Raw genomic sequence first — 115,343 nt, 5'->3', positions numbered from 1 at the left:
CTTGAGATATGGAGGGAACTTGGATTTTCAGAGGAATTCACATCAAAACAGCTCCAGATCGTTGATGCTTACCAGAAGATGGGAATAAGCACAACTTGCACATGCACGCCCTACAATGTTGGTAACGTACCCATGTTAGGTTCCCATATTGCATGGTCAGAATCTTCAGCTGTCTGCTATGCAAACTCAGTGCTTGGTGCAAGAACCAATCGTGAAGGGGGTCCTGGAGCACTTTCAGCAGCCATATGTGGTAAAACTGCAGAGTACGGTTACCACCTTGATACTGAGAGAAGAGCAAACCTTCTGGTTGAAGTTGATGCAGAAGTGAATGGCTCAGATTACGGTGCTTTAGGTTACATAGTAGGTAAGGCTGTTGGAGATGGAGTTCCCTACTTCAAACTCCAGGATAAACCCCTTTTAGATGAGCTCAAACTCATGGGTGCTGCACTGGCATCATCAGGTGCTGTGGCACTCTACCACGTTGAGGGAGTTACACCAGAACACAACAACGCCCTTCTGGGAGTTGAAACCTCTGATCTGGAAAAACTATCCATAGGTGCTTTAGACATAGCCGAAACCCATGAAAAACTTTCAACGAGCAACAAAAAACCTGATCTCATCTGTCTTGGATGTCCACATGCCTCTCTCGAGGAAATTCGTCAAATAGCTCAAGTGGTTGATGGTAAAACACTTAAAAATCAGCTTTGGGTCTGCACATCAATTTCAATGAAGGCTGCAGCCGACAGAATGGGTTACACAGATATAATTGAGAAGTCCGGGGGTAAAATGGTCTGCGACACTTGTATGGTTGTGGCCCCAATTGAAGAGCTCGGGTTCAAGGTTGTTGGGGTCAACTCAGCAAAGGCTGCAAACTACGTACCTACAATGTGTGGATTGGACGTTGTTTTCGGAGATCTTGAAGATTTGATAGAGGAATGAAACTTTCTTTGGGTGACAAACTTCATCAATATTTTTCAGGAAAAATTTTATTTTTTTTGGCTTTAATTTTTATTTTGTACTAATACTGTAATTCCAGTGTAGGAAATGCCATTTACGATCAACAATATGTTTGCTTAATTAAAAAATTGATTAACAATGAAATTCATATTATAAATTTAAGTGGTATCAAATGGAATTTGAAGACAAAGATATTAAAAATCTTATTAACGGCCTTAACGACACTGATTGGGATGTTCGGAATTACATCGAAGATATTCTGGTTAAAATTGGAGATCAGGCTGTTGAACCCCTTATAAATGCCCTTAAAAATGATGATATGGAGATTCAAAGGGAGTCTGCAAGAGCTTTGGGTAGAATTGGGAATAAAAAAGCTTTAGAACCCTTAATAGGTCGTTTGAAGGATGATGATGTGGATTTAAGGAAGGAAGTTGCAGTTGCAATTGATAAAATTGTTGATAAAGGTAGAATTCCTAAATAAATTACTCTTTTTTATGGATCTCTTTTATTGATCCTTTACTTAAAAATTCATGTAAAATAGAATGAAAAATATATTTCTTATAGAAAAATTAGGAAAGTAAAAAAATAATCTACTATTTTAGTTGCAGGTGGCTACAATTATCTTGTCTGGTAGATGCATTCTCTCCTTAATTTCAGTAGCTCTTTCTTTTTATTCTTAAGGTCATCAACTTCAGTGAGCAGTTCTGGTAGCGTGGCCTGTATGCACTCCACTGTTTTGTCCTGATGTATCCATTCACATTCCTGGCAGCTCCACACACCCTTGTCTTTTATCCATTTACCACCGGTGGATCCGTCTCCACAAGGATAAAATGGACAGTAACAGAATGTGCAGTTTTGAGGGTGGCTGTGGCAGGGATAATATTCACAGCTTTTATTTGGGCCAGATTGTCCTTCACCTCCAAGGTATCTGGTGTAAAATTCCTCTGCAAGTTCGTGCTGTGGATATGAAACCCTGTATCCCCTCGGAGTGATCATGTAACCCTCCTGAACGTAGGTCATTGAATTTCCAATTACAAGGGTTGTGGACATGTTTATTTCATGATTTTTAATATCTTCCAGGTTTGTTACAGTAACTACAGCACCATTATCCGTGCTCCTAATTACACCGACGGGTGTTTCAGGATCTTTCGTTTCAAGAAGGATTTTGTAGGCTTCTTCAAATGGTTGGGTTCTTGTTTTGCTCAGTGGATTGTAAATGGTTATTATGAAGTCTCCTTCTGCTGCAGCACGGACCTTCCTTTTTATTTCAGAAAGTGGTGTTAAAATATCACTCAAACTAACAACTGCAAAGTCATGGAGTGGAGCTCCAAGTAGGGATGCTGCATATGTGGCTGCTGTAACACCGGGGATAACCTCAACATCAACTCCACTGTACTTCCCAATAACTTGAAACAGAACGTTCCCCATTCCAAAAACTCCAGGGTCTCCTGAACTTATAAGGGCCACTTTTTTACCTTCCTTTGATTTCTGGATGGCCAGTTCTGCACGTTTTATCTCATCACCCATACCCTTTAAAATAACTTCCTTTCCATCAATAAGGTCTTCTATATTCTTTATATAATTTTTATAAGTTATTATGACTTCTGAATCTTTTATAGCTTTTCTGGCACGGATGCTCATGTTTTCTGGGGATGATCCAATTCCTATAACGCTGATCATGTCATTTTCACCTGTTTAAATTAATATTCTAAAAATAAAAATTTGAAAAATGGAGGGGTTTGGTTGAGGTTCTGGAAGAAAGATGGTTCATGGGCTGGTTGTGTTACCGTATAGTTTCCTTACAGATGTTATTTTAATTGTGCTAAGATCTATGGTAATGCCTTTCTTGCTTGGTTTTCCCATTGCAGTTGCTGTTATACTGTAGGTTGAACTTGGAGATATGACTATAGCACTGGTATTTCCACCGCTCGTGGTGTCTTTGTATCCTGTGGCTGTTATGTTAACGGATATAACATCATTGTTCGTGTCATCAGATGTCATGGCCACCAAACTCTTAACATCTATACTGTTAACAGCACCTGTACTGTTTAAAGTGGCTGCAACATCGTATGGATTGAGTATGGTAATGGTTGCCTGGTTGCTGAGGACGTTGGAGTTGGAACCTAAGTTGAAAAAGGAAGATATTTCTTCCAGCTGCATGTTCACGAGTTTACCCACATCAGGGGGCTGGGATGTGACTATTGTGTATGAGCTAATAAGCCCCGCCTCAAAGAATAAACCGAAGAATATTATGAATAGGATCACCTTTAAAATTCTGGACAAAAATATCACCTTTTAATTAATATAGTAAATTTGGATTAACTATTATAATTAAGATTATAAATATATTTACTAAAATTCTTATATTAAAGTTCTAACTAAGAATTTACATGGGGTTTTCATGACTGATGATATTATTCTAAAATTCGCAAACGCCGACATTCTCATAAATGATACGGCTTACCACAAAATAAGTATTCAAAAAAATTCATTTGAATTTGCAGATTCTCTATTGGATGATCTTTTAAGAAATCAGAGGGATGTTTTTATTCTAACTGAAGACATCGTTGACAAGTATCTGAAGAATAAGGGCCATGTAAGTAGCTACGGAACTGACGCAGATATCAACAGCATAGTCAATGATATCATAGTTTCTGAAAATCAGGATTCCAGTACCGCGATCAAAACCCCTCAGAGCAAGCTCCTGCCCAGTGTTCCCTTTGATTTTCATGTTATAAAGGATGCAAGTAAAAAGTCCTACACGAGTGGTGAAATAAAGGACTTTTCAGCCTACTTCAACAGCAGGTTTCAGAAGATCAAGGGGATTCTGAACAAGAAGGTGGAGTTGAAGGAAAGTTACCCCATCAAAGATCTTGTGAACATGAACGATAACGTTAAGATCATTGGGATGGTGAACGACATCAGGACCACCAAGAACAATCATAAGATAATGGAATTAGAGGATGAAACAGGTTACACCAATGTTCTCATACACAACGACAACCAGAAGCTCTTCGAAGCCACAGACAAAATAGTTAGGGACGAAGTCATTGGAATTACTGGAATCAAAAAGGGAAATCTTGTAATAGCATCAGAAGTTATACAACCAGGAGTTCCCAGGATAGAAGATAAAGAGATGGACTTTTCAACCGTGTTTATTTCTGATGTGCATATAGGAAGTTCAACCTTCCTTGAAGATGCCTTCAAAAGGTTTGTGAAATGGATGAATGGGGATTTTGGTGATGAAGAGAAGCGGGAAGTTGCCAACGATGTTAGGTACCTTGTTATAGCAGGGGATCTTGTTGATGGAATTGGTGTTTACCCCAACCAGGAGAAGGAACTCACAATAAAGGATATCTACGGTCAGTACGAAGAAGCTGCAAGGCTTTTAGGGGATATAAATGATGTTAAAATAGTAATTGCACCTGGAAACCACGATGCATGCCGTCTTGCAGAGCCCCAGCCAGCAATACCTGAAAGCTATGCAGGAGACCTTTACAAGCTCAAAAATGCAGAATTTGTAAGTAACCCATCTGTTGTGAGCCTTGAAGGTATAAATACTTTGATATACCATGGAAGAAGCTTTGACGACATGGTCATGACTGTAAATGGAATGTCACATCAGCACACCGATGTTGTGATGAAGGAACTCCTTGAAAAAAGGCACCTTGCACCGATATATGGTGAAAGAACCCCCCTTGCATCTGAATTTGAAGACCATTTGGTGATAGAGGAAATTCCAGACATATTCCACACGGGCCATGTTCACATAAACGCCTACAAACGGTACAAAGGGATCCATATAATAAATTCAGGGACATTCCAGTCACAGACTGAGTTCCAGAAGATTTACAACATTGTACCAACATGTGCTGAAGTTCCTGTGCTCAACAGAGGCAGTATGAAGATATTTAAGTTCAACTAATTTGAATTGGGTTGAATTCTGTTTTATTATTTTTAAAAATTCATTTATTTTTAAAATTCATAGGTTAGGGTTGAATATGAAATCTGTGAATCGATGATAAAGTGAAATATGATGAAAAGAAGAAATGGATGTTACAATTACTGATATTGAATTAAGAGGGGAGTTAAGATGAATAAAAAAGAAATTTCAGAAAGCATAGCTGCAGTTTCAAATTATTTATATGAAAAGGGACTTGTTCCGGGTAAATCAGGTAATATAAGCTGTAAATTCTCTGAAAATGGGGTTAAAAAGGTTGCAATCACACCAAGTGGAGTTTCACTTAAATCAGTAACTCCTGAAGAAATTGTAATTGTGGATATGGATGGAAATAAAATAGATGAGGTTATGAATCAAAATAATAAAAGGGATAAAAAGCCTTCTTCAGAGGTTTTCATGCACCTCAAGGTTTACAAAAACCGGAATGATGTGAAAAGTGTTGTTCACACCCATTCACCAATTGCAACAGGATTTGCATTTGCAGGTGTAGAAATAAAAAGACTTGAGGGTTTTGGACCCATTGAAAATACTGTCATCCCACTGGTAGACTATGCAGCTCCTGGAACAATGGATCTTGCAGAAAATGTTGCAAAGGGAATGGAAAAAGAAGATATTGTAAGTTTAAAAAACCATGGCATTGTTGCCTGTGGTGAAAATTTAGATGAGGCTGCTCTTCTCACGGAATTTGTAGAAGAGAGCGCCAAAATACAGTTTGTAACAAGTTTAATCAGTGCGAATTGACTCAAGCTCGCTTAACACGTTCCATATAAGTGTTCTTGCGTGTATAGGAATGTTTGGGTCGTTGCTTATTTCATCAAGTATGGAAATAACTGTACTTGCACGTATGGTTGGTTCATCATCATCCTTAGCTAATAAATCCCTTGATTCTTCTGCAGCTCGTCTAATATTCCTTGGAACGCTTGTATCTTCCATTATGTGCTGTAAAATTTGGTTACAACGATCAAATGCTTCTTTACTCATAGTTTAACCTCCAGGTAAAAATTGAATGTGTAATTAATTTTTAATTTATTTTTATAAATGGCTATATCCAAAACTCTTTATATTTTATGATTTAAAAAGTTTTGTTCTTAAGAGTTTATATGTGAAATGTATTAATAGGTGCAGGGTAATGAAACACGAAGTTCATTCAATATTAGTTGAAAAAAAGTTATATTGAAAATAATTATATCAATTGGAGAGTGATATTGCAACTGTAACTCCATTGAAAGCTGTTTTTTTAAATATTAAATTAGATGAGTTTCCAGCTGCAATGATCGCACAAGGTTCTGAAACCCCTGGAACCCCAAATTTTTCCATTACAAAATCAGATCTTCCACAATCTGGATGTTCAAAATTTTCTAAACTTACCTTTGGAATTATTTCAATGGGAACTCCCAGCTCAGTGGAAGCATCCAATATTCCATGTTCATAACGTTTCATATCTCCAGTTGAAAGGAGATCCAATCTTTTTAATGGCAATCCTAAGATTTTCATTGTGGATTCAAGTGCATTTATAACAGTATCCTTTGAAACGCCCTTTCTAGCCCCTACACCTGCAACAAGTTTTTTGGGGGTTAAAAAAAGTTTTTTTCCATAATATGAAACAATTATCGTTCTTGAATCATATTCAATAGAATGTTTGTTATTTGGATCTTTTGAATCCATTTCAGACTCATTTAATCTAAATTCATCCAAAATTTTTGAATGTTCCCCTGAATCAGTGGAATGAACTATGTAAGAATTTTCAACTTCAGTTTCATGGGATAAAAAGTCAAATTCTTTGTTTAAGAATATTTCCACAGACTCTCCTTTAATAAGAGCCGCGTTTATAGGTTTTATCTTTGAAGGATCATCCACATAAAGATGATAACGGTTTGCAAGACTATCTATACCTAATTTATTGTTAACATCTGTTGCAGTTGTTACAACAGGATCTGCATGGATTAAATCAGCTAATTTAGTTGTGAAATCATTCCCACCCCCAAAATGGCCAGAAAGCAGACTTATAATATGTTTTCCATTTTCATCAATGACAAGAACTGCAGGGTCTTCCATCTTGTTTTTTATAAGGCCGCAAATACTTCGAACCATTATTCCAGTGGCCATTATACCAATAAGACAGTCATAGGTATTAAAAATATTTTTCAAAGTTTTTTTAACATTTTTATGGAAAATGTCCACCTTAATTATAGTTGGATCAAGCTCAAGCTCATGAGAAATGATTTCTGCAAGTTCATAAGCTTTTGGGGTGACTGTGAGTATTGCTACTTTCATTGGAACACCTTTATTATTTTATAGATTAATTTAATTGTAGGAGAATATTTAACTTACTTAAAAATTTTAAAACTTCAGATAATGAGTTTGATTAAAAGTGTGAAGCTTCCAAATATAATTGAAGCAAATATTATGAAGAGAAGTGTGGTTAACTTCGTCAGCACAATTGCTTCGTCTATTTTTTCAGGAATCAATGGGTTTAAATCATCTCCAAGTTCATATGAACCTATTTTTTTAAGTTTTATTCCTAAAGCCCCTGCAGCTGCTGCCATGGAGTATCCTGAGTTAGGGCTGGGAGTTTTTCTCGCATCCCTCCTCATGATCCTGTACGAGTTTTTCCAATCAAACCTTAAGAGTAAGGCTGCAAGTGTAACAAGAATTCCTGTAATTCTTGCAGGTAAATAATTCAATAAATCATCAAATTTTGCAGGAAACCATCCTATATAGATGTTTTCAGGATTTTTATAGCCAATCATAGCGTCAAGTGTGTTCACAACCCTGTAGGCAATTCCGCCCAGAACTCCGAAAAGGAAGGTGTAAAATAGAGGTGAAACAATTGAATCAGTTATATTTTCTGTTAAGGTTTCAATAACAGCTGAAACAATGTTTTCCTCTGAAAGTTGAGAAGTATCCCTACTCACAAGGTATGAAATAGATTTTCGGGCCTTGTTTAGATCTTGATTTAGATCAGATTTTACACTTGCAGCCGAGCTCAGAAGAAGTTTTATTGAAAAGGTTGTTGAAATAAGAATTGATGAAATAATTATTAATAAGGAGTAATTGAAGCTTGAAAGGTATAAAATAAGGATAAATATCCCTGAAAATAGTATGATCAAAGAAATTGTGAAAAGTGAACCAAAAAATTTGTTATCAAATACAGGGTACGTTTCCTTAAAATTTTTAAAATAATCTATGAATTTACCCATTAAAACAACGGGATGAATTTTAGAGGGTAATTCCCCAAATAGTACATCTATCACAAGTGCAATCAAAATGATTAGAATTAATGATGTTGGATCCATAAAAAAACCTTTTTAATATTTGTATGATCATTAAACTTTGTTTTTAGAATAGGAGACTATGGGAGTGTTGATTTTGAATTGATTTAATGGTCAATATATAGTTGGCACCTTAAAAAAAGTATTGATAGATTGTGTTGTGGATTTCAAATAAAATTGTGTTCAAATAGGAGTTATGATTTAAGTTTACAGGTTAAGGTTCATTTTTTGGTAACCTATGGAACTGGCTTTAAAAAATTTTTAAAAAATAAAAAAAAAGTTTAGATTAAGTTTATTTTGGATAAAAAATTCAGAAACTAAAAAAAGATCTACTTTGGAAATAATTCTTAAATTGGATTTATATTGAAATTATAAATTTAAATAAATTCATTTTTATACTTAAAATCATTTAGAGATTGATTTCAAGTGTAACAATAAATCTTAAGCCATATCTCAGGATCAAAAAGAGTATGGTTTCAAGTGTAACAATAAATCTTAAGCCATATCTCAGGATCAAAAAGAGTATGGTTTCAAGTGTAACAAGATATTTTTTTTGATATTTTCAGTGAATGAGAGATGTATTTCAAGTGTAAAAATTTTAAAATCAATAACACTGAAAATAAAAGGGGATTGAGAGGTCAATTTCAAGTGTAAAAAAAAAGTTAAAGTGAAAAATCATTTTTTTCAATGTAAGTGAGGTACATTTCAAGTGTAACTTTAATTTTAAAATAAAAAATATGGATAATTTAATAAAAAAGAGGTCAATTTCAAGTGTAACTTTTTTTTATTTTAAAAAAAGATGGATGTGTAATTTAAATGACTAGTTTAAAATAGTCTTAAAAACTTTATTTTTTAAAATAAAAAGAGTATTATGGTTTTTTATCTTTTTTTCTTTTGATTTTTTAGAAACTTTTTAATGAATTTTGAATTTGATTTATTAAGTTATCTTCTATATTTAATAGTTAAGTTTATATATAGTTAGATACAGTATAAAGTTTCAGTATAATAATTATAAAATAAAAATATAATATAAAAAAAAATCTAAAAATAAATTTTTGGTTGAATAAAATCATTTATAATATATTACAGTTAAATCAGGATTTTCAATTCAATGGGACATTTTTTTAGGTACTATGATATTTTTTCCTGCTCATTAGCTAGTTATTTTTTTATTTAAATTGAATTTCATCCATATAATCCATTTTTTATTTATATTTCAACCAATAATAATACGAAAACTATAAAAATCATTGTAACTCAATAATATTTTACACTTGAAATACATCTCTCACAAACTAATACGATACATTTCAATGATCTTTACACTTGAAATGCACCTCTCAGCCACTGAAAAATTATGGTTACAACATGATTTACAGTTGAAATGCACCTCTCTGTAGGATGAATAACATGATCCTTGAATGAATTTACACTTGAAATACATCACCCCATTTCATTCAAATTTTATCATATTTTTTCTGATCCTTCAATTAAAAGCATATTCATGCTTTTAATAAGAGTTTTCAATTATAAAACAAGTAAACCTGAACGTTTCATTGTTTGTGACGGCTAAAACTTTATCAATCTCCAATTAAATTTTTTTATAAACAGGACTGTGTGATATTCATGAATATTTTTGAAGAATTAGGTGAAAAGAAAACGATTTTTAAATGCAAAAAATTTCTTGATCATAGATTTTTGCCTGATAAATTACCCCACAGGGAAGAACAAATAAAATCAGTTGCGAAATACTGGGTGGAAGCTTTAGGAAATGTAACTCCTCCAGATGTTACCATCTACGGTAAAACTGGAACTGGAAAAACTGCAGTTGCAAAATTCGCTCGAAAGCAACTTGAAGAAATTTCAAAAAACAAAAATGTTAACGTGAGGGTTGAATACATTCGATGCACAGATTACACAACTGAATATCAAGTTATTGCCAGACTATGTCAACAGATGGGACATGATGTTCCATACAGAGGCTGGACTAAAGCCGAAGTTATTAATGCATTCAGAAATCTTTTTAAAAAGAACGTTTTTGGCAAGGATCTTATATTAATCATAATCCTCGATGAAATTGATATCCTCCTTAAAAATGATGGTGATGGTCTTCTTTACACTTTAACAAGGACTGAAAATGTTTCAATTGCATCAATAAGTAACTTCGTTGATTTTAAACAGTTCATAAAACCAAGGGTTAGGAGCAGCCTGAGGGACCGTGAAATTGTTTTCCCACCTTACAATGCACAGCAGCTTGTGGATATATTAAATGAAAGATCACAGCTTTCCTTTAAAGAAAATGTTCTTCATGAAGATGTTATACCTCTCTGTGCAGCTCTTGCAGCTAAGGAGGAGGGTGATGCAAGGTACGCACTGGATCTTCTCAGAACTTCAGGAGAACTTGCAGATGAAAAAGGCTCTGAAACTGTTCTTGAAAGCTATGTAAGGGAAGCAAAAGACCATATTGAACATAACAAAGTTACTGATATTGTAATGACCCTCCCAAGTCAACAACAAAAGGTTTTAGAATCCATAATTTACCTAACCAAAAGAAAAGAAGAAATAACATCCGGAAGACTCTATGATGTTTACAAGGAAATATCTAAGGGTGATTCAGTTTCTTACAGACGTATATTTGATTTTATAAATGAATTGGAAATGCTTGGCCTCATATCAACTAAAACAATCTCAAGGGGTCGTGGAAAGGGAAGAACCAACATCATAGATCTTCAATGTGAAATGTCCCTCCTTGAAGATGCAATATGGAGCTAAGATCAAAATTCAAAAGGAAGGATCACATAAGCTTCATCCTTCTTCATTTTCTTTTATAATTCAATGAATCCTTTTTTAACAAGTCTTTTTTAAAAAATTATTTTAAATTATTCTAAAAATATTCTAAAAAATTTAATCAACCAAAAAAAAATTAAGGATTTAAATTTAAAATTTCAATGAAACCTCATTTTTTAAGTAGAAGCTATTGAAATCAGAATCTATTGAACTCTAAAAAAAGACTAAAAATAAAAAAATAAAAAATTCAAAATATTTTATTCTTCAAAAATTATTCAATTGAACTGATTTATACTTCCTAACTTTGACACTTTTAAGGATCAAATTTCTTTCAATTAAATCAAAAGTTTCCTAAAGGATCCTATAAGTATTAACTTAAAAACCCTTTATCATTGTTTCAAGGATGGCCATACGCACAGGTACTCCATAAAATGCCTGTTGGAAGTACTTTCCATATACACTATCATCAACATCATGAGATATTTCATCGATCCTTGGGAGTGGATGCATGACTATGGTTTCTGTTCCTTCAAGAAGATTTAAATCTATCATATAAGCTCCTTTAATTCGGGAGTACTCTTCAGGGTCTGGGAATCTTTCTTTCTGTATCCTTGTAACATAAAGAACATCTGATTTATTAAGAACATCTTTAATATCATCCGTTTCCTTAATTGAAACTCCTGTTTTGCTCAAATCATGAAGTATTCCCTTTGGCATTCTAAGTTCTGGAGGGGAAACAAAGTTCATATTCACTCCAAACATTGCAAGTGCATAAACAAGCGAATGGACCGTTCTACCATATTTAAGGTCTCCTATGAGTGAAACATTCAGATCTTCTATTTTTCCAAGCACCCTCTTCATGGTGTAAAGATCCAAAAGAGTTTGGCTTGGATGCTGTCCTGCACCGTCTCCAGCATTTATAACTGGTACATCCACAAGATCTGAAACGTACCTGGCTGTACCTTCCATGTTATGTCTTATAACAATTGCATCAACATACTCTGAGACTATTTTAACAGTATCATTCAGATTTTCTCCTTTAGTAGCTGAACTCACACCCGCCTCTGCAAATCCCACGGTACTTCCACCTAATCTTTTCATGGAAGTTTCAAATGAAAGCCTGGTTCTTGTTGATGGTTCATAAAATAGCATTCCAAGTATTTTCCCTGCAAGAACATTGGAAGGTTTCTTTGACCTTGCAATGGGTTCCATTTTTTCTGCTAACTTAAGGATGTACTCAACATCTTCTATACTGAAATCTCTTATTGAAATGATATTTTCCTGATCGAAGCCCATATAAACACCATTTATCATCCTATTTCCATTCATTATCCCTTTTAATTTTTCATTCACCTTTTTCAAATTCACTTTCAATCTTTGGATCAATTTCTATTTAAATTGATTTTCAAGCAACTAAAAAAAGCAGGGAATAAAGTTCTTAACGAAGTTTAAGAAAAATTCAATCACAACTTTCTTCCAAAGGTTAAATAACCTGTATGTCCTGCCATACGAGTTTTTGGTCTGGTTCCCTTAGCTTTAACTTCTATTTCCCTTACAATACATTCTAAAACCTTTACATCTGAAAATCCAACTTTTTTAAGGATTCTGCTGAAGGTTTGGAACTGTTCCATGTAGGGGGTGTAAGCTGCAATGTGTCCCCCATTTTTAAGGGATTCCATGGCGTAATCTGCAACGTCCCATGGTTTGGGCAGATCCAAAAACACGAGATCCAGGCTATCTTCTGAAATACCTTCTGTAACATCTGCACATTTAACTTCAAGGTTTTTGAATCCAAATCCTTCCACGTTACGTTTCGCAATTTCTGCAAAATCTTCACGCACCTCATAGCTTGTCACGTTACCTTCAGGCCCCACAACATTGGCGAAGTGCATTGCAGTGGCTCCAGCCCCAGTACCTGCATCAACAACTTTACATCCGTTCCCCAGTCCGGTGAATGCCACAACCATTCCAATATCCTTTTGAAGGATTATTGAACACTTCCTTTCCATCATATCAATGTAATCATTTATATTTGGTTCCATAACTTTGAATTCTTTTCCAAGATGTGTTTTTAAAACATCACCAGCTTTACTTGAAATTATATCCTCTTCTTTAATGACTCCGAAGTCTGTGTGGAACTCCTTATCACCAACCATGTACTTTTTATCCCTTTCATCAACCAGAATACGCAAAAAATCACTCCACTCTCTTATAAACTCATGATAATTCAATTACTTGGATATGCCTTCAATTTTGTTTTAATTAGTTCAAGATAATTGATTTTATATTTATTGTTACAATATTCTTTTAATCATATTTTAAATAATTTATATTATTGTTTAATTTTATTTCAATTAAAATTTAAAATAAATAATAATTTAACCAATTTTAAGCAGTATCTTCTAGGATTTCAATCTTCCTTCTTCACACTGATGCGGCTTTGATTTTTAAGGTAAACCTTCCTTCCATCAATTGTTTTGAACCCTGAACCAACCACTGAAACTATTCCTTTAGCAATTTTATCCCCAATACCATCAACCTTTTTGAGTTCATCTTCTCCAGCATTTACAATACTTTTAACAGTTTTAAATTCTTCAAGAAGCTTTCTTGCAGTTACTGGACCCACATTTGGCAGGGATTCAACTATATAAAGCTGCTGCTCCCATGTTGTCAGAGGTTTTTTTTCAGTTCTTATCTGCACGGCCTTTTTTTCACGGCTCTGCTCCCTCAATGCGATTCGTGTTATCATGGCCGCAGTATCTGCCTCAGAACGTGTTGGTATTATTGGAATTCCAAAGTCCACTGCTATGGATGCAAGGGCACCTCTCACAGCATTTGGATGCACAAATCCAGAGTAAAGGTTGTCCCCCTCAATGATCATCAAGGGTTTTTTGAAGTTTTCAACCAGTTCTTTTGCCTGTTTATGGAGTCTTTTATCCATAATAGAACTTATAAAATCTTTTACAGTTTTTCTTTCAATTGCAACATCATCACTGACCTGATAATCTGCAACTGCAAGACCTTTAACCCTTATTTTAACATCTAACCCATCAAGTTCCCTTAAAACAGAAGAATTACCTTCTCTAGAATCTGCATAAATAACAGGTCTGAAAATATTGTCTTCCCTATCACTTTCTTTTGTATCCATTGTTTCAGGATCATTTCCTTCTTGTGTCTGATTCAAAACCTTTTTTGTCTGATCTAAACTCTTTGATGAATCCTTTGATTCAGAATGTTCAATTTCATCCTTAAATTCAGCAGCTTTGGATTCTTTGAAAGTTCCAACAAAATTATCTTTCATTTCTTTGAAGGACACATCATCATTTCTGTAACTCGTTGAGAGCTGTTTCTTCATCTTCTTTTCCTTGTTGATGCTGGACCAGTAGTAAGATTCATCCCGTGTCCCCTTGGTTATGAGGATGATCATTTTTCCTTTGTTCTTTCGACCAGTTCTTCCACGGCGCTGTATCATTCTTATCTCTGAAGGAACTGGCTCGTATAGTACAACCAGATCAACCGATGGAATGTCTATACCCTCCTCAGCAACACTGGTAGATATCAGAACATCGTAAACGCCCTTTTTGAAGTCCTTTATTATTTCCTTCTGCTTTTTTTGGGTTAAACCCTTTTCAGTATCTCTGGATGCCTGTCCAAAGAATTTAACCGCATTTATGTTATTTTCAAGACATTTATCGTATATGTTGTTCACAGTGTCCCTGAACTGGCTGAAAACTATGATCTTTGAATCAGGATTTTTAAGCTCCTTTTCAAGTATTTTAATCAATTTTTCAAGTTTCGGATGTTCTATGTCTTCCTGAAATGCTTTTTCTGTAAGTTCCATTGCAGTGTAAAATTCAGGATCATTCATGAGGCTTTTTGCGGCCTTGGTTTTTTTCTTCTTGAAACGCCTGAAGTAACTGTGCAACGTGCTTACACCCTGGGTTTCAAGCAGTTCAACGGAATGAAGAATGTTTATAACAGCTGTTAAAAGAGAAACTGCAAGGAAACATTTTTTAGGAGGTCTAGCACTACTCCCTATTCTCCTCTGGGCCTTTCCCTGTGCAATGAGAACCTCTCGCTTACTGACGTTGGATATTGACCTTAATATCCCCATTCGTTTCAGGGTTTTCAAACGAGCCTTGAGGGCATTATCCATATGGGATTTTATTTCCTTTAATTCAGGTTTTAAATCCACTTTAATCCATTTAACTTCTACAGGATTGAAGTAGGGTTCAACATCAGTATCTTCTTCAGTTTTAATTACAACGTCCTTTATAAACAGATTTTCACAGACTTCTTTTATCTTTTCATTGTTCCATCCCGGAGAAGCTGTAAGTCCAAGGCTGAGCTTATTTTCACCCTCCTTACTGTACTTATCTGCCAAGTAAACGTATGAATAGGAACCCACACCACGATGACATTCATCAAAAACAAGGAGTGAAACATCCTTTAAAGAATACCTTCCAGATATAACATCAGATTCAACTGTTTGGGGAGTTGCACAAATTATCTGAGAAGCATTCCATCGTTTAATTCTTTCTTTAGGGTTTACAGCCCCTGTTAGTGATGCTGAAGGCGCCTTCAGAAATTCTTTGAAGCTCTCCTCATGCTGGATAACCAGGGGTTTTGAAGGTGCCAGCAGCAGAACCTTGGACTCTGGAAACTTTTTAAGCCGTTCTGCAGCAACCAGTGCAGCAACGATAGTTTTTCCAAGGGCTGTAGGGGCCACGATCATACTGTTGCCCTTTTTAAGTACACCTGCAGCCAGAACCTGCTGGTACAGCCTTGCCTCAATTTTACCCGGCTTTATCAGGGAGTGTTGGATCCACCTCCCAGATTCCTTTGATGGGTGGGACTTATTGTTATGTATCTGTTTGGCCATTTTATTACCTAATAAATGATTTGAATGCTTTTTTGAATTATTAATTATTAATTTATATCACTTATATATCATATTTTGAATTAGCCAGAAGAAGATATGGGCTTTAAATATTAAAATCGAGGTTCAAATAATTTCAAACCCCTACTTATTTTTATTATAAATATTAAATCACTCAATATTCTCATTTTGTGATTTAACTTTTTTTCCTGCTTTTTGAATTTCTTTCTCAACATCTTCAGTTCTTTTTATATTAAAAATTTGGAACTTCGACAAAAAATCATCTAGCCCATATAGATCCAGATTATATCTCTTAAATACTTCTTTAAAAACATATCCAACTAATTTTGACTCTTTAAATTGAAATTTCAACAGTACATAAAACAGTTCATACCTCATAAATAATGCCCATAAATAAATAAAAGGCAATAATAAAATTGTTAAAATTGCGGGTAAAATATAAGTAATTAACGTATTTATATTTATAAAATCATTAGGATGTACGAATAAACTGTTTATGGAAAATATAACTAAATAAGCAACAATAATTAACAAAATTATATTTAAAAAGGTTTCAGCACGTTTATATTTTTTATCAGTCTTAGAAACGGTTATTAAAAGTATTAAAAATAATAAAAAAACTTGTAATATTAGCTCAACAAGTATAGGAAGAGTATAAAAATTAATTAAAAAGCCAAAAATGGTTATTAATTTAACATATTCAACCGCTTTAGTTTTAAAAAAATTTTTATCCTCTCTGACTTTATTTGATGTGAAAAATAAAGGAATCGCGACGATAAAAAACCAAAAAATCACGTCTTTAACATGATTCATATTCAAAAACCCTATATTATATAATATAAATAAAATTAAAGATATATACAAAATCATTCCTATAAAAGGAACTAAAATTTTAATAGAAGAAAAAAATATCCTTACTACATCAAGCAATGATTTTCTTACTTTCTTAATAGAAGATATCACTATTAAAAATACAATACCTATTATCATGAGTGCCATTTCCCTAGTGTTCAGAGAATTAATAAAGGAATTCATAGATTCTATTAACAAATTCATTGCAATCCTCTACTTCTTCTAATTTTAGTCAACTCATGAATCATAATATCATATTCCTAACTAAGGATAATAAAAATATTTCTTGTCTTAAAAATTTTTAATTCAATAGCAACTTAATAAGAACAATATTCCATTAAAACTATTTATTTATTATTTAAACTTAAAAAAAGATTTCAAAATGATTTAATTTCAGATATTATCCTTAAATTGTATCTAAGTTTAAATCAAATGGGTTTAAAGTGATGATTAATGGTTATATTTTTTTAATCAATCACTATTTAAAACGCGAAGTCCATTACCCCATCAAATACAAGCTTGGCTTCTCCTTCCATGAATGCTTTGAGTTTTCCATCCACTTCCTGGACAAGTATTAAAAGGTCTCCACCTGGAAGATGGACAAGAACTTCTTCATCGAGTTTTCCGAGTTTGTAACCTATAAGTGCACAGGAGGTTGCTCCGGTACCGCAGGCGTAGGTGAATCCAGCACCTCTCTCCCAGGTTAACATTTCTATTTCGTTCCTGTTTATTATTTTAACGAAATGAACGTTGGTTCGCTGTGGAAATGCATCATGATTTTCTATTATTGGCCCTACAAAGTCCAGGTCCACACCTTCAACATCCTCAGTGAATATGACTGCATGGGGGTTTCCAACACTCACAGCACTCATCTTCATCTTTTCTCCAGCAACGTTAAGTTCCTGTTCCAGAAATTCACCAGTTTCACTTACACCCTGTTTCATGGGTATTTCATCGGCGTTGAAATTTGCAAATCCCATATCCACAGTTGATGATACAACCTGACAGTTCCTGACGTTTAAATCAACTTCTTTAAGGCCGCCAAGGGTTTCAACCATCATGCTTTCTTCGGTAACTATTCCATTTTCGAAAACAAATTTTACAAAACACCGGATTCCATTTCCACACATTTCAGCTTCGCTTCCATCTGCATTGAATATTCTGAAACGTATATCTGCCTCTTCAACTGTTGCAGGGGCAACGAATATAACTCCATCTGCTCCAACTGAAAATCCTCGTCTGCATACCTCTTCAACGAAGGCAGGCTTCTTGTATTCTGGGATTATTTCCTCTTTTGATTCGTCCACTACAACGTAGTCGTTTCCAAGTCCGTGCATCTTTGAAAATATTATTAATTTATCGTTTTCCATGTTATCATCAATCTGTATTTCATTTATCATTTAAGAAGCCTCACTGGAACGTTTTGTTTGGTAAATAGATCTGCGAATGTTTCCCTTTCCCTAATAACTTCAGATTCTCCATCATTCACAAGCACCTCTGCAGGCCTTGGTCTGCTGTTGTACTGGGAAGACATTGAGAATGCGTAGGCACCTGCATTTAATATTGCAAGTACATCACCCTCTTCAATTTCAGGCATTGGTCTGTCCCTTGCAAACAAGTCTCCAGATTCACACACGTCCCCTGCAATATCTATCTTCTGAGTTGCCTCTGCATAGGGTTTGTCTGCAACAACGATGTGGTGATAAGAATCATACATTGTGGGTCTGAGAAGTGTGTTAAAACCAGCATCAACACCTGCAAATTTCCTGTAACTCTGTTTTATACTGTTTACTCTGGTTAGAAGTATTGAAGAATCTCCAACTATGTAACGGCCAGGTTCTATGCACATGGTTGGTTTTCCAAGGCCGTACTCCTTTAATTTGTCCTTGAAGAGGTCTGTTATCTTCTCTGCGAAGACGTTTATATTGAGTTTACTCTCCTCTGGAGTGTATGGTATTCCTATACCTCCTCCAAAGTCTATGAAATCAAATTCAACACCTGCACCTTCATGAACCCTTCCAGCAACATCCATGAGAGTTCTGACAGCCAGCATGAATGGTTCAGGGTCGAGTATTCCTGAGCCTATGTGGCTGTGTATACCAACAGGTTTGAAACCCATATCCTGAGCCATTTTGTAGACATCTACAGCTTCTTCTTCCATGATTCCAAATTTACTCAGGGGTCCTCCAGTTATACAGTGGTCGTGGTGTCCAGCACCCACCATTGGATTCACCCTGAAGGATATTTCAAGTCCCTCAGAACCTGGAAGCTTTGAAAGTCGTTTCAGCTGTGAAATGGAGTCAACATTTAACCTGACTCCAGAGGATAGTGCAAATTCAAGTTCTTCATCTGTAACGTTGTTTCCAGTGTAAAGAATTCTTGAAGGGTCAAATCCTGCAAGAAGTGAAGTGTAGATCTCTCCAGGAGACACTGCATCTATTCCGCTTCCTTCTTCCTCAAGGATCTTCATGACTGCAAGGTTCGTGTTTGCCTTGCAGGCGTAGTACATCTTAAAATCTTCATAGTATTGTGAAAAAGCTCCGTAAAGCCTTCTGTAGTTTTCACGTATTTTATTCTCGTCTATAACGTAAAGCGGGGTTTTATACCTCTGGGCAAGTTCCAATGCATCCTCCTTGCCTATGCTTAAATTTCCTTTTTCATTAGTTTCCAAATCAAAGTTCATCTGCTGTCCTCCAAAAAAATGAGAAAATGAAGTTAACATTAAATTTCTGTTGTTGGTGTTATAAAAGTTTTTATAATTAAGAAACACGTTAAAAGTAATACTTAAATGTATATTAAAATTATTAAATATAAACTGTTCCCAGAAAACAGAATTTAAAACTCCAATTATTCTTTTTAATACTTAAATTATTTGTTAATTAAATTCAAATTAATTATTTCAAAAATTCATACTTTTAAATGTCTTAAAATTTTTTTATTCAATAAACAGTCTCCTTGAAGATGATTTTGAAGCAAGTTCCATTATCATTTTTGACTTCCATTTTTCCTTCTATCTGTTCCACAAGACTGTTTATAAGCTTTATTCCGAGACTATCTGAATTTTTATAGTTGAAATTCTCAGGTATTCCATTACCATTGTCTTCAACATTGAGAACAAATTTATCCTCTTCCCTATGGAAGTGAATGCTTATGTATCCCTTTTTATTCCCTATAAAAGCATACTTAAGGGAATTTGATATTATTTCGTTGACTATGATCCCCAAAGGAACTGCCACGTCCACGTCCAGGAATTCATTGTCCACATCTACATTTAATTTCACATTTCCATTGTTCAATGAGTAGGTTCTAAACAGTTCAGATGCAAGATCACCTATATAATTACCAAAATCAATGCTTTTAAGGTTATCTGATTTGTAAAGTCTTTCATGTATGAGGGCCATGGATCTTGCTCTGTTCTGACTTTCCTTGAACATGCTTTTTGTTTCATCATCTTGTATGTAACGTGACTGCAGGCTGAGAAGGCTTGATATAACAGTTAAATTGTTTTTAACCCTGTGATGTATCTCCTTCATGAGCATTTCTTTTTCATCAAGGGCTTTTTCCTTGGCTTTTATTTCATTCTCAAGTTTCTCTGTTTGCCTCATGTCCTGGGCAACGATTAATCGGCCTCTAATTTCATATTCGTCCCTGATAACTGAAAAATACATTTTAACCGGAATTTTTTCATTCCTCAAGGTTAGGTAATTCAAATCCATCTCAATGTACTGTTTTTCAGGAGCATTCTCATGGATCATATCAACTATTTTCCTTTCAACAGGTTTTATATGCTCTTTCGGAAGTAAAACAGTCCATTTTGTCCCTATAATTTCTTTTTTAGTGTATCCAAGAATCCTTTCAGCCTGCTCATTTATATTCACTATTTCTCCCCTTCTGTTGAGGAAGATGATCATATCTGTTGTTCTGGAAATTATTTCATCCACAGCTATATCTGGGGTCATTTGCAGGAATTTGTACCTGGAAATAGCGTATCCAATTCCTGTAAATGCTATTAAAGCGATGATCTGACCAATTGAAGGAAGAACAAAGATGTTTATGAATGGCAGAACAGCGTTCACAATGTAACCTGGAATGAATGCTACTATGGCAGTTAGAACAATTATTTTTCCCTGTTTCTTTTCTCTGGGACTTTCCGACCTTCTTCCCCATAACCATATGAGGAGGTAGGATAACACAGGCAGGACTGTGAAGTAAACCATGTATGAACTGTACCACCAGCTGGTTGCAATGTCTATCCATTGGGAATTTATCCACACAAGCCCGGGTCCTGTGAATGAACCTGTAACTGTCTCGTAGATGAAGAATATTGCAGGCACGTAGAGAAGGATGTAGTGGTACCATTTTTTGAATATTTTATCATTTCTGGTGAGTATGAGTGCTATTTGAAGCAGTCCCGCAGGGTATGCACACCTTCCAAATGCCGAGAGCTTGTACCAGAACCATGCAGATGCTTGATCCGGGGCAGAATAGAAAAAAGTGTATGCGAATGCCCAGATAGCGAATATAACTGATAAAATAAAAACTGAACGGTTTAGTTTAGATTCAGGGCTGAGTTTTAATATGTAGATGCCTATAGAAAGGTAAATAGCAAATATAAGGAAAGAAATCAGGGATAAAATGTTGGGATACATATTTTCAGTGTTTCTCCATAATCAATGTGTATATGTTGAGGTTGGATGTTTCAGCATAAAAATATTTATGGAAATTTACCCTTGACCTTGATCATGGCCCAAGTAGAAACCTTGACATTGTATTGAAAGGATAGGAACAGATCTATTTAATCTGGATGGGCCAATCATATTAGAAGGTCTATAAATAGGTATATGATTATATTGAAGTTAGAAGGTGTCGTAGAAATTGATTTTTAATGGAAATTTCCTTTATAAAATCCCTAGAGCACAAAAAAATATGTTAAAAATTTTTAAAAGCTTTTTTAATTCAAATTATAATTTAAAAAACAGGATTCATATTTTTCACAGTACCATAACCACTTGGATTCAATGCGCTGTTTTTTGACTTCATCAACTGGGAGTAACCGTAGAAAAGTATATAAACAATGCCACAAAAATATATTAATGTTAAAAATATAATGACGATAATTTTTAATTTGGTTTTTTTCAGATGATGTGACTACTTAGACAATTTGAAATAAAATTGGATCTACTTTGAAAGTTTGGTTTATTTTTTGGCAGTTGATCCAGATTTAAACTGCTATTTAACATTAACACTACTTTCAACCGTGGATTTAATAAATAACAGATTAATTTGAATTTAAAACTCTTTTTTGGGTTAATTCATGGTTTATTTATTCGTTGTTTCAAATTTGAGGTGTAATTTTGGAAGATCCCCATATCAATAAATGGCAGATCTTAATAGCAATATCAATAGGCGCTGTAATGGTGCCAATGAACGCAAGTATAATTAACGTTTCACTCCCAACCATCGCAACTTTTTTCAATGCGAGTATAACAACAGCAGAATGGGTTTTAACAGCTTATCTTATCACCCTATTAAGTATGGTGCTCTTTTTTGGTAGGCTTGGTGACTTTGTAGGACATGAACGGCTTTATCTGGCAGGACTTGTTGGTTTCATAGTATCCTCAATTCTCTGCAGTATGTCTCCTTCAATCATGTCTTTAGAAATATTCCGGGCTATACAAGGATTTTCAGCAGCCATGATGCTTTCAGTTTCCATGGGAATAGTAAAAAGGGCATTCCCAAAACATCAGCTAGGAAAGGCAATGGGCATGTACTCTGTGGCTGTAGCAGTGGGACTGGCTTTGGGTCCGGCAATTGGGGGGATAATTGGCGAAACATTCGGATGGAGGTTTATCTTCCTTGTAAATGTCCCATTAGGCATCATGAGTTTTATTATCTGCTACAAGGTTCTTGTTAGGGGGGCACGTCGTGCTGTTAAATGGGATATTCCAGGAACGTTACTGCAATTTGCATGCTTGTTCTCGCTTGTTTACTTTTTGAACTACATAGAAAATGGATTGGATACTACAGCACTCCTAATTGCAGGTTTCAGCTTCACAACCCTGGTACTCTTTATATGGAATGAACTCCATGCCAAAAATCCTATGCTGAACCTGAAAATCTTTAAAAATAGAACTTTTTCAGCCTTTGACGTGAGTTTGCACTTTAATTACATCTGTATGTACATGCTGCTTTTTGTAATGCCTTTCTATTTGCAGAAAGTACTTCACCTGAATGCAAACCTCACAGGGCTGGTTTTAACAGCATCTCCCCTTATAATGATGTTCCTGGCCCCTGTAAGTGGGGCACTCTCAGATAAATGGGGGTCACGGCGCCCAGCATTACTTGGGTCAGTCATATCTGCATTTGCACTTTTATCAATGACACAGCTCCAAACCACATCAACGGCTCTGGACGTATTTTTGAGGCTGGCCCTTCTTGGAGTGGGTACAGCCCTGTTCCAGGCACCAACAAATCGGGCGCTCATGGCATCAACCCCACCCAAAGAAAGTGGAGTTGCATCAAGTATCATAGTTACAACCAGAAATCTTGGAATGGTTTTTGCAGTCTGCTTCGGAGGTATACTTCTCAACACTGCCATATCACCAGATGTTCTTCAACAGGGTCATCTTTTCAGCACAGCAGCCCAAAACTTAACCACAGGAATGCACAGAGTTGTGCTTTTTGGAGCAGTTTTAAGTATATTAATGGCATTTTTGGCATTTATTGGGCTTTTAAAGAGGACTGTAGTTATGGAAGAAACTGAAAGAGTGGTAAAAAAGCAAAAAAAAATAATTCAAAAACAAGTTGCCAAACAGGCCCATCATATCTCCATAGTGCTCCATAAATAAGTCCATGAATCCTTAAAATTTTTATAGAACACGATTTTTGAATTAAAAATTAAAAAAATGGGTTAAAACAGTTTAAAAAAGGGGAGATCCCTTAAAGGGATCTCAGTAACCCTTGAGAACTTCCTCAAGAACAGAGGTAACTGTGTCGATCTGCTCACGGCTTATGAGTAAAGGTGGAACGAACCGTAAAACGTTTCCAGCAGTACAGTTAACGATTATGCCATTTTCACGCATTTTATCAACCAGTTCACTGCATTGGAAGTTGATTTCCATTCCCAGCATGAGTCCAAGGCCCCGTACATCATTAACAACTTCATTTTTATCCTTTATAGCTTCGAGTTTGGCTTTGAAGTAGGCACCATTTTCACGGGATTTTTCAAGGAGCTTCTCCTCAAGTATAACATTTATTGAAGCCTTTGCAGCTGCACATGCCAGAGGGCTGCCTCCGAAGGTTGCTGCATGGTCTCCAGGTTCGAAGGTTTCACCAACCTCATCACTTGCAAGAACTGCACCCATTGGGAACCCACCTGCAATGGCCTTGGCAAGGGTTGTGATGTCAGGGGTTACATCGAAGGTTTGGGATGCAAACATTTCCCCTGTTCTTCCAAAACCAGTCTGAACCTCATCGAATATGATCAGAACCTCATTTTCATGGCACACCTTCTTGAGCTCCTTCAGGTAATCTTTTGGAGGAACTATTATTCCACCTTCACCTTGTACAGGTTCTACAAGAACTGCTGCGGTGTTTTCTGTTATTGCATCTGCTGCAGCTTCAACATCACAGTAATCAACGTAGCTGAAACCTGGTGTTAATGGCCCAAAATTCTTCTGGTACTTGGTCTGTCCTGTTGCAGTGATTGTTGTGATGGTACGGCCGTGGAAGGAGTTTTTCATAGTTATTATTTCACCCTTTCCTGTGTGCTTACGTGCAAGCTTTATTGCACCTTCATTGGCCTCTGCACCGCTGTTGCAGAAGAAAGCTTTGTTGTGGGGCGAAACCTCTGCCAGAAGCTCGGCCAGGGTAACCTGTTCCTCTGTGTAGTAGATGTTGGATGTGTGTATGAGATTTTTAGCCTGATTACAGATGGCTTCAGCCACCTTTGGGTGTGCATGACCCACGTTGTTCACAGCTATACCTGCAACACAGTCTATGTAAGATTTACCCTCAACATCCCAGACCACTGCCCCACTTCCCTTTTTAAGGGCCAGTGGCTGACGACCGTAGGTCTGCATAACGTATTTCTTATCTAAATCCATAATTTCATTTGTATTCATATAAATTCACCTTTTTTATGAGTTAAATTGATTAAAATTCTTCAAGCAACTTCTAAAGTATGATAAAAAATTTTAAAGCCTGAAATTCCCATGCCAATGAAAAAAAGTTCCAGTTTCATTGTTTTGCACGTTATAAATCATTTTATTTATTTGAATTTCATATTATATTAAAGGTTTTTATACTGGCAGAATACTTGTATTTAATAAGATGACAAAAATATTAGTTTCCAGTTGGAAAATCATTTCAAGGTGATAAAATGAAAAAAGCATTAATTGAAACAGATAAGGGAAACATCGAGCTCACCCTCTTTGATAAAGAGGCACCCAACACAGTTGAAAACTTTGAAAAACTTGCAAATTCAGGCTTCTACAACGGTCTAACCTTCCACAGGGTCATACCAAACTTCGTGATACAGGGAGGATGTCCTAAAGGGAATGGAACCGGTGGCCCAGGTTACACAATAAAATGTGAAATAAACCCACACAAACACGGAACAGGCGCCCTATCCATGGCCCATGCAGGTAAGGACACCGGTGGAAGTCAGTTCTTCATAACCCACAGCCCACAGCCACACCTTGATGGAGTACACACAGTCTTCGGAAAAGTTGTGAAGGGAATGGACGTTGTCAACAAGATAACCCCTGGCGACGTAATGAACAAGGTCACAGTGACCGATGAATAAAAGGGGCACATTCACCCCCTTTTAATTATTTTTAAATTATCTTCATTTTTAATTTTATTTTAAAATAATGCTGATTCAATTGAAAAATTCACATTAAACTTATTTTAGAATTTATAATCATTATAAAATCCATTTTAAATATCAAATTTAAAAATATTGATTATTAATCAGTAAAATAATTTTTTAACAGCTTCAGCGTATATATCAGCCACAGCATCTGCCATGTCCACATCTCGTGATGTGTAGTCCTGTGAGGGGTTCCCTAGAACGATCTGGCCCACAATTTCGCCTTCGTACTTGGCAGGTACAGATAGAAACTGGGATACAGGAACGTGGCCTTCAGGTATTCCATGGGCTGCAGGGTGCATTGAAGGATTACGCACGTAAAAGGATTCACCAGTATCGAGGGAGTATCCGAGAAGTCCACCATAAGTTCCGTCCTTTCTCACCTTAAAACGGGCCTCACCCCTTTCAGCGTACATCTGACACTCCCCAGTCATGTGGGAGAATGAAATTCCAACACTGTCATGGTTTTCAGGGTCCAAATAGGCAACGTAACAGTTTTCACTGGATGTGATGGTTTTTACAGCTTCCATAATCACCTCAGAAACTTCCTTGAGGGAGGAATCTGGAGGCATGGTTTCAATCCTTTTTTTAAGTGATTCAATTTTAACAGATTCTACTTTCTCTCCGGAGCCCATTCCATATTCTGATGTGCTTTTATTCCCCATACATTCACCTTCCATTAAAGACTGTGTTCCTATTTACTATTAATTATCCTATAATTTCATAAGGTTTATAGGGGAGTTTTTAGAGATAAATCCCTCTGAAAACTTGTTTTTAAGTGATAAAAATGGATGAAAACGATAAAACAATAGAAGTAGAATATGAAAATCTCAAAAATTCTTATAAATTTAGTACCTACGGGTTATCCCACGGAATTCTTCCAGGTTTTTTGAGATTCCTCCCATAAAACTCATGTTCCATACTATGTTCAAAGTGCTTATTCAGCTTTCCTATTTTGTTCAGTGATTCTGAAAGATTATTTTTTTAAATATTTTGGGAATGATTAGGTTAAAATCTGGCCTTCAACTTCCAAAACTGAAAATAAAAAGATTTATACGTGACGTGTCAATCTAAAAATTATTTAAACTGGAATAACATGATCATAGAGTAGTTAATGGGATTTTCATATGGAGGGCATGAAAAATGGACAGTGAAGAACTGGAAGCAAAAATAGATGAGAGACAGCACACAAAAGAGATAAATATAAGTTATATTATTAGTTTTGGGGCTTACTTCCTAGGATTGTACTTCTTCTTAAAGGGATATTTGATGGGGGTACTGGGATTCATTCCATCTCCAGTTTTTGGAGTGTACCTTCTCATGAAGAATGAAAGGCAGACAAAGCTCTATGGACTCCTGCTCTTGTTTTTTTCCATAATCTGGATACTGAGCTACATAAATTACATGCCCACCTAATAGGAATCCTATTTCTTTTTCAGGGACTCCAGAAGTCCAGATTTACGTGCGTAGTGGAATAGGTAAAGCTGAACATAACCTGCATGTTCCCCGAACTCCTCCATTCCAAATGTTCTGGCCTTTGGAGGTTTTATCTCTTCTCTTTTGAAGTACAGGGCCGAAATTATCCTTCCAATCCAGACATCCACAGGAAAAGCCTGCCCCATTCCGTAGCCGTAGAAGAGTATGCAGTCAGCAACCTTTGGACCCACACCAGGGAATTTCAGAACCTCGTTAAAGGCATTATCATAGTCCATATCCCCAAGCTTCGTGATGTCAATTTCTTCATGGGCCATTCTAGCTGCTTCCTTCATGTAACTGCAGCGGTAACCTACGCCGCAGCTTTTAAGGTTCTCTTTGTAATCTGAAGGTTCTCCAATACATCCGCAGAGTTCCATCTCCTCAATATCGTGTTCTGGAACCTTCATGAGGGTTTCGGGTGAGGGGAAGCTGTGGAACTCGCCACTAGCAAAATCGAATTCATCGCCCCATTTCTCCTTTATCTGGAGTATGGATTTGTTCCACCGCGCAATGGAATTATTTGCCGAACATATGGACGAAATAATGCACTCAAAGGGGTCTTGGGCTTTGAAGAGTCTTAATCCTCTGCAGAATCCTATGGTAGGCTGGAGTTTTTCACTTGATTCAAGGAAGCTGTAAAGTTCCATTAAATCATGTTCAAGGTCAAATATTTCACATACCTTTGACCGGATCTCATCATCTTCTATCTCATACTTTGATTCTGCACGGAGTGTGAGGGGTCCATCGAGATCATCTGGCTTCTGGTGTATACCAATGAAACAGGGTTTGCCCTGGATCATCAACAACTCCTGAAACTCTCCATTTACGAATTTCCACGGGGGTTGAGATGTTTGACCGCTTTGAATAGTCAGTTTCAGGTCGAAAGGGCCATTTGGATGGATTCTGAGGGTTTTTTGCATCATGATGTTTCACCTGTTTTTCATGAGTTTCACGTGTGTTTTATATAAAACCTTGGATGATCCCAACTTTCACTGCCATGAATTTAAACATACATTTCAAGTGTAAAATTGAGAATAATAGCAATAAAATATTCAATTTTTATTAATAATAGCAATAAATAATGATTTATAATGAAAAATGTATTTTAGGAATTGAAATAAAAAAATTAGGAGTTTTTCTTAATTTTCCAGGATCACCTCAAATCCACCTCATTCCCTCCAGATCGCAGTTTCTTCTTGTTCACCCAGACAAATCCGTTATCTGCAGTTATCACGGCAACATCCACAGGTCCGCCCACTCCAGGCATATCCCCTGGATCTGCATTTATTCCATCCGAAAACCTCTGCATTGCAGCAGTTGTCTGGATCATGAGGGTGCAGAAATCCACGGCATCCTGCAGGGTCATTGTTCCCCACTGAATTGCATATTCAAGGCCTTTCAGCTGTTCGTACATCTGAGCATCTCCAATCCTTGCTGAAACATCCTTGGTGAATGGCACATTACCGATCCTGCCGTCGAAGCCAAGAACTATCCTTGAAACAACGTCTCCCTGCCCTATCCAGGAACTACCGTACTCGTTATTCCTTTCCTTACTGTTCCTTCTTCTCTGCACCTCACCGGGTATCTGACATCCGTAAACCTCGTGGGAACCGTCCCGGTTGTAACCTGCAACCAGAAGTTCAATCATATCTACACCAGCCATTCCTTCTTCAATTGTTCCTTGTGGAGTTTTGAAACGGAATTTAAGGGCATAGTTTTCCCTGTGGATTTCCTGAAGTTCGCATCCCTTTGACTTGAGGTCGTTTTCTATGTTGGCCTTTGCAAGGTCTAGCTGTTCCTGCCAGTGGTACTTCTTGTTGAATAAGCTGTGCAACTTCTCCGCCACCTCCTCAACATCCATCTTATCGATCTTGGAGGTTCTCTTGAACTCCTCAATGAACTTGCTTATATTCTTGAAGATTCCATCATCTGCAAGAAATGCCAGGCCTGTTATTCCGACTCCAACACGTTTGTTTATCTGAAAAAGTTTCATAGCATTGTCGCTGCCGATACGGGCCATTCCCTTAAGGTTCCTGTAGGACTGACGGCTGTCTGCAGCCAGAACTATCCCTTCAGGTGTTGTTGTGTTTATTACAAGTGACATGATCCATCTCCTTTAAAACTCTTGATACCTGCACAATTATCCTTTTTCAATTATTAATTATCCCTTTCTTTTAATTAAAAATGTGCTGGTCATTAAACTTTCACGGAGATTTTCCACATCATTTGAAATTCATTCTTAAAATATTCAAATTTTAAGGGAAGATCAGGATCTAACCCAAAAACATCCATTCACAAATTTTATTTTTTTATAAAAACATATAAGGAACATGTAGATAGGGTGGATTTTCCTAAAATTAATTTTATAATAAAAAAAGGTGATTACATGCCCCAATTTCTAACCATAACTCCTCAGGATGCACTTAAATTAATTGAAGAAAGTCCAGAGATCAGTATTTTGGATATCCGGCCAAGGGATGAATTTGAAAGGGAACATGTTCCTGGTGCTGAAAATATGGACTACCATGGCCATGAATTCCAGAAGAAGGTTGAAAATTTGGATAAAGATAAGATCTACCTTATATACTGTAAAAGTGGAGTCAGGGGTGGTTACTTCATGGATAAAATGAGGGATTCCGGTTTTAAAGGTGCATTCAATGTTCTGGGCGGATTTGTTGCCTGGAAGGTAAGTAAACTTCCCCTTTCAAGTGATTGAGGATGGATTTCAGCTCTGGGTGAACCTTCCATCCAGTTTAAAGATGGCCACCCGTGTTACAGGGAAGTCACGTCCTCTCAAATTCCAGAGCTTAGACTGGATGGGGGTGATGATAGAAGTCATAGCTGGTGAAGTAGAAAGAGTTAAAGGTGGAGTAAAGGAAATATTTGCTGATCCTGGGTATCTGGACGTTTCCATTCCTCCAGAGAAATCTTACCAGCAGCCAGTTAAACATGGACATACAGCATTTGCCTATGTTTTTGAAGGCAAGGTATTGGAGGTAACCAAGAAGATAACTCCACAGGCTTCTAATCATTTAATCATCTTTGGGGAGGGAGATATGGTCAAAGCACCCACTGTTAATGGTCCTTTAAGATTTCTTTTAATATCTGGAAAACCATTAAATGAACCTATTGCCCGTTACGGCCCCGTCATGAACACAGATGAAGAGATAGTGGAGGCTCTCAAGGATCTGCGGAAGGGCACCTTCGTTAAACAAGTTTGAACAGTGAAATCATGGATGCGTGAGATCAGGGACTGTTCAAAATAGGGGCAACTCCTCCCTTTTTAATGGTTTTTTCCATTCTATTACTATGAATTTACTCTAATTTAACCATTAATGGGCTATTTCCTCAAAATTACATTTTTATACCTTTTAATACTCATTATATGGTGTTTAACAGATCTGTGATCGGACGATACCTTGAACGGGTGCCTGGGGTGTGATCAAAAATTCCAATAATCACCTCCCACCAAATACATAATGATGGTAAATCTTAAAGTTCTCTCATCAAGTGACAGTGAACACTTCCTTGAAACAGATTCATTTTACGAGCTTTGTAAGGCCATGAAGTGTTTAAAAAAATCAAAAGGGCACATTTTACTTGTTTTAGGGGCTCCAGGCACAGGTAAATCTGCTAACATATATCAGGCCATATCTCGCCAGGAACTTGATGTTTACAACACATTTTTATTTATAGATGCCCATACAAAGCCTTCAGAGGTGTTTAAAATATTTTGGGACACCATAGAAGATGATATGGGGCTTAAATCCAAGGAAGAGGTCTATAAAATGGCAGCTTCCTACGACGCTGTTCTCTTTGCTGATCAATTCCTTGATTCAGAGCACCTTGACAAGAATAAAATGGGACTGGGGCTCTGGACAGAAAAAAATGGGCCTGGAACCTTTTCTTTATATTTTAGGGTGTTATACGAGTACCTGAAACACAGGAAGGACTTGAAAAATATAAACCTGCTGTGCCAGACATCATGGGTTGTGAAGTTCAGAGGAGTGAGGTACGACATTCTCACGGATTTCCAGTTTATATCTAAAATTCTGGTTTTTATCCTGAAAAAGCTCTTTGACGTGGTTATGATCTCCTACAGTCACGAAGAGATAATGAAAATAGTTAGAAACCATCCCATGGCAGGTAGTGACGAAGAAATTGCGGAACTCATTGAAAAATACGGTAAAAAGCCCCGTTTTATCTTTGAAGCCCTGGAAAATGGAAAGTAGTTACCATACGTGGGGAATTAACCTGTATCTGACCTTCTTTTTGTAGTCTGCGTATCCTTCCAGTTCCTCCGTCAGCATTTTCTCCTCGCCGATGGTGCGGAGAACTAGGGACATTGACATCAGCAGGCCTAAGATGAACCCGTAGATGGAGCCAAGTAGAAGAGGACCACCTAAAAACATTAGGATACCTCCAAGGTATAAAGGGTGTCTTATCCGCCCGTAAATTCCAGTGGAAACTACTTTTTGACCTCTTTCCGATTGTATTCTCACCAGGGGTACCTAAAATTTGGATGGGGTTTGGCTTTGCATGGGCAAGATCCCTTGCTTAAAATAAAATATGAATCTATATTATCATTATTTGATTCTAAGAATATTTAGAATTTTTTAAATCAAAATCATTGAATGTATTTTATAGATTCTGCAAGGTATTTGAAGATAAAAGGAGCATAAAATGAGTAAAAATGTTCTAAAACCTTAAAAAGAACTTTAAAGACTTTCCAGACGATGGCCATGCCATGTTAGTGGTTTCAGTTTTGTTCAAGGAAAATAATTCAAAATAGAGTAAGTCGATATTTTTGCTATCACTATATAGAGCTACCTATCAGATTTTTCGATTCCAGGTAAGAGTATGGGTTTTGATTAATTAACAGTTAATAATCATTTTTTAATCTTAATTTCCTTATAAAATGGGTTAATAGTTTTATATTAGGTTAAAATCCTCTGAAATATTTAAAACCCCTTTCAGCTACATTACGGGGCCAATACCATGAAATTTATGGGACTAAGTAAGTACTATGGATAATATTTTCCTTTTAATAACAAATATGTCCTATTTATGCGAGTCTAATTAAATAATATAATAAATAAGTTTTTTGGAAAAACTGTTTGGGAGGGACAAAAAATATGGGCGAAAATTATAAAATACCACCTTTTCTAAATCAAATTCTTATCATATCTGTTATTATCCTGGCACTTATAGGAATGAAGTTCGTTGCTCCGATTTTGGGACCGGTACTCATTGCTATTTTCATCAGCATACTTATCTATCCATTTTTGATGTGGCTTAAAAAGAAGGGATTTTCTTACAACGTGTCTATTCTTATAACCATAGCTTTAACCTTTGTTTTGGGACTGGGATTATTGGCAATTATGGTCTTGAGTATAAGTCAGCTGGTGGCAGCAGCATCAACCATAACCATAGACCCTAATTCGTTCCTGGCCACTTATGCTAATCAAATCGTCAAGTTCCTCTTCTCCAACATACCCTTGGAAAATATTGCCGGGATCATAGAGATGGGATTCTTCTTACTCTTTGCAATCATATTCCTGATTTATGAGCTACCTTACGTAAAATCAAGGCTAGTAAAAGGTTTGGGTGCAGAAAGTCCTGCCCTGAAACATACCTTTGACCTGGTTGCTGATTTTATTGAATACTTTGTAATCAGGATAAAGGTGAACTTCCTGGCCGCTCTGGGCTTTATGGGCATTTTCGTTGTCTTTGATATTAATTTTGCAGTTCTATGGGGCATATTAACCTTTGTACTTGGATTTATCCCCTACATTGGAATTATGATAGCTGCCATACCTCCTATCCTGGTAGCATGGGCCAAATACGGTATATGGGGAGCATTAAGCATCACTGTTCTCTTCGTGATAGTTAACACCATAGCCGAAAGCTATGTATTCCCAAGACTGACTGGAAAAGGACTTCAAATGTCAGTGTTTGTGGTATTCGTTTCATTATTCATCTGGGGTTGGATTATGGGAATGGCTGGAATGTTTCTGGCAGTGCCCTTAACTCTGGTACTTATCAAGTATCTGGAAAACTTTGATGAAACACGTTGGCTGGCTTTGCTAATGACCACAGACGAGGGAGAATAAAATGAATGAAGGATGATCCTTCATAATTTTTTTATTTTTTAAATAAAACTCATAAAATAGTTTAATTTTAAAAATAAGATAAATTTACTTTCTAAATAATTCATAAATTAATATGAAATAGTTATTTTTTTTAAATGATGATAAAGTATAATTCAGAAAAAAGTAGTCAATATTTTTGCTATCACTATATAGAGCGACGTATCAGAAAACATGATTTTTGATAAAGGAGATTATTTTGATTAAATAATCTTCAGAAATATTTATTTTTAAAAAATTTCCTTATAAAGTCCTTTATCATGGGTTATATGCTGTTTAATTGTGTAACTCGTGTTTTAAACTTCTCTACGCATTTTGAATACAATGAATGAATCACATTACCAAATGCGGGAATTAAATCGGCTTGCATTTCAAATGATCCTCACTTTCTTCAAGGATTTTCCAGTGTCCAGAGTTCATTATCTTTTTCTTGGTCAGGACTCTTTTTTGGTGTCCATCATCAATTATGAGTACTCCCTCTGGTTTGGTGATTCTCCTGAGCTCACCTAGAAATGTGGTTGGGTCCTGGATCATGAAGAACATGTCCAGTGCACAGACTCTATCTGCAATCCCGTCGGGAAGTGGACAACTGTAGCCATTAATAAGTACAGTTTCCACATTTTTAAGCCCCATACTATTTATTTTCTTTTGCACAGCATCCATGGCCATTTCATGGATGTCTGCACCGTAAACTTTCCCCTGGTCCCCAACGAGTTTGGCTAATTCTGTTGTGTAGCGTCCAGGTCCGCATCCGTAGTCCACCACATTCATTCCCTTCTTTATACCGAATGTTTTCACCCTTTTCTTGATGTAGGGATGGATAAAATCCATTATTTTAAAGCTCAGGTTCATAAACTTGAATGAAGTGTTGGACATCCTTTCTTTAGGCAGTGTGATCACCTTCTATTAAATTGCAGTGGGTTAAAATTAATAATATTCTGCAATCCATTAGATAAATCGTTTTTTGATAACGAGATCGTGGACTGTCAAAAATAGGTGCTTAATGATTAATAATATATTTTAAAATAAAGTTCAGAAGAAGTAGTCGATATTTTTGCTATCAATATATAGAGCGACGTATCAGAAAATATGATTTTTGATAAAAGAACCTATTTTGATTAAATAATCTCTATAAATATTCATTTTTAAAAAATTTCCTTAAAAATCCATTAAATTTAAAAATAAAGATTAAAGAATAAATCAGGGGAATAGAAAGATTGATCCATCTTACCTATTCCACATATATCTTAACTCTGGTCTGATTCTCTTCGTCTTCCACATCAACAATTTTTCCTTCTGCCCCGTTTTTAACAGCCTCTATGATCTCATCGAGGTCAATTTGATCCAGACCTGATTGTTCTAACTTAGGATCGAATTTCTTGGCTAGTTTTAATCCCACATCAACCAGGGAAAGAGGTATGTTCACATTTACCTTGGGGTTGTCATCCATGGTTTTAACCCTGATTTTTAACCATTTAGCATCTGTTTTAGGTTTGATTTCAATCTCATCTCCTTCCAGAGCATCCAGTAACTCCATTGCTTCTGAAGTATTGAGTTTTCCTTCTTCAACCATTTCCAAAATTTTCATTCTCTCTTCCGATATATCTTTAGACATATTTCAACACCCCTCATAATTTACCACTTAATAACTTCAAAGCCTCATCTTTGCTGATTTCTCCATTCTGGAGCTTTTCTAAAATGGATTTTTTATTGATGGCTGGTTTTTCCACCTTGTGTCCCAGAACTGAAATCACTTCATCCAGTTTATTCCTCACTGTGGGATATGAGATACCCAGTTCTTTTTCAATTTCCTTAATATTGCCCCTGTTTTTAATAAACACTTCAACAAAGTATTTTTGCTTGTCATTCAGCCTGCAGAACTTGCAAAGATCAAATTCGCCCTGAACAACGCTTTTACATTTTTTACACTTGATCTCGGTAACTGTGATTTCGCCCCCACATATGGGACAGCTTCCTGGTACTTCACGTTTCATAGCTCCAATCTCCTTAAATTGTGTAAATTTTCACTGCAACCCTACCTTCCTTTTCATCGTAGGTGTTGATGTCAACTATTTCGAATGGTTGTTCCTGTTCCAGCTGATTGATAAACTGTTCGATGTCCTCGTAGGTAACGTTCTTTAAGATGCTTTCAATGATTTCATTTTCACTAGATTTGTGTGCTCCTGCAACTACTTTAGAAGGACAATACTTGAAGATTAATTTAGATACCCATCTAACGGTTGAAAATCTTAAGGCAGGAAGTGGGATTGAAAATTTGCTTGTTTTAACCTGGATTTTTAATTTTTTTGCCTTCATATCAAACCCCCTTTAAAACATAACTTCAATATTATTGATTTCTAAATTAAAATTGTTAAGTTATTCTATATAAATATATTGAATTTTTTAATTAATACTTCAAAATAATTGAAGTTCAACTGATATTTTTAATATTATCTGGGTCTGAGATTGGAAGTTTTAATTGATGAAAATTAGAAAAAAGGATTAAGGGATTAAAACTTATTATTAACTAATTATCTAATATTATGTTGGTGAATTAGGTGGCCAGAAAACGATTCGAGACGATAGATGGGTATATAGCAACATTTCCAAAAAATGTACAGTATATCCTAGAAGAAATGAGGAAGGTTATCAAAGAATCGGCCCCTGGATCTGAAGAAACCATAAGTTATGGTATGCCAACATTTAAGCTCAGGGGCAACCTTGTGCATTTCGCAGCCTACAAAAATCATATAGGATTTTATCCTACACCTTCCGGTATTGAAGCATTTAAAGAAGACTTATCACCATACAAAAGCTCAAAAGGTGCCGTGCAATTTCCCATAGATAAACCAATTCCATTTGAACTGGTGAAGAAGATAGTTATTTTTCGTGTGGAAGAAAATCTGGCAAAAAAGAGTTAAACAATTTTCAGATAATGATTAGGAATATCTAAATATGCAAAAAATTTTGTTATCCCATAAGAACGTATCATAACCTATTCCTGATGATCAATACTATTTTCATTAAATAAAATTTAAAATTAATTATTTTTTAAAAATTTGCTTAAAAAATCCTTTAAACATTTCAAAAATAGACGATAAAACGATTATGTAAATTGTTAATTGCAATAAATGAATCAGAAAAGTAGGTGCTCGATATTTTTGCTATCACTATATGGAGCTACCTATCAGATTTTCTGATTTCATGTAGGAGTCAAGCTTTTGGCTTATATGCTGGTAAATATCCTTGGTTACTCCAACTTTCCTGATAAAATCGTTGGAATATTTTATGTCCCCTCTTCTGGGGTTGTCCTGCCTCATAACGTACATGCAGATGGCAGTTATGATCATCATGGGGTCGGATTTTCTGCCCTTACCTGCACGGTAGAGCTTCCTGAAGTCAACCTTGGATATGATCTCTTTGGCCCGGTCTTTCTGACCTCCACCCACTGGTAGGAGAACTTCGTCCCCTTCTTCCCTTTTGGTTAAAACCAGTGTGGGGCTGTGGCCTGTCATCATGAAGTTACTGGCCACTATGCTCAGCTGGGCCATTTTTTCCTGCTGGCGGAAGTCCTCCTCTACAGTTTTCTGATCGTAGGGCTTGAACTTCTCGTATTTCTTTATCTTATTCTCCATTCTTGCTATTTTTGTTGTTTCATCAAGAAAGATGTGTTTTCGTTTTACCAATTTATGGTCCCCTGAAAGTCACTTGTTTATTTTTTGGATTTTAGACTTATTAAGATTGATGAGATTTTACGTTTATAGAGAATTTGGAAATATAAAAATTTTTTTAAATAAAATCAGGTTTTTCACACCCTAACCTCAACACCCTTCTCCTTCAAGAACTCCTTCACCACGTACACAGGATACTCTTTGAAGTGGAAGATGCTTGCAGCAAGTGCGGCATCTGCTTTACCCTTGGTGAATGATTCGTAGATATGTTCGGGATTACCTACACCACCCGACGCAATTACAGGTATGTCCAGGTTTTCGCTCATTGCACGCGTCAGCTCCAGGTCGTAGCCGTCCTTGGTACCGTCCCTGTCCATTGAGGTTAGGAGGATCTCTCCAGCCCCCCTTTCCTGGCATTCAGCTGCCCACTTCAGGGCATCTATTCCCGTGAATTCCCTTCCACCGTAGATGCTGCAGTCGAACCAGCAGTAACCCTTCTCAGTTTCAATAACCGTCTTGTCCAGCGCATCCTTTGGATCTGAAACGTAACGCCTCTTAGCATCTATGCCTATGACACAAGCCTGGCTTCCAACCACCTTTGAAGCCTCATTTATAAGGTCGGGATTGTGGATTGCAGCCGTGTTGGTTGAGCATTTATCTGCACCTGCCCTGAGCATGTTCACGTAGTCCTCTGGTTTCCTAATTCCCCCGCCCACACAGATTGGCACGAAAACGTTCTCTGTTGTGGCCTTTATAACGTCTGCCATGGTTTCCCTGCGTTCGTGTGATGCTGTTATGTCCAGGAACACTATTTCATCTGCACCGTCCTCGTAGTATTGGGTTGCAAGTTCCACAGGTTCTCCGGCATAGCGTATCTCTTTGAATTCCACTCCCTTGACCACACGGCCGTGGGGGACCTGGAGGTCGCAGTCTAAACATGGTATGATTCTTTTGGCAAGCATTTTAATCTCCTGATTTGAATGATGATCCTATTGGATCTACATGATGGTTGATTCTCATGAATAAATTCTCCCCAAACCCTTTAATAACTATCTTATTTCCTACAGGCACAAATAGTAATACTTATATCTCTCCAAGCCATATCCTCATAAGTAAAATTGGAATGGAGGTTTTAGAATAAGTATCGATGAAATAATTTCAGACTCCCTGAAATATCCTCTTTCCAACTTGGGAAGATTTTTGGGGCTTTTAGCGTTATTAATAGGAAGTATTTTGATTATTCCTGCTTTTCTGGCATGGGGATACCTTCTTAGAATAGTGGAGCAAACTATTTATGGTTCAGATGAGCTTCCTGTATTTGATGAGTGGAGCAAGATGTTTTCAGATGGTTTGAAGTACATAGTATCCAACATACTTTATTTCATAGTTCCCCTCGCGCTTATAATCCTATCTTTGGTTGGTATAGGCTTTTCAGCACGATCTGGAAGCTCCCAAACTGCAGTTTATTTGCTTTTGTTGTTGGTTGGTTTGATACTTAACATACTGGTTGCTATGGTTTACATCATGGCTGTAGCTAATATGGCACATTCAGAACGTTTTGGTGCTGCATTTGAATTTAGCACTATATTTAGATACATCAAAGGAATAGGCTCGTTAACCTACTTTGCATACGTCTTCGTTTTCTTCATAATTCTTGGTATTATAGGCATCTTTTTCAATGTAAATCTGTGGTCACGGATTTTTGGAATGGCTGGACTGGTTGTAGGCGGAATTCTGTACATAATCTTCAGTGTTTACTCCGGCATGGCAAGAAGCAGATTCAGCGGGCTTATGTACCTTGAAGGCTACTTCAAAGCCAACCCTGAAGATGAAACTGATTACAACCCCGAAATAGAAGAAAATCAGGATTTAAAAACTGTTTAAGCACATATCAAACCTTTATTTCATTTTTTTTAAAATTAAAGAAAAATTGATTAACAACTTCCCTTTGTAAAATAAAATTTCTGCCTTGTTTTTTACACCAGATTTATAAGACATAATATGATATAATCTCTAAAACTTAGAAATAGTTGGTGATAAAAGATGGAAAAAACAGTCAAAATAATCCCATTCTCAGAGGTAACCAAGTTCCACGGCCATGTGTGCCCAGGTTCTGCCATAGGCTACCGTGTGGCAGAAATAGCAATCCAAAACTTGATATCTCCCCGTGCAGTTGATGAAGAGCTTTTAGCAGTTGTTGAAAACGACAGCTGCAGCGTTGACGCAATTCAGGTTGTTACGGGCTGTACAATGGGCAAAGGTAACCTAATATTCAAGGACCACGGTAAACAAGTATACACATTCATGAACAGAAAAACAGGTGAAGCCGTCAGAATATCCCTTAAAGACAGTATTGAAGCATGGGATCCTGAATTTGCAGCTGCAAGGCAGAAGGTCTTCTCTGAAGGCGCAACTCAAGAAGATAAAAAAGATTTTGAAAGGATAAAGGATGAAATAACAGATAAGATACTCACAGCACCAGCAGAGGAACTCTTCAAGGTTGAGAAGGTTGAAACAGAATTTCCAGAGGAAGCCAGAATATTCAGGTCAGTTCGCTGTGCAAAGTGTGGGGAGATGGTTGCAGAGCACAGGGCCCGAGTTGAAAATGGTGAGATAGTTTGCATACCATGTTTCAGTGAATATTCAAGGAACTGAAATAACACCCTAATTTTTTTCATTTCCCAAAAACTTTATGAGTGAACAGAGTTATATTTGAATTACACCTAATTGATTCTAAATGAGATACATTTTCATGGGCCTGTAGTCTAGCCAGGAATATGACGTGGGACTTCGGATCCCAAGGTCGGGGGTTCAAATCCCCCCAGGTCCGCTAATTTTTATTTAATGCTATTTTCAAGGGTATTTCTCTTTATAAAAATTTATTAATTTTAACTTCCCATAGATCATTCCATGGAATCTGAAGATGAACTACCAAAATTCAGGATCAGAATACTAAAAAACGGTCCATACATAGTTTCAGGTGGAGTACCACTCTACAGGATGGCTATAGGTACAGATGAAGATGGGAATTCTTACCAGTGGTGTTCCAAGGAGGAAGTTCCATGTGGAGAGACCTACACCCTCTGCCGTTGTGGACAGTCAAAGAACAAGCCATTCTGTGACGGCAATCATGTTACGGCAGGATTCAATGGCACTGAAACTGCCAGTAGAAAACATTACATTGACGAGGCTGTGGAAACAGAGGGTCCAACCCTGAAGTTGCTGGATGTATGGTCCCTCTGCGATCATTCACGCTTCTGTATGAGGGAGGGAGGCATAAGAAAACTTGTTGCAGAATCCGACAACCCCAATTCCAGAGAAATTGCAGTTGAAGAGGCTGAAAGCTGCCCATCCGGCAGGCTGGTTCTGGTGGATAAAGGAACAGGTGAAACAATTGAACCAGAATTTGAACCATCCATAGTAATGGTTCATGACCCTCAGAAGGACTGTGAAGGTCCAATATGGGTCAGGGGAGGAATTCCGGTAGAATCTGAGGATGGTCATGTCTATGAAATCAGAAACAGGGTAACCCTGTGTCAGTGTGGAAAATCCGATAACAAACCCTTCTGTGACGGTAGCCACTGGATGTCCCCTGAGAAGAAGAAGGAATGGCGGGCTAAATGGGAATAATTCTTATAAAACTGAATAACCGAAGTTTCAAAACTTTTATGGCTCTGTTATAGTTTAGATTAAAAATTTTTATTTTAATTCTTTTATTCAAATTATAATCTTGATTTTTCAGTGCAATGATTTAAATCTTTAAAAAAGATTTTAAATTGTTTCAATCCCTTTCTATGGCTTCGCTGAAGAATTCAGGTACCAGGGATTTGTACAACTTGTTTCTGAAAAGCATTTTTATGTTTCCATCGAGGACGTAGGTTTCACAGTAATCGTCCTCGGCACGCATTCCCCTACCGTAGGCCTGTATGAGGGTCATAACGGTTTTGTAGGCGTACCACTTGGGATCCATGTCCTTACGTTTTTTTATCTGCCTGTCACCAAGGTATGGGAAGGGCACCTTGTAGATCACCTGGAACTGGCACTTCTCATAGGGCAGGTCCACTCCCTCGCTCATTGATGGACTCACAAGCACAAGGGGATCCTTGCTTTTCTCGAATTCATGGAGTTTGTACTCCCTGTTTTTACTGTCATGGTTCATTAGGCGTTTGTCCTGCAAATGTTTCATGATGTACTCCTGACACTTGTAGTTGTGGGTGTGTATAAGTCCCTTTTCCCTGTGATGGTGTTCAAGTATTTTTTCAAGTATTGGAATGGTTTTAGGGGCTGTTCTTCTTATTGCTCGCTGTGAAAGGGGCCCAACACTTTTGATGTGAACCGGCCTTGAAGTCACAGGGAAGGTGCTCTTTATCCGGAGGTAGTAAACCTCTTTAGGGTCTATTCCAAGCCATCTGCAGAAGAGGTCATGATCCAGGATGGTTGCACTCATGAAGATGCAAGTATCGGCGTACTGGAACAGTCTTTCATTGGCGTAGACATCCACCTTCAGTGGTTTGAAGGAAACAGCACCGGGACTTGTGTCAACCACCCAGTTTTCTGGATGGGCCTCCAGGTTGTTCATGAGCTCGCTGAGCCTACCCTTTGTCCTGTTGATCCTGTCTGCCTTGTTTTTAGGCAGTTCTTTAAGTCCCATGTCCTTGTAAGAACCATATATGGACTGAATGAAAGCTGTCCAGTCCTTCGGATCGTCGTAACCCATCATGTTCTGAGGTATGCTCTTTTTAATATCGTTACGCAGGCTTCTGTTGTAGATGTTCAGTTCCATTCTGCGCATGAGCTTGTCCTCGATGTTGTGGGCTTCATCAAGGATCATTAGATTTCTCTTTCCGAAGTGCTTAACATAGGCAAGCTCGAGAAGGGCGTAGTCGTAGTTCATAAGTGTTATTGAACTTTCAACTGCCCGGGCCTTCTGCCTCCAGTAGTTGCACTGATCAGCTGATCTGAAGTGAATCGGAGTTCCATAAGCATCTTCAAATGCAAAAGGGCCCTCTTCATATTGTGACTTGGTTATTCCAAATTTACATGCGAAGTTCTGAGAGTTTGGAACTGTTTGGCATGTTCCAATGTCGCAGGTGTCCACCAGACCTGCATCCTTACAGCTGAAGTTTCCACGGCCCTTGACCATGGGGTATCCGAACTCCTCAGCGTACTGGCTCTGAAGCTGTTTGGTCATGGTTAGGATGTAGGCGGGTTCGTATATCCTTGCAAGTGTTGTGGCAATTGCAGACTTACCAGTTCCAGTGCCTGCCTCAAGAACTATGTAACGGTAGCCCTCATCTATTGCATCACTTATGCGGGATATTATATCAAACTGATTGTGCCTGGGCTCTGAAAAGGGAAAATTCTCAATTATTTCATCATCAACATCAGGGTAGAGCTTTCTCAGCTCTGAAACATTATTATTTTTCGGGGATGATTTTTCAGCACCTTTAAACCCATTTTTAGGGCAGATGCACCTTGCCTTTATCATCCCACACTTCTCACAAAAAAAGCCATTTTCCATAAACACTTATATTTTTGTTGATGGTATAAATAGATGAAAGCTTAAAGAAGGTTTTATAAAAGTTCGTATGGATAGATCAAGGTATTTATCATAATATTATCTTGTTTTCAAAGTTTTATGAACTTCCAGAACAACACAAGGTTTGCGTGCAGAATATGAAGAAAGGAAAATTAATAGGAATAGGTGTGGGTCCAGGAGACACAGAACTCTTAACTATAAAAGCAGATAAACTATTAAAAACTGTCCCTGTGGTTTGCGCACCAAGATCAGCAAGTTCAAAGCCCAGTCTGGCACTTTCAATAGTTCAACCGGTTCTCGATGAACGTGAAGAAGGATACGAGGTAATGGAGCCTCTTTTCCCAATGATAGAGGATAAAAATGAGCTTGAAGGTTACTGGGATGATGCTGCAGATTTAATGGCCCGGAGACTTGAGGAAGGCATGGATCTGGCCTTCATAACTCTGGGGGATCCAACGGTTTACAGCACGTTTTCCTACGTTTCAAGCAGGTTGAAGACTAACGGCTTTGAAGTGGAAATAATACCCGGGATAACTTCATTCACGGGCTGTGCAGCAGCTTCAGGGATTCAGCTTGCAGATAAAGATGAAATAATAGTCATAGTGCCTAAAGTGGACGAACGTCTAGCCCAGATACTTCCTCACGGCGACACTTTCGTTATAATGAAGACTTCTAGGCATTCTGAGGAACTTGAAGAGATCATATCTGGAGAAAAACGTGATAAACGGGTTATATCGGTTCAAAACTGCAGCATGGAAGATGAAAAGGTTTTTGAAGGATTTGCAACCGATAAGAAGTATCTTTCCACCACCATAGTTAAGTTCAGGGATGGGGAATTTTAGGGTTTTACAGCATTATTAATCCTCTTTAATCTTGAATTTATTTTAAATTCTATTTTTATGACTCAATTGATAATTGACTTTTTTCAAGTGATTTAACTTCTTTTTTTGAATTTCATGATAACTCTACCAATAGTACTACAAAAAATTTATATAGTATTACTACTAATTCAATATTACCATATAATACTAAAAATATTACTTGTGGTGGTGGAGATACAGATATTGAAAGGGTTACATCCAAATCAAAAACAGATCTTAACTGTTTTAACAGTTATATTGGCATTTATACTTTGCGAAACAGCTTCGGCTGCTGAATTTGAACAAAATTACACCTTTGATGAAGACTTTGATGAAGGCACAATGGTGGGACTTGAGCATAACAGCACCAATAACCAGATTCAGCTTTCTAACGGCTCACAATCTGCACTCCCATACATTTGGGTACCTAACAGTAACCAAGGAACAGTTTCAAAAATTAATACAATTACAGGCATGGAAATAGCCCGTTACAGAACTGGACCCCAAAGTTCTACAAATCCCTCCAGAACAACCGTGGATCTTGAGGGTAACTGCTGGTTAGGAAACCGGCAGACAGGTACTGCAGTAAAAATTGGACTTTTAGAGAACAGCTGCTACACAGACCGGAACCAAAACGGTGTTGCAGACACTTGCAGAGATCTGGATGGAAATGGAATAATAACAGCAGATGAAATCCTTCCTTGGGGCCAGGATGAATGTGTGTTATACGAAGTTATTCTTATACCTGGACACGAGGGTACGTACGACCCTGGAAATTACACAGGCCCCTACGTTAACGACAACAACAATCCCGGTCCGAGGGGAATAGCTGTGGACTCCAAAAACAATGTATGGCTCGGTACATATGGATCAAAGAAGTATTACCATGTCGATGGAAAAACAGGCCAGATAATGAACACTGTTGATCTCTCATCTGTGGTGCACACTCCCTATGGTGCAGTTATAGACCAGAACGGCATACTATGGTCATCAGGTGCAGGTGGCCAGAACTTACTTCGTCTGGACACCAGTAACAATTCCATCACCACCATAAGACTCAAACACTTCGTCTATGGGTTGGGACTCGATAGAAACAATCACCTCTTCGTGGCAGGATGGGATTCATCATGTTTTTCAAGGATAAACATTTTAACAGGAAAGGTTGAATGGACAAAACCATGCCCATACCAATCCAGGGGAGTGGCAGTCACCGATGATGGAGACGTGTGGATAGCCAATTCTGCAGCAGGAACAGTAACCCGATACTCAAACAATGGAGACTTCAAAGCCACGGTAATAGTTGGAGCCACACCCACAGGGGTTTCAGTGGATAACCAGGGTAAAGTATGGGTGGTGGATTATGGTGATGAATACGTACATCGCATTAACCCAAGTAACAACCAAAAAGACAGTGTGGGAAACATAATCAACGGGGTGGAGTTATCAAAGAAGATAATCGGGGGCACCCACTACGGCTACAGTGATATGACAGGAACCATATCAAACACCATAACCACCAATAAAGGAACATGGACAGTTGTTCATGATTCTGGCCTTCAAAACAGCCAGTGGGGGTTGGTTTCATGGACGTGCTTTGAACCTGCAGGAACCAGAGTAACGGTGAGAACACGCAGTTCCAACGACAGAACAAACTGGTCAAACTGGGAAACAGTTCAAAATGGATTTCACCTTAATTCAACCCCAAAAGGCAGATATTTAGAGATAGAAACAGAATTAATAAGACTCACAGGTTACGAATCTCCGATCCTTTACGATCTCATGGTTCGAACCATAAGATCAGATGTTAAGATGGAAACAACTTTAAACAATTCAAATCCAAGCGTTGGGGACAACGTTAAAATTATTACCAAATTAATCAACAATGGCCCGGATGCAGCCCATAACCTCCTTGTCCACCTTAATTTACCTCCCGGCTTCATCTGGCCCATAAACAGTCAAGGGTTCATAGATGGTTCTGATTGGGCCATAGGAACTTTAAATCCTGGTGAAAGTGCATACATAGAAATTAACGGCACAATAACTCCAGAAATGGCTGGTAAAAATTTGATTTATAATTTGAATGAAACTCATGATGAATACGATCCTTTACCTAATTCTGAATTATCTGGGAGTATTTACATTCCCCTATTTAACTTGGAAGTGAATAATAACACAAAAAATGGGGTCCACACTTTAACTGTGCACAACAACGGTCTTGACACTGCCTTCAATCTAGCGGTACCAGTTAAGATCCCTCAGGGATCCACACCCCGTCCAAGTCAGGGTTACTATCAAAATGGGTCATGGTACATTGGATTTATTGCACCGGGTTCCACAACCCTCTTTAGCTTGAGTTTTCCTGCGTTACCTCCTTTAAATCAGATTAATTATAATATTAAGGTCGAAAACAAGGCTTATGCTGTGACTACACATAATTACTTCTCAGGAAGTGGAGATATGCCCCCACCTAAGCATAACACTATTCCAATGGAAAGTACTGGCATTTACCTCAATTTTTCAGCCATTGCTATTCTTTTAGTTTTTTTAGGTTCTTACATCAATTTAAAAAGGGATAATGTCAAACCCAATAAATTAGTTGTTTTTTTAACAGTTTTAGGAATGGTTCTACTTTTCATGGGTTCCGTAAGCGCCACAGGTGAAAACAGAACCTACAACACAACTTCTGACTTCAAGGATGGAGTATTTAACAATATAAACTGTTCTGATAATAATTTAAAGCTTGATAATCAGGTTAATCTATCAAAAAAATATCTTTGGGTGCCTAACACCAACCAGGGAACTGTATCAAAGATTGATGTGCTCACAGGCCAGGAAGTTGCACGCTACAGAACCAGTCCACAGGAAAATGCATTTCCATTCCGTACGGCTGCAGATGATCAGGGAAACTGCTGGGTTTCCAATAAAATAACGGGCACCCTAGTTAAAATAGGATCCTACGAAAATGGAAATTATCGGGATCGTAACCATAACGGAGCAATCGAAACGTGTCATGATAAGGATGGAAACGGAGTAATCACGTCTGATGAACTTCTGCCATGGGGTTCGGATGAATGTGTACTTTATGAGGTTGTTTTAACCTCTGAAACTCAGGGCACATACATCCCAGGAGATTACCGGGGGAGCTATGCCAATTATGCCAACGGAATCAAGGCACTGACCATAGATTCACAAAACAATTTATGGGTGGGTAGCAGCGAAACTAACAGATATTACTGCATTGATAACGAAAATGGTCAAATATTAAAGGTAATCGATGTTTCAAAGGTTAATCACAGCCCTTCCTATGTGCTGATGGATAAAATTGGTATTTTATGGTCTGGAGGTAACAATCTGCTCCGGTTGGATCCTTCCACAGAAACTATGAAGGTGTTTGATGTGGGTTGCCCCATTTACAGCATGGCTTTGGACGATGACAACCACTTATTTTTGTACGAGATATACAACCACTGGCTTTGGCCTGAAACAAAGCTGGCAAGATTCGATACAACCACAAACATAGTTAACTGGACCAAATCACTTTCATACATGTACGAGGGTTCCATATTGGTTTCCCATGATGGCAGTTTGTGGGTTGCAGATTACTACAACCACTGGTTCAACGGTAAAAGAGAAGGAGTAACACGTTACAGCTCTGATGGAGAAGTACTTGCCAGAATAATTACTCCTTCTCTTCCTTTAGGGTTGAGTGAGGATGTTAATGGCAAAATATGGGTTTTGGAAAGTAGCGGTGAGTACATTCACCGCATAGATCCTGAGATCAACGGTGTTGACCTCTCCAAACGGGTAGTTGGAGGGGTTCACGATGCACTGGGCAGCATGACAGCTCCAAATAATGGTATCTACGATCAGGGTACCTGGACTGTTGTTCATGATTCAGGGTTTGAGAACGCATGTTGGGGACGTGTAACCTGGACATGTTATGAGCCCTTGGGTACACTGTTAACGGTTAAGGTCAGAAGCTCCAACGACCAGAGCAACTGGTCGCAGTGGGAGAACGTCCAGAATGGAGTTAAAACTCAGTTAACCCCTAAAGGCAGATATCTGGAAGTTTCCATGTGTCTTGAAAGGTTCAATGCTTTAGAGTCTCCAGTTGTTTACAGCTTATCTGTGAGAAACTTGAATGAATCCGGAACAGACCTGATGGTCAACATGATCGTGAATAAAACGGTTCTTGATCTGGGTGAAACAGTTCTCTTAACCATTCAAACATGGAACAAAGGCCCAAAAACTGCGGATGTAACTGTTAAGTATATTACTCCATCAAATCTGAAGCTTTTAATCAGCAACGGCCCGGGAACCTACTATACACTCTCTGGAATTTGGAATGTGGGAACACTACCTGCTGGGGGTACAGCTGTGCTGGAACTGGTACTGCAGGCAGTTCAATGGGGGTCAAGCAGTACTGTGGCAGTTGTTTCATCGAATTTCCAGGATCTTAACCCTCTCGATAATGTGGTACAAATTGACTTTTCTGTTACTCAAAATGTTGTGGACGGTCCTTTGAACGTTTTAACCGTTGATCCACTATTCAATACAGAGGCTCCTGAGGTTTCTGGGGATGAGAGTTCAGGTGGAACTGGTGGTGATTCTTCAGGAGGTTCTAATGGGGTTTCAAATCCTCCAGTTCTGGGCGGTGGTCAGCTTGCTCGGGATATTCGGGGTGTTAGAAATGCAGTTTCAAGTGGAACTACCAATGGAAATATCCCGGAGTGGAATCCTGAGCCTCTTAAAACTTCAGAACCAAGTGATGAAGAATTAAAGGAATGGGAATCTCTTTTAATTGGTTTTGGGGCTGAAATAGTGTTTGGATTAATTCCCGATGAGTATCTCCAGATGGTTCAGAGTGCATCAATAAAAGCTGCTTCTACATTTAACCAGCTTTTGAGAAGTTTAGGATTTGTAAAACAATCAAATCAGATAGCACAAATATTAAAAAGATCTCATCAAATCCTTCAAACCACGGCTGTGGGGAAATGGGTTAATCGTTTATCGGCAGTGATGAGTGGAGTGGGTCCTAACGTTGGTATGAAAATTTTAGGAAGGGGACTTTGCAAAATGTTCCCTAAAGCTGCCACAGAAATTAAGATTTTTTTAGCCACACTTTCCATTGTTCAGTTTTTTAAAGATCCACTTGGAACTTTAAACGCTATAATAAATGCAGGCACAGCCATATTTAAAAAGGAAACACCGGACCCAGAAGATCTTGCTAAATTCCTGATTGCGGGGCCTGTGAAAGAGACTACGGACAAATTAGTAGGATAATACTTATAAATAAATTAAGTAATAAATAACTGTGGTAGTTGAAATGGGAATCTTAGAGAAACTGGATAAAAGAGCTTATGAAAAAGACAGTCAAATGGGACGGGAAGATATGGATAAACTTTTAACGTTCCTGAAAAATTGCGAAGTGGAGGGTTTGCAGGGTGTAATCTCTGAGATATACAGTTTGGTTGGGTCTGGTTTTTATGAGAAGTTTCTGCGTACCTTTCGGGAGGAGGCTTATGCTAAGCTGGATAGGGTTTTTACATTGGAGGAATTGGATGGTCTTCGTGTTTTGAAGCTTGCTAGGGCTAATTTGCACTTTGGCGGTATATTCAATACCATATTCACGCCTTCATTAGTAACTGCCAAGCAAATGGTAACGATTTTTATGATGATTCAGTACACCTACGTCATATTCTCTGGGAGGACTATGGACTGGAACGATGCTTTAAATATTTATTTTAGCAGGCTTGATGAGCGAATAATTTTTGCCTTGGATCTGTTTGATGAGGTGGAATTAGAAGAACTGCCAGAACCGACAGCGGAATATTTTAAAGCCCTTAAAAAACTCAAATGGTCAAATAAAAACACAAAAAACTTGTACAATAAACTGAACGATTTTACCTTTGAGATCAAAAGGTTTGTAATGGATTATCCTCCTCTTGAGGAACAAGTAGGTTGGATTACAGATTACAGGGTAGCAGAAGATCTTTTCATACAAACACTGGCTGGCTGCAGTGCAGCGAATGATAATCGGTTGGAGGTAGAACCTGAAGATGTTATCAAAGCGTATAACACTTTTTTTAAATTAATAAAAACGGATGTAACTAAGTATAAAGCTATTCCAGAACTGGTACAAGACATCGAGGGATATAATGGTCCTGTTGTGGAAACGGGTTACTTGGTCTGCAAAAACTGTGGAGGCTACTACAAGCTCCAGCCAGGGGAATCACCTGACGACTTTGACAGGTGCCAGTGCGGTGGAGAATTAGAATACAAAAATAATTTTTAACCCTTGATCCACTATTCAATCCCGAAGCTCCTGAAGTTTCTGGGGATGAAAGTTCCTGTGGAAGTGGTGGTTATCCAAGATGTTTAAATGGTATTAGAAATCTTCTGAATATCTTCAATGAGTTAAAAATTCCTTTTTAAATAGAGTTTCAAGTTGTTAAATACAATAATTAACTACTCTCCCAGAACGTGAAAATTTTGAGAAACTATTTATTTTTGCTCCAGCTCGTGATGAGGAATACTAAGGTTAAAGGTGTGATATATGGGCATTGTTGATAAAATGGAAGAGCAGTTGGATAAGAGAGCAAGGAAAAGGCAACAAGATATGGAAAATCTTTTTACATATTTGAAAAACCTTAACATTCCTGATTTGGATGAAATTCTATCTGAAGTTAGAATCATGATGGAATCTGGATTTTATAACTCTTTGATAAATACAATGTCCAATGATAAGTTCGATAAGGATGTTGATTTTTTGGGTGATTTACCTAAACATAGGGTGGGAATACTTGCTCATGATAACTTGAGGAGAGGTGGCATATTCACGACGATTTTCACAAAATCAATTATCACGGTCCAAGATACACTTACATTGTACTCGTTCATTGAATCTGTTTATTATATACACAAAAATCCCTTAGAAAAGGAAGATTTGCTCAATATTTATTTCAGTAGGTTGGATGAATTATTAATTTTTGGCTTAGACAGTTTTGATGACATTGATCTAGAAGACTTACCCGATATTACCCCAGAATATTTTCAAGCATTAAATAGAGTTTATTGGGAAGATAAAAAATTATATGATGATTTAAAACGATTAATGTTTGAAGTAATGGATTTTATTTTAAATTATCCTGCCGTAACAGAGTGGCCTTCAAAGTACAGGGTTACAGAAGATTTTTTTATTCAGTTCTTAACTGCTTGTAATGCAGTAAATGGTAATCGTTTGGGAATGAGAACAGAAGATGTTATTAAGGCTTATAAAACTTTTTTTAAATTGATTAAAACGGATGTAACTGAATATAAGGCAATTCCTAATTTGATTGAAGATTTGGATGATCATGGGCCGTATTTGGTTTGTAAAAAATGTGGTGCATATTATCAGTTTCCATATGGTGAATCTATTGATGAATATTCAGATATTTGTGAATGTGGGGGGAAATTAAAGTATTTAGGTAATCCTAGGGAATAAACAGGTTGATTCATTCAGCAATACATTCTGGCAAACCTGATCAACAAGTTTAATTGCAAAATTAATAATATAAAATTCATATTAGTTATTAATTGGTGGGTCGCAATGGGAATCTTAGAGAAACTTGATAAAAGGGCTTATAATAAGGAGAAATCTAAGTCTCTTGAAGATATGAATGATATTTTAAGGTTTTTAGAAGATTATGAAGTGGAGGGTTTGCAGGGTGTAATCTCTGAGATATACAGTTTGGTTGAATCTGGTTTTTATGAGAAGTTTATGCGTACCTTTAGGGAGGAGGCTTATGCTAAGTTGGATAGGGTTTTTACATTGGAGGAATTGGATGGTCTTCGTGTTTTGAAGCTTGCTCGGGCTAATTTGCACTTTGGTGGTATATTCAATACCATATTCACGCCTTCATTAGTAACTGCCAAGCAAATGGTAACGATTTTTATGATGATTCAGTACACCTACGTTATATTCTCTGGGAGGACTATGGACTGGAATGATGCTTTGAATATTTATTTTAGCAGGCTTGATGAGCGAATAATTTTTGCCTTGGATCTTTTTGATGAGGTGGAGTTAGAAGAACTGCCAGAACCGACAGCGGAATATTTTAAAGCCCTTAAAAAGCTCAAATGGTCAAATAAAAACACAAAAAACTTGTACAATAAGATAAACGATTTTTTTGGTGAGATTCAAATATTCGTCATGGATTATCCTCCCCTTGGAGAGGAAGTAGGTTGGATTACAGATTACAGGGTAGCAGAAGATCTTTTCATACAAACACTGGCTGGCTGCAGTGCAGTGAATGATGGTCGGTTGGAGGTAGAATCTGAAGATGTTATCAAAGCGTATAACACTTTTTTTAAATTAATAAAAACGGATGTAACTAAGTATAAAGCTATTCCAGAACTGGTGCAAGACATCGAGGGATATAATGGTCCTGTTGTGGAAACGGGTTACTTGGTCTGCAAAAACTGTGGAGGCTACTACAAGCTCCAGCCAGGGGAATCACCTGACGACTTTGACAGGTGCCAGTGCGGTGGAGAATTAGAATACTCTGAAGGCATCGACTTTGAAGATCATTAAAGGGAATCAACTCTAAAAATCATTCTCCCCCCTTATCTATAACAAAGCAGCAGTACTTATCACCTTTAGCGTAGCATTTAATCTCTTCAACTGTAACATCCTCACCGAAATGTGCTGAAAACACAGCTTCAAGCACTCCGGAGTCGAATGCACAAGCAGACCTTCCAATCTGGGGCAGGTCTTCACATTCGAAGCAGTCGTAAGCCCTTATAGTAATGGGGTCAAGCTTTTTAACCTCTATACGGCCCAGATTGTTCTCCTGCCAGAATGCAGCTATTTTTTCCGTGAGGTTCTCAAGATCTTCAGCTTTTAATTTTTTGTAAAAGGTTTCACCGACCTTCAAACCTGCATTGTGGAGTACTGGGTCGATGTTGATTCCCTCCTCCATGAGTGCAACCCTTATGGTTCTGAAGACGAACCTGAAAAATTCGAAGGGATCACCTGATTCTGTAACCCTTTCAAGGTAACTCTCCACTTCTTTTTCAAATTCCTTTCCAGTTTCAAGGTCTCCGATGTATCGAGATTTGATGAAGAATATCTTCCTGCGCCTGTCTGAGGGGTCTGGTCTGTAGTCAACTATGCCCTCATCCAGGAGATCCATCAAATGGGCAGATATGGTTGATTTGGATTTACCTGTCATTTCAACGATCTTGGATGCACTCAAACCTCCTTCACTCAGTATTGAGAGTATTTTGGCTTTGATTGGACTTTTGATAACGTTGACTCCCTTTTCTGTTGCAAATATCTTTATTGATCCCTTATTCTTTGGTTTGCTGTTTTTGTTCTGGGCTCTCTGGGTCATTTGTAAATCCTCATTAGTTATGATGTGGCTTCCACTATATAATGGTTCGTATCGATCCGAACGGTAAAGTTTATATAGGATGGTTCGTATACAACCATACAGTTTGAGAACACACGAACCAATTTACATTGGTTGAGGGTCATGGGTTGAAAAAGACCTTGATCCATAGTTGAAAAAAAACCGGAGGATGAGACATATGAAAGCAGATGCAGTGAAAATGAAGGATGGAGTGTACTGGGTAGGGGTTCTTGACTGGGATCTTAGAACCTACCACGGATACACATTGGATGGAACAACCTACAACGCCTACCTGGTCTTTGGTGATGACAAGGTGGCACTTATAGACAACTGCTACCCTGGACATTCTGAACAGATGTGGGGCAGGATCAAGGACGCATTCGAGAAGGAGGGAAAACCATTAAAACTGGACGTCATAGTACAGAACCACGTTGAAAAAGACCACAGTGGAGCCCTTACAGAAATCCACAGGAAATTCCCGGATGCACCAATCTACTGCACAGAGATAGCAGTTGAAGGCCTAAAAAGACACTTCCCATCCCTTGAGGGTGCAGAGTTCGTAACAGTTAAAACAGGAGAAACCCTGGATCTCGGAGGTAAAACCCTTGCGTTCCTGGAGGCATTCCTACTTCACTGGCCAGACAGCATGTTCACCCTACTGGCTGAAGAGGGAATACTTTTCCCAAACGATGCCTTCGGACAGCACCTGTGCTTCAACGAACGCTACGATACAGACATACCAGATTACGTCCTGATGGATGCCACAAAGAAGTTCTACGCAAACCTCATAACTCCAATATCCAAACTGGTCCTTAAAAAATTCAAGGAAGTTGAAGAACTTGGCCTTCTTGATCAGATAAAAATGATAGCACCAGCCCACGGTCAGATGTGGACAGACCCAATGAAGGTGATAGGGGCCTACAGTGCCTGGGCAACAGGAGAGTGCAAGGACAAGATAACCATAGTTTACGACACAATGCACGGATCCACACAGAAAATGGCCCACGCCCTTGCAGAGGGAGTCACAAGTCAAGGATTTGACGTGAAGATGTACTACCTCCATGAAGACGAGCGCAGTGAGATCGTAAAGGACATCCTTGACAGTAAGGCCGTTGCCTTTGGAATTCCAACCATCTACGACGCACCATTCCCAAGCATTGGGGACATAGTTTACTACCTCCAGGGACTCCGCTTCGACAGAACCGGCAGTAAAAAGCCAGCAGTAACCTTCGGATCAATGGGAGGTAAAGGTGGAGCGCCACAGAAACTCAAAGATGACCTTGATGCATGCGGATTTGATGTTTCAGATGCTTACGAAGTTTACTACGTGCCTGACGAGGGAGAACTGGAACGCTGCTACAACATAGGAAAAGAAATGGCTCTGAAGGTAAAAGATTAACTAAAAGGTTAAAAAAACCTTTAAAATTATTTATAAAACCGTTTATCACCGTGATAAAAAAAGTCAGTTAGTCGCTGAATTGATACCGCCGAGATCAGGACGGAGAAAGACAGAACTAATCTCCGTCCAGATCTTACATAAAATAAAATATTAACGGATTATTTAAATTAAGAGGAGGAAAAAACTATGAAAATTATAAACGAACATGAAATGGGAATTACAGAAGGAACAGAGCTGGAAAAAGAGGTTCAGGCAAACTTCCAGGGAGAATGTGCAGAGGTTGGAATGTACCTTGCAATGGCAAGACAGGCCCAGAGGGACGGACTTCCAGAGGTTGCAGAGGTTCTTAAAAGAATAGCCTATGAGGAAGCAGACCATGCAGCCCACTTCGCAGAGATGAACGGAATCATCAAACCGACTCTCAAGGAAAACCTTGAAATGATGCTTGAAGGTGAAACAATGGCCAACAACGAGAAAAAGGCTGCTGCAACTAAGGCAAAGGAAAACAACATAGACCCTGCCCACGACTTCTTTGATGAAAGTTCCCGTGACGAGGGAAGGCACGCAAAGATGCTGAAGGGCCTGCTTGGAAGGTACTTCTAAATATCTTTCATTCACTTTTTTTTTAGATCATCTGGTGTTACAATGAAGTACGAGTGCGAAATCTGCCACTACATCTACGACTCAGAAACAGGGGATCCAGAACATGGATTTGAAGCAGGACTTTCCATTGAAGACCTTACTGAAGACTGGGCATGTCCTATCTGTGGACTTGGAAAGGAATGCCTTCAGCCAATAGAAGATAAAACCGAAGTCCCAAAGGGGGAGCTGCCCCTCAACCTCATGGTTCTGGCCCTTACCCGTGGCCTCTGGACAATATCTGGAAGGGGATCCTACTCAGTGACCCGTGAGATCGGAAGAACCTTTCTAAAGGAACTTAAAAAAACAGATATGGAATTCAACAATCCGGAATCTGCACTTAAATCTGTTAAAACCTATTTCATAGACATGCACAGGTTTGCAAGGGACATGGAATACGAAGTGCATGAAGGGGAGGTTGAACTCACAGTTAAAAACTGCAGATTTTTTGGGCTCTGCAAACAACTTGAAGACCAGGGCGTTCTCATAACAACCTGCCCCTACACCAACACAAGTTCTGTGGCTTTGGAAGAAGTTACGGGATACAGGTACAGAATAAACAAAGAAAAGAGCGGTTACGGCCATAAAATAACTCTTAAACCAGTTTCAAAGGTTTAAATTCCTTATCCTATCTTTTTAAATCCTATCAATCTACTCTTTTTTATAGAAAGCACATAACGACATAAAACCTTTAATTTTTAGTTTAAACTAATTTTAATCGTTAATATGTGCTGAATATTAATTAAATTTAATTTTTTAAAAAAACTAGAAATTGCCCTAAAATTAAACTAAATTACTAAAAAATAAATAAAAAAAACCTTGAAGATTGGTTTTTTAATAGTTTTATTTGAAATTTTTCAGTTTCTCACAGGCATCCTCTGCTGCGAGCACAACTGGGTCAACAACCATTGAAACTGGTGGGGCGTATGCAAATTCCATTGAAACCAGTTCGTCGCATTTGACCTGTTTGGCTATGGCTATTGACATGGTATCTACCCTCTCTGCAACTGTTTCCTTTGCTATGATCTGACAGCCGACTATGGTGCCTTCTCTGTTGCATATGAGCTTGATGTCAATGGGTTTGCAGCCAGGATAATACCTAGCCCTTGTCAGGGCGCTGCTTCTTCCTGCAACGGTTGGTATTCCACTGAGGTCACCTGTTGTTTCGCTGAGTCCAACTGCTCCAAGTTCCAGTTTGCCAATCTTTGAAACCACGGAGTTCAAAACAGGTCTGAAACTGGCAGTTTTACCGGCTATGTTCTTGGCTGCAACTTTTCCCTGACGCACTGCAGTTGTTCCGAAGGGTGAAAGGGTGTTCTGACCTGTTATTGCATCGTGCACCTCAACACAGTCACCAACTGCGTAGATGTTTGGAATTGATGTCTGCATTTTTTCGTTAACTTCTACTGCCCATCTTCCGATCTTGCAACCTGCTTCACTTGCAAGGGATATGCGTGGACGCACACCTGTGGCCATTATAACCATGTCTGCATCCATCAATTCCTCCCCAACAGCCACCTTCTCAACCCTCTTCTCACCAATGAGTTTTTCAACGGGTTTACCCAGAACAACCTTGACTCCCTCTTTTTCCATGTAGTTCTGAACTTTGAGTGCCATATCTGGGTCCAAAGACCTTGGAAGTATCTGTGGCAGCATTTCAGTCACGGTGACATCCAGTCCCAACTGTTTGAGTTCGCAGCCGGTTTCAAGTCCTATGGCTCCAGCTCCGATAACAACAACTTTACTGCTCTTTTTAGCCCATTCTTTGATTTTTTCTCCATCTTCAATGGTTCGGACCTTGAAAACACCTTCAAGATCAACTCCCTCCACTGGAGGAATGAATGAAGATCCACCAGTTGCGATTACAAGGTAATCGTAGTCCTCAATTTTTTCAAGGTTTTTTCCGTCTTCTTTGACACGGTACTCCACTTTGTTTTCATCTGATAAAATTTTATGAACTTTTGATTCTGTTATAATGTTTATACCCTTTTCTTTGTAGTCTTCGGGTTCGTGCATTATTATATCTTCAAAGGATCCTATTTCACCACCTAAAACGTAGGGTATGGCGCATGGAGAGTATGCTACATGGCTGTCCGTTGTTATAACGGTTATTTCTGCATCTGAATCATATTTTCTTATGTTTGAGGCCACGGTAAGCCCGCCGGCTCCGCCACCTATTACAACAACTTTCATTTATTTTTTCCACCTTTTTGCATCAAGACTTACAGATGAATTTCTGTATTTCTCAAGGTATAAAAAGTTTGATTCATCAAACAATATTTTCACAAAAATCCCACTCCTTCTTCAAGAAACATTTATACATCCATTAATTTAGATATATAGAATTAAGATGGAATGACTTCAGGGATTTTTTGAAGTTTAGAAAAGATCTCAAATCAGGATATGTTTTATCATAAAAATTGCATAAAATTCTAGGGGATGTTAAAAATGAAGGATAAAGAGATTAAAAAAGCTGTTAAAGAGCGTTACTCAAAAATCGCAACCAAGGAAGAATCCTCTTGTGAATGCTCCTGTTGTGGGGGCGACAGTGCAGGTTCAGTAATTCAGCAGGCAAAGGCTGCAGGATACACAAAAGCAGAGCTTGGAAGTATTCCAGAAGAAGCAGTGTTTGGACTGGGGTGTGGCAACCCAACAGCACTTGCAGAGATTGAAGAAGGTGAAACAGTCCTAGATCTTGGATCTGGTGGAAGAATTGATGTTTTTCTTGCAGCCCAGAAGGTTGGAGATAGTGGTAAGGTCATAGGGGTGGACATGACACCGGGCATGATCGAAAGGGCAGTTGAAACTGCTGAAAAAGGCAGTTACACCAACGTGGAGTTCAGATTAGGTGAGATAGAGGATCTACTCGTTGAAAATGATAGTGTGGATGTTATAATAAGTAACTGTGTCATAAACCTAACACCAAATAAGGCAGCCGCATACTCAGAGGTTTTCAGGGTTTTAAAGCCTGGCGGCAGAATACTGGTTTCGGATCTTGTCACCGAAGGGAAAATACCTGAAGAAATACGTAAAAGCTTTCAGGCATGGTCTGACTGCATAGCTGGGGCCATGGAAAAACAGGATTACCTGGATACAATTAAAAATGCAGGATTCAGGGAAGTGGAAGTTGTTGAGGAACATTTCTTCACAGAACCCAACATGGATGAGCGTCTTGTAACCAAAATCATAAGCGTACAGGTAAAGGCTGTTAAATAAAGAGTTAGATAGGATTAAGAACGTAGGATTAAAAAATCAAGGTATGAAAAATGAAGAACTGCCAGATCAAAGATGAAAATAATGAAGTAAGGCCCTGTGCAGAACAGATAAATAATTTAGGGATGATATTAAACTCTTTACCATCTGTTGATGAGTTTCAAACCATGGCCAATGTTTTCAAGGCCATTTCAGATCCAACAAGACTCAAAATACTCCACCTCCTGGCAGAGGGGGAGCTTTGCGTCTGTGAAATAATATACGTCCTGGAAAAACCCCAATCAATCATATCCCACCATTTGAACATCCTAAAAAATGCAGGATTCATAAAATGGCGTAAAGAAGGTGTTTGGATACACTACAGGCTTTCAGATGATAAATTAATTGAGGAAATAAATGTTATGATTGAAACAGTTCAAGGATAGGGAATTTTATGTCGGAAGCTAAATCTAAAAACAAAAAAGCAGTGGCTGCATGCAGTGGAATGAGTCCCTACGGACTTGTTGCAAGGGTTGCAGTAGCAGATACAGTAAAAGAATCTGATAATGTAATCTCAATATGTATGGGTGCTACAGCAGCAGATAGGGAAGGATTCAGGGGTCTCATAAAAAAATATCCGATCGTGGCCATAAACGGCTGTGATGGGGCATGTGTTAATAAGATACTCAAACAGAAGGGTGTTGAACCAGTTAAAACCCTCGACGCCATAGACATTCTTAACGAAGCTGGATTGAAACCAACAGATGTATGCAGGTTGGATGATGAAGGTGAAAAATCCGTGGAAGCAGTTAAAAAATCCATTAAAAAGACTTTAAAATCTTTAGATTAAACTGTTGGATCAATTTTTTTATAATAAAATAGGCATGTGACAATAAGCGGATACCCAACTCTTAAGATGTGGTTCTGGATTTTAAATATTGAGTTTGGATTAAGGATAATGCAGAGGGGGAGTGTATTTTGAAGGTAGCCATAGTAACAGACGGCCCCTACGGAGAAAGGGCATATGAAACCATAAAAGAAGAATTTGAATGTGATTTTGTGGAACTTGAACCTCCAGCTTCCATGTTCATGGATGAAATTGAAGTGCCTCAGAAGGAACTGGAAAAACTTGAAGAGGCAGATCTGCTCATAACCTACGTTTTACACCCTGATTTAACACTGGAACTTGTTGAAAAGCTTCATGATAAGGTTGGGTGGATTATAGTGGGGGCATGGAGGGGTGAAGGATTCAAAAATCAGGTAGAACGATTTGGCAATGTCACATGCCCTGAAAACATGTGCGACCTCGAAGAAAATGGTGATCCTATCTATGACGAGTTTGTTTCCAAATTCGGAAGACCAGTTGTTGATGCGAAGGTGGAGGATGGTAAAGTTGTAAGTGTTGAAGTTTTAAGGTGTTCACCCTGCGGATCCACCAGATTCGTGGCAGATGAAATGGTTGGAGAAGAAATTGAAGGTTTAGCTATAAAGGCAGGTCTTAGAATACAGCACTACCCCTGCAGAGCACCAAAAATGCGCCTATTTACAGATGATGAATGTAAAAAGGAAATGGCAGCCAACTTCCATAGAGATGCCTTTGAAGAAGCCATTGAAAAGGCTTTAAAGAAAAAAGAGAAGAATTATAATTAGCTAAGAGCCCAATACTCTGGAGCACATTGGATTGAAATGCCCCTTTTCTTACATTGAATAGTTTTATTAATTCTAAACTACACTTTCTTTTTATGCTAATAAAAATCATAATAAAAGTTAATTGTACTTTCCATGATGATTTTAAGGGTTAAATCTTTTTTAAAGGTCATAAATCCATTTATCAAATTAAATTGCTCATTATTATTCATGGACAATTATTTATTCAAGATCAACCCAAAATAATAACATGAAAGAGAGGATGGTTCCTGAGGAGGGTGGAGGAAAGATCATGACAATCATCTTGACTGAGGGACCTTACCGCTCACAATACGCTGATATTGCATACAACATGGCGAAAAGTGCCCTTAAAATGGGATACGGGGTTAACATGTTTCTTTACATGGATGCAACACACATCCCTAAAAAAGAACAGAATCCCCATTCATTTCCCAACGTTGCACATGAATTCCGAAAACTCATCGCAATGGGGGCAGATGTGAGGGTTTGCGTTAGATGTGCAACTGCAAGGGGACACAGCTGCACAGAAAAACCCTACATAAAAGGTGTTAAAATAACCAACGTCTACGACATACCTGAATGGGTTAAAGAAAGTGATAAGGTGATCAGTCTGGGGTGAATCCATGGATCACGTGATTATAATAATAGACAAGGCACCTTACGGTTGGGAAGATGCATTCAGCGGGGTTTACATTGCAATTGCATGTCTAAACAGGGAACTGAATGCAGATGTTCTGCTTACAGGGGATGGAGTTTACGCTGCACTGGAAGGTCAGAAACCTGAAGAAACCATCAAATACCCCTGTGTGGAGGATTTAACCTATCTGATATTTCCTGAAGGAAATTTATTCGTTCATAAAAAATCAATGGAGGATAGGGGAATAATTGAGGATGATCTGGTTGAGGCAGCTCAATCCGTGGATGATGAAGAACTCTACGAGATAATTAAATCTAAAACCCATGGAACATCATTTTTAAAGATCTGAATGGGTTTAAGTATCTGCTGGAGGGATGAAGGTGGATATGGAAGATATCAGGTACACACTATTTTCTGAGGCTCCACTCGTTGGAGAGGTTACCATAAAAAGTATAAGGCCATGTGTGGTGGCTGAAAACATGGTCCGGGTACTCATGCAATTTGATAAGGAAATTGGCCAGGTTATTCCCTCTCTTGTAACTAAATATCCTCCTGGAAAGGTTAACTACCTGGAAAAAAAGAACGTTCTCACACTATCCATACATCAGCGCCTTGTAACTCTTTATCCCTCTGGAAAGGTGAGTATGAACAAAACAGTTGACAAAGAAGAGGCCATTCATGTGATCAAAGATGTTGCAGGGGTTATAAACGAAACCTACCTTGAGATTCAGGGAAAAAACAGGACTAACCCCCAAAAAATCCGCAAAAAGCTCTCAAAACTGGGGCCCCTTGCAATCTACGACTGCCTTCCCAAGACCAACTGTCAGCTGTGTGGGGAGGTCACCTGTATGGCTTTCGCACTTAAACTACTCTCTGGAGATGTTGAACTCCCTTTATGCACGGAACTCTTCGAACCATGGAACACATCGAAGGTTCAATGCCTTGAGGAAGTTCTGGGCCTGGAGATGATGCAGAGCATGGGATGGAAACCTTAAAACTTATTTAAAAATGTTATTTGGATATCAGGTGGATTTATGCACGTTGGATTCATAGTAACCAGAACAACCGGAGAAGCAGGTTTTGAAACCTTTTTAAACCTTGCAAATATTTACGTTGCAAGGGATGAGATAACCCTCTACTTAATTGGAAATGGAGTTTACTGTGCAAGGAAGGGGCATAAATCTGGTCTTTCACCCAAGATAGTAGAAAATTCCAGGGTTAAGGCACTGCTGGATGACTTAACTGCACGTGGAATCAAAGAGGATCAGATCTTGGAAGGGGTTAAAATTATGCAAGGTTACCATGAAATGGTTCATGAGATAATGGAGGAACTGGATCAGGTTCTGAGTTTCTAAAATCCATAAAAGAGTGAGTTATTATGAAAAGAAAATCCAAGGGTTCCAGATCAAAGAAAATGGTTGGAGTTCGATGTCAGTGCCAGGAACGGGCCGTTAAAAGGAAGAAACTTCTAAGGAGGGTCCGATGCAAACGCTGCGGCAGGATGTTCACAACCAACAGAGAAGATGATGTATGTTTTGATTGCAGATAAAAAAAACTTTGGACGTCTTAAACATTTAAAACATCATTCAATTTTTATTTTTTAAAAAATATAAAAAAAATTAGTTTGATCTAATTTTGGGGGATGATCTAAGTTTTAAGCTCCAACCATCTTCATTATTCCCGGTACTGTTCCGTACACTACCAGCACCAAAACCACTGCTATAAGGATCCATGACATGTTGGACATTATCAAATGAACATGTTTTTCTGAGAGCTTGTAGCTTAAGATTTCTTCAAGTATCAATCCACCATCAAGGGGTTTCATTGGAAGCAGGTTGAAGGTTCCCACAAGCAGGTTCAGCAGAAATATCCAGTAGAAAAGTTCCTTCAGTGGGAAAACGATCCAGGGTACCAGATTTCCAAATGTATCCGAAACTCCACTGTTAACAACCAGATATTCTTGACTCCTTATTCCAATGTAGGCTTTGCTGGAATTACTTGGACTAACACCTGCTTTAACTGTGTAAACACCTTTATCTGTATTGAAGGTTAATGTGCTTCCTATTTTTGTGTGGTTGATGGCTTTGTAATACTCTGCCACGTTGCTGGTGGAATAACCGTTGATGCTTTGGATCACCATCCCCTCTGTCAGGGTACCAACTGAGGGACTTCCTGGAACAACACTAGTTATCTGCATTCCATCGCTGTGGAACGAGGGGGCAATGACGAAAGTGCTTAACGCCATGACTATGAGAAAAGCTACAATGGCAGTTCCTACGTTAAACATGGAACCTGCTGTGTATATCCTCAGCTTTGACATCCTACTGCTTTTTCCAACGTCTTCCTCGTTTGGCTCCACGAATGCTCCTGGGAGTACTGCAAGGAGTAAAACACCTATTGAATCTATTCGAACCCCTTCAACACGTGCAAGGATACCATGGCCGAACTCGTGAACCACCATAAGAACCGCCATAGCAATGATTCCATAACCCAGAGGTACGTAAATTGGAGAACCGGGAATATCCACTCCAGGAAGCACTATACCGACTGTTGGTGTCTGAAACATCAACTGAATGGACATTATGATTCCGTAGAGCATGAGTCCCATGAAAAAGACAGAAACGGGTATTCCAATGTTCATACTCCATCGCCAGAATCTGGGAGATTTCTGGGCAACAGAATCAATAAAACCCCTTAATCGTTTGGTTCGTCGCATGAGTAAGGGGCCGTGTATGTCGATCTTCAACTGTTTCCTGAACAAAAGGGCCAAGACCCATACAAGAACAAATCCAATAGCGTAATACCATAAAGCGTTCAAAACATCACCTTTTAGGATGAAAAATTTTTAAGTTTATTCTATTCATCCCTCATTAATTTTATAATCATAATTTTGTAAAATATCCAATTGAATCATTTTTAAAGCCTTAACGAATCATACATTATGACCCCGCAATTCTCACCCTTTTCAAGACCTTCAAGGTTTTCTTCTATCAAAACGTAGGAATCAGATTCAACCATTGACCTGATGATGCCAGAACCACTTATTTTAAGGGGACTTACAGTTTCTCCATCAGTTTTTGCCCGGATGTAATCTGTTCTTCCAAGGCTTGATGGTATCTTCCTTCCAGCCTTCATCCTAACAACTGGGAACTCCCTGTGTATTCCCTGGATCATCTCCAGCGCCTGCCTTACAAAAACATCGAACTGGACCATTGTGGCCACAGGATAACCTGAAAGCATAAAAACAGGTTTACCCTGAATTTTTGCAAATCCGAAGGGTTTTCCAGGCCGCACTGCAACTCCATGTATCAAAACGTCTCCCAGTTTATCTGCAACATCCACAACCACGTCTCCCTTACTTATTGCGGTTCCTCCAGTTGTTATCACAGCGTCATGGGTTTCAAGCATCTGCATCATGGTCTCCTCAACAAGCTCTTCATCGTCCACGCAGTGTGTGAGGGTTGGAAGGGCCAGCGTACTTTCAACAAGGGCCTTAACAGTGTAATGATTGGAATTTATAATTTCTGCACCCTTTAGCTCTGATCTTGGAGATACCAGCTCGCTCCCGGTGATTATAACTCCAATTTTGGGCTTTCTGAATACCTTAACAGAGTCGTATCCTGATGATGCAATTATTGCAAGGTCCTGGGGTCTTAAAATCTGTCCTACTTTTAAAACCTTGTCTCCTTTCTTTATGTCCTCTCCAGAGAGACTTACATTCTCTCCAGGGGGTAAGGACATTTCCACGTCAAGTTCATCTCCATCTTCAACAGTGTACTCCTCCATAACCACAGTGTTAGCTCCGCTGGGTATTGGGGCACCTGTTGCAATTTTAACGGCTTCACCGCTTTGCAGTGTAACATTTGACATCTGCCCTGCTCCAATCCTGTCCACTATCCTCAGGTGTGCAGGCTGGCTTTCTGAAAATCCAAAGGTGTCTTCAGCCTGTATTGCATAACCGTCCATTGCTGATCTGTCAAATGGAGGTGAAGATAGAAGGGATTTCACATCCTCTGCAAGCACTCTCCTGTAAGCCTCTTCAAGGGTTATTTCTTCAATATCAACGGGGTTTAAGGGGTTTATGATATTGAAGGCTTTTTTCACAGATATTAATTCAGATAGAAACATGATAACTCTCTTGATGTTTGTAAGCTGTAATTGTAATGATTTTTAAGTGTAACTGTAATGATTTTAGGTCTTTTAATTTCTTTTTTTACTGTTAATGTTCATTAGTTCTATTTCTTAAATGTAATATGTAGCATGGTTTAAATATTGTTGTTGGCGGATATTGGTCTATCTCACAAGAAGTTTTTTCCAAACAAAAAAAAGTGTAGAATGGGATCCTGGAGATCATTTCCTCATACAATTGAGATTTTAGAAATAAAAAAAGGGTTGGCCTGCTATGATTTTCTGTACATTTACATGAAACTAAACCCAACCAAATTCAAGAAAAACCTTGATCCCTATATTTTATGAAGGATAATTTTTATTTAATACAGAGATCTTCACTGGAAGATGTATGTGTCCAAGTGAGGTGCTATCAAAGGATCGGATCAGTCAGAGTTTCCCAACTCTGGTGTCATAACAATATTTAATCCATCTCTTTAGTTAAATTTAAGGATTCAAACTTTAATTAAAGCTTTTTAACAGCAAAAAAGGTGTTTTCATGGAAATTATTGCTATGATTTTAGTTGCAATTTCAGCCTTCGTGGCAACCAACATCGATGATTTATTTGTTTTGATGCTCTTTTTCGCAGCAGGAAAACATGAAAAAAACTCCATCGTTATTGGACAGTACCTGGGATTTTTATCTCTTGTATTGATAAGCAGCACAGCTTATTTCCTCCAGTTCATTGTTCCATCCTACTTCATCAGCCTTCTTGGAATTTTCCCAGTTTTAATAGGATTTAAAAAACTTCTGGATGTAAAGAATCATGAGAACATGGAAAGGGAGGGCCCTGCTTTGAAAAATGATTCTTCTTCAGGTTCATGGAGAAACGTTTTTCAAGTTGCAGTTGTGACCTTTACTAACGGTGGGGATAATTTGGGGGTTTACGCACCCCTCTTTGCAGGTATGGAAACAGGTCAGATCCTCATTGTAAGCATGCTTTTCATGGTTATGGTGGGAATATGGTGTATTTTAGCCAGTTTAATGGTTGGAAACAGATTTTTAGGAAATAAAATAGATAAATACGGTCATATAATATTGCCATTTGTTTTAATAGCTTTAGGTTTCATGATACTTGCAGGTGGAATTATGGAGTTTTTGTGAACCCTTCTTATCAATTTTCAGAATCCTCATTGTTGGATTTTACATGATGGCCAAGAAATATTAAACCAAGTTTTTAAGGGATTTCAACCAAGTATCAATTAAGTTCAGATCAGTGGATTATAAGATCACATTCAAGCAGATGATTCAAGATCCAAAAAATCAGATATTACAAGAATAAGTGGGAAGTAGGGGGTAAAATGGGCTCAGAAGATGTAATGATAAAAATAGATTCCCTTACAAAGTCATTCGGCAGAATAAAAGCGCTTAATGATTTAAATCTTGAGATAGGTAGGGGTGAGCTTCTTGGAATAATAGGGTCCAATGGGGCGGGTAAAACCACTGCAATCAGGATAATCTGTTGCGTACTCAAACCAGACTCTGGTGATGTTGTGGTTGACGGTCACAGCATCCACACAGATCCAATAAAGATAAAATCCATGATAGGATACCTGCCAGAGGAACCCAACCTCTATGAACGCTTCAAGGCAAGGGAGCTTTTAAGGTACTTTGCGGAACTTTACGGAGTTCCAAAGGGGGAAATAGAACCCCGGATAGAGGAGCTTCTGGAACTTGTGGGGATGAGTGACAGGGCTGATGACAAGATAAACACCTTCTCAAAGGGGCTTCGTCAGAGAGTGGGCATTGCAAGGGCTCTGATACATGATCCTCCAATTATAATCTTTGATGAACCTACCATGGGCCTGGATCCCGCCACTGCAAACACGATCAGGGGCTTTATAAGAAAGCTCAAGGGTGATAAAACCATAATCCTCTGCACCCATTACATGGATGAAGCAGAATCCCTATGCGACAGGGTTGCAATCGTTAACAAGGGTCAGATAATAGATATGGGAACTCCGGACTACCTTGAATCCAAGGTACATGGGGATATAATCCTCAAGGTCAAGGTCAACAATCCCAAATCAATCGATGAGAATAGTATCAGAAGTTTCAGCTCTGTTGATTCTCTCTCAATTCATGGAAACGAGTTTTCAGTATCACTCAACTCAAGAAAGGATATTTCACGAATAGTAGATGTTTTCGGTGAAGAACTGGTATCTGTAAATACCAAGGAACCCACACTGGAAGATGTATTCATAAACACTGTTAAATAGTCAGTAAATAATTAAAGGTGTCTCTGAATTGGAATATTTGAAATTGAAACAATATCAAATGCACCGAGCAACTTAAGATAGGTTAAAGACATGAATTTCACAACCATAGCCAAATGGGAGTTTAAGGGAATCCTTTCAAGCAGAAAATTCCTCATGATATTCCTCCTCCAGATTTCCGTCCTTCTCCTAATGATAGTTGTCTTCAACTCCTTCGTTGCGAACATGGAATCTGAAGAGGGAATTTCAATCACACCTTCACTTTCAGGATTCGCATCCCTTGATGTTCATGATGAATCTGGACTCTTCATAGATAGAATAAATCCTGAAATACTGGATATAATCAGATCTGATTATAATAACTCCATAAAAAGAGTAGAAAGGGGGAGAACAACTGGGTTTCTCATGGTTCCAGATGATGCTGCAGCAAGTATAAATATAATGGAGCCCGTAACCTTGAACCTCTACCTGGACTACAGTGATCCGAAAAGTGTTGTTGTACTGGATGAAGTTAATTCAACCTCCAGGATCATGTCCACAGCCATCACAGCATCATGGGTGAATTCCCTAAGCCCTCAAAACACATCAACACAGAACTTTAAACAGCAATCATCTGGTGAGTCCTTACCCCTGCAGATAATAAACAAGGTCATGATAGCCATCATACTATTCCTTCCAATCCTTCTTTTTGGAAACATCATAATGGACAGCGTGGTGGGTGAAAAAGAGCGTAAAACTGCTGAAATATTGATAGCAATGCCCATGTCACATGCAGATATCATAATTGGAAAGAGCATAGCATCCATTCTTTTAATAGCTCTACAGGTTGTGATATGGATAACAATTCTTTTGCTAGCCGGATTTGGGATAAAAAATCCTTTAATGGTATACGCTTTCATATTGATGGCTTCGGTACCTATAGTTGGTATAACAACAGCTCTATCTGTATATGCAAAGAATTACAAGGAAGCAGGCATTGGAATAAGTATCCTTTACATTGGGGTAGCGGGATTTCTTGCAGTACCTGCTCTGGCCTATCTATCAACCAGATCCACTCTTGCAAACATATCTCCAATGACCATAGTCATGAGACTCTTCTCGGGTGATGTCATACCCATAGGGGATTACGCTGTTACAGTTTTATTCGCATTTATATTCAGTGTTCTATCCTATGGGATTGCAGTGAAACTCTTCAGGAGGGACGATGTTGTATTTGGACCTCGTCCCGGAATTTTAAGGCTGCTATGGGATCTGATCAGCTTTAAAAAGGTTTGAACTGAAACTTCTTTGTAACTGCTTTTTTTTATTTATTTTTTGAAAACGCAATTATGTAATATATTTTTTACAAAATCAAAACTTTTAAATATGATGTAATATATTTCTTACATTATATGTAATATATTTCTTACATTATATGTAATATATTTTTTACATTTTATAGGTGTACAATTTGGGAGGTCTAACATTGGTTATTGCAAAACCAGAATGGTTTAAAAAAAGGAATAGAAAAGGATTTTGGAGCTATGAACTGCCGTGGCAGGGAACTCTTTACATGATATGCACTTTATCTCTGATTTTTGTGGGTATGCTGTTACCTCAAAATCTTTTAAACACTGTATTGATCACAGGGATGTTTTTATTCCTGTTTATGGATGGAATAATTGCAAATGTAAAATCGTTTGATGAAAGGGAACAGATGCAATACTCATTATCCATGAGAAACACAGCCTGGGGCATGATAATAGCTCTGGCTGTACTTTTGGTTGTATCATCCAGTTTCAACATTGATCAACTGAATTTATACAGATTGATCCTTTTGGCAGTATTTGCAGGAGGAATTATAGGTAGTATTACAAGGTATAAATTGCATAGAGATGGTTAAAATTAAAATAATTCGTTATTTATAGTTTTTATACTTTAGATAATGTAAATATTTAAATAATCTCATATTACCATTCCTAATTTAAAAAAAAGAATAATTCCTAAGAGAAATGAAAACCAAAATAAAAGAATACAGAAAAGAGCTTAAAATGACTCAGGAGGAGTTGGCAGACATGGTTGATGTGAGCAGGCAAACCATAGTGTCTCTGGAACGTGGTAAATATAACCCGTCCCTAATTCTGGCTTATAAAATAACCAAAGCACTTAAAAAAGAGCACATAGAGGATGTCTTTGATCTGGAAGCATAGCATGTTAGATCTTAAATGCGTAGTTAGATTTTTATAAACGTAAACATGATTAAATAATAAAAATTCTTTAACTTATATGATTATGAGGTAAGAAAATGGGACTCTACAAACTATCACTGAAAAACATTCGACGAAGAAAACTCAGAAGTGCCCTGACCATGCTTGGAATTGTCATAGGTGTTGCAACCCTGGTACTTCTCATAGGATTTGGCTCCGGAATGACATCTTACATGAAGGAGAAGACCAATGCAATGGGTGGAGACCTTTCCATAGTTAACAGCACTGGTGGGGCCTTCATGGGATCCACAGGTGATTCATATCTAAGTTCAGAGGCTGTTTCAAAGATAAAGAACATGTCTCAGCTTTACAACATCAAGGAAGAAACCCAGTTCACAACCACCATGAACAGAACGCCCTTGATGGTGGTGGGGCTCAACGACTGGACTCAGGTCAATGTCAGCGGAACCACAGGTGTTGTCATCAACAAGGAGCTCATGGATACATTTGGATACAAAATTGGAAGCAATATAACCATCAAAGACAAGAAATTCACTGTAACTGGAACAACCAGTGAAGGCGTTGGAATGGGGGTGGTTATCATGGACGTTGACAAGGCCCTTCCACTCAACAACAACAAGGTTTCAACCATAACAGCAAATGTTAAAGGCGATCCAGAAACAGTTAAGAGTGCTGTGGAAAGCCAGGTTGATGGCACAACTGCCCTTACAAAATCAGACTTCACAAAACAGATAGATGAGATGATGAGTGGACTTTTACTGTTCATAGGTGCAATAGCCAGCATAGGATTGATAGTTGGACTCATAAGTATAGTTAACATCATGCTGGTTAACGTAACAGAACGAACTAAGGAAATTGGAGTATTAAAAGCCATAGGATTCACAAACAGGGAAGTACTGGGCAGTATACTCACAGAGGCGGGACTCTTAGGATTTATAGGTGCGGTCATAGGTGTTGTTGTTGCTGCAGCCCTTCTTGAACTTGCAATAATACTCTTCTCCCAGCAGATAGGTATGGAGGGTATCACACTGTCCTATATGCTTCCATTATGGCTTGTTGGAGTTGTGATAGTTGGTGCCACTGTATTGAGTATCTTAGCAGGTCTTTATCCTGCATGGCGCGCTTCAAGGCTGAACGTTGTTGATGCACTGAGGAATGAATGAGGTGATGAAAATGGATTCTAAAAGTACAGACTCTGAAAAATCTTCAAAAAACACCTTTGAAAATATAATAGAATTCAGGGACGTTTGGAAGACTTACAAGATGGGTGATGAGGAAATAAATGCCCTTGCAGGATTAAACCTTTCCCTAAAAACTGGTTCCTTCACAGCCATAATGGGGCCATCCGGTTCCGGTAAATCAACACTCCTGCACGTTGCAGGAATACTCGACATGCCCACAAGGGGGACATTCCTCCTCAAGGGAAAGGAAACAGGCAAACTCTCTCAAAAAGAACAGGCAATGTTTCGAAGAAGAGAGATAGGTTTTGTTTTTCAACGTTTCAACCTTCTACCCCAGTTAACGGCCCTGGAGAATGTGATGCTGCCAATGCTTAAACAGGATCCTTCAAAAGCCCAGAGCATCATGGATAAAGTTGGGCTTGAGGGAAAATACTCCAAACTTCCATCACAGCTTTCTGGTGGTGAACAGCAGAGGGTGGCAATTGCAAGGGCTCTTATAAATGATCCGTCCATAATACTTGCAGATGAACCCACAGGAGAACTGGACACCAAAAATGCACGAATCATAATGCAGACAATCCAAGATCTGAATAAAAAGGAAGGAGTAAGCGTTGTAATCGTAACCCACAACATGGAATCTGCAGAATTTGCAGATGAAATCATCCAGATGAGGGATGGAAATATGGTTGGATAAAATCATTTATTATCCTTCCATCAAATCTCTCCTTTTTTTTCTTTTGATTTGTTCAATCAGAATCTTTAATCAGAACTAACTTCAATAGAAGAACTGATTTCAATAAAAAGATTTCAATAATATTTATCTTATTGAAGTTCTCAATTATTGAAGTTCTCAAAATTACCCAGAATTTCCAGTGGAGGAAACGATCTTCAAATTCCACAGTTTCATAAGGTTCATAAACCATTTAAACAAAAAACTAAACATCTAACGGAAGTGCATTCAGAAGATTGAATAAAAATATTTCAATTCAAAAAAAATCCAATAAAAACCCGGAATTTCAGGTGTAACATGAAAATAATGGCCCTTGCAAAAAAAGAATCCCAGGATATACTTAAAAACAAGATATACCTCATGGTAATTGTTGTTCAGGTTTTCATAATCTTGGGTGCATTCGGTCTGGCATTCATGAGTTCCGTTGTATCGGATCCAGCACTTCTTGATGATTACGGTCCTAGCAAAGCTCTTAAGGTTGGAATTTCAGAGGATCTAAGGAATTCAACACTTGCAGAAGACCTTGAATCTCAGAATGTGAATCTTTACTACTACAAGGATCTGGATCAGGCCAAAGAACTTCTTGGAACCAGATTAGTGGCTGTTATTGAAGTTTCGCCCCAACCAGAACAGAACGTGACTGTTGATTTCAACACAGCCAATGTTTTCTATCCAGTTATTTCAACCAAGGTATCAAATGCCATCGTTAAATTTAAAACAGATAAGAGACTGGAATCTGCAGGACTCAACTCTTCACAGATCCAGAAGGTTGAGAACATGGTTAACTTAAACGTTGTACCTGTTAACGAGAAGGAAAGTTCTGGACTGGCACTCAACAGCCCCTACTTCGTTGAGATCATGTACGGATTCCTGGTACCCTTCATTCTTTTACTGCCCCTCTTCCTTGCAAGCAATATAGTAACAGACAGCATAGTGGGGGAACGTGAAAGAAAAACCTTTGAGGTTCTGTTAATGGCACCAATATCAAATACAATGGTAATTTTCGGGAAAACCTTACCAATCCTTTCTTTTGCACTGCTTCAAAGTATGGCCTGGATATTCCTACTTGACCTACTCCGGGTTCCAATATACAACACTCTAACCCTCTTTTTCATCCTGTTATTCATTGGATTAGGGTTTATAAGCATTGGAATAATTATATCCATGTTCGTTGACAGTACAAAGGAAGCAAACTCTGCAATAACAATTGTACTCGTATTTGCAACCTTCATCCTTTTCATGCCTCTCTTTATAAAGGCCCCCTACTTCGAAGTCATACTGAACTTCATACCAACGGTTTTAATGGTTAAACTCGCATCTACACCAGTATTAAACTTCAAAACACTATTATATGCAGCCCCAACAGTCATCATTGCAGTAGTTTTGTTTTTGTTAACTGTAAGGTACTTCAGGCATGAAAGGGCAATTAGGCTTTGATTGAAGTAGTTTTTGATTTTTAATTAAAATTTTCAAGTAAAAAATTACTATCTCCAATAAAACTAATTAAAACAATGAAAAAGAGTTAGAACCTGTTTTTTTTAGGATATATGAATGTGCACATGATCAGAGTATGTAAATGATTAAACTTATTGCAAGGGCGGATACGATGGGAATGGGAATGTTATCATCCACTGGACTGTAAGCCTCTGTAACTGCTCCGAAGAATGCTCCTGAAATTGCAGGTAATAGGGGTAGTTGTGTAATTGCCAGTGAAGAGCCAATAATAAAGAAGGATATGCTGCCTTCGAACGTCTTTTTTTCCTGAAATGGTAATTTATGTCTTCCGAAGCGCTTCCCTATGATGGTTGAGGCGGAGTCACCAAAAAGCAGGATGAGTATTGCAGCGTTAACAATGCCCATGTCAAATTTAAAAAGGTATATGGTAACTATTATTCCAATAAAAAAGTAGACAAATCCCCTTTCATCATCTTTTCTTTTACAATTGCTTAGCATGGTTGAAAAAAGGGGTATGTGGTGGGATTTGTCAAGCTGAAATAGGGTTTCTGCCAGCACCACAAGGGCAATACAGAGGAGTATTAAAACCTCGGGACTGACCAAGAATCCAAGTAAGACTATGAAAACACCGGATGCATGCACTAGCTGTCTCCAGAGTTCTTTTTTCATAACATCATGCCATGAATTTTTCAATAACTCCACTGTAATATTCTTCAAGTTTTGAAACCGCGATTTCAACCTTTTCATCTAGGATGAGCATGGATCCACCAACCTTTCCCACAGCTGCAGCTTCAACATTCATGGATTTTATTTTATTAACTACTTCATCTGCAGTATCTGCTTTAACTGTGACTATGTAACGACCGTGGGACTCAGAGAACAGCATTTCAGTGATGTCCATGTCTGCTTCAACTGGAACTTTGGATATGTCAATGAATGCTCCTGTTCCACTTGAAATTGCCATTTCAGAGAGTGCAATTCCCAGCCCTCCTGCAGAACAGTCGTGCACAGCAGTTACGTTGCCTTCATCATCATTTCTTATCAAATCAAGTACCGCCATTGCAGAACTGTACTCCTGGTCAATGTGGACTTTCGGTGCTTTACCTGCCACTACCCCGTGCACAGATCTGTAATACTCGGATCCACCAAGTTCTGGCTGGGTTTTGCCGATAACAATGATTTCATCCCCTTCAGTTTTGAACTCCGAAGTTCTTATGTCCTTCAGATCCATGGATCCTGCAACACCAACAACTGGTGATGGATTAACGGTTACTCCCTCTGTTTCATTGTAGAAACTCACATTTCCACTTATTACGGGTGTTTTAAACTTGTTCGCAATGTCCGACATTCCCTTGACGCATTCCCTGAACTGCCAGAATACTTCCGGTTTTTCAGGGTTTCCGAAGTTCAAACAGTCCGCTATACAGATGGGTTCAGCTCCCATTGACACAACGTTTCTTATGGCCTCTGCAACTGAACCTGCACCTCCATGATACGGGTCAAGTTTGGTGTGAATGCTGTTGCAGTCTGAAGTGATTGCAAATGCCTTTTCATCATCAACCTTCATTACTGCAGCGTCGTCTCCAGGTTTAACAACGGTTCTTACCTGAACCTCGTGATCGTACTGCCTGTAAACCCATTTTTTACTTGCAATGTTCTCGGATGACAGAAGTTTTAAGAGGGCATCTTCAAATGGAACATCAGGAACTTCAACAACTTCAGGGGCAGATGATGGTGCAAGTGCTTCCCTTTCAACAGATGGTGGGTCTGCAAGAAGTTCACATGGAAGTTTTGAGATAACCTTTCCATCCTGAGTCATAACGAACTGTCCATCATCGGTAACAGTACCTATGGCAGCTGCAGGAAGCTCATATTTATCAAATATGGCCATGAGCGCATCCACATCTTCAGAACGTACAACAAACACCATTCTCTCCTGTGATTCTGATAGCATTATTTCGTAGGGTGTCATTCCCTCTTCACGCAGTGGTATTTTCGTGAGTTCAACAACTGCACCGTTTTCAGCTTTTGCAGCCATTTCTGAGATGCAGCAGGTTAAACCTCCACCTCCAAGGTCCTTGAGTCCCTGAACATCGATCTTTTCAAGGGCTTCAAATGTTGCCTCCATAACCTGCTTCTTGGTGAATGGATCTCCAACCTGAACTGCAGGCCTGTCCTCAATCTCAGATTTGGTTGTGAGTTCCTCTGATGCAAAGGTCACACCGTGGATTCCGTCACGACCTGTACGTCCACCCATAAGAACGAAGACATCTCCAATGTTTGGTGCTACTCCAAGAACTATCTCCTCTTTACGTACCAGTCCCACGCAAACAACGTTTACAAGGGGGTTGGATTTGAAGTTATCATCGAACTCCACTTCTCCACCAACAGTTGGGATTCCAACCCTGTTACCGTAATCTGATATTCCCTTAACAACATGTTCAAAGAGGTAACGAGATTTCTGGTCTTCAAGGTATCCAAATCTGAGTGAATCAAGCAGGGCTACTGGTTTAGCACCCATTGATATGATATCCCTTATTATTCCGCCGATACCTGTTCCTGCACCTCCGTAAGGTTCGATTGCAGATGGGTGGTTATGGCTTTCCATTCCAATGACCAGTGCCAGTTCATCTGTAAGTTCAACTATTCCTGCATCATCTCCCGGACCCAGGATAACTTTTTCCCCCTCATTTGGGAACAATCTCAGTATTGGACGACTGCTCTTGTAGGAGCAGTGTTCTGAGAACATTATGTCCAGCATCCCGTATTCAAGGGAGTTGGGTTCTCTTCCAAGTTCTTTTTTAACGTATTCCAATTCAGCATCTGTTAAAGCCATTTTATCACCTATAGCACAACATGGTTAAGATTTTTTAATGGTTACTGTAACTTCATAATCCTCTATTTTCCATTCCTTCCTGTATCCTTCATTTTCAGATCCGAATACAAATTTATCTGCCCTTATCTCATTGGAGATGAAGTCAAGGAAGTTCTCTAGGAGTGCCTGGAAATCAGGACCACATTCAACGTAAACCTCTATGTTGGCTTCAACATCAAGATCCTGGTCCTTTCTCATGTCCTGAACCCTTCTTATGAGTTCACGTGACATGGCTTCAGACAGTATTTCCTCTGTAAGTTCCGTATCAATGAAGATACTTCCACCATCAAATTCAGCACTTTCAATGTTCTCTGGAAGCTCAGTTTCAAACACTATGTCCTCTGAAGAGAGTTCAATTGATTTGTCCTCAAGTTCCACGGTGTAAACTCCCTCTGATTCAAGTTTCTGGATTATGACTGGACCATCAGCTTCAGCAAGTTTTTCTCTGACCTTAGGCACGTCTCCACGCAGCCTGGGCCCCAGTGTTTTCATGTTGGGCTGTGCATGAACTGTCATGTTCTCAAATTCAGATAAAAAAACGATGTTTTTGGTATTTGCCTGCTCCATTATAACTTCTCTGAGGGAATGGGCTGCATCAACAACTTTATTATCCTCTGAAACAATTATGACTTCACGTACAGGCCATCTGAGTTTGTAGCGTGCAACATCCCTTGCATGGGCGCATGCTTCTATTATTTCCCTCACAACATCCATGTTACCTTCTAATTCAAGATCTATGAGTTCTTCATTGAACTCCCAGTCCAGCATATGAACGCTGAGGAAGGACTCATTATCAACTCCACGAACAAGGTTCTGATAAATATCTTCAGTTATATGTGGGGCTATAGGTGCCATGGTCATTATTAGAAGTTTCATGACATTGTAGAGGGTGTAATAAGCCCCTAATTTGTCAGGATCATCTTTCTCTATCCATGTACGGCCCCTTATAAGCCTAACGTACCATCTGCTCAGATCTTCAAGTATGAAGTTGTTGATGGCCCGTGTTGCCTTGTGGAAGTGCAGTTTCTCAATAGACTCTGAAACAGTTTTTGCAAGTGAGTTGGCCCTTGACGTTATCCAGAGGTCTTCATCACGCAGTTTAACATCTTCCTCTGTGTAGAGTGTTGGGTTGAAGTTGTCTATGGACATGTAGGTTGTTGTGAAAACGTAAACATTCCATAGAATGTTGAACATCTTATTAACATTTTTAACCTCATCCCAGTTGAATTTAAGGTCTTCCCATGGTTTGTTACCCCAGAGGAGGTAGAATCTTAGGACATCTGCCCCGTACTTTTCAACCACTTCATCTGGCTCCACAACGTTTCCAAGGGATTTACTCATCTTCTTACCCTCTTCATCAAGGGTGAATCCATGCATGAGAACTTTACGGTAAGGAACACTGTCAAGGGATATCACACCACAGCCAAGCTGGGAGTAGAACCATCCACGGGTCTGATCATGACCTTCAGTTATGAAATCGTAGGGGTACCATTCCTCAAACTGATCCTTTTCCTGTGGATAGTAAAGGGAAGCCCATCCTGCAACTCCAGAGTCAATCCAAACATCCAGAACATCAGGGGTTCGTTTCATGTCACCGCCACAGCTGCACCTTATGGTAATGTCATCCACATGGGGCCTGTGTATGAAGTCACCCTTGAGTTCTCCGTCAACTGCACGTTCCTTGAGTTCCTCCAAAGAACCCACAACTGTTATTTCACCACATTCCTGACACACCCATATTGGTATTGGTATTCCCCAGTACCTCTGTCTTGAAATTGTCCAGTCGCGTGCATTCTCAACCCAGTTACGGAAACGGCTTTCACCTGCCCACGAAGGAACCCACTCAACCTTGTCAAGTTCACTGAGCATTTTGTCCTTGATTTCAGTTATCTTCAGGAACCACTGTTTGGTTGCAAGGTATATGATTGGACTTTTACACCTCCAGCAGAAACCGTAACGGTGGTCTATTATTCCCTCACGGAAGAGGAAACCATGTTCCTTAAGGTCAACTATGATATTTTTATCTGCGGATTTCACAAACTGGCCAAAGTACTTACCAGCTTCTTCCATGAACAATCCTGCCTCATCCACAGGACAGAATATTGGTAAACCATACTTTTTACCTATTTCAAAGTCGTCTGGACCATGTCCAGGTGCTGTGTGAACACATCCAGTTCCCTCTGTAAGGGTGACATGGTCACCTGGAAGTATGATGTGTTCGAAGTCTTTTTGAACAGGTATCTCAGCTTTTAATGGATGATCGTAGGGGGTGTTTTCAAGGTCGGATCCCTTAACAACCTTCATGATCTCGTGTTCTTCTTCCTGGAAAACAGATTCTACAAGGGCCTCTGCCATTATGTAAACTTCATCTCCCTTCTTAACGTATGCGTAGTCGAAGTCTGGGTGCACACACACAGCCATGTTAGCAGGTAGGGTCCAGGGTGTGGTTGTCCATACCAGAACGTAAACTGTGTACTCATCACTTTCCTGCTGGCTCAGTGGGAACTTCACGTAGATGGAAGGGTCTTCCTTGTTGTCGTAGTCTATCTCTGCCATTGCAAGGGCTGTTTCACAGTGGGGACACCATGTTATCACTCGTTTGTCCCTTACAAGCAGATCCTTCTCATGGGCCCGTTTCAGGGTCCACCAGCAGGACTCCATGTATCGATTATCGTATGTAACATAGGGTTTGTCCCAGTCCATCCATATGCCAAGGAGCTTGAACTGGTCAGTCATGAGGCCTTTGTTTTCTACTGCAAATTCCTTACATTTATTCACAAAGTTTTCAATTCCAATGCGTTCTTCTATTTCCTTCTTGCTTTTTAAGCCAAGGATCCCTTCGACCTTGTGCTCGATTGGAAGTCCATGGGTGTCCCATCCTGCCTGCCTCCTTATGCTGAAACCAGACATACTCTTATATCTGAGATAGGAATCTTTTATTATCTTGTTCCATGCAGTTCCAAGATGTATACGTCCACTACAGTATGGTGGGCCATCTAAGAATGAATATTTGGGCTTTTCTTCCCGCATTTTATTGGTTTTTCTGTAAACATCTCCCTGGTTCCAGAACTTCTGAACCTTTTCCTCGATGTTCTTTGATTTGTATGACCGTTGAGCCTCCTCTATTGGCATTTCCATTCTCCTGTGATTTTTATGATTTTTCAGTTATTATGAATTCACATCTAAGGTTTGTTGTTGGGTATATAAAATAGTTTAAGAAGATGAAGCTCTACCCAACTATGATTGTGATGATTAATTTGCGTAGTGAACTTGCCAGCGTAAAAAAAATTTTTAAAAATAAAAGTACAAAATAGGCTGAATTACAAATAAAATTTAATTATAGATATTTATTAGATAATTTTAAATTCAATCCTAAATTTAATTCTAAAATAAACCTTAAATATAACTTAAATGGGGTTAAAATCAATTTAATCCTCAAATAACCTTATAATGAAAATTAATAGGTATCTAGGGTACCTAAAAATTATTCATAAAATCCTTCAAACTTGTTTTGAACTTTAGAAGGTTCGCAGTTCTCCTTTAACCATCATCTCAGTGATCTTACCGACATCCTGGAGCCAAGAGTCCATAACCCCTTCAACCTCTTTGTTAACAGATTCCATCTTGTAACCATTTTCGAGGATTATCTGGGCACTTGCAGCTTTAGGATAGTCGATTGGTTTACCTATCTGACTTAAAAGCATGATATGAACCTGTTTAACTCCTTCAACTTCCTTGACAATGTCTTCTGCCATTTTGTTTGATAGAAGGTTGTATATTTTACCAACATGGTTCAATGGGTTTTTACCAGAAGTTGCTTCCATTGACATTGGCCTGTTAGGTGTTATAAGGCCGTTTGCCCTGTTTCCTCTTCCAACGGAGCCGTCATCTCCCATCTCTGCAGAGGTTCCTGTGACTGTAAGGTAGTATCCTTCCTCTGAGTTGCAGGAATGATTGTCACCGGTGTTTATGAAGGTCTGAACCTCTCTTGCAGTGTTTTTAGTTGCAAGATCTGTTATTATATCGTTGAGTTCTTCTTTAACGCTGATGTAAGTATCCCTGCCGTCAACGTATTTGGATACCATTGCACATGCAATTGTGAGGGTTATTTTATCCTTTTCCCTGAGGCCCATGACTTTTATGTCTTCTCCAACATGAGGGTACTTCTTCTTGAAGCCTTTGGAGTTTAAAAGTTCTTCTGTCTGCATAACGATGTTTTCAGTTTCAGAGAATGGTGCGTAACCCACACCGAAGGATGTGTCATTTGAAGCAGGCATTCCATCCCTCTTAAATACATCAACCAGGTCTCCTGAACCGTGGCCGATTTTGCACTCCACAACTGTGGATGTTTCAACATCCAGGTTTATGATGTTTTCTTTCAGGTACTCCTTGGCTGCAGTTATTGCAATTCTGTCAATACCTATTTTCTGCCCCTCATACTCCGGAACTCCTCTTCCTGTTAGGAGAATTTCTATTGGCTTGATTATTTCGCCGCCACCGAATTTAGGGTCGGATTCTCCGGCTGTGATCTGCACTTCATCGGTGTTGTGGTGCAATATACCTCCAAATTTGTCCATGTATTCATTGCACAGGGCTCTGCTGACAGACTCTGCGATTCCGTCGCTTATACTATCTGGATGTCCTATTCCTTTTCTTTCTACTATTTCTACGTCTTGTTCTTCTATTGGTTTCTGGATGAGCTCTTTAACTATGATATTCCTCATAAAACTCGCCTCCAACACTTTTTAAATGATCAAGTTAAAAGTATTTTCTATGAAATATGTCCTTATAGTAAATAAAAGTAGGGGAACTAGGGTGGGTTACGCAGATGTTGCTGCGAGTTTTATGTCACGGTTCATGGGGCTCATGTTCAGAAAAGAACTCCAGAGAGGTTTGATACTGAAACTTCCAAAGACCAGAAGCAGAAGGGGGGCAGCGATTCACATGTTCTTCATGAGGATGCCTCTGGACATAGTATTTGCAGATTCCAACATGAAGGTTGTTGACACAGTTTCCATAGGACCCTGGAAGACTTACACGCCTAAATCAGCTGCACAGTACGTTATAGAACTTGAAAAAGGAACCATAGATGCATCAAAGACCCAAATCGGCGACGAACTTGATTTTATGTGTGAAAATGTTTGATTGAGGATTTGGAATGATATGTGTGGAATTCAACAAAAATATCGTAACCATTCAAAAATAATTTAAAATCCTTTGAAAAGCCCATGGAGGTAGTACAATGGATGTGAAAATAGTTGATTATGGAGTATCCATCCCATCAGAAAAATATTACGTGACGTACAGGGTAACTGGAATAGATTCTGAAACCAGAAAAAAGCTTGAAGAACGTGTTGGGGAAGAATTAACATCAGAAAATAATGATTTAATTATAAAAACATTCTTTGACGAAAAATATTATCCCCTTGGAAGCCAGGAAGCCCAGTACAAGCTTGAAGACTTCATAGCACGTGAAGAAATTGAAATGACAGCTTACTTATCCGGTATCCTTGAGGAGGATTGAGCAGTAACTATCAGTAATCACTCCATAAGTCCTTCCAAAAAAATACTACAAAAAAACATTCATAAAGAGATGCAGATATACAGACATAACTTAAATAGAATTAATTGGAATCTTGTCTGGGGTGATCAGTTTACTCTGATAGGAACGAAAACATCCAAAGTTTCAATTAACTCATTATAAATCCTTTAAAATAGGATACACATGAAAATAAGGCAAATTGCTAAATAAAGTGTATATAAATTATTTATAAATTTAGATCAACATTTAGATTCATTTTATGAGACATATCCCATGAAAGATCCAATGAAAGATATACATCCAAAAAATCCAAAGGCTCTGGTCCTGAGACAGAAGATGCAGCTTGCAATGTCTGGATTCAGGGATAAACTGGGTGTTCATGACTTTGACCCCAATGACTTTGAAGTGGTACCTGTAAGGGTGACCATACCTGAATTAGACCCTGTTTTCAACGATTACCGCATAGTTCACATAAGCGATATTCACATGGGGCAGTGGATATCCTCCAAACGTATAAAAGGTGTTGTGAACCTTGTAAATCAACAAAAACCTGATCTCATTGCAATAACTGGAGATTCTGTGTCCTATCTGGCTGACGAACCTGTTCTGGACATGTTGAGATCCCTTGAAGGTTTGAAACCAAGGGATGCAACTGTTTCTGTACTGGGAAATCATGACCACTGGATGGGGGCGGAGAAGATACGTAAAATAATGGGTGAGAATGGGATAATAGATCTGGAAAATGATGTTTACACTCTAAAACGTGGAGATGCATATCTGCACATTGCAGGTGTTGACAGTGTCACATTGGACCATCAAGACCTGGAACAGGTTCTCCAAAAGATGCCAGAAAAGGGCCCTGCAGTACTACTTGCCCATGAACCAGACTTTGCAGACACAACTGCTGCCACAGGAAGGTTCAGCCTACAGCTTTCAGGACACTCCCATGGGGGTCAGGTGGTTATACCAGGATTTGGAACTCCGTTCAAAGGTTCCAACTTTAAGAAGTATCCACTTGGAATGTACCATGTGGGGGACATGGTCCAGTACACCAACAGGGGCCTTGGAACAAATGTTTTCTGGTTCAGGATCAACTGTCCACCTGAGATAACAGTATTGAAACTTCATAGTTAGTTGTTGATTTAAGTTCAATGGGAACTGAAATTTCAAGGCTAAATCAAGATCAGATCAATGATCTGAATTAAGCATTTAATTAATTGGTATTATCAATTAAATTAGTAAATATTCACAATTGAATTATCTGAATTTGATTAAAAGACACTAAATAATAATCCTAAACCTTTAGCAGATTTTTAAAGTCGTATTTCAATTATTGGGGATTGAAATGGATAAACGTAGAAGCACGTATGTGATGTGGACTGGACGTACCATAGCCCTTTGGATCAGTGAAATTGTTGGTTTCATGGCCATGGCGGCAGTGCTACCTGGATTTCGAGTTGATGGATGGGAATCTGCAGTGATGTCTGTAACTTTCATAGGACTTTTAAACGCAGTTTTATGGCCATTTTTATCTTATTACACATTAAGATTCCTTGTTTTCACATTTGGTGTCGGTGCGCTCATTTTAAACGGTTTCATGATCTGGGTTGCAAGTCAATTCGTTCCAGGACTCAGCATATCTGGAGGGGCTCTAATTCTAGTCCCCCTTGGGATTGCAGCCATAAACACCCTTGTTTCAGCGCTTATGACCATTGATGATGAGGCATCCTATTACAGGGCAGTTCTTGGCCGTGATCTCAAACGCAGGGCTAAAAATATCGATAAGAACAAACCCGGCTTCATACTCCTTGAGATAGATGGACTTGCAGCTTCAACCCTTAAAAAGGCAATAAAGAGGGGGGACATGCCAACACTCAAGAAATGGATTGAAGAGGGAACCCACAGGATAAAGGAATGGGAAACTGATCTCTCCAGTCAGACAGGAGCTTCACAGGCAGGGATCCTTCACGGCAACAACAAAGACCTTCCTGCCTTCAGGTGGGTTGAAAAGGAGAACAAAAACAAGTTAAGGGTTTCAACAGGACTTTTTGATGCTCCTCTAATTGAAAAAAGGGTTTCAAATGGGAATGGTCTTCTCTCAACCAATGGTGCCAGCAGATCCAACCTGTTCTCTGGGGATGCTTGTAACACCATATTCACCTACAGCAAGATCAGCAACCTTGGACAGTTCTACACCAGGGCATGGTATTTCTTTTATTCAAATCCCTACAACTTCGCACGCACACTAGTCCTCAGTCTATGGGACATGGTGATGGAACTGGGCTCACGCATCCGACAAAGGATAAAACATATAAAACCACGTCTTAATCGTAGTTTTATCTATTTTCCCATACGTGCCACTGCAAACGTATTTTTAAGGGAGGTGACTACCTACACCCTCCTTGGGGACATGATGACTGGGAAGGTGGATGCAGCCTATGCTACCTACGTTGGATACGACGAAATAGCTCACCATTCTGGTGTTGAGGATTACGATGCCTTTTATGCTCTTAAAAAAATTGATAAACAATTTCAACGCCTTGAAAATGCTAAAAAAACATCTCCACGTCCCTATCATATGGTGGTGCTTTCTGATCACGGTCAAAGCAATGGGGCCACATTCAAGCAACGCTACGGAATGACACTTGAGGATCTGGTCAGAGAACTGCTTCCAGAGGATATAAAAATTCACAGTGACCTCTACACAAATGTTGACCACTTCAGCCAGGCAGTTAAATACCCAATAACCGAGGGTAAGGACTTCATAAATCAGAAGACAGCAAATACAGTTGAGAGTGGTAGAAAACTTGGAAGAAGTGTCATGGCGTCTTTCACTGAAAACCAGTTCGTGAAAAGAACCTTTAAATCACTTGACATGCCCCATAAGAAGTTTTACAGGGGCCATGAAGATACTTACGTGTCTCCAGAGGAGGCCCAGACAGTTGTTCTGGCCTCTGGAAACCTTGGACTCATATACTTCAATGAATGGAGTGAAAGAATGAGCTATGAAGAGCTCAACAGGGCCTTTCCAAATCTCATACCCGGTTTGATACAACACCAAGGTATAGGATTCATAATGGTGCATTCAGAAGAACATGGAACCGTTGTAATAGGATCAAAAGGTACATACTACCTTGAAGATGACTCCTTCGAGGGTGAAAACCCAATTGCCAGCTTCGGTAAGAATGCAGCTCAACATCTCAAGCGAACAGACAGCTTCAAATACGTACCAGACATACTTGTAAACAGTTTTTACAACCCAGAAACCATGGAAGTTGCAGCCTTTGAGGAGTTAATAGGTAGCCACGGGGGGATGGGAGGTAATCAGTCACACCCCTTTATCATGCACCCTTCAGAGTGGAAAATCGATGGAGAAGATATAGTGGGTGCTGAAAATGTTTACAAAACATTAAAAGCCCATATTCAGGAAACCTGGAATAAGTGTGGAACTGGAAAAGTTGAGGGGAATGGAAATGAAGATTGATTTGGCATGATTCTCATCTGGTCAAAAATTCAATTCACCAATATCTTCGGGTCGTGCATTCCAGATCATTCATCTTATGAATTTGTGATGCATGAAAAAATTAAAATACAAACAACTATGGACTTAATATCATGTACAATAAAACACTCCTTTTATACTTCTTTGCAGTGATACTGTTGATAATAGGATTTTACAGCCTTTTTTATATTAAAGATATTTTTTCAGGAGTTTTATGGTCTGTTTTTGGAATCATATTCCTTATAATAGGTTACGGAAAACTGCAACGATGATTTTAGAACAACTCAACTTTAGTTTCAATCCTTTTTCATCCGTTTTTTAATCTCTGCAATTGCCATGCCTGAAACCTTCCGGACTAACGGGTTTTTGTCTTCAAGGGTTTTATTCAGACTTCCAAGGGCGGTTTCATCACCCATCATGTAGAGGCCCAGGGTTCCCGCGTATCTCACACTCGCCTTTTTATCACTCAAAATTTTTATAAGCGGTTTTATGGCACGATCATCATCAAACAGGGCAAGTGAAAGGGCAGCAGCCTCACGAACATGCCAATCCTCATCATCAAGGGCCTTGATCAGCGGTTCCACAGCCCTATGATCCCCCACCTCCACAAGAAGTTCTGCTGCATCTTCCCTTACAGCCCAATCATCATTTTCAAGTTCTTCCAAAAGAAAACCTATCCTTTTATGTTCTTCAGGCACACCAACACCTCCACTTAAAAATGGAATAAACCAACAATTTTCTGTTAGTTCCTTTATATGTTGCTGCAACTTCTTAATAATTTTCATTCAGATTTTCATCCTAAAGGAATTGAACGTGAAACAGAACCTTCTATGTGAAAAATAGTTTTTCTAAAAAATGGTTCTCTTTTTAAAGAATTCTAAAAATTTTATAATTGTAAAAAAATCTATCTGATGGTTAACTATTTGATGATTAAAAAATCTTTGAAATATCCTCTGGATGTCCAAAAACGTCCACTCCTCTGAAATCGTAGAGTTTGTGGGTGTTATTTATATCTATATCCCTCATGTGAATTGTGATCCTTTTGCCACCTGTTACTGCATTGAAGGGACAGGCTATCTGGCAGGCACCACAGCCTATGCATTTGAGGAGGTCTATTTCAACACCAGGATTTATTGCGTCTTCAGGGCATGCTGCCGCAGCCTGGCATGGCTGGCAGTTTTGACAATCTGAAAGTTCGAGTTTGGATGGTAAAACAGTTTCAACATCACCAGACTCAAGATCAACAGGAATTATGCAGGTTTTAACACCACCTTTACCTGCCTGAGCCACAGCATTGGTTATGAGAGTGTCTGCTATTCCGTTGACTATTTTACCAATGGTGTTGGATGTTGCTGGGGAAACAACAAGTAAATCATACTTTCCAAGCGAAAAACGTCCTGTCATTGGGAAGCTGAACTTCTGATCATCTTCGTGAACGAGTTCCCTGTAGTAACCCCCTGTTATGCTCTGAACCTTGTTGAATAGGCCGTACATTTTAAGAACTTCCTCTCCTGCTCCTGAAAGCAGTACAGTTACCTCATGATCCTTTGAGAGTTCATGTAATATGTTTACACTTTCTTCAAGCAAATGACCCGCTCCTGTTATTCCCCAAGCTATTTTCATCCTTTTAACTCCACGATTTTGTAATAGTCTAATAAAAAAATAAGAAATAAAAAAAATATAGAAAAAGGTTTTTCAGAAATTAATTTTAATTGCTATGTTTTCAGAAATCTATGTACTCGTAGGCTTTGTCTTCTCTGAATGCGTATTTAACGGTGTTGTACTGGCTTATAAATTCTGAAACTTCATCTTTAACGTTTTTACCGTCCATTGCAACCTGTTTTATGAATCCTGCAACTTCGCTCATGTGGGATTCCTTCAATCCACGTCTGGTTATTTCCTGGGTTCCTATACGGATACCTGATGGGTCGTCTGATTTGTTCACATCGTCCCATGGGAACAGGTTCTTGTTGAGGATTATGTTGTTTGCCTCAAAGTCCTTTGCAAGTTTTGCAGCGTGTCCAAGGTTTGAAACATCCATTGCAAGTTGATGTGATTCTGTGAATCCAAGATCCTCACACAGAACGTTGAAACCGAGTTCGTAAAGACTTCCTGCCAGTGCTTTGGCGTTCTTGATGATCTGCTCTGCGTATGCGTTACCGAATTCAAGCATTTCAGCTGTTGCTATACCCAGTGCTGCCAGGTGGTGGAGGTGGTGGTTGCTCACAACTCCAGGGAAGACAGCGTCATCGATTTTATGTGCAACTTCTTCTTTGCAGAGTATTATACCTCCCTGTGGACCTGGGAATGTTTTGTGGGTACTTCCTGCCATTATATCTGCACCTTCCTTCAGTGGGTCCTGGAAGCATCCTCCTGCTATGAGTCCGAGAACGTGTGCACCGTCGTACATTATTTTGGCACCAACTTCATCTGCAGCTTCCCTGGCTTCCTCAACTGGATGTGGGAAGAGGAACAGGCTGCCGCCGAATAGAACCAGTTTTGGTTTTTTCTCAAGGATCTCCTTTTTAAGGGCGTCTGGGTCTATGTTCATTTTGGTTTCATCGAATGGATGTGGTGTAACTTTTAAACCCCTTACACCTGCAGCGCTGACATTTGCGTGGCTTATATGACCTCCTTCAGGAACTTGAAGGGCCATCATCCGGTCACCGTAGTTTGTAAGTGCAAAAAATGCTGCTAAATTTGCTACAACACCTGAAACAGGCTGAACATTTGCGTGTTCTGCCTTGAATATTTTCTTTGACAGATCCACTGTGATGTCCTCGATCTCGTCGATGTACTTGCAGCCCTCGTAGAGTCTGCTGCCGGAGGTACCTTCTGCATACCTGTGGGAGAGGTCTGAAGCAAGGGCCTCCCTCACACTTATGCTGGTTATGTTCTCACTTGCTATAAGATTTATACTATTTTCCATCCAATTATGGTGCTCTTTTGTAATATCTTTTATTTTAAGAGCGTATTCTTCGTTTTTAGACATTATTCTCCTCCAAATAAAAGGTTGATTTGATGAGTGGAATATCCTGAGGATACCATTGATCTATTGTATAAAATGCCATGAATATAAAGATTTTCAAAAAAGAGAAGGAGAAGTTTTAAGTGCATTAATAAAGAATCCCCGCCATTTTAATATTGAAACTTTAAAATGGATTGATTCTACATTTGTTATAAAAAATTTTAAAGATGATATTCACATTCAAGTCATTTAAAGACCTTCAATGTGCCTTGAAGAAAGTTTTGGTATTCATCTCTTTGAGGTTTGAAACGATCCTCTGAAGCTCTGAAGCTGGAATACTGACCATTACTTCATCATCTGATATGTTCATGTTGTTCCTGGCACCTATCTCCCCAAAACCGTAGGTCAACTGACCTGTTAGATATGGAACTGCAGCCATTGAACTGCATATTGGCCCCATGTCTGCGCCGCGGCTTTCTACACCTGCATCGTATGCATTTGCATGGAGTAGTTCCATTCCCTGTTTTGCACTGCAGACTATGAAAACAACATCTGGATCAAATTCAGCTGCAGCAAGTGGTGCAAATTCCACGGCTTCAAAGAGTTCAGGTTCCATTGCAAGGTTACGCTTCCAGGAACGTCTGACTGCAGGTATGTTCTTGAACACTCCGCCGGGTACAAGGAAGGATCCAGTCTGCATGTTCTTTGGGAATTCTTTGGGATCTTTAAGTCCAGAATAGCGCAGTCCACCCATACACTCCTCTTCATCGGCAGTGGAATAAAATATTTCACCGTTCATGGCTTTTTCAAGTTTTTGGCAGAAACGAGATTTTCCCTCTTCCCTTTGAATATTCCGAGGTGCCCTTGAAAGCCATTTAATTGCCACAGGTTCCCTTTCAAGTTTGAGTATTTCCTTCAGTTCCTCTCCCAATTCTCTGTACATCTATCCATCCTCCAATTCAATGTTAAGATTTCAGTTATACGATCCAAGAAAAAAATACGATCTGATTAAGGAATATAACCTACTCCTTTTTTAATTTTCTTTTTAGTTTTACTTAAAAGAAAGAATTTATAAAATTAATTTACTTAATACTCTTTTCAAAAAAATCATTCAAAATCATTTTTATTAAAATAATATTTATTAAAAAGCTTTTAGTTCAATAAAATTGGTTTCAATCTCTAGTTACTGATTTTATAAAATAGTTAACAGTGATTATGATTTTAGAGAATGTTTAACATGAAATTGAAGTTTTAGAATTAAAAATAGAAAAATAAAAAGTTGAAGAAGTTTTTAAACTTCTTCTAGTTTCAGCAAGTCTATTTTGCTGGTTCGTTCATTGCAGCTTCAATCTGAGCCATGATCTGGCTGGTTTTGAAGTGCTGCTGGTCTAATGCTCCAGATGGGCATGCACCGACACATGTTCCACATCCTTTACATAGAGCAACGTTTATCTGAGCTTTTCCTTCGACCCTTTCAACTGCACCGAATGGGCAGAGCTCTATGCAGACTTCGCATCCACCGCAGACATCGTCGTCTACGACTGCAACGATAGGTTCGATTTCCACTTCACCTTTAACCATTGGGATTGCTGCTCTTGCTGCTGCACCTGATGCCTGTGCAACTGCGTCAGGAATATCTTTTGGTCCCTGTGCAACACCTGCAAGGTATATACCGTCTGTTAATGTGTCAACAGGCCTGAGTTTTGGGTGAGCTTCCATAAGGAATCCGTCAGCACTTTTGGAAATACCGAGTGTCTGTCTGAGGGTTTCTGCACCTGCTGGTGGCTGTAGACCCACGGATAGAACTACCATGTCGTAGTCGTACTCTGTGACTTTTCCAAGTAAGCTGTCCTCTGACCTGATGGTGAGTGTTTCATCTGGGTTTTCGATTATGCTTGCTGGTCGACCTCTTACGAATTTGATTCCGTATTTCTCCTGTGAGGTCTTGTAGAACTCTTCGAATCCTTTACCGAATGCCCTTATGTCCATGTAGTAGATGGTGACTTCTGTGTCAGGTTCGTGGTCTATTATGAGCTGTGCGTTTTTCATTGCGTACATACAGCAAACCCTGGAACAGTAGTGTTTACCGATCTGTTCATCCCTGGAACCAACACACTGGATGAATGCAACGCTTTTTGGATTTTCACCATTGGATGGTTTGATAACGTGACCCATGGTTGGTCCTGATGCGTTTATGTATCTTTCAAGTTCAAGACCTGTGATAACGTTTTTAGCATCGCCGTATTGGTACTCTTTTTTCTCTGTTGGGTCGTATGGGTCGTAACCTGTTGCGACTATGATGGTACCAACATCGAGCTCGATTGTTTCTGGCTCCTGGTCGTGCCTGATTGCGTTGTTTCCGCATACCTGGTCACAGAGTTTACATTCGATACAGTAGTCCTTGTCTATGGTTGCGCATAGTGGAACTGCCTGTGGGAATGGAATGTAAGTTGCTTTGACCATACCGGTTCCTTCGTCGAAGTAGTTTGGTATTTCTATTGGACAAACTTCGGAACAGCTTCCGCATCCTGTACATACTTCTTCGTCTATGTACCTTGGTTTTTTCTCTACTTTGACTTTGAAGTTACCTATGTAACCGTCAACTTGTTTAACCTCTGCGTAGGAGATGAGTTCGATGTTTTCGTGTTTACCTGCGTCCACCATTTTAGGTGCGAGGATACACATGGAACAATCGAGTGTTGGGAATGTTTTATCCAACTGAGCCATTCTTCCACCGATGGTTGGGTTTTTCTCAATCAAGTAGGTTTTGAATCCCATGTCAGCGAGGTCGAGTGCAGACTGAATACCTGCAACTCCTCCACCTATGACCATGGCTTTGTCAGTCACGGACACTTTGGATGCTTCTAATGGTTCGAGTAACCTTGCCTTTGCAGCGGCCATTCTTACTAGGTCTTTTGCTTTTTCAGTTGCTGCTTCTGGTTCGTGCATGTGAACCCAGGAATCGTGTTCCCTGAGGTTTGCGAATTCGAAAAGGAACTGGTTTAATCCAGCTTCTCTAACAGCTCTCCTGAATGTTGGCTCGTGGAGCCTTGGTGAGCATGCTGCAACAACTACCCTGTTTATGCCCAGTTCTTTAATGTCCTTCTGGATCATTTCCTGACCTGGGTCTGAACACATGTACTTGTACTCTTTAGATACAACAACGTTTGGAAGGGTTGCTGCATAATCTTTCACTGCTTCGATATCAACGACGCCGCCGATGTTCACTCCGCAGTGGCATACGTATACTCCAAGCTTTGGTTCTTCGATTGTTTCTTGTTTTTTCTCTTCTGCCAATTAAATCACCTATTCCATAAATATGTGATAATTATTATTTTATGCTCTACTCTATCACCCCGATAAATAAAGCTTTCTATTTATTTTTTTATACAAAGTTTATATATGAGAAGATTTAGTTCAGATTTGAATGCTTCTAAAACAGTATTTTAACTAAATAAATTTTATACTTAGTTCTATTTTAATATAACGTTAAAATAACCTTTAAAATTATTATAATAATTAGTATCCATATTAAAATAACTATAAAATCTACGTACCAACTTTTTGGAGTATTACCATTAAATTTAAGTCTTGCTTCCTGTTCATGTTCCTTTAAAATCTCTTCTGGAATCCTTTTCATTAGCATTGGAATACCAATGGTCACAAGAATAAAATCATCTAAATAACCCAGAACAGGTATAAAATCAGGTATGAGATCGATGGGGCTTAGAATATACCCTAAAAAAAGGATTATTAAAATTTTGAGGTACAATGGTACTTTAGGATCCTTGTAAGAAAGGTAAAGGGCGTAGGTTTCATATTTGAGTTTTTCGAAATCTTCTCTCCAATTTTTACCCCAAATAATACACATTTCAACATCTCAACCCTTTTTTTATTCCCCAATTATATCTATCTTCATCTTAAAATCAGCATGAGGATTGGTAACGTTACCATGCTCAGTACAGTGCTCAAAAAGATACATGCACTTGCAGCTTTCACATCAAGGTCGTATGTGATTGCAAGAACAAGGGCCAACATTGCAGAGGGCATTCCTGCTTCAACAACGGTTACTGTACTGTTCAATCCACTTAAACCAAAAATACTGACCAATAAAAGAGCTATTAACGGTGCCAATATGAGTTTTATTCCTGAAACTGCAATGGCTTCTTCAATGTAATTCTTCAAACTGCTTACATCAAGGGAGAGTCCAAGGGACATCATTATAAGCGGAATAGCTGCCCCGCTCAGGTATTTTAGGATAGATGGTGCCATTGAGCCAATTTTAATGTGTAAGAGGTTCACAGCCACCCCTAAAACGATACCCCAAACTGGGGGGAATAGGAGGGCGCGTTTAGCTATTTCAGAGTATTTACCTCCAAAAAGCAGAAGGAAAATAATTCCAAAACATATGAATATAATTGTGGAACCCGCATCGTAGAATACAGCCCTTACAAGCCCAGCTGTACCAAAAACACCAAGAACAACTGGATAACCTAGAAATCCTGAGTTGAACATTGTTGAGGTTACTGTGACACTCCAACGGGTTTTTTTAGAGTATCCCCTCATCTTTGAGAATATATATCCTACCAAACCTCCTGCAGCCCCTACCAATATGCATAGGCCTGTTATCTCTGCAAGACTTCCTATATTGGAAAGGTCTGCAGTGTACATTGCCATAAAAATCAGTGAAGGAATGGCTATGTTGATAACAACTTTATTTAATGTGATTGAATCTTCGGGTTTTAAAAGTCCAATGCGTTTTGCTGCATAACCTATGATTATGAGAACTATGATGGAAATTATGGTTTCTAACGAGTTCATTTTATCATCATTTAAATTTAAAAAACAGTTTTAAAAACAGTTTTAGTTGATCTTTACTAAGCACTCTATTGGTCAAACTTGGCTAATATAATTTATGGCTTCTCAAGGTTGGTTCATGGAAAGAACCTAACATAAAAAAATTATAAAATTTATAAAATTAATTTACTTAAATTAACATTCAAAATTAGACACAACTTGAGTAAAAAAATATTAGTTGAGGGTTTAATCAACAACTCCCTCAGTAACGATTTTAAACACGGATTCTCCTTCAGGTAAATGAGGACTGTCAACCAGCCTTGCAATTCTTTTACCTGCAAGTCCTTTTTTAAGCCAGATCCTGTAAGTTGCAGCGTGTCCAAGCACGTGTCCTCCAATAGCCTTTGTGGGACTTCCAAAGAATGCGTCTGGTTTGGACTGCACCTGGTTTGTTACAAAAACAGCCACGTTGTAGGTGTTAGCAATTGTTTGTAATGTGTGAAGGTGTTGATTCAATTTCTGCTGTCTCGTTGCAAGGGATTCCCTTCCAATATATTCTGCACGAAAATGAGCCGTAAGAGAGTCTACAATCACAAGTTTGATATCTGTACCTTTCTGAATTAATTCATTGACTTTATCAGCCATGAGTATCTGGTGGCTGGAGTTAAATGCCCTTGCAATATGGATGTTCTGAAGAACTTCTTCAGTGTCAAGTTCGAATCCGTCTGCGATCTGTTTGATCCTTTCGGGTCTGAATGTGTTTTCAGTGTCTATGAATACACACTCTCCAGAAAGACCCCCTTTTTCTGGAGGTAGTTGACATGTTACTGCCAGTTCGTGGGATATCTGACTTTTACCGGAACCAAACTCTCCAAAAACCTCAGTTATGGATTGAGTTTCTATTCCCCCACCTATAAGCTCATCCAGGCCAGTACTTCCAGTGGTTATACGTCCAACATCTTTCCTTCTTTCCATAACGTCTAGAGCAGTCTCAAAATCTATTTGTTCAGATTTTCTTGCGGCTTCTATGACCTTTTCTGCAACACCTTCACCAATTTCAGCTTTAACACTTAATTCTTTTGCTGTTGCTGTTGCGAGCCTCATCATGTCTGCAAAACCCGCATCTCTCAGTTTCTGGGCAGTTTTCTCCCCAACATTTGGTAAATCTTCCAATTCGACCATTTTAATCTCCTTTTGAACTTTTTAAATTATTAAATCCGTTTTATGAGTTTTTAGATAATATCTCAGCTTTAAAATCTAAGCTTTAATATATCAGCTTTGAATCTATTTTATTGAATGATTAGAGGTTTGTTCAATGAATTAAACCTTTAAAGAAACCACTTTTTTGGCGTTGAGCCTTATTTCTTCGTTGTATTCATCGTAACTTGCATCTGCAATTATGGCGATCTCTTGACCTACCATATCTGCGACTTTATCCTCTAAGGAACCTTCATCTCCAGTTTTTGCTATAACATCTCTAACTTCATCGGTAGTCATTCCAATGAATTCTTCAGCGGCTTTTCTGAAGAAAGTGGCCCTCATAGTCCCTGTTTCATCTTCCATAACACAGGATATTATCATGAGGTAGTTGGGTTCTTCTATTTCCTCTCCACATATATCGCATATGTACGCGTTGTCAGAGAAACTAATTCTTTTGTTACAGTTTGGACACATTTCATAGAGTATTTTATTTCCATAGGCTTCTACAATCTGCCCGGTTACTTTGATATTTTTATCTTCCTCTTCCACATCTTCGATCTTCCGGTTTTTATAGATCATGTCCTGAATTTCATCTAAAGATGGTAACTTTTCAGTTTCATCTTCTTTAGGTTTTGTAACAACTGTATTTCTACTTATACTGATTTCTATACTACCATCTCTGTAGTTAACCCTTGGATTTTCGATTTTGATTGTGTCACCATTGTTCAGGGGCAGGTTTGCTTTTTCATCCCAGAATGATGATCTAACTGTTCCAGTACCATCGGCTATTTCAACTGTCCGAACTATTCCCTGGGTTCCATCACTTCTCTGGAACTGGTTTGGTTCGTAAACATTCAATATTCTTCCAAGCAACCTTATGTTCTGATCTCCTTCTTCTAATTCGTCTATATGTTTTGTTTTGTAGATTTTTTCCTCTATTTCACTTAGAGACGGAAGATTTTTGATTTCTTCGTCACTTGGATTCAACAATCTGGAAGTTCTTCCAACACTGAGTTCCATGTTGTAATTTCCGAACCTGGTTCTGGCATTTTCGATCTTTACTGCATCTCCGGGGGTTAAAGATTTTTCAGCCTTTTCGTCCCAGAAAGAAGTTCTTACAACACCAGTAATGTCACCTATTTCAACAGTTCTCACGGTTCCAGATGTTCCATCGGTTCTCTGGAATTCACTGGGGTCCTGAACGCTCACAATTCTTCCAATTATGTCAATTTCGTCCCCTTCATCATCCATCTCATTTAAAGTTGCTATTTCAACCGGTTTAATATAATCTCCACATTTTTGAAGGGTTTCCTTAAGTTTATCATCTATTTCAGGATCTTCAGTGATTTTAGTGTTCCAGTTGGTGTTTATCCTGTAATCTGTACCGGAATATTCATCAAATTCAATGTTTCCACCGGTTATCTTAATTATGGATCCCTTTTCCAGTTTCATATCTGCGTCATCGTTCCAAAGTGTGACCTTAATACTTCCAGTTTCATCCTGCATTTCAATGGATTTGACCTGCCCTTTAGTGCCGTCATTTCTCTCAAAGGTTATTTTGTCGTAATTTTTGCATACAACACCTATCACAGTGACGTTCTTCATCTCATGGGCATCCCCTATTTTCAGGATATCTTCACTGTACTCTGGAACATCAAACTCTCCCTTGATTATTCTTCCAAGCCAGGAATGGCTTAATGAAATTTCTCCATTTCTTACACGGCTCTGAGCCCCGAGCACCTTAATTGAATCTCCTTCTTTGAGTTTGAGCTCTTCAACAAGGTCCGTATCCTTGTTCCAGAGGGTTAATGGCATTTGACCGGTATTATCCTGTATTTCCAGTGATAAAACTTTTCCCTCCTTACCGTTCCTGTCGAAGGTGTTTATCCTGGGAACCCTGATGATCCTGGCTATTACGTTGACAGTTTTATCTCCCTTCACATCTGCCAGATTAGTTATGCTCTTATCGTACTTGGGAAACGCTTCAAAACCTTCATCTGGAATTTTTTCAAGTTTTGAATTCATGCTGGTTTGGATCTCATCATTCCGGAAGCCCTGTTTAACTTCAACGCGGTTCAATTTTACCACGTCTCCTTCCTGAACTTTTTCCAAGAATTTAACATTTTCAGTCCAGAGTACTACCCTTATTTCCCCAGTTTCGTCGGCTATGATGATGTTTGCAAGTTTTCCTGCCTTACCCTTTCGGCTTGTGAACTTTTTAACGTTTGATACGTGCATTATACGTCCAATGACACAGACGTTATCCTGCCCTGAAATCAGTTGGGATATTTTTTTAGGCTCACTATCAGATAGGGCCTTATTCTCCTCATCTATGTATTCACCAGTTATTGTTCTGGCTATATCGAGGTCACTCATGAAACTTACGTCCTCATATTCCTTCTTCCGCTCTTCCATTTTCTTCAGGAAGTCTTCATATGAGATTTCATCCTTAATTCTTTCGTATTCCTTCATTATTTCATCGTTAACTTCGCCGCTCATTTGGGGTCCCTCACTTAAAATATACTTCTGTCAACCATATTTAAAATACTACTGAGTGCATTTGAGAACTAATGCAGCCCATATTGTATTAATAATTATAATATTTTTATTACTATATAAATTTAGTCACTTGAATGTGTGACACGATTCATATCTAATTGTTTTCCATGTTCAATAAAATGATAGGTGGTTTTTTGCAAGATTTATGATCTCTCCTTTGATCCCATGGGCAATATTTTTATAATAGTTAGTTAGATAAAACTATATATTCAGTGGAGTGACAAAATGAATCAAGAGCTTGAGCTTGTAGAATCAATGGATAAATTGAGCGGACTAATGAGAAAATTCCAAACACAGCTTCTTACGGGGGATTTAAAAGAATATACGTTGCGACAATTGTATTACATTGAATTAATCGATAAAAATGAGGGAATAAGCGTTTCTGAACTATCAAAAAAACTCGATGTTAAAAAATCAACTGTTTCAATAGCCATCAATCAGCTGATAAAATTGGGAATTATAAGTAAAATCCAATCTGAATCTGATAAACGTTTTTATTTCCTTCAACTGACTCTTAAAGGTAAGGATATAATGAAAATGCATAAACAGGTTCATAAAAATACAATTAAAAAGATATTAAAGATTTTAAATCCGGAAGAAGTTGATAGCTTTATTAAAATTGTTAATAAAATCACCATTCATGGATGATGAGATAACTATGCACTATCCATTCAATATTATTAGTTTAAAATATAATTTGTCCACTAAAAATCATTTAAATACAATATAATATTTAAAATAGTCAATAAAATGTTTCAAGCCCGTAAGCTTTAAATTCAATATTAAAACCATTTTAATTCCATAAAAAGGAGGGAATAACAATGTCCATGACAATGGCAGAGAAAATACTTGCAAAAGCCGCTGGTAAAAAGGAATCAGGGGCAGGAGAAATAGTAATGGCAAATATAGACGTTGCAATGACTCATGATTTAACAGGTCCAATGTCTGTGGAATCATTCGAGAAGATTGGAGTAGACGATGTATGGGATCCTGAGAAGATCGTGGTTGTATTCGACCATCAGGTTCCAGCAGACTCAATTGAGGCAGCCCAGAACCACATTGAGATGCGAAAATTCGTGGAGGAACAGAATATAAACAACTTCTACGATGTAAGGGAAGGTGTGTGCCACCAGGTACTGCCTGAAATGGGACACATAGTTCCAGGAGAAGTTGTGGTTGGTACAGACTCACACACCTGCACACACGGCGCATTAGGAGCATTTTCAACAGGTATAGGATCAACGGACATGGCAATGGTTTTTGCAACAGGAAAACTATGGTTCAAAGTCCCTGAAACCATAAAATTCAACATAACCGGAAATCTGGCCGAAAACGTCTACGCCAAGGATGTTGTCCTGAACATAATTGGAAAGATAGGTGCAGATGGTGCAACCTACAAAGCATGCGAATTTGGAGGAGAAACAACCAGGAATTTATCCGTATCTGATAGAATGGTCCTTTGTAACATGGCAATTGAAATGGGAGGAAAAACAGGACTCGTTGAACCGGACCAAAAAACCTTTGACTATCTAAAGGGAAGAACCACCAAATCCTATGAGGTAATGAAGACTGATGAAGATGCAGATTCACTTGAAATTATGGACATAGATGTTAACAACCTTGAACCTCAGATAGCATGTCCACACCACGTTGACAATGTTAAACCAGTTTCAGAGGTTGAAGGAACCAGTATAGATCAGGTTTTCTTGGGTTCATGTACAAACGGAAGACTCAGCGACCTCAGGACAGCTGCAAAGATCCTCAAGGGCCAAAGGGTTTCAGACAGCATAAGAATGCTTGTTATACCTGCTTCAAGGGAAGTTTACACCAAAGCAATGGATGAAGGGCTTCTCAGAACCTTCGTTGATGCTGGGGCCCTTGTATGTAATCCATGCTGCGGACCGTGCCTAGGAGGTCATGTTGGACTCGTGGGTCCAGGTGAAGTGAGCCTTTCAACTTCAAACAGGAACTTTAAGGGAAGACAGGGAAGTCCAGATGCAGAGGTTTACCTGAGCTCAGCAGCAGTTGCAGCAGCATCTGCAATCACAGGAAAAATCTCAGATCCAAGGGAGTTATGATTTAAAACATTTTTTGAGCATTGATAAATATCTAAGTATGTTTTATGGTGTAAAAAGGGATAATAAAACTAAAATCATCACAAGTTCATGATTTAATAAATATAAGAATTTAAAAGGTGTTAAAATGAAAGGAAAAGTCTGGAAATTTGGTGACGACATTGATACGGATATAATCATTCCAGGTAGGTACCTAGTTCTCAGGGGTGAAGCAGAACTTGCAGAACATGCCATGGAAGGTTTAGACCCTGAATTCCCAAATAAGGTCAGTAAAGGTGACGTAATAGTGGCTGGTAAAAACTTCGGATGCGGTTCCTCAAGGGAACATGCACCTGTTGCACTCAAGGGAGCAGGAATCTCCGTTGTGATTGCAGAGTCATTCGCAAGAATATTCTACAGAAACGCAATAAACGTGGGACTTCCCCTCTTGGAAGCCAAAGATATTTCAAAAAAGGTTTCTGAGGGAGATGAAGTGGATATAGATATGGATAAAGGAATGCTGAAGGACCTGAACACTTCAGAAGAGTTCGAAGTTAAGGGTTTGCCTGATTTCATGCTTGAAATTCTCAACAAGGGCGGTTTGATCCCTTACCTCAGGGAGAACATTTCAAACATTAAATAATACCTAAAGAAAACCGATTTAAAGAATATCATAGAATAAAAAGAAGATTAAATTAAAATTAAGATATTAATTACATTTAAAATGAAAATAGGACTTAAAATGGTGTTTTAATGTACAAAATAGCTGTTATACCTGGTGATGGGATAGGAAAAGAGGTTATGGAAGCCGCCTTACACGTACTCGAGGCTTCAGACATTGAATTTAATTACACCTTTGCTGATGCAGGGGATGAAGAGAAGGAAAAAACAGGGGTTGCCCTTCCAGAAGAAACAATAGATATAGTAAAGGCTTCACAAGCATGCCTTTTTGGTGCGGCTGGAGAATCTGCAGCAGATGTCATAGTGAAGCTTAGAAGGGAACTGGAACTTTACGCCAACATCCGGCCTGTAAAATCATACAAAGGAACCAAATGTCTCTTTGAGGATGTGGACTTTGTAATCGTGAGGGAGAACACAGAGGGACTGTATATTGGACGTGAAGAGTACACGGATGATGGTGCAACAGCAGTTAGGGTCATAACGAGAAGGGCTTCCGAGAGGATATGCAGATTTGCATTTGAGTACGCTAAAAATACTAATAGAAACAGGGTTACGGGTGTTCACAAGGCTAACGTGCTTAAAAAGACAGATGGGATTTTCAAGGAAACCTTCTACAGTGTTGCTGAGGAGTACGGTGATTTGGAATCTGAAGACTTCTACGTTGATGCAACTGCCATGTACCTCCTGACCATGCCCCTTCACTTCGATGTTGTGGTAACAACCAACCTTTATGGGGACATACTCTCTGATGAGGGAGCAGGACTTGTAGGAGGATTAGGATTAATTCCATCCGCCAACATAGGGGATACTCAGGGGCTTTTTGAGCCTGTACATGGTTCTGCTCCGGATATTGCAGGTAAAGGTATTGCAAACCCTTCTGCAATGATACTGTCTGCAGTTATGATGCTTGAATACCTTGGAGAGAATGATGAAGCCAGAAAACTTGAAAATGCACTTACAGATGTTTTAAGCGAGGGAAAAATCGTTACAGGAGATCTGGGTGGTAGTTCTTCCACCATGGAAATGGCATCAGAGGTTAGGGCGAAGTTTGAAGAAGCTTAAACCCTTTAATTTTTTTTTCATAATTTATTTTTCCATTTCAAATAATTTCTTTCTTCGATTTAACTCATAATTTAACAATAACTCAAAAACAGTGGATTTTATTTTTTTAAATATTTATTTTAACTTTGTTAATAATAATTAAGAATTGGGAGAGAACAGAAAATATATTATAACACGTGTTATATTAGTTAGTAGGTAGTGATAGATCAGTGAATAACCAATGGATCCCAGGTCATATCCATGTGGATCAATAATTGTAATGGAGTTTTACCCATGGAAGAAAGAGATGAAATTGATATAAGGCCAGATTTTCCTTTACTTGAAGAATTCATTTATTTAGATGCTGCAAGCACAACCCCCACTCCAAAACCTGTTGTTGAGGCGATGTGTGACTACTTCTACAACTACAACGTTAATACAGGTAGGGGTGCCTATAAATTAGCTGTCAAAGCAACCAATGAGTTTGAAAAGGCAAGATCCCGTATTGCCAAGTTCATAAATGCCAAAACCAATGAAATTTTCTTCACCAAGAACACCACGGAAGCTGTGAACCTTGTTGCAAGGGGAATTCCCTTCAAAAATGGAGATTCAGTGGTTCTTCCAAATATAGAACACCACTCAAACTTCTTACCATGGCTCCGGCTCAAGGAAAAGGGTGTGGACGTAAGAATAGTGAAAGCTGATGAATATGGAATTGTTCACCCTGAAGATGTTGAATCTGCAGTTGACAAGACAACCAGGCTCATAACAACCACTCATGTTTCAAATGCCATAGGTTCAGTGCAGCCTGTTCATGAAATTGGGGAGGTGGCCTCTGAAAATGAAGTTCTCTTCATGGTTGATGCAGCCCAATCTGCAGGACACATGAATCTGGATGTGAAGGATATTGGTGCAGATTTTGTTTCATTCCCGGGACATAAAGGATTGTTAGGACCTGTTGGAACAGGATTTCTCTACTGCAGCAGCGAACATGCAGAGGAACTCCAACCCCTTAATTTAGGCGGGGGAACTGTTATTGATGTTACAGAAGGCACCTTTACCCTTGAAGAGATTCCGGCACGTTTTGAAGGGGGAACACAGAACATTGCAGGTGTGATAGGGTTGGGCGCAGCTGTGAAGTATATTGAAAACATAGGGTTGGACAGAGTAGAGAGGCACAGCAGAAAATTAACTGACCTAATGTTTGAAGGTGTCAGCAGCATAGACAACACAATAGTTTATGGAAGTCCAGAAAATATTTATGGTATATTGGCCTTTAATATAGATGGAGTAAATGCACACGATGTTGCCAAGATACTTGACGAACTCAAAAACATATGCGTCAGGAGCGGCCACCACTGCGCAATTCCCGCCATACGGCATGTGGGTGCATATGAACTTGGTGGAAGTGTCAGGGCGTCGGTACATTACTACAACACAAAGGAAGAGGTTCAAACATTCGTTGAATCCCTTGAAGAAATTTCTAAATTTCTCGGAGATTAAAATATGACAAAAGCACAAGCTATAGCACTATTTATAATTTTTATAATGGCTCTAAGTACAGTATCATACATTGCTCTTATTTAAGCCATTTAATATCGGACACTCATGATTCAAAAATTATCAGTGCATTGGCACAAGAAAACTAATTGGAGGAATAATAATGGTAAAAGTTAGAATAGGTGCAGTAGTAGCAGAATTTAACTATGACATAACTCATATGATGTTAGAACTAGCAAAAGAGCATGCTAAATTCCTTGATTCCGAAGTAACAGAGGTGATAACTGTCCCTGGTGTTTTTGACATGCCCCTTGCAGTTAGAAAACTCCTTAAACAGGATGATATCGATGCCGTCATAACCATCGGAGCAGTTATAGAAGGTTCAACAGGCCATGATGAAATCGTTGTCCAGCATGCTTCACGTAAAATAGCAGACCTGGCCCTTGACTACGATAAACCTGTTGCCCTTGGAATATCTGGACCAGGTATGACAAGACTTGAAGCCCACCAGCGCGTTGAGTATGCAAAACGTGCAGTTGAGGCCGCTGTTAAAATGGTTGAAAGACTTGAATAACCATTTTAATATTTTTTAAATACTCATTCTAAAATTAAATGATTATAAACGATTCGATCAATCAAAAACACGTTAAATAGATGTAACTGATGATTTTAGGCCATATTGAGTTTAAATAATATGCTTTTATGAAGATTTTTAAGGCCAAACCTGCCTTAGCTAAATAAATATTTCAATACCTCTTTTTTAAAAAAATTTTTAAAACTTTTAACAATGAGTTGTGACCATAAAAATAAAAGTTTGTGGAACAGACTTAATATCAATTCATGAGGATTAAAGAAGATCATGAATTTAAGTTTATAAACAACTGAAAATTATAAAATTGAAACTCATAATCAATGTTTTAAGGAGATTTTAATGGAAATACTAAAACCAGAAGACCTTAAAGAAAAATTTAAAGACCCCTGGGTAGCCCCCTATAAAAAAGTCATTGCAATGGCCGACGGAGACCAGGTGGAACTTGTTGAATACCACCCCTGTATCTCAGGGTCCCAGTGGATGATCTACCAGTACAAAAGAACCAGCAACCTGGTTCTGGACTCAAAAAGGGATGGAGATAAACATACATACCTTCTGAAGGTTGGCAAGGCAGATATGGAGCTCAAACCAAGTTTTTCAGCAGCAGGGATAGAAGAGGTTGTTGTTGAAGGTGACGAAGTTAAGGTTGTTCATGCAGGACTTGCAGGTGCAGGAGTTGGAGCTGCAATGTGCCGTGGAATGGCCAAGGGAGTTAAACGTGTTGAACTATACGATGTTGGTGGAGGTTCCAAGGTTGGAAGGGCAGCAGTTGTCACCCCCCGTATGCAGAAACTTGTTATAGGGATCGATGACACTGATACCAAGGAAGAAGGAGCAACATGGACCCTTGCAAACAACATAGGTATGGAAATGGCTAAAATGGGTTATGAATACCTGGACCACGTGACGTGCCAGCTTTACCCTCACAACCCCAATAAAACCCAGAATTGTGTCGCAATAGCCCTGGTTTTTGCAGTGATGCCTGGTGACAGACCTAAAATTGTTGAAAAAGTCTGTGATCTACTTAAAAGGGGTACCTTGTCTGATAAAACAGCAATTGCGGTCATGGATGGAATAAAGGTTCCTGAAAAAATCAGGGAATACGGAATATCTGCCAAAAAGTCCATGAAAACAGCAGAGGAAGCTGAAAAAATAGGGGAAGAAGCAGGTGTTCAGTTCGTTGAGGTAACAGGTAGGGAAGGTAAAATAGGTGCTCTTGCAGCTTTAGGCCTTTACAATGATATTGAAGAGGCTGTTAAGGTTTACTATTAACCTCCCTTCAAACTTCTCTTTATACTATACTTTAATTTAATTTTTATTTATTTAAATCATTTTTTTAAAACTTCAAACCTAAAACTACTCATTTTAAAGTTATCTAATTGGTTCTTCAATGATACAAACCTTAATTATTTAATGATTTTTTAAAAATCTATTTAAAAAAAAATATTGCTTGATTTTAAGGTTTTAAATAGGAAAAATTCGTTAGGGATTAAAATCAGTTGTTTCAACTGCTCTTTTTAATCCTTAACTAAATCCTTAACTTAATTTTTCTAAGTTGAAACGAAGTTCAAGAACTTACCTTCATCCGATTGTGCAAACTCCATATCTGAAGGCACACGATCACCAATTTCAACCTTTATCAGGGAATTTCCCATGTAAATGGAGTAGGTTTTATTAGGATTTTGATCGTTGAACTGAATGGTCTTGTACTTTGAACCATCCACGTAAATGGTATATGTCCCGTTTTTCAGCACTCCCACCGTTGTTGCAACTTTTTGGTTGTTAACGTAGATGTTGACAATTCTGCCTGGTTCATTGTTGGTTTTGATTATGAATCCTTGATCCATGGTTATATTTTGATCAGAAATTGGCAGTGCTTTTTCAACGTATAAATTTTTAAAAACGTTACGCAAGTCGCTGTCACTAATGCTGTCTCCTATTTGAATTCCCAAATAGTTCCTGGCGGTGTAGGGCGTTCTGATAATGTTGTCTTCCCCTGGGAGTGTTGAGGTAATGTTGTACTTCTGGTCGTTTATGTATATGGAATCACCATAATTCAACTCCAAGGTGTTTAAAGCTTCCTGAGGCATTCTCATACTGCCGTACTCATTCTCAACTGCACTGTCAATTGTGTAAGGACCTCTAACATCAATACTCTGGTTTTCATGGGGCTGATTCCAGATTATGAGGTTTCTGGAGTTTGGTTGAATGGATATCTTACCGTCATCAACATGAACTGCACCGAGAAGTGTTGTTAACATTGCGATGAGTATTAGACCAGACACTATAATGGGGCTGTGCATATAAAAGAAGGATCTAATGGTTTGAAATCTTACCTCAGATCTTCTAATAACCTTAAACGACATTCTGATGATCCTTGCAATGTAGAAGATAGCCACAGCTGCACCAATTCCTGCTATGACCAATCCGAGGTTCAGTGGAATGAACCTTATGAAGAATATGCAGAAAACACCCAGGGTGATTAATGAGAGACCTAATATCCCCATTCTTATGGCTTTACCAAGGGAATCCATCATTGTGACCCTTCCATACTCCATTGCCCTGTCCACAATTGTTCTAACAACTTCTGTGGCAACAACGTTAAGATCACTCAATGATGACATTACATGGTCTATCTTACCGATATCAACTTCCTTAACCCTCATCCCACGGACATCTGCATCCAGAACTATTCCCACATCCACACCGTAGTCATCTTCCAGGTTTATACTGTTTAAGAAGCTTCTTTTAGCCGCGAACTGTCCGCTCAGGGGCTGGTCGAACTTCAGCTCAGGGAAGAAGAACTTCAAAAGGGGTTTTGCAGTTAATTCAGTAACTCTGCCGGCTTCCCTTTTAAATTTGGTTTTCGTTATATCTGCTTCACCATTCAAAATAGGTTTTATAATTTTTTCAACCTGTTCAACAGTTAAAGTGTGGAGATCACCATCTAAGAAGACGGCTATATCTCCATTTGACTTTTTAAAACCAGTTTTAATGGCAGCACCTTTCCCTTTATTGGTGGAATGTTTTATAACTTTGGCACCTGCTGTTTCTGCTATTTCTGCAGTGTCATCAGTTGATCCATCATCCACAACTATGGTTTCCGATACGTAATTTATGGATCTTACAGTATTAACCACGTGTTCGATGGTGTTTGATTCATTGTAAGCTGGAATTATAACTGAAACAGTCATGTCTTCTGGTTTTTTCTTGGTTCTTAAGGATGCAATTAAAAGAAAAAGCATCAGTATGGTCCATGACAAAGCTACACCTCAAATATTTCCTTTCTTGATCTTGTTGAACATCAATTTTAGTTGAACATCAATTATTTAATAAGTGCAAGTGTTCTACATATTGAACTGCATTCATTATAAATTACGAGTATTGAACTCACTTCAATATAAAAATTTTATCCCTTACAAAACTTTATTTAGTTTCTTCAAACATATAATTTTAGTGTATAATGGTTTAAGATTGGAATAAATTAATTTCACAATACAAATCACATTTAAAACAGAATTGGGGGTTATTATGGAACCAAGGGTTATGATAATACTTGGAAGTGCATCTGATTTTGCAATAGCAGAAAAGGCAGTGAATATTCTGGAAACACTGGAGGTGCCCTACGATGTCAGGGTAGCTTCAGCACACAGGACTCATGATAAGGTTAAAAGGATAGTCAAAGAATCTACTGAAGGGAGTGTGGAGGTTTTCATAGGAATTGCAGGACTTTCCGCTCATTTACCTGGAATCATGGCTGCAAACACCCACAAACCAGTTGTGGGAGTCCCTGTTAACGTTAAATTTGGAGGTCTTGACGCCTTATTTGCAACTGTTCAGATGCCAATAGGTGCACCAGTTGCATCTGTGGGTGTGGACAGGGGTGAAAATGCAGCGATACTTGCAGCCCAGATAATCGGAGCACATGACGAGGAGGTGCGTAAGAGACTTTCCACCATGCGCAGAAATTTCTTCTTCAAGATAAAGGATGATGAGGAAAAACTTGAGGGAAAACTCAATGGAAATTTCTATTCAAAGGAGGAGTTCAGCTCAAAATCAAAACCCCAGGAAAATTACAGGGAAGTCTTTGATGATCCAGGTTATCCTGATGTGGCAGTGATATCAGGAAGTCATTCAGACATGAAGGTGGCCAAGAAAACCACTATGTTCCTTGATAAGATGAACATAAGTTATGATTCAACTGTTGTCTCTCCAATAAGAAATCCTGAGAAATTTGAAAGGTACATGGATGAGATGAGGGGAGTCAAACTTTACATAGCCATATCTGGACTTTCAGCCCATGTAACAGGGGCTGTGGTTGCCCACACAGAAAAACCAGTTATAGGTGTTCCATGTGTCATAAGGATGGAGGGAATGGATGCACTGCTTTCAATGGTTAACATGCCTCCGGGTGTCCCTGTTGGAACGATGGGAATAGATTCTGGGGCTAATGCCGCATTATTTGCAGCTGAAATCCTTGGATTGGGAGATTCAATTGTAAAAAATGATCTTTTAAGGTTCAAAAACAACATGAGCTATATAAAATGATTCTAAACTGATTGTTTAACAGATGAATTTAGTAATATTAACTGGTTATTTAACTCATTAAGTTCTATTTAAGGCGATAAAATGAAAAAGAAGGCTGAAAATAAGGGGGTCTGTTCTGCAGAATCTGAAGATCCTCAGTGCAGTTCATGTGGATGCAGTGCCAACTACATACTCTTGGGACTGGTGGTTATAGCTCTGGTGATGTTTGCTGCAACCATGATCAAATAATCGTTAAGATTAATTTAAGAAATTGTTTAGAATAATTTAAAATTTAAATTTATCATTGTACAGGATTCAAGGGAATAATGGGGTGAATAATATGAAAGAGTTTCTTAAAACCCTGGAAGAAGAATTTAAGGTTGTAAAAATTGAAAAAGAGATATCAACAAAGTATGAAGCCTCTAAGATATTAAGAGAACATCCCAGGGATGTTGTCATATTTGAAAATGTTGAAGAAAGTGATATGAGGATAATCTCAGGTGTCTGCAACACAAGGGAGAAGATAGCCAGTTCAATATCTGCAAACGTACCTGAAATAACTGGAAGGATAATTCAGGCAATGGAAAATCCTCAAAAAATCCAGAACATAGAAAGTGCTCGTGAGAACTTCAAATTCTCAGGAAAAGCAGACCTATCCCAGCTTCCAATCCTAACCCACTACAAAAAGGATGGGGGGGCTTACGTAACCGCAGGTGTGGTGATAGCCAGGGACCCAGAAACCGGGGTAAGAAATGCATCAATACACAGGATGCTTGTAAATGAGAAGGATAGACTTGGAATCAGGATAGTTCCAAGAAACCTTTACACCTACTACAAAAAAGCTGAAGAAATGGATAAACCTCTTGAAATAGCCATAGCTATTGGTATGAATCCTGCAACCCTCCTTGCATCCTGCACCTCCATACCAATAACTGCAGATGAACTGGAGGTGGCCAACACATTCCACAATGGGAACATGAAACTGATACGCTGTGATACTGTTGATATCGAAGCTCCAGACTGTGAAATACTCCTTGAGGGAAAAATTCTGCCCCATGAACGGGCTGAAGAAGGACCCTTTGTTGACCTGACAGACACCTACGACGTGGTGCGCCAGGAACCAGTTATCCAGCTTGATAAAATGCACTACAAGGAAGATCCACTTTACCATGCAATAATGCCTGCTGGAAACGAGCATAAACTTCTCCAGGGATTACCGCAGGAACCCAGGATATACAAGGCAGTTCAGAACACAGTTCCAACTGTTCAGAATGTAGTACTTACAGAGGGTGGCTGCTGCTGGCTTCATGCAGCTGTTTCAATAAAGAAACAGACTCAGGGTGATGGTAAAAATGTTATAATGGCTGCACTTGCGGCTCACCCATCATTGAAGCACTGCATTGTGGTTGATGAAGATATAAACATATTCGATCCTGAAGATATTGAATATGCAATTGCAACGCGCGTGAAAGGGGATGATGACATCATAATAGTTCCAAAAGCAAGGGGTTCCTCCCTTGACCCATGTGCAACACCTGATGGCACAACAACCAAGGTTGGAGTGGATGCTACAAAGTTGATCGATAGAAAAGAGAAGTTTGAGAGGGTCAGCATGAGCGGAGATTAGATTTAAAACTGCATTGGATTAAAAAAATTAAAATTTCCCTTCATATTTTACTTTTTGCAGTGTCATTTAATTTTATCATGACTTTTTTTGAAATTGTTGAGGATACAGATCTTAATCGTTGTTTAACCATCTTTTAATATTGAATAATTATTGAAGGAATACTAATATGGATAAAAATTAATAAGAAAAGTTAATAATAAAAATGTCCTGGTGAAAATATGAATAAAACCCTTAAAATAATTCTTTACGGCATCTTGATGTGGCTTGTAGTATTTCTGGTTTCTTTTTTGATATATCCCCTGAAACAATGGGCAAACCCCTTCTTTGAGTCCATCATGCCGGTTGTTATTACAGTAACCGTGGTTGCACTGACCATCACCTACTTCAAACAACAAAACAAAGATTTTTTAAGGGAAAGTGCCCTCATAGGTGTTTCATGGTTTGTAATAAGCATAGCAATAGATTTGGTGATGTTTTTACCACCAAGCCCCATGCACATGGGCCTTTCAGACTACATGACGGACGTAGGATTCACATACATAATAATTCCCACAGTAACTTTGGGAATGGGTTACACTGCAGATAAAGAACTGAAAAAAATTAAAAGCTGAATTTGGGTTAATATGAAGGGGTTAGTATGGAATACGACTATATAATCCATGAACTGGAATCACTTTCCAAACCAGAGGAAAGGGAGGGAATGGCTAGATTTGGAATAAGTCCAAAAAGGACTTACGCCGTTAGGATGCCTGAAATAAGGCGTATAGCACGTAAAGTCGGAAAGGATCATGAACTTGCAGCCAGATTATGGGATGCAGATTACAGGGAAACCAAGATCATGGCGTCCATTGTGGATGATCCCAAACTGGTCACTGAAGGGCAGATGGAGAGCTGGGCTGCTGAATTTGATTATTGGGAGATATGCGATCAGTGCTGCATCAACCTCTTCAGAAAAACACCCTATGCGTATAAAAAGGCGTTTCAATGGAGTTTGCGTGATGAAGAATTCGTTAAAAGGGCAGGTTTTGCTCTAATTGCCGTTTTAGCTGTGCACGATAAAAAGGCACCTGATGATAAAATGGAAGATTTCTTCCCTCCCATAATAAGAGAATCAAAAGACAACCGTAAATATGTTAAAAAAGCTGTTAACTGGGCCTTAAGACAGATCGGAAAGCGGAACAAGAACCTCAACAAAAGAGCCATTGAAGTTGCTGAGGAGATAAAGAGTACTGATTCTAAAAGTGCTAAATGGATAGCTGCTGATGCTCTGAGGGAATTGAGGGATGAAAAGCTTCAGAAAAAATTGATCTAAACAATATCTAAACGATTATATCGATCCCAGCCCCACACTTGGAACACTTCCCATTCTTCACCTTATCACTAACCACCTCAAATCCATCTCTTTCTATAATGAGTTCACCGCACTCAGGACAGTAAGTGTTCTCTCCATCTGTGAATGGGACATTTCCAACGTAAACGTACCTCATACCCGCATCCTTGGCCATTTTATGGGCCTTTTCTAGGGTTGCAATTTCTGTGGGGGGCAGATGATCCAGTTTGTAGTATGGGAAGAACCTAGTGAAGTGCAGTGGAACTTCAACCCCAACCTCCTCCACCATGAAATTCACAAGGGCCTTAACATCATCATCGGAGTCATTGTAACTTGGGATCATGAGGTTCGTGACTTCGAGGTGAATTCCCAACTCATGCATACTTTTAATGGTTTCAAGAACGGGTTGAAGCCTTGCATCGCAGAGTTCATGGTAGAAATGGTCTGACATTCCCTTGAGGTCAACGTTTGCAGCGTCAAGGTAGGGTGATAGGAGATCAAGAGCCTCTTCTGTCATGTAACCGTTTGTAACGTAAACAGTCTTTATATTTTCTTTTTGGGCGAGTTTTGCAGAGTCAAGGGTGTACTCGAACCACATGGTTGGTTCGTTGTAGGTCCAGGATATGGATCCGCATCTGTATTCCTTTGCAAGCCTTACAGCTTCTTCCGGAAATATTTCCTGGGTTGGAACAGTCCCAAGATCTGCCTGGGAGATGGTCCAGTTCTGGCAGTGCTTGCACCGAAAGTTACAGCCGAGAGTTCCAAGGGACAGGGAAGTTGAACCTGGATAGAAATGGAACAATGGTTTTTTCTCTATTGGATCCACTGAAACAGAGGAAGCTGCAGCATAGTTGAGGCTGTAAAGTTTTCCCTCTTCATTCCTGCGCATGTTGCAGAATCCTTTTTTTCCATCTGAAATTATGCAGCGCCTTTGACAGACTTTACAGTTAAGGGATTTTCCAATTTTTTCATAAAGAATGGCTTCCTTCTTCATGTCACCACCTTTAAAAACTAGTTTTTTAAAATATTTTTTTTATATTCCTTATTTTAAAGAGGGATTTACAACCAACAATGATTTTTTGATGGTTATGAACGGAAATTAGTTCAGGTGCTGGTACCCTCTTGGTGTTAATATTTTTGTTTTTCCATCCTTATCTATCATGCTGATCCTTCCAGATGAATCAACCCTCCCAATTTCATGGATGGTAACTTCTCCTTCAAAGGATTCATTCACAGCTGTCTTAAGATCATGAAACTTTTCCTTCTTTATGGTTAAAAGTAGCTCGAAATCTTCTCCGTAGGTTAAAGCAAGTTCAAATGGATCTTTATCCAGAGCATCAGCCAACTTAAACATTTCAGGGTCTAGGGGTATTTTGGTTTGACGGAGTTCTATTCCAATCCCGGGGTTTGTATCCATTATTTCTCCAAGCTCACTTAAAAGTCCGTCTGTTATATCAGTTGCAGAACTTACAGAACCAGTTTTTCCAAGTAAAACTCCTTCTTCAAGTCTTGCATGGGGTTCAAGGGCGTGTTTCAGAGCATTTACTTTGAAGTTATCCTTGGAGTTAACACGTTCACCAAAACATTCCTCAAAATCCTCATTAAATGGAGTTTCATCCGATCCTTCAAGTTCATGGATTAAAATCTCAAAACCTGCAGCAGCAAGACCAAGCTGTCCTGTAACTGCAACAATATCCCCTGGTCGGGCTCCATATTTCATAAGCACATTTTTTTTGGCAACAATACCAATACAGGTCCCACAGAGTGTTAATTCTGATGATTCGTTGGTATCTCCACCAATGAGAACCATACTGTAATCCTTGCAGGCTTCGAGAATACCTTCAATGATCTGGTCGAAGTAACCAACGGACATTGAACTGGGCAGGCCCATTGAAACTATCATGCCAATAGTATCTGCACCCATGGCTGCAATGTCGCTGACGTTAACTGTGACAACCTTCTTCCCTATATGCCGTGGGCTCATATTCTGTGGAAAGTGGGATGACTGCATCAGCATGTCTGAAGTTGCAACGAGATAACTTTCACCCAGATCTATAAGTGCTGCATCATCGGTTCTGCTTTTAAATGAGTTTTCATCCAGAAGTGTATTTAAAAAAAGAGAGTGGGATTGGAATTTTTGGCTCCTATCAAGGAGCCTTTTTATCAATTTTTTTTCCCCAAGGTCCGAAATTTTCAATTCTTTTGAATTTTTAAAAGATTCAGAGGGCATCGTTGACCCTATCTTTTATTATTTCGGCGATTCTAGCATCGGCACCTAATGGTTCGGTGTAGATTATTTCGCCTTCAAAATTTATTTCTTCATCTGAACCATTGTCATGGTGATGGTCGTGTCCATGGGCGTGGTCGTGTCCCTCTTCATCATGACCGTTGTTCAGGCCCAGAATACGGGGTATGTCCTGTGTTGTGTGGACTCCGTGTGCAAGGAATACTGGAGTTACAACGATCTTTTCAGCACCATCTGCTGCAAGCTTGTTTATTGCCTGGGGTATTGATGGTTTTGACATGTTCATAAATCCCACTTCAACTGCGTAATCCCCATTCTTCCTGTAAATATCTGCAATATGACTTACAACGTCTTTACCGTAGGGTAATCTGCTTCCGTGCCCCACAAGCAGGACGCCTATCTTATTTTTTGAGCTTGAATTTGTATCCATATGAGATCACTCCGTCTTCGCCTTCTGTTTTTATCTTTCTAAAGACCAACTCAACTTCATCGCCTATTTCAACTTCTTCAGGGTTGCAGTCCACTATTTGAGAAGTTATCTTTGCACCTTCCTCAAGTTCAATAATTGCCACCACGTAGGGTGCCAGACTTTTGAATTCATCTGTGGGGGTGTTTATAACAGAGTAAGTGTATATTTTCCCATTTCCTTTAAGATGTATGTCCTCTATTTTACCTTTTCGCCTGCATTCTGGACATATAACTCTTTTTGGGAAGAAAACCTTTCCGCATTGTGAACATTTTGATCCTATGAGACTGTACCGCTGTGGTATATGGCGCCAACCTCTAACGATGTCTTTCATATTGAACCTCCATTAAATTTACTTTTTTGTAGAATAATTCATAAAAATCAGTTGAATCATATCATCAACCGCTTAAAAAACCTAATTTGGAAATATCCATTTGAATTATATTATATTACAATCTACGTGCTTTTTATTTTGTTTATGAACTGTTGAGTTTTTATATTAGGTTAACCTTTTTTTTATAACCTTGTATATTAAATTCTTTTGCACTTCCCTTTATTATAAATAGCCATAAAACTTATGATCATTTCATGTTTCATTAATACAAATGTTTCGATCTTTTTTTACTTGGTTTTGATCCCTTTTAAATCTGTCCATTTTTTTTGAATTTCAATGCATCTGAAGTTCATGTGAACACATTTATATATTACAAAAAAATTAATAAGTAATACAAATCTTCATGATGGAGGGAATGATGGATTCCAGGGGATACGCAATGACTGCAATGTCATTTTTAATGGTTTTACCTGCACTTTTACTTGTGGCAGTGCTCTTTGACATGTCTCATACAGGATCAAGTTCTGCGAGTACAAATTTAGGGTCGGATGCTGTGCTTCAAACAGCTAAGGATGTTGAAAGGGATGTTCCTATTTTAACAGGTCAGGTTTTAATGGAAGAAGATAAAAAGGTAATCCAAAGCGGGAAAGGTCTTCAAAACAGCAGAGAATCCGTTAAAAATAACCTTCAAGCAAAATTGGATTCTAAGTACGAGTACTACGGGAACAATACTGGGTTGAAGGTCAGATGTGAGGTTCGAGCTGTGGATTCCTCTGCTGAACCCTTTGAAGTGGAAGTGAACTCCACGGTTTGGGTTGAAAAGGGTGATATAATTCATGTGGAAAATTTGACACAAGAGGTATCTATAATAAGTCCCCAATGCAGAGTTGCAGACCCAGTACCATTTATTAAATGTGAGGGTCATGGTGGAGTTACCAACACAAGTGAACGAATAGTTTACGGTTCCAGCCTTGAGAACTATTTTAACTCAAGGGGAGTACCCAATGCAGGGGCCTATGAAAATGCAACATCCCCTCTTTTCATAAAAAAATGTCCCTATGACCCTTACAAATCCCATGGGGAAAGTGAAGGATTTATAGTACTTAAAAACTGCATAGACAATGGATACTTTCATGAGAGCAGTGATGGGTCATGTTTTTTGTGCCGTTTGGAAGGCAAATCCACCTGCTTCCATTATGGATTCGAAACATTTGTGGTACCTGCACACTCACCCAACAACACAGTTAATTCTGCACCCTGTTCCTCGGATCACGTGATATTCAACGATACCAACCCTGATGGAAGTGGAACTTACCCTGGAAATTCAGTCATATACTATCAGGACGGGGGATATTATTTCAAATTGTTCCTGGATAATGGACACCAGAATAAATATGGAATAATTGGATTTTAGATGATTGATTTGGTTAATTAATGAAGATCACTAAAGCTGGGGATTAAATGGGTTTCAATAAAATTCATGATGATAAAAGAGGTCAAGCATTTTCAATGGATTTGTTGCTGGCCCTAGTTGTTATAACAGTCTTAATTGGTGTTTCAGCCGATGCAATGGATATTGTAAGTTACAAAATTCAGGATTACTCCTTCGAACATTCCATGCAAAGAATAACTATGGATGCTGCAGAAACTCTTATAAATACACCTGGAAATCCTTCAAACTGGGAAACACTCTCTGGAATGATCACACCGGGACTTGCAGAGGTGGACCCTGAAACAGGAAGAACTGTACCTGGAACACTCTCAATAAAAAAGATAAATAAATTAAAACATGAATATGACACTGCCATGCCTACGATACTTCCAGATGGTTCAGATTCTACCATAACCATTTATCCTTTGAATGACTTACCTCCAATTCTAGTGCATGATGAAATACCTCCAGCCAGTTCTTCAGATGTTGCAGTTGCCAACAGAACAGTTCTCTGCAGCTACATGTACATGGCCTGCAGGGTGAGCATGAACGTCCACAGCAACCCTTCTTGGAGCCATGGAATGGGATCAGACTGGGAAATTTGCCCCCATGCAGGTCTCAATGCATCTATGAAGCACGAAAAACCTGATTTTGAAACTGGAAAACCTGGATGGGTTTGCCATCATTTTAACATCACTCAAGAAGATTTGAATTCAACGGATTTTTATGTTTTAACTGATCCTACAGTTTTAGCTGATGGTTCTGCCAGATGGATAATAGACAGTCCTGATAAAATGGAAAAGAATGGAGAGATGTTTTTTTCAAGTCCCATACCTGTAAATGACAAACTCATGGAGATTTTGGGGGATAATAAAACTGCAGTTTTATGGTTGCACGTGTTAACCATAGGAACTCCCGATAAATCATTTGATGCTTATGTTGTGGGGGTTCCAAAGGGAACTCCGGTTTTAAATGTTCGTTTGGAGTATATAACTCCTCAACCGGCTTACTTCATTTTGAAGGTGTGGGTTTAACTTTTGATTCCTTAAATGAATCAAATCCTTAAAATTAGTTTCATCAATATCTTGACCATAATAAATCATTTAGAACCAATGTTAAGCAAATGATTTGGAAAAACCAATATCAAAATCATATATCCTTACCAATTTTTTATTTAATCCATTTTTTCCAACTTTTAAATAATTTAAAAGTGTTTCCTAACATTTCAATCCTTTAATTTTTTTCATTGATCTGAGCTATGCTGAATATTACCAAATATTTGCCGAAATATGGGTAATCTTCCAATAATTAAAAAAAATTTGAGTAATCTTCCAAAATGTTTATAAGATGATTCAGTAATATACTAAGTAAAGAATGAATCGTACCGTTATTCATTGAAGCCTGAAATACTAAAATTCATGAGAATTAATTCAATGTGTTTCCAAGTGGTATGAAATATTGTGGTGAGTTCCAAATGGATGATACAGACATGGAGATACTTCGTTCCCTTGTGGAAAATTCGAGGATTACCATCTCCCAGATGTCAAAGGAGATAGATGTACCAGATGCAACTATCTCCAACAGACTCAAAAAGCTGGAAAAAAATGCTATAAAACAATACACTCTGATACTGAACCCTGAAACATTAGGATTAAAGGTTACTGCAATAATCATAATTCAGACGGAGTCAGAAAAACACGAAAACGTTGAAAAAGAATTATCCATACTTAAAGAAGTTTCTGAGGTTTACAGCATCTCAGGAGAGTACGACATCTTAATCAAGGTATGGGCGCACAGCATACAAGAACTTAACAGGATAGTCAACAGTAAAATACGTTCCGTTGATGGAGTTGAAGATCTAACTGAAATGATAGTCATGGAACGTGTT

General features: G+C 38.7%; 107 protein-coding genes and 1 tRNA gene (2 of these 108 cut by a window edge). 62 read left to right on the top strand and 46 right to left on the bottom strand.

Annotated elements, in window-relative coordinates:
• Both J2756_RS05925 and J2756_RS05920 read left to right on the top strand, forming a co-directional pair.
• Positions 1-939 carry the 3' portion of an aconitase X gene (locus tag J2756_RS05925; RefSeq protein ID WP_209583581.1) on the top strand. It extends 249 nt beyond the left edge of the window, so the window shows 939 of its 1,188 coding nt (coding positions 250-1,188); the start codon falls outside the window, past its left edge; it ends in the stop codon at positions 937-939.
• A gap of 190 nt (positions 940-1,129) precedes the next feature.
• Positions 1,130-1,438, top strand: a complete 309-nt coding sequence (locus J2756_RS05920) for a HEAT repeat domain-containing protein (RefSeq protein WP_209583579.1) — start codon at positions 1,130-1,132, stop codon at positions 1,436-1,438.
• A 137-nt stretch (positions 1,439-1,575) separates the two neighbouring features.
• Here the strand turns inward: J2756_RS05920 and cobJ are convergent, their stop codons facing one another.
• Both cobJ and J2756_RS05910 read right to left on the bottom strand, forming a co-directional pair.
• The gene (gene cobJ / locus J2756_RS05915; RefSeq protein WP_209583577.1) at positions 1,576-2,637 is read right to left on the bottom strand and encodes a precorrin-3B C(17)-methyltransferase; all 1,062 of its coding nucleotides are present in this window, start codon (positions 2,635-2,637) and stop codon (positions 1,576-1,578) included.
• A gap of 87 nt (positions 2,638-2,724) precedes the next feature.
• On the bottom strand, positions 2,725-3,240 hold the full coding sequence (locus J2756_RS05910) for a hypothetical protein (RefSeq protein WP_209583575.1): 516 nt from the start codon (positions 3,238-3,240) through the stop codon (positions 2,725-2,727).
• Positions 3,241-3,358: 118 nt separating this feature from the next.
• Between J2756_RS05910 and J2756_RS05905 the strand changes: the two genes are divergently transcribed.
• Both J2756_RS05905 and J2756_RS05900 read left to right on the top strand, forming a co-directional pair.
• On the top strand, positions 3,359-4,882 hold the full coding sequence (locus tag J2756_RS05905) for a DNA-directed DNA polymerase II small subunit (protein WP_209583573.1): 1,524 nt from the start codon (positions 3,359-3,361) through the stop codon (positions 4,880-4,882).
• Between the two features lie 168 nt (positions 4,883-5,050).
• The gene (locus J2756_RS05900; RefSeq protein WP_209583571.1) at positions 5,051-5,659 is read left to right on the top strand and encodes a class II aldolase/adducin family protein; all 609 of its coding nucleotides are present in this window, start codon (positions 5,051-5,053) and stop codon (positions 5,657-5,659) included.
• On the opposite strand, the gene J2756_RS05895 is transcribed toward J2756_RS05900, so the two are convergent.
• From J2756_RS05895 to J2756_RS05885, 3 genes are all read right to left on the bottom strand, one after another.
• Positions 5,642-5,899: a UPF0147 family protein gene (locus J2756_RS05895; protein ID WP_071907886.1), complete on the bottom strand. Its 258-nt coding sequence runs from the start codon at positions 5,897-5,899 to the stop codon at positions 5,642-5,644. The genes J2756_RS05900 and J2756_RS05895 overlap by 18 nt on opposite strands.
• Positions 5,900-6,106: 207 nt before the next feature.
• Entirely contained in the window at positions 6,107-7,192 is a 1,086-nt protein-coding gene (locus J2756_RS05890) for a cobalt-precorrin 5A hydrolase (RefSeq protein ID WP_209583569.1), read from the bottom strand.
• Between the two features lie 74 nt (positions 7,193-7,266).
• Positions 7,267-8,214, bottom strand: a complete 948-nt coding sequence (locus tag J2756_RS05885; RefSeq protein WP_209583567.1) for a cobalamin biosynthesis protein — start codon at positions 8,212-8,214, stop codon at positions 7,267-7,269.
• A 1,602-nt stretch (positions 8,215-9,816) separates the two neighbouring features.
• Between J2756_RS05885 and J2756_RS05880 the strand changes: the two genes are divergently transcribed.
• Complete coding sequence (locus tag J2756_RS05880) at positions 9,817-10,962, top strand: orc1/cdc6 family replication initiation protein (protein ID WP_209583565.1); 1,146 nt, start codon at positions 9,817-9,819, stop codon at positions 10,960-10,962.
• Between the two features lie 390 nt (positions 10,963-11,352).
• Here J2756_RS05880 and pyrB read toward each other — a convergent pair whose 3' ends face one another.
• The 7 genes from pyrB to J2756_RS05845 form a co-directional block, all read right to left on the bottom strand.
• Complete coding sequence (gene pyrB, locus J2756_RS05875; RefSeq protein WP_209583563.1) at positions 11,353-12,273, bottom strand: aspartate carbamoyltransferase; 921 nt, start codon at positions 12,271-12,273, stop codon at positions 11,353-11,355.
• Positions 12,274-12,440: 167 nt separating this feature from the next.
• A complete protein-coding gene (locus tag J2756_RS05870; RefSeq protein WP_209583553.1) occupies positions 12,441-13,169 on the bottom strand; it encodes a tRNA (adenine-N1)-methyltransferase in 729 nt (242 codons plus the stop codon).
• Positions 13,170-13,387: 218 nt separating this feature from the next.
• On the bottom strand, positions 13,388-15,859 hold the full coding sequence (locus J2756_RS05865; protein ID WP_209583550.1) for a DEAD/DEAH box helicase: 2,472 nt from the start codon (positions 15,857-15,859) through the stop codon (positions 13,388-13,390).
• A 168-nt stretch (positions 15,860-16,027) separates the two neighbouring features.
• Positions 16,028-16,876: a hypothetical protein gene (locus J2756_RS05860; RefSeq protein ID WP_209583548.1), complete on the bottom strand. Its 849-nt coding sequence runs from the start codon at positions 16,874-16,876 to the stop codon at positions 16,028-16,030.
• A 335-nt stretch (positions 16,877-17,211) separates the two neighbouring features.
• Positions 17,212-18,099: a diaminopimelate epimerase gene (dapF, locus tag J2756_RS05855; RefSeq protein WP_209583545.1), complete on the bottom strand. Its 888-nt coding sequence runs from the start codon at positions 18,097-18,099 to the stop codon at positions 17,212-17,214.
• Positions 18,100-18,125: 26 nt separating this feature from the next.
• Positions 18,126-19,412 carry a diaminopimelate decarboxylase gene (gene lysA, locus J2756_RS05850; protein WP_209583537.1) on the bottom strand — a complete coding sequence of 429 codons (1,287 nt, stop codon included), beginning with the start codon at positions 19,410-19,412 and terminating at the stop codon, positions 18,126-18,128.
• A 256-nt stretch (positions 19,413-19,668) separates the two neighbouring features.
• Positions 19,669-21,378, bottom strand: coding sequence for a sensor histidine kinase (locus tag J2756_RS05845; protein WP_209583536.1), 1,710 nt, complete (start codon positions 21,376-21,378; stop codon positions 19,669-19,671).
• Between the two features lie 705 nt (positions 21,379-22,083).
• Between J2756_RS05845 and J2756_RS05840 the strand changes: the two genes are divergently transcribed.
• Positions 22,084-23,577: an MFS transporter gene (locus J2756_RS05840; protein WP_209583535.1), complete on the top strand. Its 1,494-nt coding sequence runs from the start codon at positions 22,084-22,086 to the stop codon at positions 23,575-23,577.
• A 102-nt stretch (positions 23,578-23,679) separates the two neighbouring features.
• Here the strand turns inward: J2756_RS05840 and J2756_RS05835 are convergent, their stop codons facing one another.
• Entirely contained in the window at positions 23,680-24,852 is a 1,173-nt protein-coding gene (locus J2756_RS05835) for an acetylornithine transaminase (RefSeq protein WP_209583534.1), read from the bottom strand.
• A gap of 257 nt (positions 24,853-25,109) precedes the next feature.
• Here J2756_RS05835 and J2756_RS05830 point away from each other — a divergent pair, with 257 nt between their 5' ends.
• Positions 25,110-25,535: a peptidylprolyl isomerase gene (locus J2756_RS05830; RefSeq protein WP_209583533.1), complete on the top strand. Its 426-nt coding sequence runs from the start codon at positions 25,110-25,112 to the stop codon at positions 25,533-25,535.
• A gap of 167 nt (positions 25,536-25,702) precedes the next feature.
• Here J2756_RS05830 and J2756_RS05825 read toward each other — a convergent pair whose 3' ends face one another.
• Entirely contained in the window at positions 25,703-26,266 is a 564-nt protein-coding gene (locus tag J2756_RS05825) for a GAF domain-containing protein (protein ID WP_209583532.1), read from the bottom strand.
• 478 nt (positions 26,267-26,744) lie between these two features.
• On the opposite strand from J2756_RS05825, the gene J2756_RS05820 reads away from it, so the two are divergent.
• Positions 26,745-27,017, top strand: coding sequence for a hypothetical protein (locus J2756_RS05820; protein WP_209583531.1), 273 nt, complete (start codon positions 26,745-26,747; stop codon positions 27,015-27,017).
• 8 nt (positions 27,018-27,025) lie between these two features.
• Here J2756_RS05820 and J2756_RS05815 read toward each other — a convergent pair whose 3' ends face one another.
• Positions 27,026-28,000, bottom strand: coding sequence for a DNA glycosylase (locus J2756_RS05815; RefSeq protein WP_342593113.1), 975 nt, complete (start codon positions 27,998-28,000; stop codon positions 27,026-27,028).
• Between the two features lie 230 nt (positions 28,001-28,230).
• Entirely contained in the window at positions 28,231-29,181 is a 951-nt protein-coding gene (locus J2756_RS05810; RefSeq protein WP_209583529.1) for a hypothetical protein, read from the bottom strand.
• Between the two features lie 282 nt (positions 29,182-29,463).
• Between J2756_RS05810 and J2756_RS05805 the strand changes: the two genes are divergently transcribed.
• The 3 genes from J2756_RS05805 (at position 29,464) to J2756_RS05795 (ending at position 31,309) form a co-directional block, all read left to right on the top strand.
• A complete protein-coding gene (locus J2756_RS05805) occupies positions 29,464-29,793 on the top strand; it encodes a rhodanese-like domain-containing protein (protein ID WP_209583527.1) in 330 nt (109 codons plus the stop codon).
• Positions 29,786-30,298, top strand: coding sequence for a pirin family protein (locus tag J2756_RS05800; protein WP_209583525.1), 513 nt, complete (start codon positions 29,786-29,788; stop codon positions 30,296-30,298). Before J2756_RS05805 ends, J2756_RS05800 begins: the two co-directional genes overlap by 8 nt.
• 261 nt (positions 30,299-30,559) lie before the next feature.
• Positions 30,560-31,309: a hypothetical protein gene (locus J2756_RS05795; RefSeq protein ID WP_245315956.1), complete on the top strand. Its 750-nt coding sequence runs from the start codon at positions 30,560-30,562 to the stop codon at positions 31,307-31,309.
• Here the strand turns inward: J2756_RS05795 and J2756_RS05790 are convergent, their stop codons facing one another.
• Positions 31,310-31,579 (bottom strand): methyltransferase family protein, encoded by a 270-nt coding sequence (locus J2756_RS05790; RefSeq protein ID WP_342593112.1) that lies wholly within the window; start codon positions 31,577-31,579, stop codon positions 31,310-31,312.
• Between the two features lie 633 nt (positions 31,580-32,212).
• Between J2756_RS05790 and J2756_RS05785 the strand changes: the two genes are divergently transcribed.
• Positions 32,213-33,190 (top strand): AI-2E family transporter, encoded by a 978-nt coding sequence (locus tag J2756_RS05785; RefSeq protein ID WP_209583523.1) that lies wholly within the window; start codon positions 32,213-32,215, stop codon positions 33,188-33,190.
• Between the two features lie 390 nt (positions 33,191-33,580).
• Here the strand turns inward: J2756_RS05785 and J2756_RS05780 are convergent, their stop codons facing one another.
• The 4 genes from J2756_RS05780 to J2756_RS05765 all read right to left on the bottom strand — a co-directional run bounded on the left by J2756_RS05780 (position 33,581) and on the right by J2756_RS05765 (position 35,542).
• On the bottom strand, positions 33,581-34,102 hold the full coding sequence (locus tag J2756_RS05780; RefSeq protein ID WP_209583520.1) for a class I SAM-dependent methyltransferase: 522 nt from the start codon (positions 34,100-34,102) through the stop codon (positions 33,581-33,583).
• A gap of 355 nt (positions 34,103-34,457) precedes the next feature.
• Positions 34,458-34,841 (bottom strand): SHOCT-like domain-containing protein, encoded by a 384-nt coding sequence (locus J2756_RS05775; protein ID WP_209583518.1) that lies wholly within the window; start codon positions 34,839-34,841, stop codon positions 34,458-34,460.
• 13 nt (positions 34,842-34,854) lie between these two features.
• Positions 34,855-35,220: a DUF2089 domain-containing protein gene (locus J2756_RS05770; RefSeq protein WP_209583516.1), complete on the bottom strand. Its 366-nt coding sequence runs from the start codon at positions 35,218-35,220 to the stop codon at positions 34,855-34,857.
• Between the two features lie 13 nt (positions 35,221-35,233).
• Positions 35,234-35,542 (bottom strand): hypothetical protein, encoded by a 309-nt coding sequence (locus J2756_RS05765; RefSeq protein ID WP_209583515.1) that lies wholly within the window; start codon positions 35,540-35,542, stop codon positions 35,234-35,236.
• A 242-nt stretch (positions 35,543-35,784) separates the two neighbouring features.
• Between J2756_RS05765 and J2756_RS05760 the strand changes: the two genes are divergently transcribed.
• Complete coding sequence (locus tag J2756_RS05760) at positions 35,785-36,147, top strand: iron chaperone (RefSeq protein WP_342593111.1); 363 nt, start codon at positions 35,785-35,787, stop codon at positions 36,145-36,147.
• A gap of 249 nt (positions 36,148-36,396) precedes the next feature.
• Here J2756_RS05760 and J2756_RS05755 read toward each other — a convergent pair whose 3' ends face one another.
• Positions 36,397-36,912: a hypothetical protein gene (locus J2756_RS05755; RefSeq protein WP_209583513.1), complete on the bottom strand. Its 516-nt coding sequence runs from the start codon at positions 36,910-36,912 to the stop codon at positions 36,397-36,399.
• Between the two features lie 122 nt (positions 36,913-37,034).
• Entirely contained in the window at positions 37,035-37,859 is an 825-nt protein-coding gene (gene hisF, locus J2756_RS05750; RefSeq protein ID WP_209583511.1) for an imidazole glycerol phosphate synthase subunit HisF, read from the bottom strand.
• A gap of 271 nt (positions 37,860-38,130) precedes the next feature.
• Here hisF and J2756_RS05745 point away from each other — a divergent pair, with 271 nt between their 5' ends.
• The 4 genes from J2756_RS05745 to J2756_RS05730 all read left to right on the top strand — a co-directional run bounded on the left by J2756_RS05745 (position 38,131) and on the right by J2756_RS05730 (position 40,527).
• A complete protein-coding gene (locus J2756_RS05745) occupies positions 38,131-38,781 on the top strand; it encodes a DUF4013 domain-containing protein (RefSeq protein WP_209583510.1) in 651 nt (216 codons plus the stop codon).
• 159 nt (positions 38,782-38,940) lie between these two features.
• Positions 38,941-39,552 carry an FmdE family protein gene (locus J2756_RS05740; protein ID WP_209583508.1) on the top strand — a complete coding sequence of 204 codons (612 nt, stop codon included), beginning with the start codon at positions 38,941-38,943 and terminating at the stop codon, positions 39,550-39,552.
• 99 nt (positions 39,553-39,651) lie between these two features.
• A tRNA-Arg gene (locus J2756_RS05735) sits at positions 39,652-39,727 on the top strand.
• Between the two features lie 80 nt (positions 39,728-39,807).
• Entirely contained in the window at positions 39,808-40,527 is a 720-nt protein-coding gene (locus J2756_RS05730) for a CDGSH iron-sulfur domain-containing protein (RefSeq protein ID WP_209583506.1), read from the top strand.
• A gap of 151 nt (positions 40,528-40,678) precedes the next feature.
• On the opposite strand, the gene J2756_RS05725 is transcribed toward J2756_RS05730, so the two are convergent.
• Entirely contained in the window at positions 40,679-42,418 is a 1,740-nt protein-coding gene (locus J2756_RS05725) for a helicase C-terminal domain-containing protein (RefSeq protein ID WP_209583504.1), read from the bottom strand.
• 155 nt (positions 42,419-42,573) lie between these two features.
• Between J2756_RS05725 and cobI the strand changes: the two genes are divergently transcribed.
• The 5 genes from cobI (at position 42,574) to J2756_RS05700 (ending at position 51,871) form a co-directional block, all read left to right on the top strand.
• Positions 42,574-43,278: a precorrin-2 C(20)-methyltransferase gene (gene cobI, locus J2756_RS05720; RefSeq protein ID WP_209583503.1), complete on the top strand. Its 705-nt coding sequence runs from the start codon at positions 42,574-42,576 to the stop codon at positions 43,276-43,278.
• A gap of 222 nt (positions 43,279-43,500) precedes the next feature.
• Positions 43,501-48,579, top strand: a complete 5,079-nt coding sequence (locus J2756_RS05715) for a DUF11 domain-containing protein (protein ID WP_209583500.1) — start codon at positions 43,501-43,503, stop codon at positions 48,577-48,579.
• Between the two features lie 43 nt (positions 48,580-48,622).
• On the top strand, positions 48,623-49,591 hold the full coding sequence (locus tag J2756_RS05710) for a hypothetical protein (protein ID WP_209583943.1): 969 nt from the start codon (positions 48,623-48,625) through the stop codon (positions 49,589-49,591).
• Between the two features lie 261 nt (positions 49,592-49,852).
• Complete coding sequence (locus J2756_RS05705) at positions 49,853-50,782, top strand: hypothetical protein (protein WP_209583498.1); 930 nt, start codon at positions 49,853-49,855, stop codon at positions 50,780-50,782.
• Between the two features lie 207 nt (positions 50,783-50,989).
• Positions 50,990-51,871 (top strand): hypothetical protein, encoded by an 882-nt coding sequence (locus tag J2756_RS05700; RefSeq protein ID WP_209583496.1) that lies wholly within the window; start codon positions 50,990-50,992, stop codon positions 51,869-51,871.
• A gap of 19 nt (positions 51,872-51,890) precedes the next feature.
• Here the strand turns inward: J2756_RS05700 and J2756_RS05695 are convergent, their stop codons facing one another.
• Complete coding sequence (locus J2756_RS05695; protein WP_209583493.1) at positions 51,891-52,673, bottom strand: V4R domain-containing protein; 783 nt, start codon at positions 52,671-52,673, stop codon at positions 51,891-51,893.
• A gap of 196 nt (positions 52,674-52,869) precedes the next feature.
• On the opposite strand from J2756_RS05695, the gene J2756_RS05690 reads away from it, so the two are divergent.
• The 3 genes from J2756_RS05690 (at position 52,870) to J2756_RS05680 (ending at position 55,347) form a co-directional block, all read left to right on the top strand.
• Positions 52,870-54,090, top strand: a complete 1,221-nt coding sequence (locus J2756_RS05690) for an FprA family A-type flavoprotein (protein ID WP_209583492.1) — start codon at positions 52,870-52,872, stop codon at positions 54,088-54,090.
• Between the two features lie 186 nt (positions 54,091-54,276).
• Positions 54,277-54,693, top strand: a complete 417-nt coding sequence (locus tag J2756_RS05685) for a ferritin-like domain-containing protein (RefSeq protein WP_209583491.1) — start codon at positions 54,277-54,279, stop codon at positions 54,691-54,693.
• A gap of 42 nt (positions 54,694-54,735) precedes the next feature.
• Positions 54,736-55,347: a rubredoxin gene (locus J2756_RS05680; RefSeq protein ID WP_209583488.1), complete on the top strand. Its 612-nt coding sequence runs from the start codon at positions 54,736-54,738 to the stop codon at positions 55,345-55,347.
• A gap of 225 nt (positions 55,348-55,572) precedes the next feature.
• Here J2756_RS05680 and J2756_RS05675 read toward each other — a convergent pair whose 3' ends face one another.
• A complete protein-coding gene (locus tag J2756_RS05675) occupies positions 55,573-56,922 on the bottom strand; it encodes an FAD-dependent oxidoreductase (protein ID WP_209583479.1) in 1,350 nt (449 codons plus the stop codon).
• Positions 56,923-57,177: 255 nt separating this feature from the next.
• On the opposite strand from J2756_RS05675, the gene arsM reads away from it, so the two are divergent.
• The 9 genes from arsM (at position 57,178) to J2756_RS05630 (ending at position 61,775) form a co-directional block, all read left to right on the top strand.
• Complete coding sequence (gene arsM / locus J2756_RS05670; RefSeq protein WP_209583477.1) at positions 57,178-57,945, top strand: arsenite methyltransferase; 768 nt, start codon at positions 57,178-57,180, stop codon at positions 57,943-57,945.
• Positions 57,946-57,995: 50 nt separating this feature from the next.
• Entirely contained in the window at positions 57,996-58,367 is a 372-nt protein-coding gene (locus tag J2756_RS05665; RefSeq protein WP_209583475.1) for an ArsR/SmtB family transcription factor, read from the top strand.
• A gap of 8 nt (positions 58,368-58,375) precedes the next feature.
• The gene (locus tag J2756_RS05660; RefSeq protein ID WP_209583473.1) at positions 58,376-58,771 is read left to right on the top strand and encodes a putative zinc-binding protein; all 396 of its coding nucleotides are present in this window, start codon (positions 58,376-58,378) and stop codon (positions 58,769-58,771) included.
• A gap of 128 nt (positions 58,772-58,899) precedes the next feature.
• The gene (locus J2756_RS05655; protein ID WP_209583472.1) at positions 58,900-59,571 is read left to right on the top strand and encodes a DUF166 domain-containing protein; all 672 of its coding nucleotides are present in this window, start codon (positions 58,900-58,902) and stop codon (positions 59,569-59,571) included.
• A 289-nt stretch (positions 59,572-59,860) separates the two neighbouring features.
• A complete protein-coding gene (locus J2756_RS05650) occupies positions 59,861-60,208 on the top strand; it encodes a DsrE/DsrF/TusD sulfur relay family protein (protein ID WP_245315955.1) in 348 nt (115 codons plus the stop codon).
• Between the two features lie 4 nt (positions 60,209-60,212).
• Positions 60,213-60,575, top strand: a complete 363-nt coding sequence (locus J2756_RS05645) for a DsrE family protein (RefSeq protein WP_209583470.1) — start codon at positions 60,213-60,215, stop codon at positions 60,573-60,575.
• 25 nt (positions 60,576-60,600) lie between these two features.
• Complete coding sequence (locus J2756_RS05640) at positions 60,601-61,221, top strand: (Fe-S)-binding protein (protein ID WP_245315954.1); 621 nt, start codon at positions 60,601-60,603, stop codon at positions 61,219-61,221.
• A 39-nt stretch (positions 61,222-61,260) separates the two neighbouring features.
• Complete coding sequence (locus tag J2756_RS05635) at positions 61,261-61,581, top strand: DsrH/TusB family sulfur metabolism protein (protein ID WP_209583469.1); 321 nt, start codon at positions 61,261-61,263, stop codon at positions 61,579-61,581.
• Positions 61,582-61,604: 23 nt separating this feature from the next.
• Positions 61,605-61,775, top strand: a complete 171-nt coding sequence (locus tag J2756_RS05630; protein WP_209583468.1) for a hypothetical protein — start codon at positions 61,605-61,607, stop codon at positions 61,773-61,775.
• A 105-nt stretch (positions 61,776-61,880) separates the two neighbouring features.
• Here the strand turns inward: J2756_RS05630 and J2756_RS05625 are convergent, their stop codons facing one another.
• Together J2756_RS05625 and J2756_RS05620 are read right to left on the bottom strand one after the other, a co-directional pair.
• Entirely contained in the window at positions 61,881-63,044 is a 1,164-nt protein-coding gene (locus J2756_RS05625; protein WP_209583467.1) for a site-2 protease family protein, read from the bottom strand.
• Between the two features lie 98 nt (positions 63,045-63,142).
• Positions 63,143-64,354: a molybdopterin molybdotransferase MoeA gene (locus tag J2756_RS05620; RefSeq protein WP_209583465.1), complete on the bottom strand. Its 1,212-nt coding sequence runs from the start codon at positions 64,352-64,354 to the stop codon at positions 63,143-63,145.
• Positions 64,355-64,892: 538 nt separating this feature from the next.
• Here J2756_RS05620 and J2756_RS05615 point away from each other — a divergent pair.
• The 8 genes from J2756_RS05615 (at position 64,893) to J2756_RS05580 (ending at position 72,165) form a co-directional block, all read left to right on the top strand.
• A complete protein-coding gene (locus tag J2756_RS05615) occupies positions 64,893-65,498 on the top strand; it encodes a cadmium resistance transporter (protein ID WP_209583464.1) in 606 nt (201 codons plus the stop codon).
• A 197-nt stretch (positions 65,499-65,695) separates the two neighbouring features.
• The gene (locus J2756_RS05610) at positions 65,696-66,613 is read left to right on the top strand and encodes an ABC transporter ATP-binding protein (RefSeq protein WP_209583461.1); all 918 of its coding nucleotides are present in this window, start codon (positions 65,696-65,698) and stop codon (positions 66,611-66,613) included.
• 90 nt (positions 66,614-66,703) lie between these two features.
• Positions 66,704-67,885 (top strand): ABC transporter permease, encoded by a 1,182-nt coding sequence (locus J2756_RS05605; protein ID WP_209583460.1) that lies wholly within the window; start codon positions 66,704-66,706, stop codon positions 67,883-67,885.
• A 190-nt stretch (positions 67,886-68,075) separates the two neighbouring features.
• A complete protein-coding gene (locus tag J2756_RS05600; RefSeq protein ID WP_209583457.1) occupies positions 68,076-68,492 on the top strand; it encodes a hypothetical protein in 417 nt (138 codons plus the stop codon).
• Positions 68,493-68,601: 109 nt separating this feature from the next.
• Positions 68,602-68,799: a helix-turn-helix transcriptional regulator gene (locus J2756_RS05595; protein ID WP_209583455.1), complete on the top strand. Its 198-nt coding sequence runs from the start codon at positions 68,602-68,604 to the stop codon at positions 68,797-68,799.
• 95 nt (positions 68,800-68,894) lie between these two features.
• A complete protein-coding gene (locus J2756_RS05590; RefSeq protein ID WP_209583453.1) occupies positions 68,895-69,980 on the top strand; it encodes an ABC transporter permease in 1,086 nt (361 codons plus the stop codon).
• Between the two features lie 10 nt (positions 69,981-69,990).
• The gene (locus tag J2756_RS05585; protein ID WP_209583451.1) at positions 69,991-70,692 is read left to right on the top strand and encodes an ABC transporter ATP-binding protein; all 702 of its coding nucleotides are present in this window, start codon (positions 69,991-69,993) and stop codon (positions 70,690-70,692) included.
• A 333-nt stretch (positions 70,693-71,025) separates the two neighbouring features.
• Positions 71,026-72,165, top strand: coding sequence for an ABC transporter permease (locus J2756_RS05580; RefSeq protein ID WP_209583450.1), 1,140 nt, complete (start codon positions 71,026-71,028; stop codon positions 72,163-72,165).
• 126 nt (positions 72,166-72,291) lie between these two features.
• Here the strand turns inward: J2756_RS05580 and J2756_RS05575 are convergent, their stop codons facing one another.
• The 4 genes from J2756_RS05575 to J2756_RS05560 all read right to left on the bottom strand — a co-directional run bounded on the left by J2756_RS05575 (position 72,292) and on the right by J2756_RS05560 (position 79,782).
• Positions 72,292-72,876: a diacylglycerol/polyprenol kinase family protein gene (locus tag J2756_RS05575; protein ID WP_245315953.1), complete on the bottom strand. Its 585-nt coding sequence runs from the start codon at positions 72,874-72,876 to the stop codon at positions 72,292-72,294.
• Positions 72,857-75,019, bottom strand: a complete 2,163-nt coding sequence (gene purL / locus J2756_RS05570) for a phosphoribosylformylglycinamidine synthase subunit PurL (RefSeq protein WP_209583447.1) — start codon at positions 75,017-75,019, stop codon at positions 72,857-72,859. The genes J2756_RS05575 and purL overlap by 20 nt, the downstream gene beginning before the upstream one ends.
• 24 nt (positions 75,020-75,043) lie before the next feature.
• Positions 75,044-78,190, bottom strand: a complete 3,147-nt coding sequence (gene ileS / locus J2756_RS05565; protein WP_209583445.1) for an isoleucine--tRNA ligase — start codon at positions 78,188-78,190, stop codon at positions 75,044-75,046.
• 386 nt (positions 78,191-78,576) lie between these two features.
• Positions 78,577-79,782, bottom strand: a complete 1,206-nt coding sequence (locus J2756_RS05560; RefSeq protein WP_209583443.1) for a methionine adenosyltransferase — start codon at positions 79,780-79,782, stop codon at positions 78,577-78,579.
• Between the two features lie 91 nt (positions 79,783-79,873).
• Here J2756_RS05560 and J2756_RS05555 point away from each other — a divergent pair, with 91 nt between their 5' ends.
• The 5 genes from J2756_RS05555 to J2756_RS05535 all read left to right on the top strand — a co-directional run bounded on the left by J2756_RS05555 (position 79,874) and on the right by J2756_RS05535 (position 84,374).
• Positions 79,874-80,203 carry a DUF192 domain-containing protein gene (locus J2756_RS05555; RefSeq protein WP_342593110.1) on the top strand — a complete coding sequence of 110 codons (330 nt, stop codon included), beginning with the start codon at positions 79,874-79,876 and terminating at the stop codon, positions 80,201-80,203.
• Positions 80,204-80,300: 97 nt separating this feature from the next.
• The gene (locus tag J2756_RS05550) at positions 80,301-80,582 is read left to right on the top strand and encodes a DUF5750 family protein (protein WP_209583441.1); all 282 of its coding nucleotides are present in this window, start codon (positions 80,301-80,303) and stop codon (positions 80,580-80,582) included.
• 291 nt (positions 80,583-80,873) lie between these two features.
• The gene (locus J2756_RS05545; protein ID WP_245315952.1) at positions 80,874-81,734 is read left to right on the top strand and encodes a metallophosphoesterase; all 861 of its coding nucleotides are present in this window, start codon (positions 80,874-80,876) and stop codon (positions 81,732-81,734) included.
• 211 nt (positions 81,735-81,945) lie between these two features.
• Positions 81,946-84,084 (top strand): phage holin family protein, encoded by a 2,139-nt coding sequence (locus J2756_RS05540; RefSeq protein WP_209583440.1) that lies wholly within the window; start codon positions 81,946-81,948, stop codon positions 84,082-84,084.
• Positions 84,085-84,215: 131 nt separating this feature from the next.
• On the top strand, positions 84,216-84,374 hold the full coding sequence (locus tag J2756_RS05535) for a hypothetical protein (RefSeq protein WP_209583439.1): 159 nt from the start codon (positions 84,216-84,218) through the stop codon (positions 84,372-84,374).
• A 24-nt stretch (positions 84,375-84,398) separates the two neighbouring features.
• On the opposite strand, the gene J2756_RS05530 is transcribed toward J2756_RS05535, so the two are convergent.
• The 9 genes from J2756_RS05530 to J2756_RS05490 all read right to left on the bottom strand — a co-directional run bounded on the left by J2756_RS05530 (position 84,399) and on the right by J2756_RS05490 (position 95,566).
• Positions 84,399-84,887 carry a HEAT repeat domain-containing protein gene (locus tag J2756_RS05530; RefSeq protein WP_209583438.1) on the bottom strand — a complete coding sequence of 163 codons (489 nt, stop codon included), beginning with the start codon at positions 84,885-84,887 and terminating at the stop codon, positions 84,399-84,401.
• Between the two features lie 145 nt (positions 84,888-85,032).
• Positions 85,033-85,725: a dihydromethanopterin reductase (acceptor) gene (locus J2756_RS05525; protein WP_209583436.1), complete on the bottom strand. Its 693-nt coding sequence runs from the start codon at positions 85,723-85,725 to the stop codon at positions 85,033-85,035.
• A 100-nt stretch (positions 85,726-85,825) separates the two neighbouring features.
• Positions 85,826-87,094 (bottom strand): serine hydroxymethyltransferase, encoded by a 1,269-nt coding sequence (glyA, locus tag J2756_RS05520; protein ID WP_209583435.1) that lies wholly within the window; start codon positions 87,092-87,094, stop codon positions 85,826-85,828.
• Between the two features lie 235 nt (positions 87,095-87,329).
• Positions 87,330-88,013, bottom strand: a complete 684-nt coding sequence (locus J2756_RS05515; protein WP_209583432.1) for a DUF169 domain-containing protein — start codon at positions 88,011-88,013, stop codon at positions 87,330-87,332.
• A gap of 374 nt (positions 88,014-88,387) precedes the next feature.
• Positions 88,388-90,367, bottom strand: a complete 1,980-nt coding sequence (locus tag J2756_RS05510) for a CoB--CoM heterodisulfide reductase iron-sulfur subunit A family protein (protein ID WP_209583430.1) — start codon at positions 90,365-90,367, stop codon at positions 88,388-88,390.
• A gap of 181 nt (positions 90,368-90,548) precedes the next feature.
• Positions 90,549-90,941 (bottom strand): YkvA family protein, encoded by a 393-nt coding sequence (locus tag J2756_RS05505; protein ID WP_209583429.1) that lies wholly within the window; start codon positions 90,939-90,941, stop codon positions 90,549-90,551.
• A 44-nt stretch (positions 90,942-90,985) separates the two neighbouring features.
• Entirely contained in the window at positions 90,986-91,891 is a 906-nt protein-coding gene (locus J2756_RS05500; RefSeq protein WP_209583427.1) for an AEC family transporter, read from the bottom strand.
• Between the two features lie 222 nt (positions 91,892-92,113).
• Positions 92,114-93,049: a DNA repair and recombination protein RadA gene (gene radA, locus J2756_RS05495; RefSeq protein WP_209583425.1), complete on the bottom strand. Its 936-nt coding sequence runs from the start codon at positions 93,047-93,049 to the stop codon at positions 92,114-92,116.
• A gap of 138 nt (positions 93,050-93,187) precedes the next feature.
• Complete coding sequence (locus J2756_RS05490) at positions 93,188-95,566, bottom strand: OB-fold nucleic acid binding domain-containing protein (RefSeq protein WP_209583423.1); 2,379 nt, start codon at positions 95,564-95,566, stop codon at positions 93,188-93,190.
• A 285-nt stretch (positions 95,567-95,851) separates the two neighbouring features.
• On the opposite strand from J2756_RS05490, the gene J2756_RS05485 reads away from it, so the two are divergent.
• The 7 genes from J2756_RS05485 to mmp11 all read left to right on the top strand — a co-directional run bounded on the left by J2756_RS05485 (position 95,852) and on the right by mmp11 (position 102,766).
• Positions 95,852-96,274 (top strand): MarR family winged helix-turn-helix transcriptional regulator, encoded by a 423-nt coding sequence (locus tag J2756_RS05485; protein WP_209583420.1) that lies wholly within the window; start codon positions 95,852-95,854, stop codon positions 96,272-96,274.
• A gap of 173 nt (positions 96,275-96,447) precedes the next feature.
• The gene (gene hacA / locus J2756_RS05480; RefSeq protein ID WP_209583418.1) at positions 96,448-97,704 is read left to right on the top strand and encodes a homoaconitase large subunit; all 1,257 of its coding nucleotides are present in this window, start codon (positions 96,448-96,450) and stop codon (positions 97,702-97,704) included.
• Positions 97,705-97,828: 124 nt separating this feature from the next.
• The gene (locus J2756_RS05475) at positions 97,829-98,323 is read left to right on the top strand and encodes a 3-isopropylmalate dehydratase small subunit (RefSeq protein ID WP_209583416.1); all 495 of its coding nucleotides are present in this window, start codon (positions 97,829-97,831) and stop codon (positions 98,321-98,323) included.
• 110 nt (positions 98,324-98,433) lie between these two features.
• On the top strand, positions 98,434-99,423 hold the full coding sequence (locus J2756_RS05470) for an isocitrate/isopropylmalate family dehydrogenase (protein WP_209583414.1): 990 nt from the start codon (positions 98,434-98,436) through the stop codon (positions 99,421-99,423).
• Positions 99,424-99,696: 273 nt separating this feature from the next.
• Positions 99,697-100,905 carry a cysteine desulfurase gene (locus tag J2756_RS05465; RefSeq protein ID WP_209583412.1) on the top strand — a complete coding sequence of 403 codons (1,209 nt, stop codon included), beginning with the start codon at positions 99,697-99,699 and terminating at the stop codon, positions 100,903-100,905.
• A gap of 160 nt (positions 100,906-101,065) precedes the next feature.
• Entirely contained in the window at positions 101,066-101,476 is a 411-nt protein-coding gene (gene ribH, locus J2756_RS05460; protein ID WP_209583410.1) for a 6,7-dimethyl-8-ribityllumazine synthase, read from the top strand.
• A gap of 357 nt (positions 101,477-101,833) precedes the next feature.
• Positions 101,834-102,766: a methanogenesis marker protein 11 gene (mmp11, locus tag J2756_RS05455; RefSeq protein ID WP_209583408.1), complete on the top strand. Its 933-nt coding sequence runs from the start codon at positions 101,834-101,836 to the stop codon at positions 102,764-102,766.
• A 278-nt stretch (positions 102,767-103,044) separates the two neighbouring features.
• Here mmp11 and J2756_RS05450 read toward each other — a convergent pair whose 3' ends face one another.
• Positions 103,045-104,757, bottom strand: a complete 1,713-nt coding sequence (locus J2756_RS05450) for a glycosyltransferase (RefSeq protein WP_209583406.1) — start codon at positions 104,755-104,757, stop codon at positions 103,045-103,047.
• A gap of 268 nt (positions 104,758-105,025) precedes the next feature.
• On the opposite strand from J2756_RS05450, the gene purE reads away from it, so the two are divergent.
• From purE to J2756_RS05425, 5 genes are all read left to right on the top strand, one after another.
• Positions 105,026-106,042, top strand: coding sequence for a 5-(carboxyamino)imidazole ribonucleotide mutase (gene purE / locus J2756_RS05445; protein WP_209583404.1), 1,017 nt, complete (start codon positions 105,026-105,028; stop codon positions 106,040-106,042).
• Between the two features lie 81 nt (positions 106,043-106,123).
• Positions 106,124-106,270 carry a hypothetical protein gene (locus J2756_RS05440; RefSeq protein ID WP_209583402.1) on the top strand — a complete coding sequence of 49 codons (147 nt, stop codon included), beginning with the start codon at positions 106,124-106,126 and terminating at the stop codon, positions 106,268-106,270.
• A gap of 91 nt (positions 106,271-106,361) precedes the next feature.
• Positions 106,362-107,648 carry a UbiD family decarboxylase gene (locus tag J2756_RS05435; RefSeq protein ID WP_209583400.1) on the top strand — a complete coding sequence of 429 codons (1,287 nt, stop codon included), beginning with the start codon at positions 106,362-106,364 and terminating at the stop codon, positions 107,646-107,648.
• A gap of 218 nt (positions 107,649-107,866) precedes the next feature.
• On the top strand, positions 107,867-108,259 hold the full coding sequence (locus J2756_RS05430) for a hypothetical protein (protein WP_209583398.1): 393 nt from the start codon (positions 107,867-107,869) through the stop codon (positions 108,257-108,259).
• Between the two features lie 26 nt (positions 108,260-108,285).
• On the top strand, positions 108,286-108,960 hold the full coding sequence (locus J2756_RS05425) for a DNA alkylation repair protein (protein WP_209583397.1): 675 nt from the start codon (positions 108,286-108,288) through the stop codon (positions 108,958-108,960).
• A gap of 7 nt (positions 108,961-108,967) precedes the next feature.
• Here J2756_RS05425 and amrS read toward each other — a convergent pair whose 3' ends face one another.
• From amrS to J2756_RS05405, 4 genes are all read right to left on the bottom strand, one after another.
• On the bottom strand, positions 108,968-109,972 hold the full coding sequence (amrS, locus tag J2756_RS05420; RefSeq protein WP_209583393.1) for an AmmeMemoRadiSam system radical SAM enzyme: 1,005 nt from the start codon (positions 109,970-109,972) through the stop codon (positions 108,968-108,970).
• Positions 109,973-110,077: 105 nt separating this feature from the next.
• On the bottom strand, positions 110,078-111,145 hold the full coding sequence (thiL, locus tag J2756_RS05415; RefSeq protein ID WP_342593109.1) for a thiamine-phosphate kinase: 1,068 nt from the start codon (positions 111,143-111,145) through the stop codon (positions 110,078-110,080).
• A gap of 52 nt (positions 111,146-111,197) precedes the next feature.
• Positions 111,198-111,653, bottom strand: coding sequence for a sirohydrochlorin nickelochelatase (gene cfbA, locus J2756_RS05410; RefSeq protein WP_209583382.1), 456 nt, complete (start codon positions 111,651-111,653; stop codon positions 111,198-111,200).
• Complete coding sequence (locus tag J2756_RS05405) at positions 111,625-112,023, bottom strand: Zn-ribbon domain-containing OB-fold protein (protein WP_209583380.1); 399 nt, start codon at positions 112,021-112,023, stop codon at positions 111,625-111,627. The genes cfbA and J2756_RS05405 overlap by 29 nt, the downstream gene beginning before the upstream one ends.
• Positions 112,024-112,441: 418 nt before the next feature.
• Here J2756_RS05405 and J2756_RS05400 point away from each other — a divergent pair, with 418 nt between their 5' ends.
• From J2756_RS05400 to J2756_RS05390, 3 genes are all read left to right on the top strand, one after another.
• The gene (locus J2756_RS05400; protein ID WP_209583378.1) at positions 112,442-113,437 is read left to right on the top strand and encodes a hypothetical protein; all 996 of its coding nucleotides are present in this window, start codon (positions 112,442-112,444) and stop codon (positions 113,435-113,437) included.
• Positions 113,438-113,484: 47 nt separating this feature from the next.
• A complete protein-coding gene (locus J2756_RS05395) occupies positions 113,485-114,489 on the top strand; it encodes a hypothetical protein (RefSeq protein WP_209583375.1) in 1,005 nt (334 codons plus the stop codon).
• A 440-nt stretch (positions 114,490-114,929) separates the two neighbouring features.
• On the top strand, positions 114,930-115,343 hold the 5' portion of the coding sequence (locus J2756_RS05390) for an Lrp/AsnC family transcriptional regulator (protein ID WP_209583373.1). 39 nt of this gene lie beyond the right edge of the window; 414 of the gene's 453 nt are visible here — the first part of the coding sequence; its start codon is at positions 114,930-114,932; its stop codon lies off the right edge, out of view.

It is taken from the genome of Methanobacterium aggregans, from assembly GCF_017874455.1.
Lineage (GTDB): Archaea > Methanobacteriota > Methanobacteria > Methanobacteriales > Methanobacteriaceae > Methanobacterium_C > Methanobacterium_C aggregans.
This window is presented reverse-complemented; position numbering and strand designations above follow the sequence as displayed.

Coding starts and splice junctions, on each gene's coding strand:
- J2756_RS05500 (WP_209583427.1), bottom strand. CDS start 91,891: ATGAACTCGTTAGAAACCATAATTTCCATCATAGTTCTCATAATCATA.
- J2756_RS05795 (WP_245315956.1), top strand. CDS start 30,560: ATGGTAAATCTTAAAGTTCTCTCATCAAGTGACAGTGAACACTTCCTT.
- J2756_RS05905 (WP_209583573.1), top strand. CDS start 3,359: ATGACTGATGATATTATTCTAAAATTCGCAAACGCCGACATTCTCATA.
- J2756_RS05405 (WP_209583380.1), bottom strand. CDS start 112,023: ATGAAAGACATCGTTAGAGGTTGGCGCCATATACCACAGCGGTACAGT.
- J2756_RS05505 (WP_209583429.1), bottom strand. CDS start 90,941: ATGTGTATTATTTGGGGTAAAAATTGGAGAGAAGATTTCGAAAAACTC.
- pyrB (WP_209583563.1), bottom strand. CDS start 12,273: ATGGGCTTCGATCAGGAAAATATCATTTCAATAAGAGATTTCAGTATA.
- hisF (WP_209583511.1), bottom strand. CDS start 37,859: ATGCTTGCCAAAAGAATCATACCATGTTTAGACTGCGACCTCCAGGTC.
- J2756_RS05465 (WP_209583412.1), top strand. CDS start 99,697: ATGGAAGAAAGAGATGAAATTGATATAAGGCCAGATTTTCCTTTACTT.
- J2756_RS05725 (WP_209583504.1), bottom strand. CDS start 42,418: ATGGAAAATGGCTTTTTTTGTGAGAAGTGTGGGATGATAAAGGCAAGG.
- J2756_RS05675 (WP_209583479.1), bottom strand. CDS start 56,922: ATGAAAGTTGTTGTAATAGGTGGCGGAGCCGGCGGGCTTACCGTGGCC.
- J2756_RS05475 (WP_209583416.1), top strand. CDS start 97,829: ATGAAAGGAAAAGTCTGGAAATTTGGTGACGACATTGATACGGATATA.
- radA (WP_209583425.1), bottom strand. CDS start 93,049: ATGGTCGAATTGGAAGATTTACCAAATGTTGGGGAGAAAACTGCCCAG.
- J2756_RS05485 (WP_209583420.1), top strand. CDS start 95,852: ATGAATCAAGAGCTTGAGCTTGTAGAATCAATGGATAAATTGAGCGGA.
- J2756_RS05425 (WP_209583397.1), top strand. CDS start 108,286: ATGGAATACGACTATATAATCCATGAACTGGAATCACTTTCCAAACCA.
- J2756_RS05620 (WP_209583465.1), bottom strand. CDS start 64,354: ATGTTTCTATCTGAATTAATATCTGTGAAAAAAGCCTTCAATATCATA.
- J2756_RS05430 (WP_209583398.1), top strand. CDS start 107,867: ATGAATAAAACCCTTAAAATAATTCTTTACGGCATCTTGATGTGGCTT.
- J2756_RS05830 (WP_209583533.1), top strand. CDS start 25,110: ATGAAAAAAGCATTAATTGAAACAGATAAGGGAAACATCGAGCTCACC.
- J2756_RS05530 (WP_209583438.1), bottom strand. CDS start 84,887: ATGAAAATTATTAAGAAGTTGCAGCAACATATAAAGGAACTAACAGAA.
- ribH (WP_209583410.1), top strand. CDS start 101,066: ATGGTAAAAGTTAGAATAGGTGCAGTAGTAGCAGAATTTAACTATGAC.
- J2756_RS05435 (WP_209583400.1), top strand. CDS start 106,362: ATGAAAGAGTTTCTTAAAACCCTGGAAGAAGAATTTAAGGTTGTAAAA.
- J2756_RS05845 (WP_209583536.1), bottom strand. CDS start 21,378: ATGTATCCCAACATTTTATCCCTGATTTCTTTCCTTATATTTGCTATT.
- arsM (WP_209583477.1), top strand. CDS start 57,178: ATGAAGGATAAAGAGATTAAAAAAGCTGTTAAAGAGCGTTACTCAAAA.
- J2756_RS05665 (WP_209583475.1), top strand. CDS start 57,996: ATGAAGAACTGCCAGATCAAAGATGAAAATAATGAAGTAAGGCCCTGT.
- J2756_RS05705 (WP_209583498.1), top strand. CDS start 49,853: ATGGGCATTGTTGATAAAATGGAAGAGCAGTTGGATAAGAGAGCAAGG.
- J2756_RS05695 (WP_209583493.1), bottom strand. CDS start 52,673: ATGACCCAGAGAGCCCAGAACAAAAACAGCAAACCAAAGAATAAGGGA.
- J2756_RS05560 (WP_209583443.1), bottom strand. CDS start 79,782: ATGAGGAATATCATAGTTAAAGAGCTCATCCAGAAACCAATAGAAGAA.
- J2756_RS05535 (WP_209583439.1), top strand. CDS start 84,216: ATGTACAATAAAACACTCCTTTTATACTTCTTTGCAGTGATACTGTTG.
- J2756_RS05895 (WP_071907886.1), bottom strand. CDS start 5,899: ATGAGTAAAGAAGCATTTGATCGTTGTAACCAAATTTTACAGCACATA.
- J2756_RS05545 (WP_245315952.1), top strand. CDS start 80,874: ATGAAAGATCCAATGAAAGATATACATCCAAAAAATCCAAAGGCTCTG.
- J2756_RS05765 (WP_209583515.1), bottom strand. CDS start 35,542: ATGAAGGCAAAAAAATTAAAAATCCAGGTTAAAACAAGCAAATTTTCA.
- purE (WP_209583404.1), top strand. CDS start 105,026: ATGGAACCAAGGGTTATGATAATACTTGGAAGTGCATCTGATTTTGCA.
- J2756_RS05810 (WP_209583529.1), bottom strand. CDS start 29,181: ATGTCACTTGTAATAAACACAACAACACCTGAAGGGATAGTTCTGGCT.
- J2756_RS05685 (WP_209583491.1), top strand. CDS start 54,277: ATGAAAATTATAAACGAACATGAAATGGGAATTACAGAAGGAACAGAG.
- J2756_RS05815 (WP_342593113.1), bottom strand. CDS start 28,000: ATGATGCAAAAAACCCTCAGAATCCATCCAAATGGCCCTTTCGACCTG.
- J2756_RS05835 (WP_209583534.1), bottom strand. CDS start 24,852: ATGAATACAAATGAAATTATGGATTTAGATAAGAAATACGTTATGCAG.
- amrS (WP_209583393.1), bottom strand. CDS start 109,972: ATGAAGAAGGAAGCCATTCTTTATGAAAAAATTGGAAAATCCCTTAAC.
- purL (WP_209583447.1), bottom strand. CDS start 75,019: ATGGCTTTAACAGATGCTGAATTGGAATACGTTAAAAAAGAACTTGGA.
- J2756_RS05680 (WP_209583488.1), top strand. CDS start 54,736: ATGAAGTACGAGTGCGAAATCTGCCACTACATCTACGACTCAGAAACA.
- J2756_RS05820 (WP_209583531.1), top strand. CDS start 26,745: ATGGACAGTGAAGAACTGGAAGCAAAAATAGATGAGAGACAGCACACA.
- J2756_RS05730 (WP_209583506.1), top strand. CDS start 39,808: ATGGAATCTGAAGATGAACTACCAAAATTCAGGATCAGAATACTAAAA.
- J2756_RS05440 (WP_209583402.1), top strand. CDS start 106,124: ATGAAAAAGAAGGCTGAAAATAAGGGGGTCTGTTCTGCAGAATCTGAA.
- J2756_RS05585 (WP_209583451.1), top strand. CDS start 69,991: ATGGATTCTAAAAGTACAGACTCTGAAAAATCTTCAAAAAACACCTTT.
- mmp11 (WP_209583408.1), top strand. CDS start 101,834: ATGGAAATACTAAAACCAGAAGACCTTAAAGAAAAATTTAAAGACCCC.
- hacA (WP_209583418.1), top strand. CDS start 96,448: ATGTCCATGACAATGGCAGAGAAAATACTTGCAAAAGCCGCTGGTAAA.
- J2756_RS05710 (WP_209583943.1), top strand. CDS start 48,623: ATGGGAATCTTAGAGAAACTGGATAAAAGAGCTTATGAAAAAGACAGT.
- ileS (WP_209583445.1), bottom strand. CDS start 78,190: ATGCCAATAGAGGAGGCTCAACGGTCATACAAATCAAAGAACATCGAG.
- J2756_RS05645 (WP_209583470.1), top strand. CDS start 60,213: ATGGATCACGTGATTATAATAATAGACAAGGCACCTTACGGTTGGGAA.
- J2756_RS05650 (WP_245315955.1), top strand. CDS start 59,861: ATGACAATCATCTTGACTGAGGGACCTTACCGCTCACAATACGCTGAT.
- J2756_RS05490 (WP_209583423.1), bottom strand. CDS start 95,566: ATGAGCGGCGAAGTTAACGATGAAATAATGAAGGAATACGAAAGAATT.
- J2756_RS05770 (WP_209583516.1), bottom strand. CDS start 35,220: ATGAAACGTGAAGTACCAGGAAGCTGTCCCATATGTGGGGGCGAAATC.
- J2756_RS05690 (WP_209583492.1), top strand. CDS start 52,870: ATGAAAGCAGATGCAGTGAAAATGAAGGATGGAGTGTACTGGGTAGGG.
- J2756_RS05900 (WP_209583571.1), top strand. CDS start 5,051: ATGAATAAAAAAGAAATTTCAGAAAGCATAGCTGCAGTTTCAAATTAT.
- dapF (WP_209583545.1), bottom strand. CDS start 18,099: ATGGAAAACGATAAATTAATAATATTTTCAAAGATGCACGGACTTGGA.
- J2756_RS05780 (WP_209583520.1), bottom strand. CDS start 34,102: ATGTCCAACACTTCATTCAAGTTTATGAACCTGAGCTTTAAAATAATG.
- J2756_RS05580 (WP_209583450.1), top strand. CDS start 71,026: ATGAAAATAATGGCCCTTGCAAAAAAAGAATCCCAGGATATACTTAAA.
- J2756_RS05470 (WP_209583414.1), top strand. CDS start 98,434: ATGTACAAAATAGCTGTTATACCTGGTGATGGGATAGGAAAAGAGGTT.
- J2756_RS05635 (WP_209583469.1), top strand. CDS start 61,261: ATGCACGTTGGATTCATAGTAACCAGAACAACCGGAGAAGCAGGTTTT.
- J2756_RS05515 (WP_209583432.1), bottom strand. CDS start 88,013: ATGTACAGAGAATTGGGAGAGGAACTGAAGGAAATACTCAAACTTGAA.
- J2756_RS05550 (WP_209583441.1), top strand. CDS start 80,301: ATGGATGTGAAAATAGTTGATTATGGAGTATCCATCCCATCAGAAAAA.
- J2756_RS05540 (WP_209583440.1), top strand. CDS start 81,946: ATGGATAAACGTAGAAGCACGTATGTGATGTGGACTGGACGTACCATA.
- J2756_RS05525 (WP_209583436.1), bottom strand. CDS start 85,725: ATGAAAATAGCTTGGGGAATAACAGGAGCGGGTCATTTGCTTGAAGAA.
- J2756_RS05630 (WP_209583468.1), top strand. CDS start 61,605: ATGAAAAGAAAATCCAAGGGTTCCAGATCAAAGAAAATGGTTGGAGTT.
- J2756_RS05590 (WP_209583453.1), top strand. CDS start 68,895: ATGGGACTCTACAAACTATCACTGAAAAACATTCGACGAAGAAAACTC.
- J2756_RS05825 (WP_209583532.1), bottom strand. CDS start 26,266: ATGGGGAATAAAAGCACATCAGAATATGGAATGGGCTCCGGAGAGAAA.
- J2756_RS05640 (WP_245315954.1), top strand. CDS start 60,601: ATGAAGGTGGATATGGAAGATATCAGGTACACACTATTTTCTGAGGCT.
- J2756_RS05880 (WP_209583565.1), top strand. CDS start 9,817: ATGAATATTTTTGAAGAATTAGGTGAAAAGAAAACGATTTTTAAATGC.
- J2756_RS05400 (WP_209583378.1), top strand. CDS start 112,442: ATGGATTCCAGGGGATACGCAATGACTGCAATGTCATTTTTAATGGTT.
- J2756_RS05615 (WP_209583464.1), top strand. CDS start 64,893: ATGGAAATTATTGCTATGATTTTAGTTGCAATTTCAGCCTTCGTGGCA.
- glyA (WP_209583435.1), bottom strand. CDS start 87,094: ATGTCTAAAAACGAAGAATACGCTCTTAAAATAAAAGATATTACAAAA.
- J2756_RS05805 (WP_209583527.1), top strand. CDS start 29,464: ATGCCCCAATTTCTAACCATAACTCCTCAGGATGCACTTAAATTAATT.
- J2756_RS05595 (WP_209583455.1), top strand. CDS start 68,602: ATGAAAACCAAAATAAAAGAATACAGAAAAGAGCTTAAAATGACTCAG.
- J2756_RS05610 (WP_209583461.1), top strand. CDS start 65,696: ATGGGCTCAGAAGATGTAATGATAAAAATAGATTCCCTTACAAAGTCA.
- cfbA (WP_209583382.1), bottom strand. CDS start 111,653: ATGGATACAAATTCAAGCTCAAAAAATAAGATAGGCGTCCTGCTTGTG.
- J2756_RS05885 (WP_209583567.1), bottom strand. CDS start 8,214: ATGGATCCAACATCATTAATTCTAATCATTTTGATTGCACTTGTGATA.
- J2756_RS05890 (WP_209583569.1), bottom strand. CDS start 7,192: ATGAAAGTAGCAATACTCACAGTCACCCCAAAAGCTTATGAACTTGCA.
- J2756_RS05775 (WP_209583518.1), bottom strand. CDS start 34,841: ATGTCTAAAGATATATCGGAAGAGAGAATGAAAATTTTGGAAATGGTT.
- J2756_RS05660 (WP_209583473.1), top strand. CDS start 58,376: ATGTCGGAAGCTAAATCTAAAAACAAAAAAGCAGTGGCTGCATGCAGT.
- lysA (WP_209583537.1), bottom strand. CDS start 19,412: ATGAACTTTGATTTGGAAACTAATGAAAAAGGAAATTTAAGCATAGGC.
- cobI (WP_209583503.1), top strand. CDS start 42,574: ATGAAGAAAGGAAAATTAATAGGAATAGGTGTGGGTCCAGGAGACACA.
- J2756_RS05865 (WP_209583550.1), bottom strand. CDS start 15,859: ATGGCCAAACAGATACATAACAATAAGTCCCACCCATCAAAGGAATCT.
- J2756_RS05605 (WP_209583460.1), top strand. CDS start 66,704: ATGAATTTCACAACCATAGCCAAATGGGAGTTTAAGGGAATCCTTTCA.
- J2756_RS05395 (WP_209583375.1), top strand. CDS start 113,485: ATGGGTTTCAATAAAATTCATGATGATAAAAGAGGTCAAGCATTTTCA.
- J2756_RS05920 (WP_209583579.1), top strand. CDS start 1,130: ATGGAATTTGAAGACAAAGATATTAAAAATCTTATTAACGGCCTTAAC.
- cobJ (WP_209583577.1), bottom strand. CDS start 2,637: ATGATCAGCGTTATAGGAATTGGATCATCCCCAGAAAACATGAGCATC.
- J2756_RS05860 (WP_209583548.1), bottom strand. CDS start 16,876: ATGGCACTCATGATAATAGGTATTGTATTTTTAATAGTGATATCTTCT.
- J2756_RS05785 (WP_209583523.1), top strand. CDS start 32,213: ATGGGCGAAAATTATAAAATACCACCTTTTCTAAATCAAATTCTTATC.
- J2756_RS05740 (WP_209583508.1), top strand. CDS start 38,941: ATGGAAAAAACAGTCAAAATAATCCCATTCTCAGAGGTAACCAAGTTC.